The sequence below is a fragment of the Cohnella cholangitidis genome, from assembly GCF_014107495.1.
GTDB classification, from domain to species: Bacteria; Bacillota; Bacilli; order Paenibacillales; family Paenibacillaceae; genus Cohnella; species Cohnella cholangitidis.
The window spans coordinates 1,379,886-1,480,000 of the sequence record NZ_CP041969.1; the positions used below are offsets into that span (position 1 = coordinate 1,379,886).

Genomic DNA, 100,115 nt, shown 5'->3' on the forward strand with positions numbered 1-100,115 from the left:
GCTATTCCTTCATCGCGTAACCGAGTCGGACTCGATCAAACCTCGACGACCATTCCGTCATACGCAACGGTAATCGAATGAGGCGCGAAGATCGCCTCTAAATCCGAGTGCAGCAATTGCGCGTTGTGCGAGAAATGGGTAACGACGATCCGGCTACCCTGAGCCAGCATTCCGTACTCCCGCATCCTTGCTTTCGTCTCGAGCACCGCTTCGACGTTCATGTGCGTTTTCCGGTAGTCGATATTCCCCATCGTGCATTCCAGAATCACGAAGTCGAGCTTCTTGTCCTTCAACCATTCCCACGTTTCTTCGGGAATCGTGCCGGTATCATGTCCGTACAGAAGGGATTTGCCGTCCTTCTCGAAATAGTAGAGCAGGCAAGTCTCGTTCGGATCGTGGGCCGCCAGGAGCGGAACGGCGAAAACCGACGGCTCCAACTCCAGCCTCTCGTAAGCGCGTACGCGATGAAGCTCGAACTTCCCTCTCGCTCCTTGATTCGCCTCGAAAGTTTGCCTTATTTTCGCCAGGGTAATGTCGTTGCCGTATACGCGAATCGGACGGTCCTCCGACTTCGCGTAACCGGGAAGCCTGGTGACCATATCCTCCGCGTACAGATGATCGGAATGGGAATGCGTGAAGAGAATCGTCTTCACCTTGTCCAAATCAAATCCATCCCGGAACATGTGCGTTAAGGTGTCCGGAGGAAAATCGATTTTGACGTCGTCGTCCAGCATGACGGACGTCCTCGTGCGGAATTCTTTGCCGCCCAGCTTCTTAGCCTTCTTGCACAATTCGCAACCGCAGAACAGAGCGGGTATCCCCTCGAATGCGGCAGTCCCTAGAAATCGGACCTTCATGTCGGTCATCGCCCTTCGTTAAAGTGAGAATCTTGTCTATGACTGATAAAGAGGGAGATTATGCCCGTAGCGCTAATCGCCATCCAAAAGACGAGCACGCCGTTCCAGCCCCAATGATCGACGAAAAACCCCGTCGTCGCTAGCGCGGCCCCGTTGCCATATAGCCGCAGAAATCGAGAAAGCCCGAGACGGACGAGACCGCCCCGTACTTGGAGAACGACATAGGCAGCACGCCGAGAATAATCGTATTGGCGCCGAACATGGCAGCGGAGCACAATCCGAGAAACAGCATCGCGACGATGACGTTGACATGGCCGAACAGCATCAGGCCGAGCGCAAACATCATTCCGAGGAACAGCATCGTAATCGTAGTCAGCTTCTCGTTGTTCTTAAACAACAGGTTGACGTATCCCGAAGACACGATGCCCACGAAATTCATCAGCGGGATGAACAAGACGAAACCGACCGTTTGACTCAAGTCCAAATGCTGGGTTTCCATTAAGAAGATCGGCGCCCAGACGGCGATCCCCTCTTTGACGACCGACTGGGCGATCGCGGCCAGCGCCACGTACCATAACTTCGTTTTGACGATGGCTTGCCTCAGGCTAAGCTTCTCTACGGGGAAGCTGCTATCTTCGTTCGCATAGAGATTAGGCGACTTCAACCCGATATCCTTCGGATGGTTTTTGCTGAGCAGCAGCCACGCGACGGAGAACGCCGCAATGAATATTCCCGGAGTCCAGAATGCCGCCCTCCAGCCCAATTCTACCGAAATTTTGCCGGAGAGCCCCCAGCCGAGAACGTACCCGGCAACCATCGAAGTCGAAAGCGCGACCGCGATCAGGCTTTTTCTCTGGTAGCTGAACCACTGGGTAAGCATGTTCGACATCGGTCCCCACAGACCGGATTGGACGTAGGCGTTAACCGACCAGATCAGCGCCATCGTCAGGAGCGACGCGGTAAAACCGAATAAAATGTTCGCGACGCCTGCAAGGAATAATCCGAGGAAGACGAACATCTTGCCAGACACTTTGTCGCCGATCATTCCGTTAATCAACTTGCCGACGGCGTACACCCAGAAAAAAACGCTGCTGATCAGGCTGATCTGCGATTTGTTGAAGTCGAACTCCTGCTGGATATCCGGTAATGCGATCGATAGGTTCACTCTTCCGAAGTAGACGCTTGCGTAGCCGAGCCAGCATAAACCGAAGACGATCCATTGCCACTTGAGAAGCTTACTCCTGTCGTTATTCATGCTCTATTCGAATCATCCCCGAAGGGGGCACTTTGAACAAATGGATGCCTTGATCGAGCCGTACTTGGCGCTCCGACACGACAGCTCCCAAGCAATCCAGCACGGTCATCCTGCCCTCGATCCGTTCCTCAAGCTCCACGATGACGGAATCACGCGCGGTACCGTTAACGAACAACGAGCTCTCCGTCGCTTTCCTGTCGACTCTGACGACCTGCTCCCCGTATACGGCGGCCAGAAACCGGCGTCCGTCATCGGCATAGACGACCGGATACAGAAAATCCGGGGCAACGGGACGCAAGGAGCCGGCCAGCAATAATTCGCTGTGCTCGCGCCAGAACGACAGCCAATGCGCGACGACCCGTTGATGCTCTGCCGGCAGACGGTCGATCAATACCGACAACTGCGGCACGGAGAATAGCGAATGAATGAACTGCAAAGCCACGTTCTCGGCTTTGTCGTTCCAATTCCACATCATCATATCCGAGTGAACGGCGGTATTCCCGCTGAGCAGGCGAATATCGATCGACCCGATTCGATTCTGGCTGTAGTTGTTCGGGCAATCCGCCACGCGGAACATGTTGCCGTATTTTCGCATGAGCGGGCCAACGTATTTCTGGCGGAATTCGATCATAACGTCGGGTTTGATTCCTTTGAGCCGCGACATCACGTCCGAGAGCAGACGATCGACCGCCTCGGGCACGGAATCGTAATCCCGCCCTTCTCCTAGCGAGAATCGCATTTCCTCCGATAGATTAAAAGAATCGACGAAATCGAGCTTAAAGCCGTCGATGTCCCAATCCCGCAAAGCGTTCTCGTATATGCCGATCAAATATTCCCGAACCTCGGGAAACCGCGGATCGAACACGGCCGTGTCCGGACCGTCGTACGTGTTGATGAACTTTCCTTCGAAACGATTCCATGCTTTGGAGTGTCGGCCCACGAAAGGAACCGAGTACCAGAGGATGAATTTCATGCCCAGCGCATGCACGTTGTCGACGAACGCCCTCATATCCGGAATCCGATCCGCCGATGCTTCCCAATCTCCGCAATATGCGTAACCCCGTTCGTTGTTGGCTGTCTGCCACCCGTCGTCCACGATAACCGCTTCGCATCCGAGCCGTTTGGCCAGAAGGCATTGCTCCTCGATGGCCGCCGGATCTAGCTGCTGATGGAAGCTGTACCACGTCGAATACATCGGCAAGCGCGCCGTTTCCGGAACCGAAGCAGGCTCGTATCCGGGAATGGAAGCCCACCAGTCTCCGACATCCATTAAGCTATCCGCGTAAAAAACATCCCTCGTATCGATTCGGATGATCGCTTCGTATCGGTCGATCGGAGGACAAGCTTCCGTGAACAGCTCCAGCGACAGTTCGAATTGAGCGGACTCTTCTCGGATGCCGGCGCGCATAAGAACCGGCCGCATCGCGTCCGACAAGGCGACGGTCAACCGATTGTGCCCGGCGGCATTATATAGCGAGCAAACGGGGGCAAGCGATGTCGCCTTCGAATGGAACGGCGCGCTGAAATCGATCCTGATCCCTTTTTCCCGGTTCGCCCCCGGATCCCAATACCCCGATATATCGATCGCCGGATATTCCCAACATAATCGGATCGCCTTAGGAATGAGAGGTTCGTCCGATCTCATCGCGAAGCGGATATACTCGATCCCATCGGAACGTTCCGACGATTCGAGCGAGAATCGAAACCGATCCTCGCCTCCCAAAATTTTGATTTCTCTCTTGCCTGCTTGATACAGCATTCTCTTCCTCCTTGCCTAAACCCCTGAATCACTGAATCGCTTAGCCTTTGACGGCCGAGCTTACCGTTAGAGCTTTTTCAATTTGTTCGGAGAACAACAGGTACACGATAATCGTCGGAATCGTCGAGATGACCATGACCGCGCCCATCGAGCCCCAATCGGAACCGAACTGCGTCTGGAAGTACAGCAGGCCGAGCGGCAGCGTCTTCAGCGCGTTCTCGCTGATCATGATCAAAGCGACCAGGAATTCGTTCCAAGCGAACAAGAAGACGAAAATACTGACCGACGCGATCGCCGGCTTCACGAGCGGAACCATGATTCGGAAGAAAGTCGTATATACGCTAGCGCCGTCGATGGCAGCAGATTCTTCGATTTCATAAGGCAACGACCGGAAAAACGCGTAGAAAATAATCGTTGCGAAAGAGAGCTGGAAAGCCACGTAAGGAACGATGACCGCTAAGTAACTGTTCTGCAAGTGCAACGTTCGTTCCAGAATCAACAACGGTATCAAGATGATCTGCATCGGGATGAACATCCCCGAAGTCATGTAAATCCGGCTTGCGTTCGCGAATCTCCACCGCATTCTGGCCGCCGCGTAGGAGAACATCAGCGCCAGGATAACCGTGAACGCGACCGTTCCGATCGATACGATCAAGCTATTTTTGAAATACGCGACAATGTCGAACACGTCGAAGGCGTTGCTATAGTTCTCGACTCGCCAATTTTTCGGAATGCCGAATACGTTGGTCGAGAAAATCTCTTCGTTATCCTTGAAGGAATAAAACAACAGCCAAATTAACGGATATAAGCTGACCAGCAAGAACAGCGAGAGCGGACCGTAGGTGAACGCCCGTGTAGTCAACCGCTTGAGCATAAGATCCTCCCCCCCCTTTAGTAACTGAGTTTATCCCGCGCGATGAACTTGTTGATCAAGATCGTGAACAACAAGCATTCTATGACGAGGACCGCGGCGGCGGCGGAGCCGTAACCGTATTCACCCGACCGGAACGCGGCTTTGTACATCATGAACGTCAGCGTGTAGGAGATGTTCCCCGGTCCTCCGTTCGTCATGACGAACATGTTCTGGAATGCGTTTAATCCGCCCGTGATGGCGATAACCAAACAAAATTTATACGTTTCGCTCAAGAGCGGAATGGTGATTTTCCAATGCATTTTCCAGAACGGCGCGCGTCGATCGTGGCCGCCTCGTACAGTTGCTCGGGAATCGATTTGATCGCCGTGTAGATCAGCACGAGCTGGATGCCCAGATGATGCCATGCCCCGGAGAAAGCGATCGCCCAGATGGACGTATGTTCGCCGCTCAGCCAAGCTTGTTCGTACTGAATGCCGAACAAGTGGAACAGGCTGTTGATCAAGCCGCCATCCGCATTGTATATCGCGATCCACAGCTGCGATACGACTACGCCGGACAGCACGACGGGAACGAAATAGCTCGTCCGGAAAAACTTGCGCCCCCGCAAGCTCTTCGTGCTAAGCGCGATCGCCAGCAGCGTGCCGAGCCCGATCTGGTATACGACCAGCACCAATGCGAAGATCAAGCCGTTCTTGATCGACACCCAGAAATCGTCGTCGTCGAGCAGTCGGATGTAGTTGTCGAATCCGATGAAAGTCGGCGTCGTCAAGCCGTCCCAATCGAAGAAGCTCTTCTGGAACGTCTGCAGAATCGGATACACGACGATGACGGAGAAGAAAATTAAAGTCGGCAACGTAAAGATCAGCAGCGCGATGTTATAACTCCGTTTCGATGTCATGGTTCCTCCTTTCCGAAAAACAGGTCGTCCCAGATGACAAGGACAACCTGTTTTCGTTCAACTGGATTATTTACGAGCCGTTTCGATCGCTTTGTTCATGTCGCCGATGAAATCATCCGGTTTTTGGCCGGCCAGCAATTTTTGCGAGTTGTCTTCGATGAACGTTTTGAACTTGGCATTCTCGTAGCCCCAAGCGAACGTCGTCATCGATTTGAAGTTAACCGAATCGTCCGAGTATTTTTGCTGAATCGGATTCAGACCGTTCGTAGGAACGACTTTCTCGACTAGGATCGAGTTAGGATCCGCGAGTTGGATAACGCGTTGCTTCGCGAACTCGATGGAGAACAGCGCCGCGTATTTAGCCGCGACATCGACGTTCTTAGAATTTTTGGATACCGCGAAGCCTTGGTTGAAACCGCCTCCGCTCATGTTCCAGCTTCCGGTCGTATCCGCAAGCGGGGTAAACATGATGTCCACTTTGTCGCCCATTTTTTCGTAGATGTTAGCCATCGACCATGCGCCGTTCACGTACATCGCCGCTTTGCCGGAAGCGAATTGAGCCACGGCATCGTCAGCCGTCGTGTTAAACGCGTTTTTTGAAATCAATCCTGCGGCAACAAGCTCGCTGATTTTTTGCGTGCCTTTTACATAAGCGTCATCGGAGAAGGTGCCTTCGCCGTTGTCGATTTTCTTCACGCCGCCTACGTCGCCGGAACCTACGATAGCCATATCGAGCAAGAGCACCGCTGGCCATTTTTCTTTAGCGAATACGGCAAGAGGAGTGATGTCCTTCGCTTTGAAGGCTTTAACCGTTTCAAGGAACTCGGAATACATCGTCGGAACTTTTACGCCGTTTTGCTCGAACAACTCTTTGTTGTAGTAAATAATGCCGGCCCATTGTCCGACGTTAGGTACGGAATAGGAGTGGCCGTCTTTGTTCCACAACATGGGCTTGGAGCTTTCGTTCAGCAACGATTCGATGTTGAGCTCCTTCACGATGTCGTCCATCACGTACAGGTTATCAGATTTTTTCAACGTTTCGATCAATCCGCTGGAAGCGAAGAAGATGTCGGGCAACGAGCCCGCAGCCGCGTAAGTTTTAATTTTTTGCTCGTCGTCTTGAGCGGCGACTTCGAACTCGACGTCGACTTCAGGCATCATTTTCTTCATCGATTCTTTAGCCGCATCGTATACCGGGATTTCAACGCCGCTGTATTGCGCGTAGAATTTCAGTTTTACCGAACCCGCTTCGGGAGCTTTGCTCTCCGCGGGAGTCGTGCTGCTTGCCGATGCGGAAGCCGATGCGCTTGGTTCGCCGGATGCGTTATTGCCGTTGTTGCTGGATCCGCAAGCGGACAGCGCTAGCGCGAACATCGATAGCACCGAAAGCGTTAGAGCCGGTTTTTTCATCTTATTCATCATGTCGTTTCGTTTCCCCCTTTAGTAATGGTACAGACCTATTGTAAAAAAACGCTTACAAGACGATAAGGGACGAATCGGAACACATTTGTACATTTCAACCTCTTTGCCGCGTAGCTTCGTATTCGCTGGGAGCTAAGCCGGTGTGCCTCTTGAAGCTTTTGCTGAAATGCGCGGGATCGCCGTATCCGACCATTTCCGCGATATGGGATAAGCGCAAATTTTGACCGGAAGCAAGCAGTTCCTTCGCTTTCTTCATGCGGGTTTCGAACAAATAGTCGCTGACGCTCATGCCTAGCCCCTCCTTGAAAATTTTCAACAAATACCGCGGCTGGACGTAAAACTGTTTGGCGATGTCTTCGACTTTCAATTGGCCGTCCCGGTAGTTCTTATCGATGTATTCCCTCGCAGCCGCTAGAAGATTGCCGGACTTGGAGCGTTTGACGTTATTCGAATGCCTCGCTACGTTCAAATACAAATCGGATATCCATTCGAATGCCGCCTCCAAGCTGGGCTTGTTCGTAATTTCCTCGAACGGCGAGAAATCCTTGGGCATGATCTCTTCCACGCTTTTGCCGATTTCGTAAATATAAGTCAGGCATAGCGATACGAGCCCGGCCATGATCATATGGATATAATCGCCGGAAAGCTGGTTAGTCCGGATGTAATTCCGAATCTCTTCCAACGTGCTCTTTATTTTCTCTTCATCGCGAAGACGGAGATGAATAAGCAGATTCTCGTTCATCTCGCTCGGATAGAAGCCGATGTTCGCGGCCTTGGATGATACGTCCCGATAGAGCAGCACGTCCGACGTATTCATGGAGATTTTGTTTCGCAGCGCGATAACGGACTCCTTGTAAGATTGGCGAATGGAGGCGATCCCGCTTCCCTCCGTACCGACTCCAGCCGTTACGCTGAAACCGAAATGCCTTTTGATGAGAACGCAAAGCTTGGAATACCCCTCGGAGGAAAATCCCGACGCGCCGCCCTCATCCGTATATTGCAGCAACGAGATAATGCGGTTTTCCGGACCGTTAAACAAATAAAGCTTCCCTTCGATATGCACCAGATCGTTTAACAAGTTAGCGATTATATATTTGCGCAGACGGATTTCGCCGGAATCCGGCCACTGTTCGTGCAGGCTGTCGATTTCGACGGAAACGACCTGGAACGGCGTGTTCTCCTGAAGCTGAAACAACCCCATCTGGTTCTTGATCGTCTCGTTGTCTTCGGAGTAATCGTTGCTGATGAGCAGGTTTAAGAAGCTTTCCTTCCACACCTGCCGCTCCTTCTGGGTCTTATCCCGTTCGACCCGCAATTTGTCCATCGATCCTTTGACTTTGGCTAACGCGATGAGCAGCTCCTCTTCGTCGAAGGGCTTCAGAATGTAATCGTCCACGCCGATCTTGACCGCTTGCCGGGCATACTCGAATTCACTGTGTCCGGTTACGAGCAGAATGAATACGGACGGGTACAGCTCCTTCACCTTGGCTGCGAGATCCATCCCGTTCATATAGGGCATATTAATATCGATAAAGGCGATGTCCGGCAGTTCTCGCTCGATCAGCTCGAGCGCCTCGATTCCGTTCTTCGCCTCGCCGCATATTTGGAAACCGTGCGCGTTCCAATCGATTACGCTTTTGAAATAGGCGCGAAATGCCGCTTCGTCGTCGGCAAAGATCACTTTAACCATCCAGGCTCTCTCCGTTCGTCAGTGGAATATCTACGATGATGTCGGTTCCTTTTCCTTCCCCGCTATGAATCCTGATGCCGTAACGATCGCCGAAATAGAGCTTGATCCGTTCGTCGACGCTGCTTAGTCCGAACGAGTTCCTCTCTCTTTTCCCTTCCTTGAACCGTTCAAGCTCTTCGTCCGGAAACCCGACTCCGTCGTCCGACACCTGCAGGATCATCGTATCTCCTTGCTTGTAGCCCGAAACGGTAATATGTCCGAAGCTCCCTTTCTCTTTGATCCCATGGTAGATCGCGTTCTCTACCAAAGGCTGAAGAGTCAGCTTAGGGATAGAATAGTTCAACAGTTCGTTAGGAATATCGATCTTAAAATCGAACAAGTCCGAATACCGGGCGCTTTGAATATAGAGATAGCTGTGCAGGTTGCGCGTCTCTTCCCTGACGGTAATGACCTCTTTGCCGTTGCTTAGGGCGATTCTATAGAAATCGGCGAGCGCTTTGGTCGCTTTGCCGGCCTCCGCGCTTTCTCCCGTTTTGCATAAGACATAGATCAGATCAAGCGTATTGTAGAAAAAATGAGGTTTGATCTGCTCCTGAACGAGCGCGAATTCGTATTCTCGTTTTAATTGCTGCTCTTCCTTCACCTTGATCAGCAAATCGTTCACCCTGGCGAGCATAATATTGAGCCCAGAACCGAGAATGCCGATTTCGTCGTTGCTCTTGACCTCGACGGGGCGATCGATATTCTCGTCGCGAATCCGGCTTACATGCTTGGCGAGCGAGATGATCGGCGTCGCGATCGCGCGCGACAGAATGATCGCGCCGAACAGCGCGAACAGCAGACAAATTCCTCCGACGATCAAGATGATTCTCGACACCTTGCCGGATTCCCGGGTCAGGTCGCTCAGGGCGATCTCGTTGACCAGCTTCCAATCCGACAAACCGAACGGCATCGCCGTCAGCAAAATTTTGTTGCCGGACGCGTTTTTCGTTTCGATCAGAACCGTTTGTTCCGCGAAAATATCCGACTTCTTATTCGGTTCGAGCGGCCGCAAAATCCTCTCTTCGTCGGTGGAGGAAATGACGACTCCTCGATTGTCGACGATGTAGTACCCGTTCGATTGTTCCGGCCCTACCGGGTTGTAGACCGCCGACAGAGTCTTCTCGTCGATATTCACGAACAAATACCCGAGCGTCTCCATCGTCTCCGTATCGAGTATTTTTTTGCCGACCGTGAGTACGGCCTTCTTATCGTCCAACACCCAGTAGTTTCTGCGCTCCATCGCAAACCATTTCATAATTCCGTTGCTGGCCGCGACCTCGCGGAACATCGGGCTCGACAAGCCCTCGTCGGTTCCGTCTATCAATCTTGCGTCCGTTGTATATACATTCCGATTTCGGTCTATGAACACGGCCGATTCGACCTCGCGGAAAATAAGCTTGGCGAAATCGAGCTTGTTCTCGATCTGGGTCCGCAGGACGTGTTCTTCGCTAAGCGGGCCTTCTTCGTCCATAAACGGAGGCTTCGATCCTTCAAGAGTCTTAAGCTTCGTCTCTTTGTTAAGATCCAGCATCGCGATATTGGCGAAGCTCTCCGCATTGGCCAGAATCGTATCTACCCGAGTCGTAATGAGCCTGGACTCGTCCAGCATGTTTTTGGTCGTTTTCTTGATGATCGCGTCCGTATTGATCGTGTATGACATATAACCGAGCAATAATAGCGGGATAAACACGAGCGGGAAATAGATGAATATGATTTTGTTCTGGATTCTCTGGCTTCTAAACCAATTGCTGCCTATCTTATTCCGCATGCTTCTTCCCCTTTTCGCGCTTCGGATGCTCACCATCATAACACTACGAAGCCGAAATTCCACAGTCATTCCCTGACAAGAAGGGGAGAAAAACGCAAACAAGCACGGGAACGAATCCCGTGCTTGTCTCGTATTCAAAGGGTTGATACGTTACAATAAGAGGCAAAAAAGACTAGAGGCTGCTTCCCATGAAACTGCTAATACTTGGAGCTACAGGCCGCGTGGGCAAAGAGATTACGGCGAATGCCCTGTCCGATGGCCATCTCGTAACCGTACTCGTTCGAGACCCGAACAAAATCAATGACTCTTCCGATAGACTCACGATCCTGCAAGGAGACGCTTGCTCCGAACAAGATGTTATTAGTGCGATTCAAGGCGCGAACGCGGTCATCTGCGCGCTAGGCACGGACGGGGGTTCCGTATTGACCGACAACGTCCGCTTGCTCATCTCCGCCATGCGGAAATACGCGGTGAAACGCGTGATTACGATCGGAACGGCCGGGATCCTCGACAGCCGGGAGCATCCCGGACTGCTTAGGTACGAGGCGCCGGACTCGCGCCGGACTTCCACCCGCGCGGCGGAAGAGCATCGCAAAGCTTGGGAGCTGCTGTCCGGCTCCGGCTTGGAATGGACGATCGTCTGCCCAACCTATTTGCCCCTTGGCGAACGAACCGGCATTTATCGCATCGAGCAGAACAGATTGCCTGACGGGGGCATGTCCATATCCGTATCGGATACGGCCGATTTCGCCTACCGACAGCTTCAAAGCGCGGAGCACGTCGGCAAGCGCGTCGGCATTGCCTATTGATCTTGATCGGCTATCCCTTTGTGCGCTACCGCTTGAGGATAACCAATCCGTTAATCGGCAATTCAACGCTGCCTGCTACCGATTTCCCGTTTTCTATATTCGTATAATGGCGGGAGTCCAATCGGACGGTCTGCGCCGCGCGGCTGAAATTTTGGATAAAGACGAAATCGTTGTCACCGTCCGTACGGACTTGCGCCGTTACGCCCTGCGGAAGATCGGTATCGATCGCGCTTCGCAAGCCCGATTCTTTCGCGATCTCTGCATATAACTTAGTGTAAAATTCGGCGTCTTTCACCCGCGTTGCCAAGTAGTAGGATTTGCCTTCTCCTAATGCATGCCTAGTCAACGCCGGACGCCCGGCATAGAAATCGTCGCGGTATTCGGCCAAAGCTTCCGCCCCTTCAAGGTGAATCAGATCGGCGATTTCATGAGCGTCGTATTCCCCGGACAGTCCCCATGCGGACTCAGGGCGAAATACGATTCCGTTCGTATCGCGCTCGTGCAAGCCTTCCGCTTCTTCCGACCATATCCCGAGCGTCTTCCGGAGCGGTCCCGGGAATCCACCCAGATGGCACAAATCCGTTTCGTTCACGATACCCGACCAATAGGTGGACACGAAAGTTCCGCCTTGCTCGACGAAACGCTGAATCCTTGCGCCGTCTGTTTCCGAGACCAAATAAAGCATCGGCGCCACGATGAGCTTATAGCGGGATAGATCATCCTCGATTCCGATCACGTCCGCCGGAATTCCCAGCTCCCAGAACGCCCGATAATGCTGCAGTACGGTTTCCTCGTAACGGATGCCGGAATTTCTAATCCCCTGGGCATCCTTAACCGCCCATCGGTTATCCCAATCGAACAGAATCCCCGCTTCCGCGGGCGTCGTACAGCCGACGATATCGGACAAACCGCCCAGCAATTCGCCGACTTCCGCGACATCGCGGAAAACGCGAGTGTGCTCATGTCCGCTATGATCGATGATCGCCCCGTGGAACTTCTCGCTGGAGCCTCTGCTCTTGCGCCATTGGAAATACTGGACGGAATCCGCCCCATGAGCGACCGCTTGAAGCGACGACAGCTTGTGCATGCCCGGTCTCTTCAATTTGCTTACGGATTGCCAGTTCGTCAGGGAAGGCGTGCTTTCCATCAGCAAGAACGGCTTATTCTTGAAGGAGCGCATCATATCGTAGTGCATGGCGGTCCAAGCCGCCAACCGGGAATCGTCGCCGTCCGCGGTATAATGCCAATCCGGGTAAGCATCCCAAGAGATCACGTCCAGTTCCTTCGCCAGCTTCCGGTAATCGATGCTCTCGGTCATGTGCATATTGGTCGTAATCGGAATGTCGGGGTTATACGCGCGTACGACATCGATCTCATGCTTGCAGAAATCGATCGTCCGCTCGCTCACGAAACGTTTCCAATCCAGATTCAAGCCATGCACTTGCGTTTCTCCATGATCGGAAGGAGACTCGATCTGTTCCCACGCGGTATACGTATGACTCCAGAACGTCGCCCACCATGCATGGTTAACGGCTTCCAGCGTGCCGTACTTGATCTTCAGCCAGTCTCGAAAAGCCGTCTGGCAAAGGTCGCAGTGGCACTCTCCTCCGAATTCGTTGGAAATATGCCAACCGAGGACTGCAGGATGATGGGCGTACCGCTTCGCCAGCTCCCGGTTAATAATGGCAACCTTCTCCCTGTAAACAGGGGAGGTATAACAATGGTTGTGTCTGAAGCCGTGCAAGTTGCGGACGCGGTTCGAGCCGACTCTGAGCACTTCCGGATATTTCGCGGACATCCATGCCGGACGAGCCCCGCTTGGCGTAGCTAAAAATGCATAGATCCCGTTAGCCGCGAATAGATCCAGTTGCTTGTCCAGCCATTCGAACGTAAATACGCCCTCTTCCGGTTCAAGCTTTACCCACGAGAAGATGCCGATCGACATGGCGTTGCAGCCCGCGAGCTTCATCATTCGAACGTCTTCGATCAGCACTTCGGGATAGTCGCTCCATTGCTCCGGATTATAGTCTGCACCGTGCAGCATGACGGGCAGCTTCGAACTGATCGGCGGAAATTTTTTCATAACATTCGCTCCTCTTCGTCTCTTATCCATCTATCGGACATTCTTCTTATTTCTACGCTCGGCTCAATGTTGATCATTATGATAATGATCGATTACAATGATAAACATAGCATAGAGAGGCTATCTTTCAGTAGCATTCGAAACTCAACTTGATAGCACATAATGAAGATGAGGAGAGACGAGCGTGCTTCCTTTCCGCCTGATCGAAACTTCGGCCGCCCACCATTCCTTGCCGCTATACGCCTATTCCGCGGGCAGGCACCACCAATACTACCATTATCGTCCCGACGGATTTCCTTCCTATCAAATCTTCTTGATCAGAAGCGGAGAAGGCTTATTTCGCGATTTGGCGAACGGCGTTGAATTCGCTCTTTCCGCAGGCCAAGCCTTCGCGATCCCGCCCGATCTTCCTCATGAATACTATCCGCTCTCGCACGAGCCGTGGCACGTCGGCTTCGTCGGATTCAACGGCACTCTTGCCTCTTCCGCTTTAGAACAAACAAGGTTACTGCCTTCCACGCCGCTGGAGCCGGATCAATTCGAGGCTTGTTGGGATCATATCGGAGAAATCTGGCTCGATTCCCATGAGCTTGGAGACCAACGATTGCTCGACCTATCGGTGAAGCTGTATCAACTGATGCTTCTCTTGCGGAACCGGAAACCGCACGCCGACGACTCGTCCCCTCTTCCCGCGGAAGAAGCGCGCAACCAAACGCTGCAAAAAGCATTGCTGCTGATGAACCAGCATTTCACCGAGCCGCTCCTGATCTCGAATCTAGCGAGCGCCGTCGGTTATTCCTCGCAGCATTTTCAAAAGTTGTTCCGACAACAATTCCATATCACTCCGCACCAATACTTGCAAAACTTGCGCATGGAAAGAGCCGTTCAGCTCCTTCAAGAAAACGGGTCTTTGCAAATCCAAGAGGTTGCGAGGCAAGCCGGGATGGAAACGAACTATTTCGTGCGCCTGTTCCGCTCAACGTACGGGCACACGCCAAGAGCTTGGAGAGCGTTGAACGGATCAAGCAGGAATGAACTTGCCCATAATCTGTTATAGAACGAAATCGAAAAATGACGGGCAGGGATAAAAGCTCCCTGACGCCGCCATTTCTTATATTGCGTGATATTTTTTATTCCCGTTGCGATCGCAAATACTCCCGAGTCTGTATTTTGGCTTCCGCCAACACCTTTTGGAAACCCGCTTTGTTGATTTCGGTCTCCGCTTGCTTGAACGCCTCGTCCACGTCGCGGACCATGCCGCTCAGCAGCGGGTTCATATATTGAATCGCGGCCTCGTTTATCCGATCTAGCTCCCCTTGAACCGAAAGCGCGTTAAAGTTAAACGCCGAATAGGTAAACGGGATCAGCATATCCTGAATGTTTTCTTTATGTTTCATGTATTTGTCGTTCCAGCTGGCCAGCGGCAACAGCTGGTTCTTGTTCGTAAACCAGAAACCCGCGGCATCCGGAGCGTAATCGTTCCGTTCCGCGCTCATCCCGGCGGGAAAAGCGATTTTGTCGTTCTCGACGACGTAGTTTTTCCCTTGGATGCCATAGTACGCAAGCCGGTTATACTCCGGATCTTCCATGAGCAGATCCAACATCCGCATCGTAAGCTCGATATGCTTGGAATCCGTTGCGATGGCCGCTCCGTTATTAATATAGGAATCCATAACGTAGGTCTTGTTCGGAGAGAGGTTCGGAATAATATCGACCTCCCATCCTTGCTGCTCCGCCTTCGCGATCGTGGATTGGATGTCGTTGCTGTTGCCGTAAGCGACTGCCGACTTGCCTTCCTCGAAGGACGATTTGCTTCTAATCTTGTTAGCGAACGCGTCGTGATTGATGTATCCCTTGTCATACCAGCTCTTCACGATTTTCGCTACTTGAATATAGTTCGAGCGAAGCGGCTCGTCGAATAGAGTGAGCAGCTTCCCGCTAGGATCGTCCCAATCGGTAAACACGCCCGAGAATCCGTTGGTCGTCATAATGACGTCTACGGTCGCGGGCCCGAGCTCCCATTGCAGGTTGGAGTGGGTTTTGGTGAAATCGTATTGCTTATCCACCTGGATCGGAACCATGTCCGGCTCGTTCTTCTTCACCGCCGCCAAGTACGGTTCCAGCTCGGATACTTTGGTCATCTCCGGCAGCCCGTATTTCTTCCGCAAATCCGCTCGAATGAGCGTTACCGGCACCTTGATATCCGGCGTAGACGTCGGGATCATATAAATTTTTCCGCCGACTTCGGCTTCCTTCCACGCCTTCGGATTCGTCGCGCCGTAGTGTCTGGGCATGTATTGCTTGACCATCTCCTCGGTAATTTCCCGGAACGATCCTTTCGTCGCTTCCTGGGAATAATAAGCCCAGTTCGCCGCGAATATAAAATCGACGTTCTCGCCGGAGGACAACACAAGCGGGTAACGGGCCGCCATATCTCCCCATTGGATGTAGCGCAACTCAAGCCTCGCATGAATGTCCTTCTCCAGCTTGCGATTCAGCTCTTCAAGCACCTCGGGAAGCCCGCTCGGCGCGCTGCCGATCAAATATCCGACCAGAGTGACGACTTTCTGGTTTCCGCTCTTCGTCTCCGAAATCCCCTTGCCTTGACCGAAACACGAAGTAACCGCCAAGCTTAATATGAAGACGAGCACCATGCTCAGCATCCGTTTTGTTTTTACCATTATGTCCCTCCCTGGATGCCAGTCAATCCTTAATCTTTTCGCGATCGTACCGCCGTAATCCTCTAGGCAACAATTGGAAAAGGAGCCTAACCTTAGCGGTCGGCTCCTCCGGTATTCCCGTACCGGCTATCTTATTTTTGCGAAGCTAGATAAGCTTGCGTTTGCGCGTTCGCTTCGGCCAAGATCGCATCAAGGCCTGCCTTCTTCACTTTTTCCTCCAGCGTTGCGTACGCGGCGTCTACGTCTTTCACGATACCGCCTTGGATCGGCAGCTGGTATTGCGTTCCCACCGTACCCATCGTCGCAAGCTCGGTCTTGATTTTGGAAGTATCCATAGCGAAAGAGTTATAGACGTATGGAACCAAGATGTTTTTCAAGGATTGCTTGTGGGCAACGTACTGCTCGTTCCAGGAAGCGAGCGGCAAGTGCTGGCTCTTGTTCGTGAACCAGAAGCCCGCGGCATCCGGCGGATACGTGTTGGATTCCGCCGTAACGCCGTCCGGCAACGCGATCTTGCCGTCTTTGACGACGTAGTTGACGCCTTCGATTCCGAAGTAAACGAGATTGTTGTACGAAGGCTCTTCCATGATTAGATCCAACGCCATCATCGCGCGCTCCGGATTTTTCGAGCCGGCCGCGATCGATACCCCGTTGTTGATGTAAGGGTCTTGCGGATACGTGCCTTTGGACGAAAGGTTAGGAATGATTTCGACTTCCCAGCCGTTCTCGGCCGCTTTCGCGAGCGTGCCTTGAATGTCGTTCGTATTTCCGTATGCGACGGCGGATTTGCCTTGCTCGAACGCGTCCTTGCTGCGTACTTTGTTGGAAATGGCGTTTTTGTTGATGTACCCTTTGTCGTACCAGGATTTGATGACTTTCGCGGTCGCTTTCTGGCTGTCCATAATGTAAGGATCGAATTGGGAATACACTTTGCCGGAAGCGTCGTCCCACTCCGTATGCACGCCGGACCAGCCGTTCGTGATCAATACCGTATCAACCGTTGCATGGCCCGTTTCCCACTCCAAGTTAAAGAACGATTTTCCAAAATCGTATTGGCTGTCCGCGTTAATCGGAATCATGCCTTTCTCGTTCTGCTTGATCGCTTCCAAGTAAGGCTCGATATCTTTGAATTTCGTGATTTCCGGAATGCCGTATTTCTTGCGCAGGTCGCCGCGAATCAACGTTACCGGTACCTTTTGGTCAGGCGTGGACGTCGGGATCATGAAGATTTTGCCGCCGATCGACGCTTCCTTCCAAGCGACCTCGCTTGTCGCCGCGAAATGCTTCGGCATGTACTTCTCAAGATCGGCTTGCGTAACTTCGCGGAACGCGCCTTTCGCCGCTTCTTGGTTGTAGAACGCCCAGTTGGCGGAGTAGATGAAGTCCACGTCTTCGCCCGCGGCGAGCACGAGAGGATACTTGGAGCTCAGGTCGCCCCAGCCGATATAACGGAATTCGATCGTCGCGTTAATGTCCGCTTTCAGCTTTTTGTTAAGCTCATCCACGACCGCGCTCATGCCGACCGGCGCATCGCCGAGCAAATAACCGATTAGTTTTACTTCTTTGGATGTATCGACCGCATTGTCCGGGCTAGCCGACTCGGATGCCGACGGCGAATTGGATGCGCTTGGCGCCGCGCTGCTTTCTTTAGCTTGTTCGTTATTATTGTTGCCGCACCCTGCCAAGACCAACGTAAAAGCGATGATCGCCGAAATCAAGGTCATGAACATTTTAGACTTAGCCATTGAAATCCTCCTAAATGATGAATGATAAGTAATTGGCGAAAATAATCCCCCTGCGAATCTCTGAAACTAATCTTGCGCCGAGCCTTAGCTAGCGAGACTCACCTCCCTCAAGGATGAATGGTCATCTTCATTAGCCTTTGACCGCTCCGACCGTGATGCCGGAGACGAAATACTTTTGCACGAACGGATAGAGAAGAACGATCGGTCCCGTCGCCACGATCGTGAGCGCCAGCTTCAGCGATTCCTTCGGCATATCCAACCGCGGAACGCTGTTTACGATCTGCGTGGAGAAGTTCGCGCTGGATAGAATGCGATAGAGCGTATATTGCAGCGTGTACAGGTTTTCTTTCTCGATGAACATGAGCGGCGTCCACCAGTCGTTCCAGTAGCCGAGCGCCGTGAACATGCCGATGGCTGCGAGCCCGGGTTTCGACAGCGGAAGGATGATCTGGATGAAAATCCTGAAGTCGCCCGCTCCGTCGATTTTCGAAGACTCGATCAAGGCGTCCGGAATAGAGCCGCTAATGAAATTTCGTAGGATTAGAATGTTGAATACGCTGAACATCCCGCATAGCAACAACACAAGAACGTGGTTTTTCAAATGCAGATCTTGCACGATCATGAGGTAGAACGGAACCAATCCGCCGTTGAACAACGTCGTGAAGAACAGGAAGAACGCCAGGCTGTTCCGGTACCGTACATCCTTGCGGAACATGACGTACGCGGCCATCATGGAGACGAACAAGGACACCAGCGTACCCACGACGGTTACGAATATCGTCACCCCATAGGAACGCAATATTTTTTGCGGGTTCTGAAACACCATTTCATAGGCGTCCAGCGAGAATTCTTTCGGGATCAAGGAGTATCCGTAATAAATAATGGAATGCTCGGTGGAAAAAGAGTTAATGGCCACCACGAAGAAAGGAACTACGGCGATTAAGGCGAACAGCCCGACTATGACATGTCCGATTAGGTTTAATAAAGTTACGTCCCGCGAACGAATTCCCATGCGTATCACCTCGATGGATTGTTTTTAGAATAAGGCGTAGTCGCGATCGTACTTCTTGACCAGCCCGTTCGCGAGCAGAATGATGACGAAACAGAGAACGGATTGGTACAAGCCGCCGGCGGATGCCATGCCGAAGTCCGGGCTGAGCACAAGCGAACGGAATACGAGCGTATCGATAATATCCGTTCCGTCCATCAGGATGCCGTTGTTGCCGATCAGCTGATAGAACATATCGAATTCGCCGCGCATGATTCTTCCGATACCGAGCAGCACGAGAATAATCGTCGTCGGCTTGAGCAGCGGGAGCGTCAGGTAACGGATTCTCTGGAAAATGTTCGCCCCGTCGATCTTCGCCGCTTCGTTAATCGAGTTATCCAGCCCCATAATCGCCGAAAGGTACAAAATGCTTCCGAAACCGACCCATTTCCATACGTAGAAAAAAGGGAGGATGAAGTACCAGTAGCTCACGTTAGAGTAAATGTCGATTGGTTCGATGCCCATATTCTTGAGCAGGGTATTGATGACGCCGAACTCGTAATTGAACAAGTTGTACACGATTGCCGCTACCGCTACCCACGATAGGAAGTAAGGCAGGAACAGCAGCGTTTGCGCCGTTTTCTTGAAGATTTTGCCCGCCATCTCCGAGATGAGCACGGCGACCAGAATCGAGAAAAACGTATAGGCGCCAAGGAACACGATATTGTATAAAAAAGTGTTTCGGGTAACTAGCCATGCTTTGCCCGAGCCGAAGAAATACTCGAAGTTGTCCCAACCGACCCAAGGGCTGCCGAACATTCCGCCGGAATAGTTAAAGTTCTTGAACGCGACTATTATTCCGGCCATCGGATAGTAGTTAAAGACGATAAAATAAGCCGCGATCGGGACGAACATCAAGTAAAGAACTTTGTTCTTCATGAGTTCGTGAATAAACCCTTTGTGCACGTAGATCCCTTCTCTCCTATCGATTGTCTGTCTCTGGATGCGCTTACAGGTGTAATTATAAGGAACCCGATTTTGTTTAAGAATGACACAGGATTACGATTTTCTTGGTTAGATTACGGAATTGCGATTTCCGGTTTAAGGGCTGTTGCGCATATTCGAAATCCGATATATATTGTAGGCACACATTAGCAAGAGGGGGTCCTGTAGCGATGAAAGTGCTGTTGGTCGACGACGAACCTCTGACTACCGAGAGCTTGGAACGCTATATCGATTGGAAAGGACTCGGCATTCTCGAAGTCCGAACCGCTTCTAACGGGTTGGAAGCTCTGGAGCTGCTGCCGCGGTTCAATCCGGACGTGATCGTGAGCGACGTTCGCATGCCGCGGATGAACGGAATCGAATTCGCCACGGCGGCGCGCGAGCGATATCCGGACATCAAAATCATTTTCCTAAGCGGATATTCCGACAAGGAATATCTCAAATCCGCCATTCATCTAAAGGCGCTAAGCTACGTCGAGAAGCCCGTGAAGCTGGAGGAACTTACTTCGGCCATTCGCGAAAGCGTTTACCAATGCCAAGCCGAGAACGCGAACCGAACGCTAACCAGATCGGTCATTCGCCACCGGATTCTCGTTAAGCTGATCAAGGAATCGCTCTCGTACGAAGAGCTGCGGCAACAATTCGGCGATCATGTGCCTCCCTTCTTCCGCAATTCAGTCCGTTCCATGGCCATTCAATTATCGGGGACGCCGGAAACCGAATCGAAGCTCAAAGAAACGCGTCATACTGAAATCGCCGATCGGTTAGACGAGCTTGCCGGCGAGATGAACGGCGCGGTTCCCTTCTGCGGTTACGCGGACAACGATATGTTGTTTTTCCTGATGGACGCGGACGACGTGTCTGCCTCCGATTTCAAAGAAATCGCTAGAAACCTGTTATTTGCCCTGAATCGTCTCTATGGGGATAATATGTCTTTCTCTATCGGCTTAGGGAATCCGTCCTCCGCCCAGACTAGCCTGACAACGAGTTGTCTCTCCGCCGTCGAAGCCGTCAGATCGCAATTTTACTTCGGAACGGGACTTGTTTTCTCGGAGCCTCCGCCGGAGACGCGATCCGATCCGTCCGCTATCGCGGCCAAGCTGTACCCGGATTTCCGGCAAGCGCTCAGGACGGACAACGAGCTGGAAGCGGGCTGCCTCGTCGACCGGTTGACGGCGGACATGAGAAAAGAGCGGGACCCGGAAATCAGCCGCGTGAAAAACGGATTTTTCAAGCTGCTTATGATCTTGCACGAATTCGCGGTGGAAAAAGGATTGACCGGGACCGATACGCAACAGGAGGAGAAGTTCATCTGGCAGGAGGTCGGGGAGATTTCGACGTTGGAATCGCTTCGCGACTACGTGACCGCCAACGTCCAAGCGGTATTCTCCCAATTCAAGGAGCATACCGCGGTGAACGCCAGAATCGGCATCGTCATGCAGTACATTAAGGAGCATTATTCGGACAAGGACCTGACGACGCGCTCGATCGCCGACAACACTTACTTGAGCCAGAACTATATGTGCGCCTTGTTCAAGAAAGAAACGGGCAAAACGGTTAACGAATATATCACGGAGGTGCGCTTGGAGAAGGCCAAGGAGTTTCTGAAAGACCGCCATGTCAAGCTTTACGAGATCGCCTTGTCCATCGGCATTACCGACCCGAACTATTTCTCGTCCATGTTCAAGAAATCCACGGGACTTACGCCAAGCCAATACAGGGAGAGAATGTGACGGCTATGAGACGATTGTTCCGACCTTTCCGCGATTTAAGCATCAAGAACAAGATGTTCATCTCTTTCTTGTTGATTCTGACCGTGTCATCCGGCCTCTTCATTGTCGTCAACTCTTATATCACGGCGAACGATACGGAAAAGCAGGCGAGATACTCTCTGGAGGTCGTTCTGGAGCAATCGCGATCGTTCCTCAACTACAAGACGAGTTCGATTCGCAAAGTCGTCGACATTATGGTCATCCACGACACGATTCAGGCGATCGTAGGCTCCAAGTCCGACGTCTATCGGGAGAACATCGGCAACTGGCTTTTGGACGAGTACGTGTTTAACCAATTGATCTACAATGTCCAGACGAACCCGGATATCCAGAAAATAAGCCTCTATATGACGGACGGAATGGCCTCGGTGCAAGCGACCGACCAATTTCTTCGGTTGGAGGACGTGCAAGCTGAACCGTGGATGCAGCGGCTTGTCCGTAACGAGAAGCCCTATTTATGGATTCCGTCGGAGACGGTAACGCCGGCGGACGGGGACACGATCTCCTTTTCCGCAAGGTGCCGAGTCCGGTAGACAACAACGATTTCGCGGGATTGCTAAGAGCGCAAATGCCCAAGCAAAGCGTAGTTCAAATTCTGGATCAAGCCTTGTTCACGCAGTCGACGTCCGCCCTGCTGATCAATAGCCGCAACGAGTTGGTCGCCAGCTCCAGCCGAGAATCCATTGTCGATCCGAGCACAATCATCCAAGCTCTGGAAGGAATGACTGCGAATGCTGGCGACGACGCCTTCAAAACCGTTACGCTGAACGACGAGAAAACGCTGATCGGAACCGTCCCCATCGAAAATACCGATTGGCGGTTCATCCTCGTCGTTCCTCAGCACGACATCGTCAAGATCGCCCAGAAGTCCCGCAACCAAATGCTCGTTATTTTCCTGTTCGTCGCGGCCATGACGTTCCCTCTCGCGTTCTGGGTGTCCGCATCGGGAACGATCCGGATCCGCAAGCTGACCAAGAACATGCGCAAAGTCGGCGTCGACAACTTCAAGCCGAACCTCGATCCGAAAAACAACGACGAGATCGGCGAATTGACGATGACGTTCAACCGGATGATTACGCGGATCGACGATCTGGCGGCGGACAAGTACCAGTTAGGCTTGGACGTGAAGAACATGGAGCTGAAGGCGCTGCAGGCGCAGATTAACCCTCACTTCCTGTACAACACGTTGGACATGGCCAATTGGCTGGCGATGAAATACAACGCGGACGATATTCGGGTGTTGATCACTTCTCTCTCGGATTTCTATAAGCTTAGCTTAAGCAATGGGGAAGATTTCATCTCCGTCCGCAACGAGATCGAGCACGTAGCCGCTTATGTCCGCATACAGAATATGAGGTTCCGCGACAAAATCGATCTTCTCGTCGACGTGCCGGAGGAGTTGCTGGAATATCGTACGCTGAAGCTTCTCCTTCAGCCGCTTGTCGAGAACGCGATCCTGCATGGGATCATGGAAAAGATCACGCAGACGGGGACGATAGCGATTCGCGGCCGCTTGGACGGAGATACGATCGAGCTAGTCGTCGAGGATGACGGAATCGGGATGGACGACGACACCGTGCGCGGCATTCTGGACGGAACGCTAAAGAAAAAAATCGGCGGCTACGGCATGAGGAACATCCATAACCGCTTGGAGCTCATTTTCGGTTACCCGTTCGGGCTTACCGTCGAGAGCCGCATCGGCGAAGGGACGAAGGCAACGGTTAGAATACCCGTTCAGGGGACTGTCATGGAAGCGGAGAAACGCGTGGAACTTTAGATAGGGCACTCATTAGAAAAAGACCAGACGAGAATTGCTCGTCCGGTCTTTTTTCCCTCGGTTACCGATACTGTTCATAGAGCTGTTGAATACGCGCCGAAGGCTGAAGGTCGAGTTCTTGAAACATGATTTGCGCGTATTGTTGATAGGAGTTATGGAGAGACTTGCGATCTCCCATTGCTGCGAATACACTCAGCAGCAGAAGGGTGGACTCTTCTTCGAATTCATTGCGGGACACCAGTTTTCGGGCAATTTGCAGGGCTTCTCGGTATCGTTTCCTTGCTAGCAACCAGCTTGCAAGATGCTTGGCAAAAGAATCGTACCCGATCGCGAGCCGCTCGCGTTCCGCTATTGCCCACTCATATGGCTTATCCTCGAACAGCTCGCCTGCATACCGCTTCTCCAGATCGATTGCCGTCGCTTCGTTTGATGCTTGGATTTCGGATAATGCCTCCACGCCTTGCTCGAATTGTATAAAATCAATATCCGCTTGAGCCAAGTCTACGCGATACTGCTCGTTCGCCGAGAGGACCATCTCTTTGAATCCGTGCGGCGACAACGCTTTTCTAAGCTGATAGACCGCCGTATTGAGATACGTTTCCGCGTTCTTGGGAGGCATTTCGGGGAAAATATCCGCTAAAATTCGGGATTTGGCTACGCTTCGTCCTCGATGAACGAGCAAATAGGCGAATAACTCCATGCTTTTCTTGGAAATCCATTTCACGTTGCCCGCTTGCTTGCTGCTTGCCTCGCAGCATCCCAGTCCCCGAACGGTCAGTCGAAGAGATGCGCGATCTCCGGGATCCTCCGAAGAAGCGCTTCGTTTGTCAGACGCCCTAGCGATGGTTTGGGCCAGACGATTTCTGGAAATCGGCTTAACCATATAGTCCAAGGGATAAACATCGTAGGCTTGAATCGCATAATCGGCATGGGAAGTCGTGAACACGATCTCCAGATCGGCGCGAACTTCGCGCAAGTGACGGGCCAGCTCTAATCCATCGTCGCCAGCGATCTTGATGTCCAAGAATGCGAGATCCACGTCCTCGTTCCGAACGAATTCCAGCACGTCCGCCGCATTCCGGAAGCTTCCGACAAGCTCTACGCCTTCCATTTTCGATAGCAGCCGTTTCATAGCGAGCAGCATGGCGGGCTCATCATCGACTATGAGAATTTTCATTGCTTGTTCCGCCTCTCATGGTGAAGTGAAATACGCTGCCTTGCCCTGCTTCGCTTTCCGCCCACAAGCTTCCGCCGCTTAGTTCTACGAACTGCCGGCTCACGATCAGCCCAAGTCCCGCTCCCTTCTCTCCCGAGGTGCCGGGCAGGGAGCCCAGCTTCATCTTGCCGAATAGCTGGCGTACCTGCTCCTCTTCCATCCCTACCCCGTTATCTCTGACGGAAACGATCACCTTGTCCCCCGATTCCCGAGCAAAGAGGTCCACCGTCCCCCCCGGTCCGGTAAATTTAATGGCGTTGGATAATAAATTACGGATAATCAATCCAAGGGCTTCACGGTCGGCATAAACGGCAGTCCCTGAAGCTACGTCATTTTTCACCGTAATCCGTTTGGCCTCGCTCTTAATCCGCAGCACCTGAATACAATCCTCGATAATCTCGGACAGCTCCAGCGGCTGCGGACGAAGCGCCATGTCTTCCCGCTGGCCGCGAAACCACTCCAACAAATTCGTAGTCATCCCGAGCGTATTGCGAATCTGGTCGCCCAGCGCTTCAATGATTTCCCGTTGCTCCGTATCGAATCCGTTTCTATCTTCCTCAAGCAGTTCGACTAATTGATATTGCGTTGCCAGCGGACTGCGAATATCATGCGACACGATCGTAAACAGCTGATCCTTCTGCTGGTTGAGCCGGGCAATCTGCTCCAGATGCCGCTGTTTCTCGGTAATATCGAAGATAAGCGAAATACTGCCCTGCCCTTGCTTGCGCAGAATATGCAGGGGATATACGTTTACGCTGTACATTTTTCTTTCCCCGTCCAACCAGGCATCGATCTCTACGTTGCCTTGCTGCATGAACTTGCACAGCGCTTGCCAATCCGGCCAATTCGCCAGCAGTTCCGCGATATTCCGGCCGGAGACGGCGGAATGGCCCATCTTGGCAAACCATTGCGAAGCCTGTGTATTGCTGTCGATGATCTTACCCGAATCGTTCGCAATCAGAATACTTTCCTGTAGCGTGTCGAACACGATATTCCTGGCAATGGGGACGATAGAGAAAAACTTATACCTCAGTATGATAACGAGCATCAACATCCCTATAAATCCGCAGTAAACCGTTAATGAGAACAGCCATGGCGACCATCCGGGATTCGCGAATTTGATCAACTCGAAAACGACCGAGAACGAGGCGAAAAACAGAACCCACATCACCGGCTTGCGCAAATCGTTACGAATGTGCCGCACATATTGTATTAGAAAATAGTAACATACCGCCACCAGGCAGAAGCAAATCATAGTGAACGTGATCGAATAGACGGTCTTCGTCGTGACCAAATGATCGTTATAGAGCTCGATCGCGCGATAAATCATATGAAGCTCCGAATCGAACCACATCAATAGCGACCAGAGCGCGAACGCAACGATAAGCATAATCTTCCATGGCGTCTTGAGTACTTTCCCGTAACCGATCAATTCAAGGACGAACAAAATAAAAAAAGGCACCATTAAATCGAGCGCCGTTTGATGAATATTGCGAAAAAACAGCTTCTCCGTTAATAAGTAGCTGCTTTTCTCCAGAATGACGCCGCTAGAATAAACAATCCGGCACGCGATTAATCCGAGCAGATAGATGACGCCGCGCTCTCTTCTGAACCCGTATACGGAGATAAGGATAACGCACGTCATCATGACCGAAGCAATCATTAAGATACGCTCTATAGTAGAATTCATGAGGCAGATCCTTTATTTCTCTCGGATGGTATAAAAAAAACCTATATAACAGGAATATCTTCCCATTATATAGGTCGATCTGAAACAAGGCAACAAACAACCGCTTATCGCAAGGTTTGCCACAAACGGAGCAGAGCGACGGCCGCTTCGGCTCTTGTCGTTAATCCATCCGGCACGAATCGATTGCCTGCCTGTCCCGACAGAACTCCGTGCTCGCGGGCAGCTTCGACATAAGGTTTAGCCCAGGCCGGAATGCTCGCATCATCGGAGAAGAATGGACTTGCCGCGCCGTCGGCTTTCCATTTCATGGCTTTCGAGATCATAGCGGCCATTTCCGACCGGGTTACCGTCTGCATCGGCCGCAACGTGCCATCGGGATAACCGGCGAGAATGCCTTCGGCAACGGCTGTCCGGATCGCGGGTCGAGCCCACTCGGGGATGCTGCCCTTATCAGTGAAAGACACATCGCTCGTCTCGTTTCCGATATGAATTCCGAGAGTCCTCAGAAGCATAATGGCAAACTCCGTTCGCGTGACGTTGCGATTAGGCTCAAATGCATACGCATTCACTCCCTCCACGATTCCCTGTCCCGCCGCTTTGCAAATACTGGATTTTGCCCAGTGCTTCTCAATGTCCATGAAAGAACATACCGGAGATGACGGAGTCGTATTCTCGTTCTTAGCAACGCGATTAATCGTGACGGTATACTCCTTGATCGTTCCATCCTCGGCCTGAACCGTGATCTTCAACACGTTGGCCCCTATCGACAATGGAACGTTCGTCGTTCCATCGATGCGTTCGCCGAGCCGCTTGACTATCGCCTTGGATTGAGCGGAAGCGAATTGCAGCTCTACCTGCGCCGCGTCGGTCACTGCCGAGTAGTCAGTAGTACCCGGCGAGAAGGCAGGCGATAATTCCAGTGCTTTGCCGGATGCATACACTTCTAATTTAGCTAAATCGGCTTGGTTGGATAAGGTTACAGATGGCGTCGTTGGCGTTGGCGTAACCGATGGCGTTGGCGCCGCGCCTACGGTAACCGTAGAAGAGTGGCCCGGAACCTCTACGCCGTTAAGATAGACGGTTAACCTATGATTTATAGCGGTTTGGGTCCCGTTAGCCGGTAGAGAGACGATGGCTTCCGCGCTTGCGGCACCGTTCACGCTCGCCGTGGCGGCCAAGACTCCGTCCACATATACGATTACCGACTGCCCGATCAGGTTCATGCCCGATATCGTCGCTATCGTGTTGCCCCCGGCGCTTGGCAAGCTTGTTGGAGCGGAGAAGATCTCCGTAATCCTAGGCACGGCGACCGTAAAGCTCGCGCTTGCTGCGTCAAGCGTATTTTGAAAGACATTCCTCACCGCGTTCCCGGCAACAAGCACCTCGTAATCTCCATCTTCCAGCGTGCCGTTAAAGCTTAAAGTAAACGTTCGGGAAAGCTCGTCATAGCTTGGCGCATAGGCCGAGAATGCCTGTCCGTCCTTCCGCATGCCGATCAGCGGCAACGCATTGTCTGAAGTGAGCGGAGTTCCGTCGGCGATCCAATACACGGATTCAGTGACGGAAACCGTAACCGTCGCTGGCGGGGCGATGAACCGTTGATTGTCCGTGAAGCCGCCGAACGTCACGGTCGGCTTGGTCGTGTCGTACAACACGTTCAACGTGTTTGATACTGTATTGGGAATTCCCGCCGTATCCGTCACGGCTCCTGCCGACACCCTTACCGTCACGGCCTGACCGCTCGTCGTTGGGCTTACGGTAGCCGTGTATGTCGCAGACGTCACCGACACTAGGTTCGACACCGTTCCATTCGCGATCGCTAGGTCATCTACCGTAAAACCGCTAACGCTTTCGCTAAAGGCAATGGTCACCGGAAAAGCGGCGTTTACCGTACCGCCTGCCGAGGTGGAAACCGTTGCGGCAGGCGCGGTGTTATCCAGTACAAAGGGATTGGAAACCGCATCGACGATATTGCCGACCTTGTCGCTGGCTCGAACGTGCAAGTACCAGCTGCCGTCGCCGCATGTTTGGCTTAGCGTATCTCCATCGCCGAAGGTTGTCCATCCGCCGGCCGGAACAGCCGCGCTCTGCGTCCACGCGTATTGCAAGGAAGCGGAATCGACACCGCTTTCCGTATCGCTCACCGTGACCATACTGGATGCGCTGGTCGCCGCCGTAGCCCGTCCATTGGTGCCGAACAGTACACTCGGTTTAGTCTCATCGATCGCTAACGTCACCGTGTACGTTTTACTAGACTTCAAATACGGCTCGACGCGAACTGGGATGTCGAAGCTGGTCGGTGCTCCCGGTACGTTAATCGTCGCGGCGCTGCCGCTCGCGACCCGTTCATCATTGACGTACAAGTCCGCTTGGGGCGTATTGTTAAGCGTCGCCGCGAGATTTGCGCTATTCGGCAAGGAATCCTTAAAGTAAGCCGTATAGGTTGTGTCGGAGGCTTGAAAGGATTCGTTGAATTCTCCCTCTTGCAGCGTTAAAGCCAGCAGATTGTCATTGCCGGGCGTGGTTGCTTGACCACCATCGTTGCGTCCCCATCCAACGACGGTGCCGTCCGCTTTGAGCGCGAGGGAATGGTAACCTTTGCTGGCGATTGCGATCACTCCGCTGAGCCCTGCGGGCACGGAGGCTTGACCATAAGCGTTGGTCCCCCATGCGACGACGGTGCCGTCCGATTTGAGCACGAGTGAATGAGTTATCCCGGTGGCGATCGCCACCACGCCGGTCAGTCCCGCAGGCACGCTAATCTGATTATTAGTATTGTCTCCCCATCCAACTACAGTGCCATCCGATTTCAATGCGAGTGAGTGGTATTCCAGCGGCGGCAATCGCCACCACGCCGGTCAACGTCCGACCGGCGAGGTCGCTTGACCCATAAAAATTATATCCCCATCCGACGACCGTGCCATCCGATTTCAACGCGAGTGAATGATCTTGTCCCGCGGCGATCGACACCACGTCGTCGAGCCCCCCGGAGCGATGCTTTGACCACGACCGTTACTTCCCCATCCTACGACGGTACCATCCGCTTTCAACGCGAGTGAATGATGCTTTGTCCCGCGGCGATCGACACCGCGTTATCGAGCCCCCCCGGAACGATCGTTTGACCATCACTGTTGGTTCCCCATCCTACGACGGTACCGTCCGATTTCAGCGCAAGCGAATGAACCCCTCCATCGGCAATCTCCGCCACGCCGGCGAGTCCCGCCGGAACGGTACTTTGACCATAAACAATATTTCCCCATGCAACAACAGTGCCATCTGATTTCAACGCAAGCGAATGATGCATTCCTGCGGTAATCCGTTTACCTTTGACGGGTAAAGAAAAACCCGCCGGAACGGTTGTTAGACCTATATCGTTTTTCCCCCATGCAACGATGGTGCCGTCCGCTTTCAGCGCAAGCGAATGATTGGTTCCGGCAGCAATCGACATCACATCGGCGAGTCCCGCAGGAACGGTAATTTGACCATTAACGTTGCCTCCCCATGAAACGACAGTGCCATCCGCTTCCAGCGCAAGCGAAAAGGCCTCTCCCGCGGCAATAGACGTCACATCGGTGAGCCCCGCCGGAACGGTACTTCGACCGCTTCCATTGTGTCCCCATGCCACAACGGTGCCATCCGCTTTCAGTGCCAGCGAATGAAAGGCTCCGGCCGCAATCGATACCACATCCGCGAGTCCCGCCGGTACGCTCCGTTCACCGTTGTTGTTGAGTCCACCCCATGCAACAACGGTACCGTCCGACTTTAACGCGACCGAATGATAGATTCCGGCAGAGAGTGACACCACATCCGTGAGTCCCGCAGGAACGGCTCTTTGACCCAGATCATTAGATCCCCAATGCCACAACGGTGCCATCCGCTTTCAGTGCAGCGAATGAAGCTCCGGCCGCAATCGATACCACATCCGCGAGTCCCGCAGGAACGGTACTTCGACCACCTCCATTATATCCCCACGCAACGACTGTGCCATCCGCTTTCAGCGCAAGCGAGTGCTCCGTTCCGGCTGCGATAGACACCACATCGGCGAGTCCCGCCGGAACGGTACTTTGACCTTGATGGTTGCCTCCCCATGCCACAACGGTGCCATCCGCTTTCAGTGCCAGCGAAAACAAGTCTCCCGCAGCGATTTGCACGAACCCCCTGCTTCCACTCACTTTGTGAGCAGCTTCTGCCGAATGGAGATTGAAGGGAACGAACATGCTGAACAACATGACGAACGCCATAGCAAGGCGAACGTTCTTCCGTCTTCTAAACGATAACAATATGTACCCACTCCTTAATCCTCATCCTGATTTTGTCGAAGTTCCTCGAACGGGATCTTATCACAGGGCTATGAAAGAATAATGAAAGAAATGAGAAAAGGGCAGTCTCTGAAAGTCTTTTCAGACCTCCAGAGACTGCCCTTAGCGGGATCTCACGCGTTCTAATGGGATGCAGCTTCGGTCGACTCCCTCTCCGCCTGCGCAAGCCGGGGAAGCTCCCGCACAACCTGCTCCAGCCGCGAACCGAGACGTTCGACGGTTGGCCAATCGCGCCCGGCAACCAAGACGAAGATTCTCCCGGCGTATACTCCGGCGCTCTCGTCCAATTCCAATGGCAGCGTTCCGGACGTATAGACGAGAACCCCCTCCCTTCCCTCGGGGCGGTAGATCAAACCTTCGCGATCCAGGACAGCGCATAACGCTTCGTAATCCAGCCGTTCCCCGGACGCGAATCGAAAATACCGGGAGAACACGCGCTGATTCTCCCCGAGTACCCGCCCGAGAAACGAGACGTAGGTGGACAAGGTAAACCGGCCGTTGATCTCGACGATCGGGATGATCGTCCCGTCGGCCGTTACGATGGAGTCTATGCCCGCCACGCCTATATAACCGATGCTATGCAAATACCGTCCGATCTCTTCCCCGTACGTGCGGTATCGGCGCAACATCTCTTCATCTAGATCCGCCGGAATTTGAGAGCCGATATAGACCGTTTCCCTCAACAGCTGCCGCTTGATCGAGAAGACGTCGACCTGGCCGTCCGGCGCGATATAGATCTGGTAATTAATGTCCGCCTGCTTGTCATGCCACCCTTCCACTAACCAGCGAGCGGATTCGGGCCGCGCCTTGGCCGATCGGGTCAGCCTCGCGAGAACGGGCGACAGCTGGCGCTCGTCCTCCACGATATAGAGCCCTTTGCCCGATGCGCCGTACGGCTCCTTCACGATCGCCTTGCCGTATTTCTGCATAAGCTCCCGGAACGTCTCCCGTACTTCTTCGGCTGTCCCGCATACTCGTCCCTCGCATACGGGATATCCAAGCTCTTCGGCCATTCTCCGGTTTTCAATTTTGTCGTTGACCGAAGCGTATATGCCGGAGGAGGCGGATTCCAGCCGCAAGCCGCAGCGTCGCGCGATTTCCTCTTCGAGGGGAGTGACCGCGTACGGGACGAACGCGACATCCTCCTCCGCTGACGCCAATTCGCTCAGCGCTCCGAGCAATTCCGAGTCCCGCAGCGCCAGCTCGGCGATCGGCGTCCACGGATCGGCGACGGAAGGGACGAATATGCGGGGAATGTCGAAGCCCCAACGTTCGAGTTGGCTCAAATAATAAGGGTCCGGCCTCTCCCGAAGCACGAGTACGTCCTGCTTGCGGCACAGCAGCAGGTTCATCTCTTCCACCCGCCCGACGATCCGGTCTTCCGCCCGATCCGTAACCCCCGCCGGAGCCGGATGCCAAACCTTTTCCGCTCCGATATTGAGCATCCAGACGATGACCCCCCGTTCCCGTTCCTCCGTCAGGCGGGCAATCAAATTAAACGGTGCGCGCATAATCGCCGCGGAAGGCCGGATTCGTCCCCAGCATCCGCTGGCCGCGCATCGCGTCCTCCGCTTTCCCCCTCTCTCTCAGCAAATGTGCCTCCCCTTCCCATACGAGCACCTCCGCCGGAAGCGCATGGCTGAGGAACATCGTCGGGCTGTGAGTCAGTCCGTACGCGCCCGAGCGGGTCACGACGACAATATCCCCGGGTTCTACGTCCGCCGTAAGCCCGACCTTCTGGCCAATCACGTCGGTGGGCGTACAGAGAGAACCTACGACGTTCGTCTCCGCAACCGGCCCGTTTTCTTTGCCCAGCACGTGCATCGGGAAATTGTTGCGGACATATCGTCCGAGAAAGGCGGATGCGGCATGATGGTTGGAGCTCCGTCGCAGACGACGAATTTGGCGCCTTTGCATGATTTCACGTACAACGCCGTCGTCAAGAAAACGCCCGCTTCCGCCATAAGGAAACGACCGCTTTCCACGCCGATCCGCGTTCCCGCCAGCCTTGCGCCGTATTCTGTCCACAACTCCGATAGGCCATCCCGCAGCCGGTCGGTATCGAGAGCCGTTTCGCCCGAGAAATAGGGAACGCCGAAGCCGCCTCCCAAATCGAGAAACTGCAGGGCGAAGCCGTGCCTTTCGGACAGCTCCAGCACCAGGCTTATCGTATCCCTCATGCCGCGGACGATGACGTCGGCATCGAGAATTTGCGAACCCGTAAATACGTGCAGGCCGATCAACGCCGCGCCGGGCATGGCACATATGGCCGCGAGCGCTTCGTCGATGCCGGACTGATCGATACCGAACTGGGTCGGCACGCCGGACATCTTCAATCCGGCTCCTTGCATGCCTGAATTCGGGTTAATCCTGACCGCGATTCGCGCCGTCTCTCCGCGAGCAAGCGCCAGCTCGCTTGCGAGAGCCGCTTCCGCGACCGATTCGACGTTTAGGCTGTATATGCCTTGATCCAGAACGGCCTCAAGCTCGGCTCGCGTCTTGCCCGGGCTCGTGAAGACGATATCCCGGGGCCGGAAGCCCGCGCTTAAAGCGATATGGAGCTCGCCGAGCGAAGCGACTTCAATGCAGGCGCCCCACTGCCTGAGCAGGCCGCATATTCCGGCAAGCGGATTGCATTTGACCGAATAGAAAATATCGAACGCTTCCGGCAGGCAGCCGCGCAGCAGCCGATACTGCCTTTGGATAATTTCCCCGTCGTATAGATACAGGGGCGTTCCGAAGCGGGAGGCATGCTCCCGCATGGTCTCGTCCTTCATCCGCTTACCCTCCCTCCGAGCGGTATGGCGTAACCTTCGTCGCAACGCACGGCATCATACCCGCCGCCCGCACAATAGAAAATCGCGTCGTGCGCGAACAGCGAATCCGTCTCGAACGCGTTCAGCAGCCGTAGCATCTCTCCCTCGCAAGTATCCGAGTTGTATACGAACGCCAGCGCGAGACGGTCCGGTCTCCAAGGATCGGTCCCCAGCACCGCTGCGAAAGCGTCCCCTTCGTACTTCTTCCCCTTCCATGCGATTCCCGAAGCGTTCGCCGAAAGCCCAAGCCCGTCCAACAGCATCCGCTGTTTGCCGCTTTGGTGCCGCGCGTCGATGACCCAGATGCGGTTGGCGTCCGCGGCTTCCGGCGCGAACGCTTCTTCTCGGCAGTTCTCGTACCGGTAAGGGATGTAGCGGTCTTTCATTGGATTCTGAAGCAAATAAGCGAGCTTGGCCGCGAACGGGCCGCCGTTCGCCGGTTTGACGACCGTGCACGGAGCCAAATACGCTTTACGGATGCCCATCTGGCTCTCCTCGATAGCGGAAGCGGAATAAGCTTGCTCGAACTCGTCCGAAGCCAGCGATTCCATGGATACGGCAGACATGCCTCCGCTCCATTCGACTGCGACGCGACAATATGCTGCCGGCGTTATCCAATGGCTGAAGCCGTTCACGGATAAGGCAACCTTCGCCGCGAGCCCCATTTCTTCCCTCGCGAGCAAGAGCTCGAAGCGGTCGATGTTGACGCACTCCGTTTCGATGCTCCGGCCGTCCGCGATCGAGGCGTATACCCGGGCAGGCTCGCCCAACCGAGCGATGCGGCCGATGCGCACCCAAGCGTTTTTGACGAAGCCCGGCTCCACCGATTGGAACCGTACCTCCTTCGGATACCGCTCGCGCGCGGTTCCGATCAGACGATGCAGCAGCGTCCGCGAATTGTGCCACGAGTTGAATTCGTTATGCATGAAGCCGCCGTACAAGGTAATGCGCTTCCGGTTCATCCGGCGGAGAAAATTAAGATTGCGGGCGGCGTTGAAAAACCAGCTTTCGTACAAGCACAGTCCATAGACCTCGGTATTGTGAAGGTTGTCAAGCCATTCGTATTCGGGACCGTTCACCCGCAGGCGCGCATCTCCGGCGATTGCCGCGATGGCGGCGAACCGATCGGGCGCCAGCATCGCCATCCGGTACGTCTTCGGCGCGCCCGTGCAAAACCCGATGCCATAGATCCGGTCGGGATCGGCGTTTAACTCCTCGGCAATCTCTCCAATGAGGGTTGATACCTGGACATCGTTGACGTAGTTCAACCGCGCGATGCCCGTCAACTGAACGATAATCGCTTCTTCCGTCCGGTATCGCCGCACCCAAGGCAAATCGGTCGGAAAGCTTCTGGCGATATTGTCGTGAAAATAAAAGACGAGCGGATACCGGCGGCGAGGGTCGTAACGCTCCGGAAGCAGTACCCCGTAAGACAAGTAGCCGTCGTTCGTCGGTTTCGGCCGATAGACGATGTATTCGTCGCCATAGATGTCCGCGAACGTTCGCGCCGGAGCACCTTCGCCGCCCTTATCGGCCACGGCTAAGGCGCGGCGGAGCTTCGCCGCAAGCTTCAGAACCGTATTCCAGGCGGAAGGCTGAACGTATTGGTTCAGCGCGGCGAATGCCTCTTTCAGAGAAGTCATCTCCCGCGCGGAAACGATGACTTCCCGCGCGATATCCTCGCGCGTCTCCGCCTTGTTCAACATCGCCTTCCGTTCCTCCGCGAAACTCCCGCAGAACAGATAAACCGGCTTGGCCGCCGCCCCATCCCGCAGTCCCTCGGCCCGAAGGCGCAGCACGCCGGGCGCCAGTCCGACGGGGACGGAAACCGCCGCCACCGACGACGTCGCGGAGCGGATGACCGCAAGAGGAGGCGCGCCTTCTTTCGCCTCCGCGTCCTCCAGCCGGATCTCGACCGGCTGGTCTCCCACATCGCGCACGTACTGGGGAAGGACGGAAACCCGAAGCTCCTCGCCCGGCAGTACGTCCGTTTTCTCCGGATATAAGGCGAGCGAAGCGCGCAAATCCTCAAGCAGCTCGAGATCGAAATATTCGTATTCGGGCGAACGGTTGCCCCCGACGTCCAGCAGCCGATCCAGCGGCTGAAGCTTGATCAGGAATTCCTGCGCCGTCAGCGGCAATGCCGGCATGCTCTGCATTTCCACCAGAAGGATGTTAAGCCCTTCCCGAAATCTTACCCGGACGAAGGTGTCTTTGACGACGAACGACTCCGTTCCCGCGACCAGCGGAACGCCGTTCAACCATACGCGGAGCGGAGCGGGCAAATACGCGATGAGGTTGAGAACGGCTTCCGTCTCTCGGGCGGCGTAAACCCCGCATACCGCGTAGATCAGCTTGTCCCGTTCGGGGACGAACATCCCCCCGGGCTTGACCGGCTCATTGAACGACTCCCCGATGTCCGAGCGGCAGTACCGCCAGCTGAGCTCCTGCTCCTCCGCGGGCATAACCGCGGTCTCGAACAGAAGAAGGGTTCTCCCGTCCGTATCTAGCCACGGCTCCATCCCCCCCGCCGCTGAATTCGGTTTGCGCGCGGCGCTAACGAGCCAGCGGCACAGCGATTTAGGTTCATCCGCCGCAAACGTAACCGGATAATGGGTGGTCGAGACGATCTCCTCCAAGTACGCGTTCAGTCCCACGCGAAACCGCTCCTTTCCTCGCCGGCGAGCAATCCCCGGCTTTCCGCCGTCCCGACGATGAGCCGGACCGATTGGGATACGGAAAGCCGATTCGTCTCCACGACGATATCGGGCGCAAGCGGAATCTCGTATTCCGAATCGATCCCGGTGAAGCCGGGCATCCGGCCTTCCGCCGCCTTCCGGTACAACCCCTTCGGATCGCGGCGAGCGCACTCTTCGAGCGGACAACGGACGTGAATTTCCATGAATTCGTCCGGCGCGAACAGCTCCCTCGCCCTCTGACGGTCTTCCCGGTAAGGCGAAATGAACGAAGCGAGCACGACCGTACCCGCTTCCACGAACAGCTTGGCCACCTCACCCGCCCGCCGGATATTTTCCCGCCGGTCTTCGCGGCCGAAGCCCAAATTGCCGTTCAAGCCATGGCGCAGCTCGTCTCCGTCCAGCACGAAGCAGCGGATCCCTCTGCGAAACAGCACGCGCTCCATCTCGTAAGCGAGCGTGGATTTGCCCGCCCCGGACAACCCCGTAAACCACAGAACGAAGCTGCGATGCCGGTTCATCTTTAACCGGTCCTCCCGGTTCACCTTGGCCTTATGCGAGACGGCCTGCATGGAATCCATATCCGTCAACCTCCCCTCCAACGTCGTAGCCCAACCTTCGCATCGGTTCCCGGCAGCGTTCCAGCAACGCGGCAAGATCCTCCTCCGCAATCCGGGCTCCCGCCGTGCTTCCTATCCTGCTTCCCAGAACGTCCCGAATCCGGTCATCGGACAGCTCCGCCGCCTCCGCCACCAAACGGAGCGTGGCCGGGTTCCCTTCGACCAAATCCTCGTAACGGATCAGATGGGCGAGCGGATCTTGCTCTGCAAAAGATAAGTAACCGGATACGTTCCGGCTCCATCGGTCGGCCGTCGCCGCCGCATCGTCCCTATACCAGCCGCGGCAATTGACGAGGCTTCTCCAAGTCGCGACGGGATGGCGCACTAACAGCAGGAATACGGCCGAAGGATAACACTTCCTCAGAAGCTTAAGCTCAAGCTCACCGTAACGGACTTCCTTGAATCCGATTCTGTCGTGCGTGTCGCGATACTGCGCATAGAGGGAATCCAGGAAAGCGCGCGCCGACTCGACCATCGCCCTTTCGACGTATTCGCGCTCCGGCGTAATCGTCGCGATCCACGTGTTCGGGTTTTCCCCGCCGGCGAAATAAGTTTGCCGCTCCCCGCGATAGTCCATGGAATAATGGCGAACCTTTTTGAATATTTCGAGAAAATCCGTCAGAACCCCCTGATGCTCTCCCCAGATCAGATTGCCTTTTCGGCTGTTCACGATCCGCTGAAGCAGCGTGGATCCGGAACGGTGCAGGGCCGCGGAAATAACGATGTCCATCGCTTTTATCCTCCTCTTGTCCGGTTTTCGGGTGCGTCGCGATATAATGCCGCCTTCCCCCATTTCTCGAGCAGATACGCTTCCACGCATGAAGCGACTTGCGCCTGCGTGTCCGTTACGATAACGGTTCGCGTTCGTTTGTCGGTCTTGAGGCGCTTGAACAGCTCCACGTATTCCTCCCTCAGCCTTGTCAGATAGACAAGCTCGGGGTTCCGCGTTTCGGAATTTCGTCGGATGGACCGGTTCGGGTGAAAAAGCGCCTTCCCTCGCCGCTGAATGCGTTCCCAGCAGACGAAAGGCGGCGGATCGAAGAAAAAGAGAAGATCGGGGGCGCGGACGAGGCGCAGCCACACCCTGCCCGCCAAGCGGCCGGCCCCGTTCGCGATGTCCCGCGTAAAGCCGGTATAGACATATCGGTCGGCGATCACGATTTCATTCCTCCGCAAGCGAGGAAGGATGATGAACGCGTAATCGAGCAAAAAGCCGAACCACTGCAGCAGGCTGTAAACAGCAGGTCCGAGAAGATTCCTGCCCTTCAGCCGATCCGCGAGTTCCCGCAGGAATCCGCGGGAATTCCACTCCACCGCCGAGGCCGCGAAGCCGAGCGCTTTCAGCTCGGAACGGAGCTTCCCGATGCCTTCGCTTTTGCCGGAGCCGCTGATGCCCTCGAAGACGATCAGAACGCCTTTGCCGCGATGAACGCGGTCCGGATGCGGTTCCATTCCCAACCCCCCCCCCGCCCGGTTGCAGATTTTTTATGCCGGAGTCACGGTTCGGAGCCGCTTGGCGTAATCGGCGGCATAATCGGTTCCGTGGCACCTCCCGGCCTCCAATAAACGATCGTGCAGCCGCTCCAGAACCTCTGCGGAGAAGCCGCCGTCCCTCCATTCCTCGTAAGAAATTCCGAAGCCGAGCGATTGCCATAATCTCGCGTTGGCTTTTTCATGCTCTCCGAACGGCTCCAGCATGACCAGCGGAGTCGCGGATGCGAACGAGTCGATCAACGTACCCGCTCCCGGCTTGCCTACGATAGCCATCGTCCGCGAGGTTACGTCGAATAGTTCGTGGCGATCGCCGCGGCATACGAAACAGTCCGCTCTTCCGTCCCGGATCTCGCCAAGAGGAGGGAACGTAAGCGCCTCTTCCGCGTTCCTCCGCCAAGGCGTCCATCCTGGATCTACCATATAGAACCGGTCTCCCTCCGCTCCCCCGCTCCCCTCGCTCCTCTCGTAAGCGACGATGTCGAGCGGGAATCCGCGCTCGCGAAGCTCCGGAATTTTCGTCCGGTACGTCCCCATGCCCCAGCCGCCTCCGTGAACGATCAGCCTTCGTTCCCGCTCGTCCCATGACGGCGGAGAGACGTCCGCCACTGCGACGGGATAATTTAGCCGATTGGAAGCGGCATCGTAGATCCAATTCTCGCGGTACCTGTCCGCGTAATTCGGATCGTAATGCTTCACGCTCGTCCAGGATGGCGGCAGGCCGCAGTCGACGTAGACGATTTCCGCGCGCACGGCCCGGGGAAACACCCGCTCCCGATACCGATCCAGCACGTGAAGCCAATGTCCCGAAAGCGCGATAAACGAGCTGCGCCCTTCTTCCTCCCAACGTTCAAGCAAGTGCCCGACTGCCCGATCGTCCATGCTTTTCGAGAGATCCATCGGCATCCGCGCCGAGAACTGCGCCACTTGGAAGCTCCGATGGCATGACTGCCTGCTCTTCAGCACCTGCTCCTGTTTGTCCTCTGCGATCAGCGTCTCGAACACGCACGCCTCCGCGTCGATGCCGAGACGCTTTAGGCGTTCGGCGATCAATAGCCCGGGCACGTACAGCCCGAGCCCGAAGCCCGAGCACAGTACCGTTACGGTATCCGCAGCCATTGGTGAATCCCCCCTTCCGTCCGAATCGGCTTCAACCGAATTTGGCTTGCACGAAGCGGCGGAAACCCGCGGCTTGGCTTTCGTCGATGCTCAGAATCCGGTTCACGTCGAACAGCCGCGTGAAGAAGTCGAATTCCCAAGTGGACGGCGTTTCGTTCTCGATGGCGTATTGATCGAGATAGCTCAAATCGTCCGGCTTCAACTGTTCCACGATGTCCGCGGGCACGCTTTCTCCGAACATCATCGCGATATAATGGAAGTTATAGTACACGACCTTCTCCAGCCCGTATTTGCGAATGCGTTCGAGCAGCGTCTTCCAATCGATCTCGTCCGCGAATTTGCGGATATACATGTGCAGATCGGCGAATTTGTAGATTTTCAGATCCTTCAGGCTCGTGATCCAGACCATCAGAGTCGCTTCCTTGAACAAATGGCAGCTTAGCTGAATGATATTGTCGGCATGATCGAGCCGATACCCCTTGACGCCGCCGATTTCGACCGGCACCGCCCGCGAAATGAGCTCCTCGGTCGGCACCTTGTACGGGCAATTTCCGCGCCACAGAATATCGTGGTTCACGTCGACTTCGACGAGCGGAGCGAAAAGGTTGTCCGTCCGCAGCAGAAATTCCTGGATTTCGTGCGTCGTCATCTGCTGGACAAGCTTCGCTTTGCGGGTCGCCGGCGTGATCTCCAGCGTATTCTCGTCGAAATGACCCTGCACGTATCCCAACGCCTCCAGCGTCTCGGTCACCTTGTTCACGTCCCCGAGCTGCATCAGGAAGTCCAAATCGTTGAACACCCTCGTTTCGATCGAAGGGTAGACCAGATGGGCCAGCAAATTGCCTTTCAACACGGCCAGCACGACTTTCTCCCGATCCAGCGCTTCCAGCACCTCGACAAGCCTGCGGGAATAGTGGCCGTTGCGTTCCCGGAATACCGCCCATTGCATGTTGATCAGGCGCTTCAGCTCCTGCTCCAGCTTATCGAACAGCCCGTATTTTTTAAGATTGTAGCCGAACATGTTAAGGGAACGGTGCGTAATCATCTGGTAGACGGCTTCTCCCCATTCGAGACGTTCCCCGAGCAGGCTCTCCAGCTTCTCCCTTTGCGGCTCTTCCACTTCCACGGCCGTCAGCAGCACCAGCTGCCGCTCCGGCGACAATTGCTCCCTGTTCATCCCGCCGCCTCCTCTTTGGCTAATAGATTCCGGTATAACTCTTTGACATCGTTTTTGTTGATCTTCCCGATCACGTTGCGGGGAATGGCGTCCACCACATGGATCTCCTTGGGCACCTTGCGGTCTTCCAGCGATGACACGCACCACTTGTAGAGCTCGCGCGCTTCCAAGGCGAAGCCTGGCCTCGCGGTCACGAAAGCGACGATCCGCTGTCCGAGCTTATCGTCCTCCACGCCGAGAACGACCGTTTCCTGCACGGCCGGATGCTTAAGCAGCACCTCTTCGATATCTATGGGATACGCCCGGCTGCCTCCCTGCACGATCATGTCGTCGGTTCGGCTAAGCACGTAGAACAACCCGTCCCCGTCCCGGAAGCCGGCATCCTTCACCCGGATGCCCCATGGCGTCAGCACCTCGGCCGTCAGCTCTTCCGACTTGTAATATCCGTCCATCGCGTACGCGCTGCGGATGTAGATTTCGCCCGTCTCCCCGGTTTCCGTCTCCGTGCCGTCCTCCCGGAGGACGGAGACGGAGCAGCCCGCGATCGGCTTGCCGATGACGCACGTTTTCGTCGTCACGTCCTCATGCTCGCCGAAGGTGACGCGGGCGACCGCCTCGGAAGTTCCGTAAGCGTTGTACACCTTCGCTTGCGGAAGCCGCTTCGCCGTCTCTTGATAGATGTTCAGCGAGTTGACCATCCCTCCGATCAGAACCCGCTTCAGCGAGCTCAGATCGTAATTCGCGAATCCCGGATATTCCAGCGTCTGCAGCAGCATCGTCCTCACGATGTAGAATTGAGTCGCTTTGTAATCCTGAATGGCCTTGAGAAAAATGCCCGGATGAAAAACGTTGTTGAGCAGAATAATCCCCCCGCCCCGGCTGATCGCCATTAAGACGTCTCCGGCGAGCGGACTGGCCTGCGCAAGGGATCTTGGAACAATCGTACGATCCTCGCAGGTAAAGTTCAGATGATCCGCGACGGCGAGAGCATTGCCGACGATCGCCTCGTTCGACAGCACGATGCCTTTCGGCCGGGAAGTGGAGCCCGAAGTGAAGCAGATGCCGAACGTATTCTCTCCGATGCCCGGCAGAGGCCGAGCCGGCTTGCCCGGATAAGCGCGAAGGTCGAAGCTTCCGTCGCTTCCCAATACGAACGCGAACCGCACGTTTAACCGTCCGATATGCGCCTCGATTGCTCCGATCCCTTTGGCGTCCGTAATAAGCAGCTCGACGTCGGTATAATCGAGCAGTTCGATAAGAGCCTCCCCCTTGAATTGATAGGAGAGCGAGACGAAAGCTTTGCGCTGCCGGCTAAGCCCCAGCATGCAAGTAATGAATTCCGAGCAGTTAGGCAAATACGCGCCCGCCATTCGAAAATCCAGTGCGTCGACGATCCGCGCGAATGCCTCGGCTTGCTCGCGAATTTGAGCGTAGGTAAAGCTCCTCTCGTTGTAGACGAGCAACGTACGTTCGCCGTGCCGTTCGCAAGCTTCCTCGAACAACGTCCAAGGCGTCATCTTGTACATGAATATCCCTCCTCGCGTTCCGACTGCGCTTCCAGCTTCTCCGCGATCTCCCGCTCGAGGCCTTCAATCAGGAATAGCTGCCTAGCCATCTCTTCCAGCGCGTCCGGTTTGCGGGAGATGCCGTATTTGAGCGCCAGATTGGCGCAAATGTCCCACCGCATAGCCGACTCCTCCAGCCGTTCGCGCAGCATTTCGAGCAAAGAGGCTGGCAGCATAAAGCCGATCGCCTCGGCGAAGACGAGGAACCGCTTGCGTTGCCGGCTGACCTGCTTCAGATTGCGATTGTACACATGGCGGAACAGGTACACTTCCTTCTCCGCGGAAGACGATCGCGCTCCCGTCTCCGTCACCGCCTCGCGGAAGCGGGCGATGCGTTGCAGGCCGCATGGCTGCCCGAGGACGGTTTCTTCTCCTTTCATTCGCCGGACGCTCACGCGGAATACGTTCCGCAGCTTGTCCGGTTCGACCCGGAATGCGGGATCGGCATCCACTTCCATCCACATGTTCCGTACTTCCCTGGCGAACGGTCCCGTCAGCGGATTGTCGTAGCGGCATATTCCGCTTCTGCCTCGCCGGACTTCCTCCATCGGCAGCGTCCCGTCGAAGTCGCTGCTCGAATGCTTGTACTTGTCGAACAACTCGTATACGTTCGCCTCTTCGTCGTAACCGGTTATGACGACCGCATGCAAGCCGTGCTCCCTCCCGAATGCCCGGTGATAGCTCATTTCGTGAAGGTCGACGGCCACGATATGCGGCTTGCCGGCATCGATCCGCTCTTTCAATCGAAGGTGCGCCGTTTCCGGGTCGTCGGTAAGCAGAAGTCGAATATGCACGCGATCCTTGCAACGGCGGAACCTTTCCGATTCCGCGCCCCTCCGATCGAAAAGAGAGGTGGCGGGCAAATAAGCGAATTCCATGGAAGAGTTCAACTCCTCCTCGGTGAATTCGTTCGAAGCGGAGAAGCGCATCAGGAAATTGATCCCGATGCAGCGCGTTTCTTCGTCATACATTAAGTTCATATAATCGGCCAGAACGATATCGGGGTTGAGGCCGAGATGAGAGAGTGCCGCCCCGTATACGTTGTTGAAGCAATCCGCGGCATGCGGAGAGAAATACCGGGGCACTCCTTCCGCCGAATGCCGGACCTTTCCCTCGCCGGCAAGCTCGGCCCTGCTCATGCCGAAACCGCAAGCTTGCGGCACACGTATTCCGAAATCGATCCGGCCGTGGAGAAGTAGTCGTTCGTCAGGGACGCGCTGTCGAAGGTCATGTCGAAGGCGCATTCGATTTCCACGAGCAGCTCGACAAGCGAGATGGAGTCGATCCCGTAGTTGTCCCGCAAATCCGCGTCCAGCGCAATTTCTTCGCTCGGAACCGTCGCTTTCTCCCTTACCCACTGGCATACTTTTTGTTCAATGATCGATTTATCCATTGTCGGCACCCCTTCCGAATAATTGAAATCGTTGTTATTACTTAAGTCCCCCTATTTGTCAGGGAAACGAAGGCACTTTTTTGGCCTTCGTGCTTCAAGCGCGGCTGCTACGGCTCAACGAAGTAAACGTTATTCGCACATGGCCGAGTCCTAAGCAAATAACAAAACGTTTACTTGTACCGCGCGTTAACGACCTCGATCCGCCCGTCCGTACCGGGATTGATGACGCCCTTGCTCTCGATATACTTGGCGAATACGGTGCTTAGAAGATCGCCTTTGGAGAGCGCCTTAGCCTCCTTGAATTCTTCGTAATTGTCGCCGCCGTTCACCAAATAGTCGTTGATCGCGACCTTGTAGGTTTTGTCCCGGTCGAGCGGACGGCCGTCTTTGGTTACGCTGATGATCCGTTTGCCTGCCGGCTTGGAACCGTCGAACCGGTATTCGAGTCCGGAAACCTGAAGAAATCCGCCGTTGCTGGAGCCGAACGGCCAGGCGCGTACGCCGCGTTCCAGCGCTTCGTAGATTTTGTCGCCCTTGACCTCCACGGTGACGAGCGAATTGACGAACGGCAGCGGCTTCGTCACGTCGTACAGCCTGAGCTGGCCTTCCGGGACGCTTTCGCGGATGGCTCCGCCGTTCAGCAAGGCAATGTCGGCCTTCCCCTGCTCCCTCATGGCGTCGGCAAGCGCGTTGGCTAGATTCGTCTCTTGGCTGCGGACATGGGTTCGGGTGCCGTCCAGCGCCACGGCCGTGCTTCCGACGATCCGTTTGCCGGCTTCCAATGCCAGCGCGTGATACTTATCGGCAACGGCCAGCACCTCTTTATCTTCGAGAGAACGGTCTTTCGTCTGGTGCACCTTCCATGACATGTTCGCTACCTTGCCGCCCCGGAAGTACAGTACCGCTTCGCCGACGTGAGTGCTGTAGGAACCGGCTTCCACGATATAAGAATCTTCGACCCGGTCGGGTTTCTTGTACAGCCAATGATGGTGGCCGCTTAGCACGAGATCGATTCCGGGCACCTCTCGAACCAGCTCTTTGTCCCGGTCGTCGCCCAGATGGGAGACAAGAACGATCGTGTCCACGCCTTCCTTCCGGAGCTTGGCTACGACCTTTTCCGCGATGAGCGTCGGATCTTGATACTCGATTGCCCCCGACTGCTCGAATACGTTCATATTGGATAGAGAATCGGGCACGGTAAGACCGAAAATCCCGATCCTCAATCCGTCGGCTTCCTTGATGAGGTAATCTTGGAAAGCAGGCTCGCCGTTGAAGAACGTATTGGCCGACAAGATCGGAAAGCTCAATTCGGACTTGATCTCCATCAGACGGTCGAAGCCGAAGTCGAAGTCGTGGTTGCCTGCGGCCATAGCATCGAAGCCCATCAGGTTGGCAGCCTCCAATACGCCCTGCGCTTTGTCGATGTTCGCCTCGTTCGTGCCGTGAAACATGTCTCCGCTATCGAGCAGCAGCGCGTCCGGATGCTTCTCCCGAATGCGGTCGACGATGCCTTTCATCAGCGGCATGCCCATCTCGACATTCACTTCATCCAGCGTGTAATAACCGCCGTTGGCTTCGTTATAGACGAGATGGCCGTGGATGTCGGACGTGCTTAGGATCGTGATTCTTTTGTCGTAATAGCCTGCCGCCAGCTTGACTTCGTTGAAGTCGACGAAGCGGTATAGCAAGTAAGACGCCGCTGCGAGCAGCAGGACGGCTAACACGATGAGGTTGCGGTAAGAACGGGTAGAAGTGGCTAGAGCCCGATCGCCCATGATCGATGGTTCCTCCCTTGCCCGGCCGCTCAATAAGCGGAATGGCCTGTGCTTGAGTAATGGCGGACGCCCCGCTTCCAAAGAAGGAATACGAACCCGAACAGAAGCGCCCCGACGACGGGGGTAAGATACAGGTATCCGCTCCACAGGGACGCGTCGTCCTTGCGGAGAAAATATTGGGCCGGGAAATAATTGACGAACGACAGCGGAATAACGAATACGAGCAGCTTTTGAATGAAAACGGGATAGAACGACAGCGGGTATCCGGCTATTCTCCGAGTGTTGAAGAAGATCAGATTCCGCAGACTCTCCGTCTTGACCGCCCAGAAGCTGAAGCAAGCGGACAATAGGAAGATCGCGGCTTGGATCAACGTTCCCCCAAGCAGGACGAGCGCGAAATAGGCGACGTTACCCCAGGTCCAATCGATGCCGACGGAGAAAGCTGTGTTCGAGAACAGCAGCACGCCGACGATGCCGTGCCCCAGCGTGGCCGAGAAATCGATGCGCGCCGCGACGATCTGAAACATCAGGCCGAGCGGGCGGGTGAGCAACCTGTCGAATTCTCCCGAGTGAACCATGTTGTCGAAATCGCGGATTCCCGCGAACAGAAAGACGAAAAGGCTGTACGAAAGAAAAAGGAAGCTGTAGAGGAACAGCATCTCGTGCAGCTCCCATCCCCGGATATGCAGGAACCGAAGCAAGATCAGCCACATGACGACGACTCCGACCATTTCCCTGCAAAAGATCGCTAGCGTGATCAAACTGCGGTTCAGCTTGTACTCCAACGTCAGCTTCAGGTTCATGTTCGAATATTTGAAGAACAGAACGAGTAGTTCCTTCCACGAATGCCAGATCACTTTCATCCCCCCTGCAGCACGAGTTTGCGCGTTGCCGCTTTCCACAGGACGTGCCCGGCCGCAGCCAGACCGACGACCCACAAAGCCTGCCGCATCATGCTCGTCAATATCTCGTTCTCCGGTACCATCCCAAGATAAATCTGAATCGGCGTCGAGTAGATGGCGGCGAACGGAGTCAGCTCGATCGTCCGCTGCCAGCTTTCCGGCATGAACCAGAGCGGGATCAGGGCGCCGGACAGGATCATGACGGCGGTATCCTTGATCGTAACGAGGCTAAACGTCCAGTAAAACCAGAACGAGCTAACCCACACGAGGAAATTCAAATGATAGAGAACAAGATATCCGAGCGCCGCGCTCGCCAAAAAATAGAAAAAATAGAGCAGCGAAAACGGCGGAAGCAGTTGAAAAAGGAACAGAGAAACAACCAATGCCGGCAGCAGTTGCATAACGAACCGGAAAACGAGCGTACCTACGGTGAAGGAGAACAAATAGAGGCGGAAATGGACGGGCTTCAGCAAATCCGCGGCGATCGAACCGGTCCGCACCTTCACTTCCACGATATACTCATCCATCACATACAGCGTCTGCAGCAGGAAGGAGAGTACCACGTACGTCGCCATCATTTTGAATTGAACGCCCTCAAGCGCTCCGTCTTCCTCGTAGATTGCCTTCCAGATCGCGATGTTGACGAAAATCATGACGATGGCGTTGATGACGCCGGCGTAATATTCCGAGCGATAGACGACATTGTTCTGAAAAGCCTTCTTAGCAAACGCCAGATAAGCTCGGCTCAAGACGGATCCCCCCGAGGTAAATTTGCCGGATGATGCTCTCGATTTCCGGCTCCTTCACGGTCAAGTCGACGATGGCGTAGCGCTGGGACAGCCGGTTGATCAGCTGCGACACCGGAATATCATCCTTGAGGAACTTCAACCATTTGCGGTTGTCCTTTTCCTCGACCACTTCGATTCCGGGCATCGGAGCCAGCTCGGTTCTCTCGGCGAACTCCACCTCCAGAATCCGGTCCCGCCCATACACACGCTTGATTTCCTCGACCGTACCGTCGTACAGCTTGGCGCCTTGGTCGATAATGATCATCCGGCGGCAAGTCATCTCAATGTCGTCCATGTCGTGGGTCGTAAACAGCATCGTCGTGTCTTTTTCCCTATTGACCTGAACGATGAACTGCCGGATTCGTTCTTTCGCGACGACATCGAGCCCGATCGTCGGTTCGTCGAAGAAGATGACTTCGGGATCGTGCAGCAGCGCGGCGGCGATATCCGCCCGCATTTTCTGGCCGAGGCTGAGCTGCCGAACCGGAGTCTGGATGAATTCTTGAAGGCCAAGCATATCTCCGAACATATCCATATTGCGTCTGTAGGCCGTCTCCGGAATCTTGTAAATATGCTTCAGGAGCTCGAAGGTATCGATGACCGGCAAATCCCACCACAGTTGGGTACGCTGGCCGAACACGGCCCCGATACGCCGGGCGTTGCGCTTGCGGTCCTTGTAAGGCGACAATCCGCCGACCGTAACGGTGCCCGAGGTCGGCACGAGAATACCGGTCAGCATTTTCACCGTCGTGGACTTTCCCGCTCCGTTCGGACCGATGAATCCGACCATTTCTCCCTTGCCGATGGAGAAGCTGATCGAATCGACCGCGCGCTTGACCTGGTGTTCGGGCATGAGCAGTCCTCGGACCGCCCCAAGCAAACCTTTGCGGCGAACGTTCAGCTTATACTCCTTAACGAGTCCGCTGACTTCAATCCCATTCATTCGGCAGACCTCCTAAGTTTGATAATGCTCCAGCTTCCTTCGCACGATTTCGTTCAGCTTGTTCATCGTGTTCAGACGGTCCAAGAGAAGGTCTTCGTCGTGAAACACGATATCGAATCTCTCCTCCAGATGGACGACAATTTCCATGCAATTGAGCGAATCCAGGCCGATCGTGCCGAGAGGGGCGTCTCCCGACATCTTTCTCAAGCTCTCGGGCTCCATCCGAAACACCGTCCCGACGATATCCGCGATTTCCCCATAAATCTCCAACCGTTTCACTCCTTTTGCGGAATTTTATAAGAATTGGGGGATGACTTAACGGTACAACAACTTGAATGACCGACCCAGATGCCCCTCGTCATGAAATAGCTTTACTCGCGGCACCTTTTGCGGACGAAAAAAAAGGACAAGCGGCCAATAAAGTTGTCCGTTTGTCCTTTTGGAACGGTCGCGGCGGCTAGCGCTTATGCGACGATATGGTTGCGAATGGCATAGACCACGAGCTCGATGCGGGTTTTCAGATTCAGCTTCTTGAGAATGGCGGATATCGCGTTCTTGACCGTTCCCTCGGAAATGTAGAGACTTCGGGCGATTTCGCGGTTTTCTTTGCCTTCCGTCACCTGTTGAACGATTTCGATCTCTCTTGGCGTAAGGGAGGACTCCAGGGACTTCCGGGAAGCGGATAACGTTATTCCTGCCGTTCCGATGATTCGCGAGAAACTGATAAAGGCTTCCCGGTGAATGACGCTTAACCCGAGAACGGTGCTTTTGACGGTCATTACAAGCTCCTGAGCGTTGATGCTTTTCAGCAAATAACCGTCGGCCCGCCTTGGATGGCTTGCAGGATGTGCCCTTCGTCCTTTCCGTCCGACAATACGATAACTTTCGTCTGCTGGGATTCCGCGCGAATAAAGGCGATGCCGTCAATGTCCCCGCAGATGGCAAGTTCGGCATCCAGCAGAATGGCATCCGGGCGGAATTGCCCGCATAACCGGGAAGCTTCCTGCACGGAAGAAGCGCATCCGACGACCCGTATACCGGAATCCGACTCCAGGATAAGCTTCATCCCTTCGCATACGATTCTGCGATTGTCCGCTGCAACTACATGGATCATGAATTCCCTCCTTTATGCTTTGAATGCCTGCGCGTCACGTATCACCTCTTTTGCTCGCTAAAATTTGAAAATAATCGGAAAACGTTTTCAACTACCCCCATTATAGACCAAATTTCTGGCTGCTTCTTGTGCCATTCGGCATTATTCTATAGCCGCAATTGTCGTATAGTGTCAGTGAAGGCTCAGACCTCCCGCGCGGGTACGTACGGAAAGGACTGTCCCGTAAACAAAATTTCAGCCTCGTAAGGCAACATGCTCGCTTTCTCATAAATAGGAAAGATGGCGGCATCAGGATGGTAATCCTTCTGCCGCCATCTTGCGTTGCGGGTGGGCAAGCGAAAGCCGTCCGATCTCTACGCTTACCCTTGGCAAGCCAATTTCCGAAGCGTCGATTGTTCGGAAGAATAAGGGTTCCTGTGTCCGATAAAGTTCATTTGCATCCTATAATTCACAAATAACGGCCTGTGTGTCCGTTCGCATTTCTCCTAGTCGAAGAGTAGCCTCTACAGGCTGCCCGCAAGCCGCTTATGAGACAGCCCCGTGTATCTACTCACCGCTTCGCGGATATTGGATTGGGACTGATGAAGTAAAACGGTACGTCCCCGAACCGACGGCGTAACGAACATATCCCGCTTCGGATTCCATGATCCTAATATCCGGAATTTGTTCGACCGGAATCCCATTCTCGCGAATCTCGGCACCTTCCGCAGCAGGAACGCATATCACCGCTCTAAGGTTAGGCGGTAGCGTTGCCATAAGCTCGACCCCGCCCGCATCGGTTCTCTTCCAAGCGATCTCGACCGCGCCTTGCGGCATCAGATGGCTCGCTTCCGTCCATTGAATTCCCTTGGCCAGGAACGGTTTAATGACGAGATCCGCGCCTTTCGGCGTTTGCCCATTGTAATCGCGAACGATCCCCGCCAAATGACGGTAAAACCATTCTTCCACGTGTCCGAGCATGAAATGATTTTGCGATTTGCCCGACGTCGGTCCATCCCAATGCTCCGTCAGAGCGGTTGCGCCATGTACGATCTGATAGCCGTAGCTGGGATCCTCCGTCTGATTGAGCATATCGGCAATCACGTCCGAACGCCCTCCCTCGGCCAATGCCGTCAGCAGCAGCCGGTGTCCCACGTCCCCGCTCGTCGTATGGTAACCTCTTGCGACCACGTCCGCGCATAGATGATCAATGACATCCGGCACATGTGCGGGATCGGTCATCCCAAGCGCCACCGGAGTCGAATTCGAAGTTTGGCTGCCTGATCCGTATTGTCGAGCGGACTGGTCGAAGAACCGTTCGTGAAACGCTTGGTTCGTTTCCTCCGCCAATTCCTTATACTTGCTTGCTTCACCCGGCTTGCCCAGCAAGATCGATACCTCGCTCATGATCTTCAACACATAGTAATAGTAGCCGGTCGCCGTAATCGGTATCGGAGTATTCTGGGCATGCGGGGGATTCGGGCCGACATCTGCCCAATCCCCCAAGCCGTGGCTAACGATTCCGTTATGGGATCGATTCGTTAAGTAAGCAGCGTAACGGGCCATTCCTTCGTAATGCTCTTCCAGAATCTTTGCATCGCCTTCCCAATGATAGAGGTACCATGGTATAAGCACGTAGGCGCAGCCCCATTCGGGCGAATCCAGGAACCCTTCCTCGAACACCGCGTATTCCGGGGAAATGCTCGGTATTAGCCCATCCGCCAATTGGGAATCCGCCATATCCCTTACGGCTTTGCGGAACAAGTTAGCCAACCCGTAATTATACATAACTGAAGGTCCCATCAGATGAGTTTCCTCCAACCAGCCAAGCTTCTCCCGGTGCGGACAATCGGTAAATACGCTCTTCACGTTGCTGATAATTGCCCAATTGATGATTTGATGAATGCTATTCCACATCGGATTGGAGCAAGAGAATTGACCGATCGTCGGAGCATCCGGGTAGATCAGTTGCCCCTCCAAAGACTCGACGACGGGCTTTCCGGTCTCCCCCGGCTGCTCTTGATCCGACAACGACAGTTCCCAAGGAACAGCCCCTTCTATTTGCACGTAACGGAATCCCGTATAAGTAAACTTAGGCGTCCAACTTTCTTTTTGCTCCCCTTTCGTCGTATAGACGAAATAGTTCCAAGCCGCATCCTTCTGCTGAAGCTCTTGCCATACGCGGCCATCCTCGCCCAGCAGTTCCGCCGGGGTAACGACGATCCTTCGACCTGCGGAAGCGCCGCTAATCGAGAGCTTAAACCAACCGGAGAAATTTTGTCCGAGATCCGCCACGAAAATGCCCGGAGAAGGCTCCGTCCATTTGATCGGCCGGAATACTCCTCTTACTTTGTTAGGAGGATTCATCTCTCTCCTTAACGTTCCGCCCGGCGCGGACACGACGGCTGCGGGAGTCCAACTTCCGTCCTCCTCGTAACCGGCCTGGTCCCAGCTTCCCTTCTCCTTCCGCGCATCGTAATCCTCGCCGCCGAAGTAACAAGAATAGACGATAGGGCCTTGTGCAACCTTCCAACTCTCGTCGCTGCCCAGCCATTCGGTCGTGCCATCCGAGTATGTGAACGCCAACTGAATGATCGCTTTCAGATCGTCTTGTTGGACTCGCTTCGGCAGATAGTCTCTCTGCAAGGCGTTCTTCATATAACGTCCCGGCTCTTCGTTCACGTTGTAGAAGCCGTTCCCAAGCATAATCCCGACCGCATTATTTCCTGCGCGGAGATGAGGCGTAATGTCGTGAACGGCGTACAAGCAGGTTTTCCCGTAGTTCGTCCAACCCGGCTCCAGCACGTGATCCCCGACTTTGGCTCCGTTCATTCGCAGTTCGAAATTTCCCAATCCGCTTACGTAAGCCCGAGCCCGAACAACCTCCCGGTCCAGCGCGAACTCGCGTCTCAAGAGCGGCAGCGGTTTGGAATTCGAATACTGTTCGCCGGAAGACCATTGGGCTAGGACATCCGGATTTACTCCGATCCATTGCGCTCTCCAGTCCTTCTCTTCTAACAGACCCATCTCCCACCATGACACTTCACTGCTCGAAATAACCCCCACTTCATCCCAGGCTTGTACTCTCCAGTAGTATGGATGGGTCGAGACGAGTTCAGGACCCTCGTATTCGATGTTCGCTTGACTACGCGATTGTACGATTCCGCTGTCCCATACATTCCCTCTATTCGAAAGTAGAGACTGCGGGTCATCCGAAACCTGAATCCGGTAAGCGCTTTGGAATTGGCCGCGCTGCGCGGTAGCGGTAACGGCAAAACTCCATGCGAACCTTGGCTTGCCGCAATCGATTCCGAGCGGGTGGCTATGATTTTCGACGATAAGCTCCATGAATTGCAGCATTAAAACGTGTCCCCCTCATAGATTCGTCAATATTATCACCACTTCGCGGATAACGGATCAGGACAGCGGGAATCAACCAGCTTCGTTCTAATCTTCACGTAACATCCGCAATAGCGGCAAGTCGTTCCGCCTTGCAGCGCCTGGCATTGCTCGCAATGCCCCATCCTCGCCGCGGCTTCCTCGTCCGATACGAAAGGAACGCTTCCCCCTTTCGACATCCGTTCCAGAAACCTTTCAATCTGGCTCTCTTCGATATGGACGGTTTCCCGGCAGCCTTTGCAGGGGGCCGGTCGATCTTGCGGCCGTACCGATCGGCTAAGCTCCTTCATTGTTCCAAAGTAATGACGGCGACGGACGCCGGCGGCAAGCGGAAGCTCAGCGTTCCATCCGCGAGAACGATTCCTTCCAAGACAACGGGCTTGATCGTCTCCGGCGAATCGAAAGTATTGTGCGCATCCAGCCTTTCTGCCGACAGCAGCCGGCCCGACGCCGTAACCGCTTCGAAACCGGTGATGTCCGTACGGAATTCCGCGCCGTCCTTATGGCTCAAATTACAGACCGAAAGATGTACCTTGCCTTGGGCGTCCTTGGAGGCCGAAACGCTTAATTGCGGAATTTCCTCGTCCCCGAACTTGTACGCCGGGCTATCGAATGCAACCGGCAACCATTCGGCGTCCTGGTGAACCTTGTACATTTCGAATACGTGGTAGGTAGGCGTCAGAAGCATGCGCGAGCCTTCGGTCAGAATCATCGCCTGCAGCACGTTAACGACTTGAGCGATATTCGTCATCCTTACCCGCTCGCAATGCCGATGGAACAGATTCAGGTTAATTCCGGCGACTAACGCATCGCGCATCGTATTTTGCTGGTACAGGAATCCCGGGTTCGTTCCGGGCTCGACGTTATACCACGTGCCCCATTCGTCGACGATCAACGCGACCTTCTTGTCGGGATCGTACCGATCCATAATGGCGGAATGCTTGACGATCAACTCTTCCATATGAAGAGTCCTTTTAAGCGTGACGAACCACTCTTGATCGCTGAACCCTACGGCTTCGCCTTTATCTTTCCAATCTCCCGTCTGCAACGTGTAATAGTGCATGCTGAGCCCGTCCATATAAGCTCCCGCTTCGCGCATCAACACTTCGGTCCAACGATAGTTATCCTCGTTCGGTCCGCAAGCGATTTTGTAAATTCGATTGCCGGAATAATTTCTGACGTAAGTCGCGTAACGCCGATATTCATCCGCGTAATACTCTGGTCGCATATTCCCGCCGCAGCTCCAATTCTCGTTGCCTACCCCGAAATAGGTCACTTTCCAAGGCTCCTCGCGACCGTTGCGTTTACGCCAATCCGCCATGGGCGACGTACCGTCGAAAGTCATGTATTCCACCCATTGTTGCATCTCTTGCACGGTTCCGCTGCCCAAATTTCCGCTAATGTAAGGCTCGGCCCCGATCAATTCGCACAACCGGAGAAATTCGTGAGTACCGAAGTGGTTGTTCTCCTCCACGCCGCCCCAATTGTTATTGATCATGCGAGGACGTTCATGAGCAGGCCCTACTCCGTCCTTCCAATGATACTCGTCCGCGAAACAACCGCCCGGCCAACGAAGCACCGGAACCGAAGCCTGTTTCAGCGCCTCGATGACATCGTTCCGAATGCCGTCCGTGTTCGGGATCGGGGAATCCTCTCCAACCCAGATTCCTTCGTAAATGCACCGGCCTAAGTGTTCAGAAAATTGTCCGTACAGATTGCGGCTAATCGTCCCTTTCGGAGCATCGGCTTGAATCGTCAGCTTGATCATTGAATCCATTCCCCTCGATTGTGTTCTTTTATACAGGAAAACCCACAGGAAACTGATCCTGTGGGCCTACCGAATTACTTGAGCGTTGCCAAGTAAGCCGTCGTTTGTTTCTCCATTTCCTCTTTGATCTTGTCGATTCCGGCGGCTTGGAGCTTGTCCGTCAGTTGAGCGTAAGCTTCGTCGACGTTTTTGACCGCGCCGATGAAGAGCGGGTTGCCGTATTGCGTCGATACGTTGGCAACGCTCGCGATTTGCGATTTCACGCTCTCCGAGTTAAAGGTGAATCCGGCATAGAGCAGCGGCTTCAGTTTCTCGCCCACGGAATTGATATGATCGACGTACGATTGCGGCCAGTTGGCCAGCGGCTTGAACAGATCCTTGTTGACGAACCAGAATCCGCTGGAATCGGTCGGGAACGTATTGTTATCGGGCGTTACGCCTTCGGGCAGGGCAATTTTTCCGTCCGCGTTGATGACATAGTTTTTGCCTTCGATTCCGAAAGAAACGAGGTATACGATCTCTGGATCCTGCATGATCAAATCCATGGCTTGAAGCGCGCGCTCCGGATTTTTGGAGTTCGCCGCGACCGCTAAGCCGTTGTTTAACCAAGTGTTCTGCGGCGCATGTCCTTGCGGAGAAGTCGACGTAACGATTTCAACCTCGATCCCCTTGGACGCGCACAGCTCGGTCATCGCCGCAACGTCCAGCGAGTTGCCGAAAGCGACGCCCGATTTGCCTTCGCAGAAATTATCCTTGGAACGGGTTTTGTTCGCATACGGGTTTTTGTTTACGTATCCTTTATCATACCATTCTTTCATGATGTTGGAAGCGTATTTGGAAGCGCTCAAGAATGGTTCTTCAACGGTCGTGAACACTTTGCCGGAAGGATCCTCATAATCGTAAGCGATCCCTTGAGCCATCGGGTTACCCGAGTCGAGCGGCTGGGTGTAGGCGATCTTCTCGTTCGTCAAGAAAAGGTGAGGAGTCGGTAGATCGTATTGATTGTCCAAATTCAATGGAATCATATTCGGCTCGTTCTGCTTGATCGCTTCGAGGTATGGCCCGATTTCGGAAAACTTCGCGAATGCGGGAACGCCGTATTTCTCGCGCAGATCTTTGCGGATGACCGCTACGTTGGCTTTACGGTCCGGAGTAGCCGTCGGAACCATGTAAGGAACTCCGTTGATTTCCGCGGCTTTAAGCGCTTCCGGTTTCAGCTTTGCCATATGCTGCGGCATGTATTTGTTCAACTCGTCTTGCTTCAACGGGTAGAACGCGCCTTTGTTCGCTTCTTGAACGTAGAAGTTCCAATCCGCCGTGAAGATAATGTCTACGTCTTCGCCGGATGCGAGCACGAGCGGATATTTGGACTGGACGTCGCCCCAGCCGATATAGTTCAAGTCGATCGTGGCGTTGATTTTTTCTTTCATCTTTATATTGACTTGCTCCATCACCTCGGGCATGCCTTTCGGCGCATCCCCTAGCAGGTACATGCTAAGCTTTACTTCTTTGGAATTGTCGATCCCGTCCGAACTCGCGCCGGCCGTCGGATTTGCTGACGAACCGTTCGATTCCGCGGCCTCGTTGTTCCCGTTGTTGCCGCCGCATGCGGCCAATACGAGCGAGAACAGCAGAAGCATCGCAACGGCATAACTGAACTTATTTCTCACTTTCAATTCCTCCCCTTAATAGACCAGATGTCTGAACCTCTATATAAATCCGCTTTCACGGACTCATATCCTTCGAACCAAGCCGGTGGCCGGAAGCCGATTACCCTTTAACCGCGCCGATCGTCACTCCCGATACGAAATACTTCTGGACGAAAGGAAACAGGGCAAGAATCGGGCCGGTCGCGATGACCGTCATGGCCAGCTTGAACGTCTCTTTCGGCTGCTCCATGGCGCCGGCGTATTGAGCCATCGCTGCCGACATATTCACCGAGGAGATCATCTTGTACAGCATGTACTGGAGCGGAATCAGATGATCCTTGCTGACGAACATCATCGCCGTCCACCAGTCGTTCCAGTAAGCGAGCGCGGTGAACAATCCGATGGACGCCAGCGCGGGCTTGGACAACGGCAGCACCATCTGGAAGAAAATCCGATATTCGCCGGCGCCGTCGATTTTGGCGGATTCGATGAGCGGCTCCGGAATCGACCCGCGAATGAAGCTGCGGAGGATCAGGATGTACATGACGTTAAACATAGGCAACAAGACGAGAACGGGCAGCGTGTTCTTAAGATCCAAATATTTCGTGATCAAGATGTAGAACGGAGCCAATCCTCCGTTGAACAACGTGGTGAAGAAGAGATAGAAAGCCAAGGCGTTCCGGTATTTGACCTCTTTGCGATAGAGAACGTAAGCGGCCATCGTCGAGACGAACAGCCCGATCGCCGTTCCCACGACGGTAATGATGATCGATACGCGATAAGCGGAAATCACCTCGGCCGGATAGCGGAAGATAAACGCGTAAGCGTCCCATGAAAAATCCCTCGGCCAGAACCAGTAGCCGTATTTCAGCACGGCGCTCTCCGAGGAAAGCGACCCGGCGATCAGCACGATAAAAGGAATGACCGTAATGATAGCCATACCGCCGATGATCAAATAAGCTAAAGCGGTAAACCCCGGAGCTTTATTCAATTTGTTAATACCCATGATTCATTCACCTGCTTGTCTATGGAGTGCGATTTAGAAGAGCGCTTGATCTTTGTCGTAACGTCGGACAAGGTAGTTCGCGGATAGAATAATAATGAGAGTCAACACCGACTGGTAGAAACCAACCGAAGATGCCATGCCGAAATCCTGAGTCCCGACTAACGATCTGAAAACCAAAGTGTCAATAATATCCGTCGCATCCATCAACATGCCGTTGTTGCCGATCAATTGGTAGAACATATCGAATTCCCCGCGCATGATCCTTCCCAAACCTAGCAAAATCAAGATAATCATCGTAGGCTTCAGCAGAGGAATCGTAATTCGCGTGATTTTCTGCCATCTGCTCGCTCCGTCGATCGTCGCGGCTTCGTATACTTCCTGGTCGATGCCTACGATCGCCGCCAAATACAGGATGCTGCCGTACCCGACCCACTTCCATACGTACAGCAGCGGAAGAATGAGAAACCAAACGGAAGGCGACGAATAAATATCGATCGCATCCAAATTCAATTTTCTAAGGATAACGTTGACGATTCCGTATTCGTAGTTCAAGAAGTTGTAGACGAACGCCGATACGGTAACCCACGAAATAAAATAAGGCAGGAACAAAAAAGTCTGGGAAACGCGTTTGAAAAACTTGTTGTACACTTCCGATAAGAATATCGCCGTCATAACCGAAAATAACGTGTAGGCGCCCAGAAAAACGACATTGTACATAATCGTGTTTTTCGTGACGAGCCAAGCTTTGCCCGATCGGAAAAAATATTCGAAATTATCGAAGCCGTTCCACGGGCTCCCGAATATTCCTCCCCTATAGTTAAAGTCTTTGAAAGCCATCACGATTCCCGCCATAGGCGCGTAAGCGAAAATTAGAAAGTAAACCGCGATAGGTAAAAACATCGTGTACAGCGGCCAGTTTTTGCGAAGTTCTCTTATCATTCCATCACCATCCGGGAGTTTCTCTCTGCAGTGTCTTCATTTTAGTACGATCGCGGAGGGACACCTACCGGATAAAGTTACGATTTCCTTTGAAAACCTTCGTAGCCTATATGAATGTTCCTTAAGTCCGATTTTCAGCACCGAGAAGGTTGGATGAAGCTCGGGACTGAGGCGCGGAGCGTAGGCGAAACCTACGTGAGCACCGGAAGGCCCGGCTGAATTCAAGATTCGATGTCGTATCCGCTTCTTGAAACCCTTCGTGATCAAAATTGGACCTCCGGCAGCCTGATCGTGACGACCGTGCCTTGTCCTACTTCGCTCACGTAAGTTAAGCCGTACGAAGCGCCGAAGAACAGCTCGATCCTCTCCTGAATGTTCCGTACCCCGAAGCCTCCGGTTCCTTTGCTGCTCTTGCCGGTCATCGCGTTCGCGAGCTGTTTCTCGTCCATGCCGACGCCGTCATCCTCGACTTGGACGTATATGTCTCCTTTGTCCTTCCAGGCTTTGATTTTGATCGTTCCTTCTTCCGAATCCTTCTCCCGAATGCCGTGCAGAATCGAATTTTCGATCAACGGCTGAAGCATGATCTTCGGAACCTCGCAGTTCAACAGCTCTTCCGGCACCTCGCGCTCAAGCGCGATTCCGCCTCCGAATCGCATGTTCTGGATGCGCACGTACGCTTCCACATGCTTAAGCTCGCTGTCGAGATAAACCCGTTCCCGTCCGTTGGATAAGCTCAATTTATAGAAAACCGCCAATTCGTCCACGACGGTCGAAATATCGCGCTCTCCCGATTCGATGGCCATGACGTTAATGAGATCGAGCGTGTTGTATAAGAAGTGAGGATTGATTTGCGCCTGCAAAGCTTTTAATTCTTTGTTTTTGACTTCTCTGCCGAGCTGGTAGGTTTCGTCCATCAGCTTGGAGACGTTGTTTACCATGTCGTTGAAGCTTAAGGTAAGCTCGCCGATCTCGTCCCTGTTCGCGGGAAGCTGAATCGGATAAAAGCTGCCTCCCTTCACCTTCGCCATGTTCCGCGTCAGCTGTCGTATGCGCTTCGTAGACGAGCCGGCCACTATGAACGACAAAGGCAGCGTAAACGGAATGATCAGAAGGAAGATCGCGATCAATTGGTTCCTCGCTTGATACGTCGTCGCTAAAATATCCGATTCGGGGACGATGACGACCAATCTCATCGCCGACCCGAAGATCGGACTTGCTCCGACAAGAAGAGATCGCCCCTCGTACACGACGTGGTTGTCCCAGGTCGTATCGAGCGCGATCAGCTCCGGGTGGGCATCCAGCATAGCTTCGACGTCCTGATGTCCGAATTGGACCGATGTGGTCGTGCTAAGCAAATCCCCTTGATCGTTCAATAGAAACACCGACGTATTCGGCGTAAAGGTCGTATGGTTAAGCACGCTCTGCATCGCCGATTGCGAGAGTTGCGCGCGTACGATGCCCGAGGACTTGGCCAGACTGTGCTCCTCGGGAATTTTGCGAAGAACGGAGATCGTCCCCGCGCCCGCGTCCGGTTCGAAGTAAGAGGACGGGAACCACCCGAAAGTCGCTTTGGACGTCGCATACCGGATGAACCATTGTTCGTTTTCGACGTTTTCAAGCTTCAGATAATCATCGTTCCCGGCTTCTCCGGCAAGACCCGCTTTCATATATAGCTGCATCATCTCTATGTCCTGATTGTAGCGAAATTGGTGCAGCACTTTAGCGACCCGGTTCGCGTCCGTCCCCCATAAGTTAACGTCGGTATAAGGTTCAGGGTTGGCGGCCGCTTCCTGAATGACGTCGTTAAACGCGATAAAATTAAGCACCTCATGGATAGATACCGCTTTGTATTCCAAATAAGCTTTCGTCTCTTCCATGACCTTATGCGCGGAGACGGTAGCCTGTTGCTTGCTTTCCTTGGCCGTCATGCTCAAGTGGATGGATAATAGAAGCGCGAACGGAACCGAAACGACAAAAAGGAATACCGCGAACAGCTTGTAACGGATGCTCAGATCGGACCAACGTTTTGTCCATGCCCTCATACTAGCGCCCTAGCCTTTCACGGTATTCCGATGGCGTACAGCCTGCGTACTTCTTGAAAAAAGTCGTGAAATAATTCGCGTCGCCTATTCCGACCGACAAAGCGATTTCGTACAATTTCCGCTCCTGGTCGGCGAGCAACTCCTTCGCCTTCTCCACCCGGGTTGCCGTAATGTACTCTTTGATCGTTTGTCCCCTTTGCTTCTTGAAGAACGAGCATAAGTAAGTCTCGCTCAAGTTCACGTGATCCGCGATCGCTTGAATCGCGAAATTACGGTCATGGAAGTGAGCGTGGATATATCGAATGATTTCCCGAAGCTTGCCGGAGCCCGCGCGGGATTCGCCCTCTTCTCTTAAAAACGGCGCTAGGAACGAGAGAACGTAGTTCTCCAGCCCTTTCAGATCGGGAATGCGGTCTATCTCCTTCCAGATGTACCTGCTCTCGCCCGCTTCATCGTTATCCGTCAGCCCTTGCTGCAATGCGACTTCAAGAAGAATGAGCAGAAATTGAAAATATACGTCCTTGACGCGGATAATGTCCAGATCCCTGCATTTCCGCGCTCTAGCGGATAAATCATGGACGTGCCGGGTAGCCTGGACGACATCCCCTTTGCGGATCGCTTCCCGGAATTGCTTAAGCTCCTCCCAGTCCGTCTCCAACGGTTCGTGCCCGCCTAACTCGGAAGCGAACGTGATTCCGCCTCGTTCCTTGTAAAATTCCAAATTGCCCGCTTCGAAAGCCGAACGATAGGACTCCGGGATTTCCGCGAGATGGCGGGCCGCGTTGCCGACGCCTAGCTTGAAAGCAATGCGGCTATCCAAATATCGCTGAAGCATGCCGTGCAATCGGTCTAATCTTTGTTTGCCTTCGCCGTAACTCGATCCGAATTTGCCCGGCATGATCAAGACGAGCCAGCTCTGCGAATCGAATCCGCCGATCATGTTCCATTCCCGAGCCGTCGGATCATTTCCTAACCGTTCCAACAGCTCGTCTTGAACGGTCTTCACATCCTTCGCATAGAGAACCGGATTCCAGAACACCGGCGCGACCGCCACCGTATAAGGACCTTCGACCGGAAGCAAAAAAGTCCCGCGATTGCCAAGCGCGGGCAGAACGTGCGGGGACGAAGGATCCGTGATCAGCTTGCGGACCATCTCGCGCCGCAGAATGGGAATGTTGGCATCGTATGCGGATTGGAGCCGAATCTCTTCCGCCTTCTTGGCGGCCTCGGCTTGCTGCGCGCGTACGGCCTGTCCGACCGCGTCCATAAGGACGTCGGGACGAATCGGTTTTTCAATGAATTGGAACGCCTGCAGTTGAATCGCCGAGAACAAATATTCCTTGTCGGAGAAGCCGCTCAGGAAAATCAGCTTGGCGTCCAAGTCCGTTTGACGCAGACGCTTCGCGAATTCGATGCCGTCCATCTTCGGCATTCGGATATCGCACAGAATGATATCCGGATGCCACTCGCCGACTCTCTCCAGAGCCGCGAACCCGTTCTTGGCGGATTCCACTTCATCTAGCCCTAACGTATCCCAAGGAATACGATGATGAAGAAATTCTCTCGTGCGCACTTCATCGTCCACGATGAGAAGCTTCAAGGCGACAACCTCCCCCCGGCTTATACGGATTCCTGAATAAACCGATTCCACTTGCGCTGCCATTGCACGTCGTTCCAGAACGGATGGTGCGGAGCGCAATTCGAACAGAGAATCATGCCCCAGAATCCTAGCTTCATGCCTTTGCGAATCGCGTATTCCGCGATGAACTTGCCGACCGGTCCTTCTTCGAATCCGGCGTACAGCGGCGTATAACCGACGTAGCCTTCGCCGATCACGATCGGCAGATCGGATTTCTTAGCCCATTCATGGATTTCGTCGAATCGGAAATCCGTCTTTTGCAGCATCGCGATTTTATGCGCCGCATAGCGATCGTACAAATACAAATCCCATTTGTCCGGATCCGCCCAGTCGTGCAAATAGATCAGCTTCATTCCTACCGGATTGCCTCTCATTCTCCACTCCTGCCCTTCCGGCAAAGTCCAAGTTTCGAACGGGGGCGCATCGTCGCGGAGTAAAGCTTGAACCGCTTGATTAGGGAACGGAACGGTGTCGTCGTCAAGGCCCGTCGTATCCATCAACTCTTGCAGCACGCCTTTAATATAAAGATGGAAATGCGCTACCTGCATATTGTCGGCGACATAAGCTTTCGGATAGGCTTCGTTCACCGTGTAGCTGGTCGTCATCAGAATGTCGGGATGGTTGAGTTTGAGGAACTCGACGGCTTCTTCCAGATAAGGCTTCATCACTTCGATCTGGCCCGCCGTATCCGTGAACGGAATTCCTTGATCCTGGCCCACCTTCGTCAGTTGACCGAATTCCACTTCGTTATGGAGCTCGGCATAAGCGATTTGTTCCCCGTATCCCTCTTCTTTTACGTAACGGATAAGCTGGTTCATGGAATGGGCCAGCGCCATGAATCTTTCTTTCGCGGGGATAGCCGCGAGCTCGTCCCACAATTCCGGAGTAGCCAAGAAGCTCGGACTTTGTTGATACTCCCAAGAAGAGAGAATGATATAGCAGCCGTGCGCCTTCGCTTGCTTGAACAGCTCCAACAGATGCACATGTCCGTCGAGCGTCGCGCCTCCTTGGCAATTGTACCAACGGGTGCGTTGGCCGACCTGCCCGAGGTTGCCGAACTTTAACGGTCCCGGACGTTTGCCCTCGGAAGTAAACAGCATATATGGCATCGCGCAGATGCGTATCGAATTGTATCCGCGGTCTACGGCTTCTTGGAATCGGGCGCCCAAGTCGTGATACGGCTCTCCCGGCATCGTCATCGTGTACCAAGAGAAATCCCACATCGTGATGGTCAGTTTTTTCGGTAATCTAGCTAACAAAGGGTTCGTCATTTCGTTCACTCCTGTTGTTTGTTTTTTCCGAATTAACACTAGCCAGTCGTGTTAATCCTCAGCTTTGGCGTGTTTTTGCCGAATTAACAATAACCAGTCGTGTTAATCCGCAGCTGTGGTGTGCTTTCGCCGAATTAACAATAACCAGTCGTGTTAATCCGTAGCTGTGGCGTGTTTTTGCCGAATTAATACTAGCCAGTCGTGTTAATTCGGAGCTGTGGCGTGTTTTTGCCGAATTATTTCCGGTTAGGTTAAGCCGGGACAAAATAGAAACGGGACGGAGAGGGTATTTCTCCCCACTCCACCCGCACCTACGGTTCGTTATTTAAATTTTCTGGACAGAGCGCACGTATACTGAGAAACCGCGTCGATACGATGGAAGCCGGCGATCTCCACGCCTTCGAACCGTTCGACGAACGCCTGATTGACGAACGTGTGCACCGTTCCCTTGCGCAGCGGAGTAATCGCTAGGTTGATCGTTTTCCCTTCCAGATCTTCCTTGAACAATTTCAAGCCGATCGGCCAAGGTTTGCCGTAATGAATATGGTCCGTCAGCAATCGATTGTCCAGGTATGCCCCGGCTACGTCTCCGTCATACTCGATCTGCAGGAATACGTCCGATACTTGCTCCGGCCAATTCGTGTCTACTTGCACTAACGCGTTGCGGTCTGACGGCTTCTCGATCCGCAGTTCGGCTTCATAAGCGGCAACCGACAAGGCATACGTACGGAAAAGCCCTTCCTGCCGCTCTCCCGCTTCTCCTTGATCGGACTGCAGCGACAAGTTGCTTGTCGGGTACACAGATACGGTCCAGCTATTGCGACCCGACGATGTCGTGATCAATCTCTCGTCCTTGGCGTACAACGAACTGGAGCTGATCAACAGCCTTTCTTCTCCCCATACGCGAAGCTTGTAGGTTTGCAATGCCTCTTCGCGGGACAGCACCAAGATGGACACGTTACGTCCGTCTTTCAATTCCACGTTGACGCTATGCTGTTTACCGACTCCCGGAGTCACGACGATCAAGCGGTCGTCTTGTTCGACGGAGCCTCCGTCCGCTTGGATGGCGGCAATGCCTTGCCGATCAAGAATGAGCTCCGGCGCGAGCGCGTCATGGGCATAGAACACGAGTACGGACGAACCGTCACCGGACAGCTTGGTTAGCGGCTGAACGGTAGCGGATACGATGCGAACTCCTTCCAACTCGACATGGAAAGGCAAGACGGCGCTGAACCCGCTCTTCAGCATCAAAGTCCCTTGGTGCGGGAAAGACGCTTGTCCGCGCGACGTCTTCAGCTCCAGCCGCACGTTATCCCGATCCGGCATCTCGACGTGATCCTGGAAATTGTTCAGGAACACGAACCCGGATCCGTCCTTCTGGCGAATGCACCAGCGAAGAGATTCCACGTCCTCCGGAGCGATGGAGGTTTGCCCTTCGGGCAGCACCGTTCCCATCGGCGCAATGAGCTCTCCGAAAGCTTCCATGAACAAAGATAATGATCTGATTCTATCGTAAGATTCGCCGATTCTGCCGAACTCGCCGAGCGGCGATTGATAATCGTAAGTAATCTTAGGCAGCCCGTACTCATTCAGGTAAGTATGCTTGCCTTCGGCATTCGAGCCTCCATGATACATGTAATAGCCGAGCAGATTGCTTCCGCTTGCCAGCTTGACGAGCGTCATCGCTTCCACGCTCTCCGGGCTTACGTAAGGACGGGCCGTATAACTGACCTGCATGCCTCCGGCCATCTCGCAATAAGCGACCGGATACTCCAGCGAATCATAGTTAACCTCTTCAACCGGATTCGCGTGCAAGTCGCGGAAAATGTATTCGCCGCTTGGAGGCTGGTTCGGAATCCATGGCGTGTACGCATACCCCGCCAGCATAGGCAGCATATCGTTCTCGCTAACCGCCGCTCCGCCCCAAGCCGTCGCGGAGAAGAACGCAGGCTTAATGCCCGCTTCCTCCGCCAGACGGCGCAATTCGGCTAAATGCGCATTTCCCTCTTTGCCCTTGGACATGAACACGCCCGACTTATATCCCCATGCATCGAGCGGAGCTCCGCAATGCATGTACTCGTTCTCCAATTGCACTCCGATGACGGGGCCGCCTTCTTGGAAGAGCGAACCCTTCACTTGCTTGGCGATCTCCCGGTACAAGCGGCGGGCGTAGAACAAGTAAAGCTCATCGTTGGACCTGATTTCGAGAGGTTTGCGGAAAACCCAATCCGGGATGCCTCCGTTGCGGACTTCCCCATGGCAGAAAGGCCCGATTCTTAGAATCAACGGAATTTCGTGTTTGGCGCACAGATCGACGAAATGCTTCAAATTGCGGTTGCCGCCCCACTCGAACGCGCCTTCCTCTTCCTCGTGGTAAATCCAGAAGATATAGGTGGCGACGATATTCACGCCGCCCGCCTTCATTTTCAACAACTCTTCCTCCCAATAGAGGTAGGAGAACCGGGAGAAGTGGAATTCGCCGACTACCGGAATGTTCGGAATCCCGTTGCGCTCCATATAGAAGTTCGTAAATCCGAAGCTTTGCCCTTTAGGGTTAACCCCTTTGTTGCCGGACAGCTTCCCTGGCGTAATGAGCTTGTCGGCGCTAGTTAACTCATAGACGATCTTAGACATATTCGAACTCCCCCTTATCCTTGTTGGCCGATCCAATCGAGATGAAGTTGCGCGCCCGGGTGGTTCCGATCCAGCTTAACGGCCCATTCCAACTGTTCTTTCGCTTCGTCTACCCGGTTCAAGCCAAGTAAACCCAGTCCCCGCATGTAGCGGCAGTGAATTTCGTTTCGTAAAGTCAAGTCGTCTTCGAATACGAGGAAGTCCGGCAGCGAAACCGCGAAGTAATCGATTTTAACCTCGTCGAACATATGCTTCTCCGCGTATTCGATCAGCTTGTTGAACCTGCGTTTCGATTGTTTGCCGTCCTTCAATTTGCTCCAAGCCAGCCCTTGGTAGAAAATCATTTCCGGCGGCTGATCGTTATAGTACATCGCGCTGGTCGGTTCCTCTAAACCCTGGGAAGCGACCTTGAACGCGCTCTCCGCTTGGTCAGCCAGCCCCAATCCTTCATAGGCGCAACCGAGGAAGTAGAAAATATTGTTCTCTTGCGCGCCGGTCAGCTTGCCTTCTCCGAGATTTTCCGGGTATGCCAGCGATTTAGTCAGGTTGTCTATCGCTTGTTGATAGTTCCCGTCTTGAATATTTTCCTTGGCCAGCTCGACATGAGCCAGCACGTATTGTCCGGTTGCTTTGCCTTCTCCGCCTTCCCAAGGATGGAAGTTCCGCGCGGCCAGCAATTGGATCGCTTCTTGGTGCAGATGCAGCCTGTTATGAAGAGCGACGTATTCCAAGTACAAGTCGTCTCTCGCTTGAACGAGTTCAATGCGTTGCTTCAACTTCGCAAGCCGTTCCTCGGGCTGAATTCCGATCTTCTTATAGAGCTGGTCAAGCTCGTAGAAAATGCGGGCATCCGACGGATCGCAAGCAGCGGCATGCTCTAACGCTTCCTTCGCCTGATCGGGCCGATTCAGCTTATTGAAATACGCCAGAGCCAAATTCCGGCTTACGACGGAGAAAGCGGGATTCAGCCCGCGGGATTGCTCCCAATGGCGAATCGCTTCGGAATGGCGTTTCTTATCGTACAGTAAGTTGCCTAAATAATAATGCGCTTTGGAATCTTCGCCGTTCGCCTCGATCGCGTAGTTCAAGACGATCAGATCGAACAAGGAGTTCGGGAAGCAATAATCCGATTTCGCATCCGAGCCTTTGCGAAGCTGGGCGAGAGAAGCTTCCGAATCGCCGAGCTGTCCGTATAGATAAGCTAGCGCGTAGTGAACCATCGGATAGGTCGTCGCCCCTGCGTTGCCGGCAATGAACTCAAGAACCTCGGCTGCTTCATTATGCAAACCGGCATTCGCGTAATCTTCGGCCAATGACAAGTAATTGTGGGCCTCATCGCGCATTAGGGCAACAAAGCTGCTATTAGCGGCTTTCGCATCCGTTTTATCGCCGGATTGATCCAACAATAACTTCCATTCGTAATTGGCGCCGAAATCCGCGATATCCAGCTTGATCGTTTCCTTCGTCCAAGCTTTAGCCTCATCCAGCTTACCGAGCTTGCGCAGCAACGCGGACTTCAGGTCGCGAGCTTTATAGTTGCGGCTGTTGCGGATTAACGACCGTTCGATAAGCTCAAGCGCTTCTTCATAGGAGCCGTTGCCTGCCGCGATTTGGGCGAGCGAGAAGTATCCGCTGTCCTGCCATGCCGCAGACCATACCGACTTGTAGAACGCCGTGAACGCTTCATCCGTTCTGCCTTGAAGCTTTAACGACAAGCCCAGCTGATAATAAGCTTCGCTATCGTACGGGTTCGGATTTTTCCACGTCAAGCTCTTCACCGCGGTACGGAAATGCCGCTCGCTCCGTTCGAACAGCCCTCTGCGCAGCAACAACGTACCGTAAGCCACATTGATTCGGATATCCTCCGGATCGCGCTTCAGCCCTTCCAAATAGTAAGCGTCCGGCTCGAACGTCGCGTGACGGTACTGTTCCAGATGAAGCCCCGCCAAGTAAAGCTGCTCGTTCGTTTGGAGCTTCGCAGGCTCCGGCAGCGGTTTGGCCGCGTCCGGCACTTGCTCGATCTCCGGCTTCTTAGGCTGATAGCCGATCAGTTTCCGTCCGCTTGCATCCCTAACGGTCAGAATCAGTTCGTGCTCCGATTCGCCGGCTTCCAAATTCACTTCCGTACGGTAAGTTACGGTCGGCGATAGATTAGCGACTTCGTTCACGTACGTTTTAGCGGCGCCCTTCAGTTCAACGATCAGACCTTCGTTTACCGACGTGGCGTAAACTTGAACGTGCGCTTTCCCCTGTTCGGCATCGACTTCTAAATTCACGGCTATATCGATCGTCGCGTTTTTCACGACTCCAACGTCCTTGTAGGGCATGAAATACTGCTTGAACGATTTCTCCTCGTATGGTTGAAGCCATGTGAAATCAGGTTGGTTATCGGTATAGACGCCCGTCATCAACTCGATGTACGGTCCGTCTTCGTCCGTCAAGTTCCGGTCCCACGCTTGTCCGAATTCCCCGTTCCCCCACGTCCATTGCTTCTTGCCCGGAGAAATATGATGGTTGGCGACATGCAGCAAACCGGCTTTCACCGAATGATCGTATCCGCCGACGAAATTGTAATCCGATTTGTAAGCCATGTAGGAAGTCGGTACCGGAATATTCTTGTAACGGGAGATGTCGACGCCTTCCGAATAATCCATCTTATAATAAGTTCCGGTAGCGATCGGGAATCTCGACACGTCGCGTTTGCCGTGGTCGAACACGGCCATGACGTCCGGCGGGAACACCGATTGCGTATGATCGTTAACCGCCACCGCGGGATTGGCCCACCACAGGAACGTTTGCGGCTCCGGCGTGCGGTTGTACAGTTGAGCGTGAATTTCCAAATACGCTTTGTCCGGGTATAACGTGAAACCGGCCGTCACTTTGGTGCCGTACATCCGGTCGATTTCGCTCACCCATACGGTAGCGCTGCCATCGTCTTTTTGCTCCAGCTTGTATTCCACCGGGCCATAAGTATTCGGACGATGATGCTGCGGCCAGTTGAACTCGATTCCTCCGGAAATCCAAGGTCCCGCTAACCCGACGAGCGCAGGCTTAATGACGCGATTATAATACACGAATTCGTATTGATTGGTTTTGTCTTGCGCCCGGTAAATGCGCCCGCCCAGCTCCGGCATAATCTCGATGCGCAAGTAATCGTTCTCGAGGATGACCATCCGGTAGGCTTTCATTGTTTTCTCGTCTTCGATTTTATCGATGACGGGATGAGGATACACTTTGCCCGTACTTCCTTGATAGACGCGCTTCTCCAGGAACATCGGATTTTTGTCCGGCTTGCCGGCTTCGTAAGTCGGAATTTCGACGGTTTCTTCCCATACGCGGGATTGTCCATTGGCGTTGGCCACTGATATTCACTCCAGCCTGTTCAGATTTACTCTATACGTAAACCTTACAAGAGAACGGACTGGCTAACAATTCACGATTCCCTGTTTATGATGGACGATATTCTGATCTAGAGGTACAATGAGGGCAACCTTTCAGGAAAGCGGGATTCGGAAAATGGAAAAAAAAGCGGACGGTTTTCAAGCGGAGAAAATGTTCATTATGCCTCAGTATCTCGTGGACGAAGTATTGAACGAGCCGCTCGTTCGCCCCTTTTACTTGACGGATATCGGCTACTACCCGCGGCCTTCCATCATTACAGAGAAAGGCCTCACGGCTGCGATTCCTATATTTTTATTTTTTGCGTAAGCGGCGAAGGCTGGGTGACTAACGGTACGGATAACGCGTACCGGGTAACCGAACGGACGTTAGCGATCCTACCGGCCGATACGCCTCACGCTTACGGTGCGGACGATAACGATCCATGGAGTATTTACTGGTTTCACGTGCGCGGAGAGCACGTTGGGGATTACTTGAAAGCGATCGGTCTGTCGGAAGGCAGCTTAACGCTTTCCCCTCGCGACGCGGAGAAATTCTCGGAACTCTTCCATCAATGCCACGACGTTCTGACCGCTAAATCCTATTCGATTCCGCATCACCTGCATGTCTCCCAAACCGTCAAATATTATCTTAGCCTCATCGGCCTTATTCCCGGGCGCAAGGAAGAAGAGCGCAAGCAGCAGGTTATCGACCACTCGGTCCAATTCATGAGAACTAAGCTCGATCAGACGCTGACGCTGGAACAGCTCGTCTCCCATGCGCAAATTTCCAAGCAGCATCTTAATTACTTGTTCAAATCCTCGACCGGATATGCTCCGATCGACTATTACCATCGGTTGAAAATGCAAAGAGCCGGACAGCTGCTCGACTTAACCGATTTAACCATTAAGGAGATTTGCCACTCGCTCGGCTTTGCGGATCCCTATTATTTCTCCCGAATGTTCAAGAAAATCATCGGCATCTCGCCTTCCGAATATCGCAGCAATCCGAAAGGGTGACGACGGTTCAAGCGCTTTTGTTCCATTGGACGGACCTTCGTTTCCAGCGAAGCAGGAACAACGCGCTTCGAAACGACTCGTCCAGGATCAAAGCGCACATCACGCCCACGAGGCCGAACCCCGCGCTAATGCCGAATACGTAAGTTCCTCCGGATACCAAAGTCCACATTCCGATCACGGTTATGATCGCCACGTATTTGGCTTCTCCGATAATATTGAGCGAATTGGACGCGCAAAATCCGACCACGCGCAGAGGCTGCCACACGATGCACATAGCAAGAATCGGCAACGATAGATCGATGATGCTCGGATCGGAAGTAAACAATCGCATGATCGGCGTCCCTAACAAGAAGATCAAGGCCGATACGGCTAGACTGAGCAAGATTCCCGGCCGGATCGCTTGTCCGAGGCTCCGGTCCACCTCCTTCAGTCTGCCCGCTCCGAAGAACTGCCCGACTCGAATTTGCAATCCGCCCCCGATCGCCGCGGCGATCATCCACGTAAATTGCTGAATCGTCTGGATGTACGTATAGGAAGCTAACGTCGTCGTCCCCATGCGTGAGATAAGCGCCAATACGATAATTTGCGAATATCCCCAGGATACCGCCGTGAAGGTGACCGGCAGCCCAACCTGCAAAACCTCCTTCAATAGGGGGATTTCAAGCTTAAACCATTCGCGCAACCGCCAAAAAGGAAGGAACGTTCTCCACAGGAGCCACGCCGATAAGAGCAAAGCCGCGAACCGGCTTATCATGCTGGATAATGCCGCTCCTTGAATTCCCATCTCGGGGAACCCCCAAGCGCCGAAGATCAGCACGTAATTAAGCAACAGATGCAGCACGTTCATTCCGATCGTAATATACATGGGTCCCTGCGTATTTCCCGTGCTGCGGACGACCGCATTGATGACGAAATGCAACAGCACGATGACCGTCATGGAACCGACGAACGTTAAATAAGGACTTGCGTAGCCGACGACATCTTCCGGCGTGTTCATGTATCGAAGGACGGTCGACGTCCCGAAGAAGAACAACAGGCTTCCGACGATTCCCATTAGCAGGTTCGCTTGAATGCCGAGAACCGCCGTCTTACGCGCGTCCTCTCTCAGCCCTCCTCCCCATTTCCGGGCAACGACGACACTGATTCCCGCATTGATTAAGGCAAATACCGTTAGCGCGGACTGTATGACTTGGTTGGAAACCCCGACCGCGGACACCGCTTCGTCGCCGATCCGGCTAACCATGACCGTGTCGACGGCCCCCATAAGAAACTGCAGCAGCAGCTCGATTCCGATCGGCCAAGACAAGTGCCAAAGCGATAATTTATTTTCCTGTTCCATGGACTGACTTCTCAAGCTGACCGACTCTCCCCATCTTGTCATCCGGATGCTATTGGTTAAGACAACATTTCATGCTAAGCTACCATGATAGTGGGAATTATCGGATTCGTCTCATTGTTTCTTGCGCTCTATTTATCCAATATTGTCATTCTAGGGGGATCGGTCATGAGAAAAGCATTATACGAGAACACCCAACTGGCGGACGCCGCCTTCCCGATGAACGTATTCCACACTCCTTTTCAAGACCATCAATTTCTGACGTTGCATTGGCATGAGCATTTCGAGTTTATCCTGATCGAACAAGGAGAAGCGACCATTCAGATCGGGGAACAATCATACGAGGGCAGAGCCGGGGATCTGTTCGCTATCAATAGCGGAGAGCTTCATGCCGTCTATCATCCCAAGAACGGGTTTACTTTGTTCGCCGTCGTATTCCACCCTTCCCTTATCGGGCTCAAAACGTCCGATTTCATTGATCTCCGCTGGCGCAACCGCATCGATCTCGGCCAAGAACACGGCAAGCTTATTCATCAAGCCTTGCTGGGGCTGATCGAAGAATTCCAACGTAAAAAAAGCGGCTACGAGCAGGCCATAGTCGCGTTCGCGCAATTGCTGTTTACTTGGTGCCGCCGATGGTACAAGACGAAGGACGAATCGGACAATCAACTGCTGGGCGTTCAACGGAAGGCTACCCGATTCAAGGAGCTCATAGCATACGTCGAACAGCACTATACGGACAAAATCACGGTAACGCAAGCCGCTTCTTTCGTGCATTTAAGTCCTTATCACTTCTGTAAAGCGTTCAAGAAAATGACGGGAATCACCTTCGTCCATTTCGTTAACTTGTATCGGATCCACGAAGCCGAACGCCTGCTGCTGAATACGAGCCTGTCCGTCTCGGAGATCGCCGACCGGATCGGTTGCGGGAGCATTAACGGCTTCTCCAAGCTGTTCAAGCAGATCAAGGGCTTCTCGCCTAAACATGCCCGTTCTTTGAAAATCCATCCTCTAGACAATGCCCCTCGCGATTGAACTTTCGTATTTCCCGGTAAGGTCGGAACACCTACTTTCCGTTCAGACCGCAAGCGGATGCCTAGTCGAGTTCCTATCGGGCGACTCAAACGGACAACGGTTACGACCTCAACGATGAAGTATCGCTTCGTTCGGAAGCTGACGATCGACGGCATCGAAATCTCGGCTTACGCCGACCCCGATAGCGTCTATTTCGGCCCAATCTATACTTCAGGTGGTTAAGTGAACTATCTTTAAGTTACCATACTGGGCGGAATGTACCCGGTTTACCTTTGGAGAAAGTATTAATCAAATCTTGCATATCTGTACGAAGAGATCGAATTTTCTCATCCCCTAGAACTTTTCCCCAACTGTTCTCAATTGACGAAAAGATCCTTTCCGTTGCCTGGATACATTGCCATCCTCGTTCCGTTAATACGATCCATTTCCCTCTCCGATCGGATGGATGCGGTTTCCTGACTACATAGCCATGCTTTTCCAAATAATCAATCGTTAGGCTAGCTGCTTGTTTGGTAATCCCTAAATGCTCCGCTATTTCATTACCTGTCGCGCCGCCGTGTGAAATCTTCTGAAAGATAAATCCATGGGAAGGTCTCACATCATCAAACCCGATCTTCGCTAATTCATTATGTAACTCCTCCACCGCTAAGCGAAATGCGGTTGCAAAGAGAATCGTAAGCTCGTATCCCATAGACTCTTCTTCTGCCATTGACTTTTATTTCCCCCTATCCAGGTCAATCCTAGCAAGCTCTTTCCGTATCATTCATTTTACCACGATTCCATCGCTCGGCTAAGCCCCTAGCCCAATCCTTCGGCACGATGCAGAAGGATTGGGCTATTGAGGGAAGGATATGGGACTGGATCACGATTCGCTATTTATTGATTTGGCAGACCGGCTGCTGATGAAGTTCGGCACCGATTTGACGGAGCAACGACGCTGTGTCGAATAGTGCCCAGTGTTCAGCGATTCTACCGTTCTCAATCCGATATTCACGGTATAGATTAACATCAATCCGTTGATGGGAAGCTGCTGTCCCTCTAAAATCGCCTTCATGGGTTCCAGTCATTCTTAGCCTTACAACCATTCGATCATCTTGCACGACGATGCTCTCCACAGTGGAAACTTGATCCGGAAACGCGGTATGCAGGATGCCAGCCATATTCGCGAGTCCATCTTTATTGCTCGGCACGTAAGCATGGTCCACGTAATCTTCCGTTAGATATTGATCCTTACATTCGAGATTGCCTTCGTTCCAAAATTTCCGGATAAACGTACGTACTAGCTCAATATTTTGTTCGATGCTCAATTTAAGCCCTCCACCCGAGATATATAGTCAAGTAAATTGACTTGTTTCTCATTATAACATCAGCGTTATTATAGTCAAGTGAATTGACTATAATGCCGAGTGAAAGTTCCTCCGATAACGCTTCTCGGCGGAACTTGCCGCTGGGATTGGGTCAAACGCGCAAAAGCCCGCACCCGAATGGATTGCAAGCTTGTGAGCAGACCTAAAGAAAAGTCCGACATTCATTGCCTGATTAACTGATGCGCGGCTTTCCGGCAAACAGCTTGATCAATTGGCCGCGCCCTTTCACCGACAGCTTGCCATAGATCGAACTGACGTGCTTTTTTACCGTAATTTCGCTAACGAACAGTACTTTGGCAATTTCCTTGTTCGTCAGGCCGTCCAGCACGAGGGCAACGACTTCCCTCTCCCGCTCCGTTAGCTGGTCGTTCAGTTCGCCAAACAAGATCAGTTCGTCCGGAAGGCCGCCCCGCTTCAGTAAAAAGCGGAGAAACATCTCCAGTTTGTCTCCCCGGGTATCGAGCACGAACGTCGGGGTCGGCGTCTTGCCGTCGTAATGCCGGTGAACGACATCCGCCGCCGGCTGGAAGCCGAGATTCAGATGCGACATGCGGAAAAACTCCATCGGCGGCGGGGAGGCGAAGAAAAGGCCGCCCGAACACATATAAGAAAACATCAAATGCATCGCTTCGAGCACCATGTCTTGGTTTTGCCAATCGGCATAGTCGATCGTCCGGATGAACCACCCCGCCTGTCCAGGCGGCTCGACCTCGAGAAGCCGTCGCTCCGACGGCGTCAGCGAGAGTAAATACGGGCTTGCGAACGGATCGCGGCTTAAGGTAGGCATAGTGCCCTTATGAATCGGAACGATAACGGCCAGTCCGATCGCTTCCCCGTTCGCGGATCGAAGCAGCATCGCCGACTGCTGGTCGAGCTCGACCCAAGTGCGCAGCTCCAAATGCTTGATCGTCATCGTCATGTCTTCTTTGTCCACGAACTCCTCAAAGCGCTCCTCCGTTTCTGGGTCCATGCCGGATAACATCAAGTGAGTGGCCGCATCGAGCCTGCTGCGCAAATAGGCTTCCCCTTCTCCCAGATTCACTGGCGTCAGCGGCTCCCACGTATACCGCCCCCGGGAGTAGGATTGAAGCAAAGTTCGAATGAGCGGATTACCCGTGTAATAAAACAGCTCGCCGACTTCCCACTCCGTGTTCCGGTAAGGAGCGGCATCTCGGATACGCATGGCGTAGTAATGCGCCGCCCTGGCGCGCAGCCGTTCGTAAAAGGCCGGCATCCGCTCCTCAAGCTGCTTTCGTGTTGCCATTCGCATTAAATCGTGCAGCATCCAGCCGCGTTCCGTTTTACGGACGAAAGACAGGGATAGCAGTTGTCCGAACGTATCGTCGTCGATCTCCCGGTCCATGACCGCCTGTAGCACTTCCCTGTTCACATGCAACAAAACGGCTGCCGTCTCCACTGCTTTCCGCAGCGGATCGTCCGGTACTTCCCTTAGCCACGCCTTGGCCAATTGCTCGAACCATTCCGTCCAGTCCCCTGATCGTCCGTTCCAGTCCTCCTGCGGCAGGATGACGGAAGCAAGCGATAGCGCGAGCGGATGGCCGCCCGTTTTGCGCCAAACGGCATCGATCCGTTCTTCGTCCGCCATGCCGCATTGCCGCAAATAGGCTATGCTCTCCGGTTCGGACAACTGCTCCAACGGCATGAACAGGATGCGTTCCCTCAGCGCCGGGGAAAGAACCCATTTATCTTTCAGCCGGTAGCGGCCTGCCACGATCAACAGAATGCCGTCCGGCAGCCACCTGATAAACCGCTCCCGTAACCAACCATCGAGTTCGCCCATTTCCTCGTATGTGTCCAGCGCAATAACGACGTTTGTTTCCGCCGCCAATTGCTCCAAACGGGTGAAGCACGCATCCGTCGGATCGGAAAGCGGCGCATGACCGTCCCGCCCGCTCGGCATTTGCCGCAGCAGTTGCCGACATAGCAAGTCTCCTTTATGACTGAAATCGCGGCTGTCCAACTGCAGCATAATCGCGCCTACCCTTGCGGCCTGACGGCGAAACGCATCGAGCAGGAAACTTTTGCCGATTCCTGCAGTTCCGTATAAGCTCCATATCGTTTTTCCGTCTGCCCCATCGGACAAAAAGCGGCGAAACAGCGCAAGCTGTTCGACACGGCCCGCGATAAGCTGATCCTCTCTTCGATCGATCCTATTCATTGATTCCCTCCCGCCCCATGCGGCGGATTTATCCCTATCGTTGGGCACCTTTACCATTCCCCTTGATCGTGAACATGGCTTAATGTACTTGCCTTTGCCCGGATGCAATCCGAGGTTGGTTCAAATATGAAACCGGTTCTCCCTGAATAAAGCGATTCGCCGCACCCTCTCCGAAATCCTTTTTGTGGAAATCCTTATTCCATAAATTATATGAACTATTCGGGGACGATGAGGAAATTGCGCGTTCCGCCCGTCGAATAAGCCCTTAAATAGAAAAAGCCGCATGGGATGCGACTTCGAATAAAATATGATCTTACACAAAACATCAAATCGTCCGCGGAATCTAATCCATTTTCATTCCGCCATTCACGCTCATCGAGGTTCCTGTAATGAACCGGCTCTCCTCGCTGGCGAAAAACGCGATTGCGCCCGCAATGTCGTCCGGCACGCCCACCCGTTGCAGCGGAGTCATGGCGGCAATCTGCCGTTTGACCGTTTCCGGCGTTTCGCCTGACGCCTCCGTCTCGACCAGTCCAGGCGAGACTACGTTGGCCGTAACTCCATAAGGGGCACACTCCAGCGCTACATATTTGGAAAATGCGTCCAGAGCGGCTTTGGCCGAGCCGTGTGCGGCCATATAAGGAACGGGGACATCGGCCGCATTGCTGGAAATGTATATGATTCTCCCGTATTTCCGTTCGATCATTGCGGGTAACACGGCTTTCGTCAAAGTAAAGGCCGCCTTCATCTCATCGTTCAGCTTTTGGGCAAGCTCCTCCCACTGCATCGCCAGCAGCGGTTTCATGACGAAGGACATGTGCGCATTGTTCACCAGAATGTCGATGTCGCCCCATGTTTCGCGAATAGAAGCCATCGCCGCCCTCACTTGTTCGGGATCGCGCACGTCCGCTTGGGCTAGCGCAGCCTCTCCGCCGGCTTGTCGAATCCGGTCCACGACAGCCTGCGCCGAATCCGGCTGGCGAACATAATTCACGGCAACCTTGGCCCCACGCTGGGCGAGCGACAGCGCGGCAGCCGCTCCGATTCCGCGGCCGCCTCCCGATACGAATGCGACCTTTCCATCTAAACGATTCATCTTAATTCCTCCAATTAAATAGAATAGTATCCTGTCTAATCAAAGCTTCACATTGGCTTTAGGATCATTAATAGGATCAAAGCCGTTCCCAAAAGGGAAGCCGTATTGTACAGCCGGCTGGCTTTAGCCAGGAGGATCGAGCTGTCTGCCGCCGGATTGCGCTCCTGTTCCTCCGCGCCCAACGCCTGAACGAGCCGATTCAGTAAAGGGCTCATCATGGCCACCACGACCACCTGAATGAGCACGTACAACACCAGAGAGCCGACAATCCACAAATCCGAAAAATTCCAGTCCGACAGCGCAACGAGCAGGATACCCGAAACGACAGCAACGGTGCCTCCGATTTTGGGAAAATAGTTTAGCAGGCTGAACAGCGACAACGACGCGAGCAGTTGATCCCGCCGCTGCTTTCTGCGCAGCAAAATATGACCGAAATACGTCGGTCCGATTCCAAGCACCGCCGACAGCACATGAATCGTCACAAGCCATACCATCGCAACGTCCACCTCAATTCTCATCTTTTCTTTCCTATCCGATCTGTCATTCAATTTACCATGGCGGCTTAGCGTCCGATATTATACGATGGTATAGTTTTACATAAAATGAGTATCCATCCCCCCCTACCAATGCCTATAAAATAGCAAAAGCAGCAGCCCCGGAATAAAATCCTTTGGCTGCTGCTGTTTTTATCATCTAATGTTACCCGTTAGGCGGATGACGACTCGCGGTCTCATCTTTTTAAATTCATAGTTTTTGTTTTGTCGTTCCAAGATGTATCAAAACCGTAAAAGTCCGCCAATGCGCTAACGGGGACATAAACAGTCTTGTTAATTATTGCCGGAGCTGCCTTTAAGGTAATTTTCTCCCCATTAGTTTCAGCAGTTTTACTACCTATTTTAAGTTGTAAGTTTAGATCACCATACTCCAATCTTATTCTTTTTGTTGCGTTGTTATATATAAGCTGTGAATTCATGTCCTCTAGTGGTTTAGATATAAAATTAAATATTGGACGGATAGGAACTAACACGTCACCATTTTTCATAACCGGAGGTTGAGAAAAACCAACGGGTTTTCCATTAATATTTACACGGATAGATGGTTGCGCAGATGGCTTGCTATCAACGACATGTACTATCATTGTGACTCTTCTGCTCGTATTTTTACTTTCAACTAAATAATAATATCCGGTAGCGGAGAATCTATAATTAAGTTTTTCGCTGGGATCATCTCCTTCCCCGTTCCAAAGATGTTCAGAATCATCAATCCCTGTAAATTCATATAAATCAGAATAACCATCCGCCAATACGCCATTTTTCACGGCTTTTGGGTTGAAGTTTGACGAACTCACTTTATAGAACTGAAGAATAGCCGATCCTTGGTCCGAGCCGTATAAAGAAAAATCCGAACCTTTAGGAACCGTATATAACGTAATTTTATTCGACATGGTTGACTGTGAGGTGAGATCACTAAATGCGTATGTAGAGAATCCGCCATGTAAAGGACCGGACGGAGAGGCACTTGCTGCAACTGTAGTAGATAATAATAGAATAAGTGCAAAGAATAAACTTAGATAGGCACGCGTAACCTTCAAACCTGTTTCCCCCCGAAGTATAAATTTATAAAGCTTTATAGAGTAGTCTAAAGTTCTGTATGGCCCCCCACATCAGTCAATTTATACACAATGGCGATAATTGTCAAGATGCGTCTGTACTATCAGAAAAGGGAATACAGCCAGAAGAAAGACTGGATTTTCGCTAGCAGAGCCTTGGCGATTTCCAGTCTTTTGGGTGGCAGTAATTTTTGCGCGGATAGTTATTTAGGTGGTTGGACAGGAATTATTATTGGGTTAACCCCCGTTGCCGCTGAGCCTCGAATAGCAGCACCGTTGCCGCCATAGCTACATTGAGCGACTCCGCTCGGCCAGTCATCGGTATAATTACATTCGCATCCACGAATGTAGAGACTTGCTCGGACATCCCGTTGCCTTCGTTGCCGAATACGAGCCAGACGTTGCGATTGCTGAAATCATAATCATAGCAAGAGTGCGCGGCTTGGAGGCTTGTCCCTACGATGGATACGCCTTGCGCCGCTGCTTCCGGCAATAGCGCGTTTAGCTCCGCTTCAAGCACGGGAACGTGAAACATCGCCCCCATCGTTGCCCTGATCGTCTTCGGGTTGTACAAGTCCGCCGTGCCTTTGCCTAGAACAACCGCAGTCGCTCCGCTTGCGGCTGCGCTTCTTACGATCGTGCCCACGTTGCCGGGATCCTGCACGCCATCCAGCACGGCGACTAATCCGCTAGAGTCGCCGAACAGAAGCTCCGCGCTGGGTGGACGCTTCAGCGCAATCGCGAAGATCGGCTGCGGCGTTCCCGTGTCGCTGCACTTCCCGATCACTTCCGGGGATACCGGAAACCACGCCGTTCCGCCGCTTCCCCGATGCTCTTCATTTATGTATTCCTCGAAAGCCTCCAATACGCCGGAGCCTTCGTCGAACGCTACGGCTTCGAGCGGCCATCCCGCTTCCAGAGCTTCCTTGACCAGGTGGACGCCCTCGAGCAGAAATTTTCCTTCGCGTTGCCGATATTTACGCTCCAACAGCTTCGCCCACTCTTTTACCCGCGGGTTGGAAGCCGAGCTGATATACCCCTCAAGGTTCCGCATAGGCTTGCTCCAGTTTCGTTAATAGTTCGTTCTTGCCTACGATGACAAGAATATCGTCGTTGACCAGGGACTCGTCGGCCCGCGGAGTAATATTCATTTCGCCGTTCCGTTTCACCGCTAACACGTTGCAATTATATTTATGGCGAATATCAAGCTGCTTCAGGTTCTTGCCGATCATCGAGGAAGGAATTTTCATCTCGACGATGCTATAATCGGCCGACAACTCAATATGTTCGAGAATGTTCGGCGAGATCAGATGGTGGGCTACGCGCAGCCCCATATCCCTTTCGGGGAATACGACTTTGTCCGCTCCGATCTTGTTAAGCACTTTGCCGTGCAGCTCGTTCTGCGCTTTGACGATAATATACGGGACGCCAAGGTCTTTCAGGATCAAGGTCGTCAAAATGCTCGATTGGATGTCTTGTCCGATCGCCACGACGACGACGTCGAAATTGCGGATGCCGAGCGCGCTCATCGCCTCTTCATCCGTCGAGTCCGCGGTTACCGCGTGAGTAACGGCATGAGCGACATCCTGTACGCGTTGCGCGTTATCGTCGACAGCCAGCACCTCATAACCAAGCTGGGCTAAATAGATCGCCACGCTCGATCCGAAACGGCCAAGACCGATAATCGCGAATTGCTTCTTGCCATGGGGTTTTCTTGCCACTGAATCTTGCCTCCTCACGATCGTTCCCGATGGGCTCATTATAACACATTCCTTACCCGGCATAACCGTCGTCCCGTTAGGGAAATCTACACGGGAAGTTCCCCCTTAAGGAGGCACATCCGTGGAATTAGACTTAAGACAGGCCATTGTTCAGCGGGTACAAGGCAAGGATATCGACGACTTAACGGATATCATCGAAAGCTCCATAGGCGGAGAAGAGATGGCCTTGCCCGGTCTAGGCGTTCTATTCGAGATGATATGGAACAACAGCACGCCCGCGGCGCGCAAAAAGATGGTTGAGGTTCTCCATAAGCATCTGGGTAAGCTGCAAACTTAAACGAAATCCTTCGTGGCATGGACGACAACTCCGCCAACGATGGTCGAATGGACAAGCGGAATATCCCGCACTTTGCGCACGATGATCACGTCCGCTTGTTTGCCAAGCTCGATCGAGCCGATCGAATCGGCACGGCCTAATGTTTCGGCAGGATTAAGGGAAGCCATGTTGACCGCTTGATGAAGCGGAACTCCCTCCGTTTCCAGCTTAAAGATGGAATGAAGCAACGAGGCCGGATGATAATCCGAGCATAAAATGTCGGCAGCGCCCGCCCGAATCGCTTCAACCGCCTTCAGATTACCGTCGTGGGAGCCGCCGCGCACGATATTGGGCGCGCCGACGCATACTCCCATCCCTTGCCCGAAAGCATATTTTGCCGTATCCAAGCTCAGAGGAAATTCGGACACCGTAGCCCCGAATTCAAGCGAACGATTGACGGACTCTTCGCTATCGTCGTCGTGCGAAGCGACGGCGATACCGCGTCCGCGCGCTTGAGCGGTTAATTCCTTAAGCTTGTTCCAATCCACTCGGCTTCTTCTTTCCTGCAGCTCCTCGACGATTACGTCTACTTCGTCCAAGGTTACTCCCTGATTCTTCATGACATACCGTTGGAAAGCACCCGAACGATGATATTGGCCTTGTCCTGGCGCATGATCCATAAGAGATAAATAATCGAGCAATCCGTCGTTCATCAGCCTTTGCGCCAACGCGAATCCGGTCAAATGCGAAACCTCGTAGCGCAAATGAACGCCATGGCGAATCATAGCCCGCTCCTTGCGCATGCTGGCGATCAGTCCGATCATCTCCGCGACGAGATGTTCTCCGCGCAAGCTTAAGCCAACCCCGAGCGACAGAGAATGCAACATCGTCGTGATCCCGTGTCCCGCCAGCTTCCGTTCGAATTGCAAGAAAGCCATTTCCATTGGAAACAAGGTATTCGGTCTCGGCTCCACTTCTTTCTCTATCGCGTCGCAATGAATATCGATTAAGCCAGGCAATACCCAAGCCCCTTCGGCATCGATCGCTTCATCGAAATTTTCCTCGTTTGTTCCCTCATGCTTAGACGAGATCGACGTAATGACGCCGTCCTGTATCGCGACATCTCCTTGGCTAACGCCATCAGGGCGAACGATGAACCCGCCCTTGATTATCAAACGGTTGCCCATGAACAATCCGCCCTCTTCCGATAAAGTTTCTTCCCATTTTATCAGTTCCATCGCCTTTCATACAACAAAACCCGCCGCCAGCTTGGGCGACGGGCTTATCACATGCGCGATTAAGGAGCGACTTCCAAAAACTGAAGATCCGGCATGCGTTCCATCGCGGTTCTCATTGCGTATTCGTTCTCGAAAAGCGCGACGTCGACGTTGTTCTTGTCTTTCACCAAGATCGAGTTGATACGGAACTTGGACGGATCGACTTTGTCCCCGACGATCCAACGGGCGAACTGGAATTGCGTCCGGAACAATTGGATATCTACTCCGTATTCGTTCTTCATCCGGTATTCGAACACTTCGAATTGCAATTGGCCAACGACGCCGAGATAAGTATCCTCGAATGCCCCGACTGAACGGAATACTTGTACCATGCCTTCTTCCGTCAGCTGGTCTAGCCCTTTCAAATACTGTTTCTGTTTGAGCGCGTTCTTGATCGACACTTTGGAGAAAATTTCCGGCGAGAACGTCGGCAGCTCATCGAATACGATATCCCGCCCTTCGCTCAAGCTATCGCCAATTCGGAAAATACCCGGATCGAACAAGCCGATAATATCCCCCGGATATGCCGTCTCGACGATATCACGGTCCTGAGCTAGAAATTGCTGCGGCTGGGACAGCTTGATTTCTTTACCGACGCGCACATGACGGACGCTCATGCCCCGTTGGAATTTACCCGAGCAAATCCGCAGGAACGCGATGCGGTCGCGATGCGCAGGATTCATATTCGCTTGGATTTTGAAAATATAGCCGGAGAACTTCTCTTCGTCCGGATCGACTGTGCCTTCCGTTGTCTTGCGTTCCGTAGGCTGCGGAGCCAGCTCCAAGAAATTCTCAAGGAACGTCTGCACGCCGAAGTTATTCACCGCGCTTCCGAAGAAAACCGGCGTCAATTGGCCCGTGCGCACTTTCTCGTAATCGAAGGAATCTCCCGCGACGTCAAGCAGCTCGAGATCTTGTGCCAGTTGCTCGGCAAGATAGTCGCCGGCCATCTCGCGGATAATCGGATCGTTGTAATCATCCGTCTTGCGGACTTCGATCTCGGTATGGTCTTTGCCGTGGAACAGCTCTACTTGGTTTTTCATCCGGTCGTATACGCCGCACAGCTCGCGCCCCATGCCGATCGGCCAGTTCATCGGTACCGAGCGGATGCCGAGCACGCGTTCGATTTCTTCGAGCAGCTCGAACGGATTTTGTCCTTCGCGGTCAAGCTTGTTTATAAACGTAAAGATCGGAATGCCCCTCTTGCTGCATACTTGGAACAGCTTGATCGTCTGCGCTTCGACGCCTTTGGCGACGTCGATAAGCATGACCGCGCTATCCGCGGCCGTTAACGTACGATACGTGTCTTCGCTGAAGTCTTGGTGACCCGGGGTATCCAGAATATTCACCTGTTTGCCTTGATACTGGAACTGCATGACCGACGAAGTAACCGAGATTCCCCGTTGCTTCTCGATTTCCATCCAGTCGCTCGTCGCGTGTCTCGCCGCTTTGCGCGCTTTGACGGACCCTGCGACGTGAATAGCTCCTCCATAGAGGAGCAGCTTCTCCGTTAAAGTCGTTTTCCCCGCATCGGGGTGAGAAATTATAGCGAAAGTACGGCGCTTCTCAACCTCTTGCCGTAATTGTTCTGTCGTCTTTTGGCTCATCCGTTTGAGTTTCCCTTCACGATAAAATAACAGCTTCCATTATACCATAAGAAAATCGCTCAAGGATATTTCGGGACGACCGGAAATCAAAAAGCTCCGCCTTTCCACGCAGGAAAGCGGAGCCCCAATACCAAAATCAGTATTTCTAAGTTCGTATTTCTGTACTTTTAGTGTCCCGAAACGTATACTTCTTTGCCTTCCGCGGAGGCGTCGAGCTTCTGGCGACCCATGAAGAAAGCGACGACGAGCGCTAGAACGGCAGGAATGATCGCCCATGCGAACGTGTAGACGATCGACGAGGAGAGCATCTTCGTTATCGGATTCAATATCTCAGGCGGAATATGGGCCCGTAACTCCGGCGATAACAACGAGTGCGGATCTTTGAAGTCAAGCCCTTCCGGCATTTGCCCGCCTGATCCGCCTGCGCCACCAGCGCCGCCCGCGCCGCCTGGAGAGAAAAAGTCCTTCAGCTTGCCCGTAAATACATGGCTTTGAATAATTCCGAAAGTCGTAATCCCGATCGTCATGCCCAACGAGCGAATGAAGTTTAGCGTAGAGCTTGCCGTTCCTCGCTGCCGCGCGGTTAGACCATGGATAGCGGCATTGCTTAGCACCGAGAACGACGCTCCGATTCCCAAGCCGATCAGAACCATGTACAACGTCACGATTAGCCTCGTCGATTCCGAATTCAAAGTCGCCACGAGCGCCGTACCCGCTACCAGAATCGCTAGCGTTGGAATCATGATGTTCCGATAAGGAAGCTTCGTCATCAGGAATCCACCGGCGGAAGCCGTAACGACCGAGCCGACCATCATCGGCAGCAACACGAGCCCCGAATTGGTCGCGGAACCTCCGAGCACGCCCTGAATAAAAATCGGGATGTACACGGAAGCCACGATGAATGCCGCTCCGCTGAACAAAGCGCATAGAATGCTGGTCGCGTACAACCGGTTCTTGAACAAGCCGTACGATATAATCGGCTCTTCGACCTTCGTTTCGTTGATGAGAAAGGCGATCGCAAGTACCGCAAAACCGGCAAACAGACCTAAGATCATAGCGGAGTCCCAATCGTATTGCTTGCCTCCGAGCTCCAAAGCAAACATCAAACACACGACCGCGCCAACGAGAGTAAACGCGCCGACCCAATCGATCGGTTGCTTGGAATGCTCGTGCGACTCCTTGTAGAAGAACGTCACCATTGCGAACGCCAGCACTCCCAAAGGCAGGTTGATGTAAAATATCCATTCCCATGCGATATGGTCCGTAATATACGCTCCGAGCAAAGGACCGAAAATACTCGATAATCCGAACACCGCTCCGAATAGTCCGCCAAGTTTGCCGCGAGACTGCAACGGAACCGCATCGAACATGATCGTGAACGCGATCGGAACAAGCGCGCCTCCGCCGATCCCTTGAATGGCGCGGTACAGGGCCAACTCCGTAATCGAGCTGGCTGTTCCGCATAACGCCGAACCGATCATGAACACGATGATTCCGAATACGAAAAACCTTTTGCGCCCGTACATATCCGACAGTTTGCCGAAAATCGGCATACCGGCCATCTCCGCAACCATGTAGGCCGACGTTACCCAGACGAATTGATCCAATCCGCCGAGCTCTCCGACGATGTTTCCCATCGCCGTGGCGACGATCGTGTTATCCATCGAAGCCATTAGTATTCCAAGCAGCAAGCCCGCTATAACGATCCCTAGTCTGCTCTTTGCCTGTTGTTTCATTAGTTCGAACACTCCCTATCCTGATTTAAGTCGGTTATCTCCGAACGTTCTCTTTAACGACCGAGTTTTTGTGAATATGAAGCGAATCCCGGTACTCGACCCGACCTATATGACAGCCTGATCCGATAACGACCCGGTTGCCTCGCACGACGGCAGCGCTCGTATACTCCAATTCCACGATGTCGCCTTCAATCTCCTCCGCGGTTAATACGGATTCCCCCCTCGTCGTAAAGAAGTTAAGCAGCTTCGTCGCACGGCTTCGTTTGACGTGAAGCGTAGTTCCTCCGATCTCCCTCGCCTTGCAAGGACCGTACATCTTCACTTCCAACGAGTCCGCGCTGAGCAACCCGAATACGGCGAAAGCCCCATCCACCTCGAGCGATCCCGCTTCGCAATCTCCTCCGGCATCCAAGTTGCCCGTAAACTTAATATTCTCTACTCGAACTCCGGAAGATACTTTCACTTCGCCCCGTCCGCGCACGATCCCCGCTTCAAGGTTCCCTCGAACTTCGCATTCTCCGGTAAGCTTAAGCTCATCTGCCTTTAAGCTCCCTTGTACGCTAAGCTCGCCGACATGGTGCAGCTTCATGCAATCGACATCGCCGATGAACGTGCTTTCGCCGGTAATCTTGATGTTCCGGTACACTCCGCCGGCTGAAGTCGTCTCGCCCATCATCTTCAGATCGCGTCTCGTTTGTTCAGCCACCGGTCTTCACCTCCTTGCCGACTTTTGCGCCCGGATGAACCTTAAGCGCCGTTCGGTATTCTACCGTCCCTATCGAACACCCTTTGCCGATGACAATCCGATTTCCTCTTACGATATCCGCCACTGTATTCTCCAGATCGATATCGTCTCCCTCGATGACGGACGTTTGAAGCTCCGGGCTGAACTTCGGGAGCATCCAACGCCACAGCTTGCTCCAAGCGCTTTTCGAAGCTGGGCGAACTTGGATGCTCTCCACGCCGATCTCCCGGGCTTTGCCTGGACCGTGCAGCGTCAACTCCATCCGGCCCGCATTCAGCAAGCCTCGGACTTCGAATGCGCCCTGCATGTTAAATCGTTCGATCTCGCAATCCCCGCCGACTTTGACGATTCCGTTAATCGTGCAATGGTCCGATCTTAGGGAGCCCATAATTTTCATATTGCCGTCTATGATCGACTTTTGAGCCGTAACGTGCCCATCGATTCTGATATGACCGTCGCAATCCAACTCGTCCGCAACGAGATCGCCGTGGACTTTCGTCATTCCGTTCGAATCGAAAGTCATGGAGGCGATATTCCCTTCAACGGTTCCGACTCCGTCGATCTTAACTCTCCCGTACTCTCCGCCGCCTGCTTTGCTTACGCCGTTAATGATCAAATTCGGTCTTTTGGATAACTCCATGTCCTCACCCGCCCCTATACCAATTTTCCTTTTAATTGTTCAATGCTCTCCGCCAAAGATAACCTTGCGATAACCTTCACTCCGCTTTCGTAATAAAGCTCCGCGGGAACCGACAGCAGAGCAAAGGAGGAAACGCCCATCTTGCGGATGAACACAAGATCGCACGGCTTGCCGTCGAACTTAGGGAAATGGTCTCGCAGCGTCTGCAGCAATCGTTCCCCTTCCTCCATGCTCATCTCGCCTGCTTGAAGCAGCTTGTCGGCGATATGGAAGTAAAGCAATCTATCGAATCCGTACACTACGCCGTCAGCGTCTTCGGAAGCGTAACGCTCCATCACTAGAGACGAAACAATGTTTCGTTTCACGACATCATGCTTCCGCATCTCATACTCCGGCAATATCGGAGAAAACTTGTCGGCTAGCTGATCAAGCGATAAATCCTCCTTCATATTCATGATTTTATCGATACGCGCCAATATTAAATCTTTAGGAAAAAACGTCTCTTGTCCCGTGAACGTCGATTTGCGAATAAACCATTCTTCCGGAATGAGTTGTTTTCTCTTCCACCGGTACAATTGGCCGTAAGAAATGCCTTTTTCATCGAGTAAATCTTTTTTGGATATCAAATCTCGCTCCATAACGATCCCTCCGCAACGAATGTAACATAACACTGTTACGTTGTAAAGCAAAAAAAGAAAAGAACCCGTAGGTTCTCCTCTCTCTTACCTATAACTTGATATCCTTTGCTTACGCCATAAGGAAAGCGCGAGCCGGAGACGCATCGATTCCGGTCAGCTTAAGCGGAGCAATCACTAGCGTGTAGTTGCCCGCTTCCACTTCTTTCAAGCGTACGCCTTCGACAATGATGACATCATTGCGCATAAGCGTGCGATGAGTCGGATATTCCGCTTGAGCGCGTTCGATTCCGAGCGCGTCAGTCGCGATTAGGCCAACGCCGATATCCGCCAAATACTTCGCCCCGTCCTCCCGCAAGAAGACGAAATCCAACATGAACTCCTCGGTGAGAGAACTAGTCGTTTTGAACAACAACCTCTCCCCGCGTTGAATAGCGAACGGTTCAAGATCTTCTTTCGTAATAAAATCCTTCAAGTGCGTTAAGTCCAGCACCCGCGCGGGACCTACCAATCGCTCCAACGAAATCGTTTCGATCGTCTCGCCGCCCGCCAGCATATGCAGCGGAGCATCGACGTGCGTTCCCGTGTGCGTGTTAATCGCGAGCAAGCTTTCATGCGGCTTGCCTTCGTCGTGATTTTGCACGTTCGTGATTTTAGGTTTCTTGTGCTCGTAGCTTTTCCACACTTGCATGTTTTCATCGATCGTCATGCTAATATCGTAAATTTTCGGCATTTCGCGCACCTCCGAAACGAACTATTTGCTTGTATTTGTTACCCAAATGACGTTGTCTTCTTCTTGTCCGTTAACGGGCCACCAATCGAAACCTTCGTCCGTCAACAGCTCGGTCGCTTTCTCTGGTCCCCATGAGCCCGCAGGATAAAATTGCAAATCGCCGGAATCTTCTCTCCATGCGGCAGCGATCGGATCGATGAGCTTCCACGCGACAGCCAATTCGTCCCAACGAGTGAAGTACGTATGATCTCCGCGCGCCGCGTCGAAAATGAGCCGCTCGTACGCTTCCGGAGTATTCAATCCGACTTGGCAGCTTTGGCAGAACTCCATCGCTACCGGTTGAACCGTCATGTCGTTGCCAGGCTTCTTGGCATTGAACTTGATGTAGATGCCTTCCATCGGATTAACGCGGATGACGAGAAGGTTAGGCTGCAAGTCTTGGCGTTTCGCGAATAGAACGTTGTTCGGCACGTTCTTGAATTCGATGACGATTTCGGTCGATTTGACCGGCAAGCGCTTGCCCGTACGAACATAGAACGGTACGCCGGCCCAACGGAAGTTGTCGACGAATAGACGAGCCGCGAAGAACGTCTCGGTGACGGACTCCGGATCGACGGAATCTTCTTGGCGGTAGCCCTTCAGCTCTTTGCCCCTCGAAGCCCCTTGCGCGTATTGTCCTCTAACGATGTTGTTGCGAATTTCTTCGCCGGAAACGAGATTGCGGATCGAACGAAGCACTTTAACCTTCTCGTCCCGAATATCTTCCGGGTCTAGACGGCTTGGCGGCTCCATGGCGATCATCGTCAGCATTTGCAGCATATGGTTCTGGACCATGTCGCGCAACGCTCCGGACTTATTATAATAAGCTCCGCGCTCTTCCACGCCTACCGTTTCCGCTAACGTGATCTGCACGTTGGCGATGTGGTTATTGTTCCACAGCGGTTCGAAGAAGGCGTTGGACAGGCGGATTACTTCGATGTTCTGAACCATTTCCTTACCGAGGTAATGATCGATACGGAATACTTCGTCCTCGCGGAATACTTGACGGATTTCTTCGTTCAAGCGCTCTGCGGACGGATAATCGTAGCCGAAAGGCTTCTCGATGACAAGGCGATGCCACCCGGTGCTTTCGAGCATGCCTCCATCGCGAAGATTACGGGAAACGTTACCGAACAGCTCCGGCGCGAGCGCCAAATAAAACAAGCGGTTGCCCGGAATTTGATACTGCGCTTCCAGCTCCTCCGTATGGGACTTCAGCTGTTTGAAAGCATCCACGTTGCCCGTGTCGAGTGATTGATATGTAAAATGTTCGGCAAAAGCGTTCCATACTTCTTTCTCGCTTGGTTTGTAACGGCAGAACTCCTGAATAGACTCATAAACGTCATCGCGGAATTGAGCTTCGGTACGCGGTCTCCGAGCTAAGCCGACAATGGCGAAACGTTCCCCTAGCTTCCCTTCCCGGTACAAGCTGTACAAAGCCGGAAACAGTTTTCGGCGGGCCAAATCGCCCGTAGCTCCGAAAATGAAATAGACCGCTTCATGAGCGGAAATAGATTCGTGTTTGTTGTCCGTCGTCATGGTCCTCATCTTTCTTATATGCAGGATTGGATGATCTGATTTTGTCAAATCTCATGAATTGTAGTTTAGCACACTTAACAGGACAACGCTATGTTTTTAACTGTCTTTTCCAAAGCTTAGGCATCTACCCTTACACGTTTGTCTCGCTTTGAATAAACTGCTTAGAATTTAATTCCATGGAGGATGATAGCATGTTGGATTCCGATTATTCCTATGACGAGCACTCCCTTCAACCGCTACTAGGTCGGGCGATTTGCGTAATCCTGAATGACGGCACTCGTCATACCGGCATTCTCACCTCTTGCAACTCTTCCGCTCTCGTCCTGAACGGAGAACGATCGGGCCGTCCGGTTAAACGCAACCGCAAATCAAAAGCTCAAGCGGAGGTAAGCACAGTACGCGAGGAGGAGCATCCTCCGAGTTCGGCCTATTGGGGACCGCTAAGCTTCGGTCCGGCAATGGAAGTCAGCAAGGCGAAGACGTTGATCGCTCTTGCTCCGGTTCGGGAAGTCTTTCTGATTTAGTCCGCCAGGCCGTTCCGATGCGCATAGATCGCCGCTTGCGTCCGATCCTCCACGCTCAGCTTGCCGAACAAGTTCGTGAGGTGGTACTTGACCGTTTTGATGCCAATGAACAGGTCGTCGGCGATTTCTTGATTCGACTTTCCAAGAGCGATTAGCTTCAGAACTTCCATCTCTCGATCGGTCAAATCCTCGTGGGGCTGCGATTGCGCCTGCGGAGGGCGACGGAAGCGGTTCATCATTTTCGAGGCGACTTGCGATTCAAGAACGGATTGCCCTCGGGAAGCAGCACGAATGGCATCCGCGATCTCAGAAGCCCGGGATGTTTTCAGTAAGTAGCTGAAAGCTCCCGCTTCGATCACGGGGTACATTTTCTCGTCGTCCAAGAAGCTGGTCAACACGATAACTCTGCACTCCGGCATTTCTTCCATGATAAGGCGGGTCGTTTCGATTCCGTCCATGCCTTCCATCACGAGATCCATGAGGACGACGTCGGGCGAATATTCGCGCGCCAGCCTAAGACCGTCCATTCCGTTTCCCGCTTCGCCTACGACCTCGATGCCCTCTTCCGTTCCGAGCACTGCGGCCAGACCGATTCTGACCATCTCATGATCGTCGACCAATAACACCCGAACCAACGGTTGCTCCGCCATCCGCTTATCCACCTTCCGCCATCAAGGGCACTCTGATTTCGATTCTTGTTCCTTTGCCGGGAGCGCTCGCGATATTAAGGGAACCCCCTAGCTCGTTCACGCGTTCCTCCATATTGGTCATCCCGTAAGAAGCTTGTTTTTTCACCTGCGTATCGAAGCCGACCCCGTTATCCTTGATCCCTAACCTAACGGTGTCTCCCCTGCGTTGAAGCACGATATCCATTTTCGTCGCCTTAGCGTGGCGCAACGTATTGGAGAGCGCTTCTTGCACGATGCGGAAAAGGTGATTCTCCACGCCTTTGTTCAGCGGCAAATCCTCTTCCATATCGATAGCGATATCGACGGGAACTTTCGCTTTCATTTCCTCCACCAGTTCCGGAATCGCTTGAGCCAATCGTTTGCCTTCCAAATGTACCGGGCGCAAATGCAGCAGCAGGGCTCTCATCTCCGATTGCGCGGCCGATGCCATTTCTTCGATCAGCTCCACCTGGCGGCGAGCCCGCTCGAAGTCATTGTCCATCGTGCGCCCTACGGCCGTGGCCGTCATCGAGATGGCGAACAGTTGCTGGCTGACCGCGTCATGAAGCTCGCGGGCGAGCCGTTGACGTTCCTCGATGACGGCGCTCATGCGCGCTTGGGAAGCGAGCTCCGCATTATTGGTGGACAAGCGTTGGAGGGAAGACACCTGCTCCTCCCATTTGCGGCCGAGCTTCCCTAATTGTTCGCCAAGACGGCCGATCTCGTCTTTGCCTAGATCAGGTAAAGGAGGATTCGAACTTCCTTTCTCCAACATTAGCATCGTTTCCCTGAGGAGCTCTAATCGATGTCTTATCGGATAGCTTCTCCAGAAACCATACGCAGCGCCTGTTACGGTTAATACGCCCAACGCGGTCAGCGAATAGGATATGACCGTCCCCCAAGAGAGAAATTCCCCCGCCAACCCGTATCGAATCAACAGCAAAATGACAAGCGCGCCGACGCAAAGGGAGTACAACACCGATTCGCCCATATGGCGCCAAACCATATTGGTGACTTTCTGGGACTCCATGCGACTCCCCCCTTTCGAAGATGAATTATTCCGTACGTATTTTGATATCTCCTACGAGATAAAATAATTGAAGTTTCAATCTTTGATCGCATTGGTCGTAATTCGGCGATCTCCAAGATAATCGATGCAGCATGCCGCCTTCTTTGATTTGCTTAAACGATACTTGACCGATCAGCACCGAAGCTTCGACCTGAATTCCGTAATCGTCGGGCACGATTAAGTCCACATCGCCAACCAAACCTTGCAGCACGATCGTCGTTTCCTTATCCTCTGGCACCGCCAACGACATATCCATCCGGATTTCTCCGATGGCATGCCAATAACTCATCGAATGCAGCACCCATGACTGTTCATCCAGTCTCATGTTGAGAAACAATCTGTGTTTGCTCTCGTAAGTGTTGCCGGCCGTCGGCGGCCTCCCCCTAAAATAATAAATGCCTAGGGAGACGAGCACCACAACCGCGAACAAAGCGAATTGAGTAATAATAAGCGCTAACGTGCAGATCACGATAACGATGATCGAGATACGGGAACGATCCGATCGGTAACGCTCTATTCCGATCAGCAATAGAACGATCGCATTCACCGTCGTGTAACCCGCCACGGCACCAAGAGCGAGGTAAAGTCCGGCAGCTATGAACAATATCGCATTACTGGGTCTTCTCATGTCGGGTCACACCTCCTGCTGCTCTTCCCTATATTTCGTAGTTAAAGCCATAACGGAATTAAACCGTTATGGCTTGGCCAACTATATCTTCCATATCTTTGACATCATAGCACATCTTGCGACACGGGAGAATGTTTGCTTGTTTATTCTTTGCTTAAATTCGGTTGAACGCGGTTTCTGAGTGCTTCAAGCTCTTGCTCTACGCGGTATTCCTTCTCCGGATCGATGCGAGTCGGCACGCCGCCATAAGACGATCCCGGTATACGCGCAACATCCGCTTCGGCTTCCATTTGCAAAATTTTCTCTTCCATGCGGTGGAAACCGCGGGAAGCCGATCCGCTCTCGATCGTATGCAGCGTGCTGATCTGAGCCATTTGCTTGCGGGCTTTCGCCATTTGCGAACGGGCAGCCAATTCATTGCGTTTGTTGCGAAGCTTATAGTACTCTTCTTTCATTTCATGAAGCTGCGCGGTCAGATCGTTAACTTGCGCGCTTGCTTGGCCGTGCAGGCCCGCCAAGTCTGCAGCTTGCTGGCCGAATTGTACTTTCTCTTCGAGAAGCTTACGGGCAAGAGCTTCGTTGCCGTTGCGCAAAGCGTGCTCAGCCTGACCTTCGCGATCAACGCCAAGACGGACAAGCTCATCCAAGCGCTGCTTCATTCTGCGTTCGGAAGCCATTTGCTTAGCTACCGTTACTTCCGCATCGTGAATTTCCGTCTCCATATCGCGGAGATATTGATTAAGCATTACGATAGGATCCTCAAGTTTATCAAGCCAATCATGTACCGACGCCTTTGTCATATCTTTCATTCTTTGGAATACACCCATTGTGTTATTCTCCTTTCGATTGTTTCTCGAATTTTGATATTCTTGCTTTCAGTTCTTCGATCTCTCTTTGCAACGACTTCTTCTCTATATCTTCCATCATCGCGTCGATCCCTTGCGAAGATTGGGGGGAAGACTGCGCGGATGCCGTAAAAGGCGCCGGACGTTGCGGGCTTGGGTTGGAATACCCGGTACCAGCGTGCGCTCCCGGTCCCGGACCCGTATAAGAGTTGGAATTGGGAGTCCAATTCTGATTCTGATTGCCATAGCCGTATTGCGATTGTTCTTGGCCTCTCCAACCTTGGTCGTATGGATTGGTTCCGAACCCGCCGCCGTAATTCGGCTCTCTCGGGATGACGAATCCGGCGATAATATAGACGACGATCACGGAACCCGCCGAAAAGACGGCCACGACGATCAGCAGTATTCTAAGCAGCGTCGCGTCGACGCCCAGATAATCGGCCAATCCTCCGCATACTCCGAATAATTTGCGGTCCCGAGTTGAACGATATAATTTACGCATCCCTGTTTAACCTCCTTGTTGCAGCTTGCGTTTTAATTGCTCCAGTTCCCTCTCGATTGTGCTTTTCACGATTTCACCAGCTTGCAGCAACGTTTCTTGGCCCATGCGGCGAAGATCGCGCAAACTGCGTGTTTCGAGCTCGATGTCCGTCAATCTGTCGTCGATCTTGCGGAACATCTGCGTCGTGTCCGCGTTGCCGGGAGAGTAGCGCGCGTTCAATCTTTGTTGAAGGCGAAGCGACTCCATTCGAGCGACATAGAACTGGCGGCGGTCGTACACCGCGCGGTACTCGTTGCGAAGTTCTTGAAGCAGCTGCTCCAGATCGTTCAATTCGCTCTTGCTCTGTTCGTACAGTTGGCGGTAACGTTCCGATCGTTCTTCATGAATGACTTTATCTTGGAGCGCCAGCTTGGCTACGTCTTCTTCCCCGGCTTTCAGGGCCGTTAACGCTTGCTGCTCGCGTTTCGTCATCCATTGTTCCGCATCTTTCCACTGCCGATGCAGATTGTCGGTATGAGCTGCATATTGCCGTGCAAGTCCTTCCGACTGAGTAATTTCTTGGTGCGTCGACCATAAAAACTGATCAATGACGCGAACGGGGTCTTCCGACTTCTCTAGACGATCGTTCAGCGTTGCCACCGTCATGTCGCGTACTCTTTTGATTACGCTCATTCCCTGTATCCCTCCTTGTTCCGATTGCGGCTACTTATAATCAAGTTACATTCTCGTGGTATGATTTTTGCGACCGAGCATCGATACTCCGAATACGATCAGCGCGATTGCTGCAGCCCAGACGAACAAGAAGCTCAGCTTACCAAGAAGGATGAATCCCCCGACTACGGCGATGATCCCTCCAAGCAGCCGGTTGCCGTTATTCCAAGCAACGACTCCAAGCAGAATGATCAGAATTGGGATGAGTAGTCCGAACAACCACCCGAGACCGAAGCCTAATTTACCAAGAATGATCAACCCGCCGAAACTAATAAGCAAGATTGCCAACCCATTTCCGCTTCGCATTTGTTTCACCTCTTTTCTGTGACTCGTTTACCTCATGACCTTATTGTAAACTTCCGGGCATCTTTGCATAACGGACTCACGTATGTTTTTGTTCCTAGACTGTGGTCGAGGGTCATTACCGTCTTGCGACCTTTCCCCATCAGACCAACGGTTCCGAGCCGATGGCAACAATTGTGGGTTTCCCCCAACTTTCCTCCTATGTTAGCGTATAGCTAGACATTAGACGGAGGTGTTGAAGCATGAAAAAACACGTACTGGGATTGTGCGCGGCCGTAATGCTAGCCAGTGGATTGAGTACCGTTCCGGCGGTTTCGGCTGCTTCATCGACTACCCCGCCGAAGAATAAATGGACTTCTTCTACTATAGAAGCAGATACGAATTCGGGGACCGACGTTAACGCCGGAACGTCCGAAGACATCGAAAAAGTGATAACGGATGGGATGAAGTATATCGGAACTCCTTATGAGTTCGGTTCCAACCGCAGTACCTCGACCACGTTCGATTGTTCCGACTTCATCCGTTGGATTTTCAAGGAGACTATAGGCGTCACGCTTCCTGCCGACTCGCGTCAACAAGGCGAGTTCGTTCAAGACAACGGTACGGCAGAGACGGACTGGCACAAACTGAAACGCGGAGATCTTCTCTTCTTCATGTCTTACAAGGGCTCTAAAGCGGAGAACTACGAGAACATCGACAAACAATCTCAACGAATCACGCATGTAGCGCTCTACCTCGGAGACGGACAAATCCTGCACACGTACTCCAACGATAGTGGCGGAGTTCTTTTAGGAGATATTACGGATGGACAATGGGAGCATCGCTTCCTGTTCGGCGGCAGCGTACTTCCTAAGTAATGTTTCTTGTGATGTGAAAATAAAATGCTTAAAACCCGGTCCGATTTAACGGCCGGGTTTTTGCTATTATTCCCTATACCTTAAAGACGACGACTAATCGGTTCAATTCTTCCGCGAGTTCGGCCAAAGATTGAGCGGAAGCCGCGGTTTGCTCGGAAGCCGCCGCCGTTTCTTGGCTGGAAGCCGCGATGCTCTCCACCGACAACAGCACTTCCGCCGATTGAGCCGCCTGCTCTTCGCTAGCTGCGGCAATTTCCACGACCCTGCTTGCCGATTGATTCACCTTCTGGGTAATTCGTTCGAAAGCGGCCCCGGTATCCCTCGTTTGATTTACTCCGTCAGCAACGACCCTGACGCTTGATTCCGTACTCTTCTGCATGCCTTGAATAAGCGTCGTTATTTGTTTCGTCGCCTCGCTGCTTCGTTCCGCAAGCTTGCGTACTTCATCCGCGACGACAGCGAAACCTCTTCCTTGCTCTCCTGCGCGCGCTGCTTCGATAGCGGCGTTCAAGGCGAGGAGATTCGTCTGTTCGGCGATCTCTCCTATCACTTCGATAATATTTCCGATTTGATTCGAATCCGCCTCCAGTTGGTTCATCTGAAGGCTAACCTTGTTCATCCCATCCATCGTAGACTGAAGAGCCTCTGCCCCGTCATGCGCTATCCCGACCGTTTGCTCGGACATTTCCGCTGCATCTTCGGCACTATTGGCAACTGCGTTAATCGCGGAGGACAATTCCTTGAATAACTCCGTTATCGTCTGCGCATGCTTGGCTTGGTTCATGCTGCTGCCGGATATCTCTTCCATACCCGCGGAAATTTGTTTTGATGCGGCTGCCAAGCTATGCGCGGTTTCCGTGATTTTATTAATCATCTGACGCAAGCTGGAAGACATGCTATTGATGGATTGAGCAAGCATGCCGATCTCGTCCTTGGATTTTATCTCTATAGACTCAACCTGAAGGTTACCGCTAACGATCTCTTCCGTTACCGCAACAACCTTCTTGATCCCGTTAAGTATAAAACGCAACAAAAACCAACCGATCAATAACACGGCGACGCAGGATAGAATAACGATAGCGATCAGCATCCAAGTGATCGAGCGGTTCTCCGCTTTTACTTCATCGATATACGAGACCGCATGTTCGGAGATCATTTCCTCCAATTCATTCAAGTTCTCTCGCGCGCTATGGAACTTGCTATCATCTACTCTTATCAGAGATTCCGTTGATAGTTTTCCGTTATTAGCCGCGACGCTATCGATGATCTTTCTCGTTTCCGCATCCCATAGCGAGAAGTCCGCGTCAAAGCGATCGAACGCTTCGAAAAAAAGATTTTTCGTATCCTTATGCTGCAACGTTTCGTAATCGCTTCTCTTTTGTTCGTAGATTTGCTTTGCTGCCTGCATCCGGTCTCTAACCTGTAAAATATTCTCCTCGTAAGACTTTACAGCATCGTTAAATTCCTTGCTATCCGGGTTTCCGCTTAGCAGCGTTCTTTTGTCCACCAATGCTTGGTACAGATCCCTGTCCGCGTTCAACATAAACTCCGAACCTTTGTATGTATCGGAATATAAGGCAGTAATTAATCGGTCCGCCACCTTGTTCAGATTAACGATCCCGACGCTATTCGTCGCCAACAAAGCGACAAGCGACAATGCTAATACCGCGAACATTTTTTTAGCAAGCTTCAGATTTCTCAAAATCATTCTCACCTGTCCCGTTAGATTGATGGTTTCTATTATCAATGTAATGGTTAGGTTTATTGAAAATAGCAGGCAAGAAATTAGATTTTTATTAGTTTTACTAACAAATGGCAAAGCCCGCAGGGTAATTCCCGCGGGCTTCTAGCTTTCATTTTCGTTCCCACTTCGTAAATACCGCAGCCTGGCCTCGAAATTCACCGGCATCGTCAACGATATTCCACAGAAGGACGTTCTGAATTTCAAATCGTATTCCGCTTTTCGAAATCCGAATCCCGTAATATCCGTCAGAGTATCCTTGTCTTTGGGTGTCCTCAAGCAACTGCTCTCTCTGGCTCTGCAGCGCGGCTTCTGCCGTCAATCTCGAAGGCGTCGACGTAAATTCCTCCCACGACATCTCCCAAAGCGCCAACGCGGCGTTATTGCCGTAGTTCAGCACGGGATCCGGCTCCGTTCCATGAGACAATAGTACGAATGGAGCGCGATTCAATGCTTCGCTCGCGGTTACGGTTTGCGGATCATATTCTAACAGATTTCGTCCCGTCATCCTTTTGTAGCTTTCGATCAACAGCTTGGAATACTCTTCGATCCGCGCTTTATTCGGGTCTGATATTTGCACGCTTCCACTCCACCTCTGTTCATACCAAAGTTCATACAAAAAAGCTTATCTCATGCGATCTTTGCAGATCTTATCGAGATAAGCCCTTAATTACTGTAGTGGTGCCGGTGAAGGGACTTGAACCCCCACTCCCTTGCGAGAAACGGATTTTGAGTCCGTCGCGTCTGCCATTCCGCCACACCGGCATATTCAGTTTTCTTACTGGCGCGCCCTAAGAGATTCGAACTCCTGGCCTTTTGATTCGTAGTCAAACGCTCTATCCAGCTGAGCTAAGGGCGCATATTGTAAGGTTTTGGAGGCGCCACCCAGACTCGAACTGGGGGTAAAGCTTTTGCAGAGCTCTGCCTTACCACTTGGCTATGGCGCCACAGTCAAGATTTAGATGGAGCGGAAAACGGGGCTCGAACCCGCGACCTTCTCGTTGGCAACGAGATGCTCTACCACTGAGCTATTTCCGCGTATAAATGGCTGGGGATCAAGGATTCGAACCTTGGATGACGGAGTCAAAGTCCGTTGCCTTACCGCTTGGCTAATCCCCAATAGATTTCTCTTGGTGAAAAATGGGGCGGACGAGGGGAATTGAACCCCCGAATGTCGGATCCACAAACCGATGCGTTAACCACTTCGCCACGACCGCCATGATCGTAATTTGTATCTAATTGGCAGGGGCAGCAGGAATTGAACCCACACTAACGGTTTTGGAGACCGCTGTTCTACCCTTAAACTATGCCCCTACATAGAGTAGAAAACTGGTGGAGGATGATGGATTTGAACCACCGAACCCGAAGGAAGAGATTTACAGTCTCCCGCGTTTGGCCACTTCGCTAATCCTCCACGATTAGGAGTAAGAAATGGTGCCGACTAGAGGACTTGAACCCCCAACCTACTGATTACAAGTCAGTTGCTCTACCAATTGAGCTAAGTCGGCGCATAAATTATTGTTGTCTTGATGGTGGCTCGAGACGGAATCGAACCGCCGACACGAGGATTTTCAGTCCTCTGCTCTACCAGCTGAGCTATCGAGCCGAACTAAGTGAAAAGTGGCGGAGCTGACGGGATTCGAACCCGCGGTCTCCTGCGTGACAGGCAGGCATGTTAGGCCACTACACCACAGCTCCACGATAGTTACTCGGTCTTGAGCCGAGGGTAGTTCATTTGGTTGCGGGGGCAGGATTTGAACCTGCGGCCTTCGGGTTATGAGCCCGACGAGCTACCGGGCTGCTCCACCCCGCGTCGTTATTGATTAAGTTACTTCGTGAAGCGACATTTCTTATCATACCTCATATCGCCTACGTTTTGCAACCCTCAATTTATGGTAATTCTTTTTGAAGAATGGTGACCCCTAGGGGATTCGAACCCCTGTTACCTCCGTGAAAGGGAGGTGTCTTAACCGCTTGACCAAGGGGCCATGCTTACAATGAATAAATAGTGGCGGAGAGAGAGGGATTCGAACCCTCGAGACGCTTTAGGCGCCTACACGATTTCCAATCGTGCTCCTTCGACCAAACTCGGACACCTCTCCATATGGCTCCCCGAACAGGACTCGAACCTGTGACAACTCGATTAACAGTCGAGTGCTCTACCAACTGAGCTATCAGGGAATGTAAGCAAAGCAAATCTTGTGATCCAGCCTGGCAACGTCCTACTCTCCCAGGACCCTGCGGTCCAAGTACCATTGGCGCTGGAGGGCTTAACGGTCGTGTTCGGGATGGGTACGCGTGGAACCCCTCCGCCATTATTACCAGACCGGATCTTAAACTCAAGGCTTACACCTTGAAAACTGGATGCGAACCCGTGCGACGAAGTCGTCACGGCCCCGTATACTTGCAGGCAGCAATGCTGTGCATTGCGGTGCAGGTATACGAAACAAAGCATGTAGGAAGAAGGTGAATGTATCATTGCCTTACCGTGCAATTCGTTTAGGATAAGCCCTCGACCGATTAGTACTCGTCAGCTCCACACGTTGCCGCGCTTCCACCCCGAGCCTATCAACCTGGTGTTCTTCCAGGGGTCTTACGAATTGGGAAATCTCATCTTGAGGCAGGCTTCGCGCTTAGATGCTTTCAGCGCTTATCCCTTCCGCACTTGGCTACCCAGCGGTGCTCCTGGCGGAACAACTGGTACACCAGCGGTGCGTCCATCCCGGTCCTCTCGTACTAAGGACAGCCCCTCTCAAATTTCCTACGCCCGCGACAGATAGGGACCGAACTGTCTCACGACGTTCTGAACCCAGCTCGCGTACCGCTTTAATGGGCGAACAGCCCAACCCTTGGGACCTACTTCAGCCCCAGGATGCGATGAG

Annotated in this window: 88 protein-coding genes, 15 tRNA genes and 2 rRNA genes (1 of these 105 only partly in view); 11 read left to right on the forward strand and 94 right to left on the reverse strand. The window is 53.2% G+C overall.

The annotated features are described in order from the left end of the window. Positions 1-35: 35 nt before the first annotated feature. The 9 genes from FPL14_RS06825 to FPL14_RS06860 form a co-directional block, all read right to left on the reverse strand. Positions 36-857 carry an MBL fold metallo-hydrolase gene (locus tag FPL14_RS06825; protein WP_182302306.1) on the reverse strand — a complete coding sequence of 274 codons (822 nt, stop codon included), beginning with the start codon at positions 855-857 and terminating at the stop codon, positions 36-38. Positions 858-996: 139 nt separating this feature from the next. After that, positions 997-2,112, reverse strand: coding sequence for an MFS transporter (locus tag FPL14_RS06830; RefSeq protein WP_182302307.1), 1,116 nt, complete (start codon positions 2,110-2,112; stop codon positions 997-999). Continuing rightward, the gene (locus tag FPL14_RS06835) at positions 2,105-3,871 is read right to left on the reverse strand and encodes a glycoside hydrolase family 36 protein (RefSeq protein ID WP_182302308.1); all 1,767 of its coding nucleotides are present in this window, start codon (positions 3,869-3,871) and stop codon (positions 2,105-2,107) included. Before FPL14_RS06835 ends, FPL14_RS06830 begins: the two co-directional genes overlap by 8 nt. A gap of 40 nt (positions 3,872-3,911) precedes the next feature. Beyond that, the gene (locus FPL14_RS06840; protein WP_182302309.1) at positions 3,912-4,745 is read right to left on the reverse strand and encodes a carbohydrate ABC transporter permease; all 834 of its coding nucleotides are present in this window, start codon (positions 4,743-4,745) and stop codon (positions 3,912-3,914) included. A gap of 17 nt (positions 4,746-4,762) precedes the next feature. After that, positions 4,763-5,044, reverse strand: a complete 282-nt coding sequence (locus FPL14_RS29785; RefSeq protein WP_229263811.1) for a carbohydrate ABC transporter permease — start codon at positions 5,042-5,044, stop codon at positions 4,763-4,765. Further along, on the reverse strand, positions 5,014-5,643 hold the full coding sequence (locus tag FPL14_RS06845; RefSeq protein WP_229263812.1) for a carbohydrate ABC transporter permease: 630 nt from the start codon (positions 5,641-5,643) through the stop codon (positions 5,014-5,016). The genes FPL14_RS29785 and FPL14_RS06845 overlap by 31 nt, the downstream gene beginning before the upstream one ends. Positions 5,644-5,709: 66 nt before the next feature. Continuing rightward, complete coding sequence (locus FPL14_RS06850; RefSeq protein WP_182302310.1) at positions 5,710-7,065, reverse strand: ABC transporter substrate-binding protein; 1,356 nt, start codon at positions 7,063-7,065, stop codon at positions 5,710-5,712. 94 nt (positions 7,066-7,159) lie between these two features. Continuing rightward, positions 7,160-8,755 (reverse strand): response regulator transcription factor, encoded by a 1,596-nt coding sequence (locus tag FPL14_RS06855; protein ID WP_182302311.1) that lies wholly within the window; start codon positions 8,753-8,755, stop codon positions 7,160-7,162. Then, entirely contained in the window at positions 8,748-10,565 is a 1,818-nt protein-coding gene (locus tag FPL14_RS06860; RefSeq protein ID WP_182302312.1) for a sensor histidine kinase, read from the reverse strand. Before FPL14_RS06860 ends, FPL14_RS06855 begins: the two co-directional genes overlap by 8 nt. 188 nt (positions 10,566-10,753) lie before the next feature. Between FPL14_RS06860 and FPL14_RS06865 the strand changes: the two genes are divergently transcribed. Continuing rightward, a complete protein-coding gene (locus FPL14_RS06865; protein ID WP_182302313.1) occupies positions 10,754-11,374 on the forward strand; it encodes an NAD(P)-dependent oxidoreductase in 621 nt (206 codons plus the stop codon). Between the two features lie 25 nt (positions 11,375-11,399). On the opposite strand, the gene FPL14_RS06870 is transcribed toward FPL14_RS06865, so the two are convergent. Next, positions 11,400-13,457 (reverse strand): beta-galactosidase, encoded by a 2,058-nt coding sequence (locus FPL14_RS06870; RefSeq protein ID WP_182302314.1) that lies wholly within the window; start codon positions 13,455-13,457, stop codon positions 11,400-11,402. 184 nt (positions 13,458-13,641) lie between these two features. On the opposite strand from FPL14_RS06870, the gene FPL14_RS06875 reads away from it, so the two are divergent. After that, a complete protein-coding gene (locus tag FPL14_RS06875) occupies positions 13,642-14,514 on the forward strand; it encodes an AraC family transcriptional regulator (protein WP_229263813.1) in 873 nt (290 codons plus the stop codon). 73 nt (positions 14,515-14,587) lie between these two features. Here the strand turns inward: FPL14_RS06875 and FPL14_RS06880 are convergent, their stop codons facing one another. The 4 genes from FPL14_RS06880 to FPL14_RS06895 form a co-directional block, all read right to left on the reverse strand. Continuing rightward, on the reverse strand, positions 14,588-16,138 hold the full coding sequence (locus FPL14_RS06880) for a DUF3502 domain-containing protein (RefSeq protein WP_182302315.1): 1,551 nt from the start codon (positions 16,136-16,138) through the stop codon (positions 14,588-14,590). A 131-nt stretch (positions 16,139-16,269) separates the two neighbouring features. Then, entirely contained in the window at positions 16,270-17,883 is a 1,614-nt protein-coding gene (locus tag FPL14_RS06885) for a DUF3502 domain-containing protein (RefSeq protein ID WP_182302316.1), read from the reverse strand. 130 nt (positions 17,884-18,013) lie between these two features. After that, a complete protein-coding gene (locus tag FPL14_RS06890) occupies positions 18,014-18,895 on the reverse strand; it encodes a carbohydrate ABC transporter permease (RefSeq protein WP_182302317.1) in 882 nt (293 codons plus the stop codon). Positions 18,896-18,919: 24 nt separating this feature from the next. Then, positions 18,920-19,810 (reverse strand): ABC transporter permease, encoded by an 891-nt coding sequence (locus FPL14_RS06895; RefSeq protein ID WP_182303884.1) that lies wholly within the window; start codon positions 19,808-19,810, stop codon positions 18,920-18,922. 236 nt (positions 19,811-20,046) lie between these two features. Between FPL14_RS06895 and FPL14_RS06900 the strand changes: the two genes are divergently transcribed. Genes FPL14_RS06900 through FPL14_RS06910 form a run of 3 tightly spaced genes read left to right on the forward strand, consistent with a single transcriptional unit; the run spans position 20,047 to position 23,425 of the window. Next, the gene (locus FPL14_RS06900) at positions 20,047-21,609 is read left to right on the forward strand and encodes a response regulator transcription factor (RefSeq protein WP_182302318.1); all 1,563 of its coding nucleotides are present in this window, start codon (positions 20,047-20,049) and stop codon (positions 21,607-21,609) included. A gap of 5 nt (positions 21,610-21,614) precedes the next feature. Next, complete coding sequence (locus FPL14_RS06905; protein WP_182302319.1) at positions 21,615-22,181, forward strand: hypothetical protein; 567 nt, start codon at positions 21,615-21,617, stop codon at positions 22,179-22,181. Then, a complete protein-coding gene (locus FPL14_RS06910) occupies positions 22,106-23,425 on the forward strand; it encodes a sensor histidine kinase (protein WP_182302320.1) in 1,320 nt (439 codons plus the stop codon). The genes FPL14_RS06905 and FPL14_RS06910 overlap by 76 nt, the downstream gene beginning before the upstream one ends. Positions 23,426-23,486: 61 nt before the next feature. On the opposite strand, the gene FPL14_RS06915 is transcribed toward FPL14_RS06910, so the two are convergent. The 37 genes from FPL14_RS06915 to FPL14_RS07090 form a co-directional block, all read right to left on the reverse strand. After that, positions 23,487-24,602, reverse strand: a complete 1,116-nt coding sequence (locus FPL14_RS06915; RefSeq protein ID WP_182302321.1) for a response regulator — start codon at positions 24,600-24,602, stop codon at positions 23,487-23,489. Further along, the gene (locus FPL14_RS06920) at positions 24,580-26,331 is read right to left on the reverse strand and encodes a sensor histidine kinase (protein ID WP_182302322.1); all 1,752 of its coding nucleotides are present in this window, start codon (positions 26,329-26,331) and stop codon (positions 24,580-24,582) included. The genes FPL14_RS06915 and FPL14_RS06920 overlap by 23 nt, the downstream gene beginning before the upstream one ends. 104 nt (positions 26,332-26,435) lie before the next feature. After that, the gene (locus FPL14_RS06925; protein ID WP_229263815.1) at positions 26,436-29,174 is read right to left on the reverse strand and encodes an S-layer homology domain-containing protein; all 2,739 of its coding nucleotides are present in this window, start codon (positions 29,172-29,174) and stop codon (positions 26,436-26,438) included. Then, positions 29,101-29,304 (reverse strand): RCC1 domain-containing protein, encoded by a 204-nt coding sequence (locus FPL14_RS30705; protein WP_182302324.1) that lies wholly within the window; start codon positions 29,302-29,304, stop codon positions 29,101-29,103. Before FPL14_RS30705 ends, FPL14_RS06925 begins: the two co-directional genes overlap by 74 nt. Beyond that, complete coding sequence (locus FPL14_RS30710; RefSeq protein WP_182302325.1) at positions 29,262-29,381, reverse strand: hypothetical protein; 120 nt, start codon at positions 29,379-29,381, stop codon at positions 29,262-29,264. Before FPL14_RS30710 ends, FPL14_RS30705 begins: the two co-directional genes overlap by 43 nt. Then, positions 29,378-30,196 (reverse strand): RCC1 domain-containing protein, encoded by an 819-nt coding sequence (locus FPL14_RS06940; protein ID WP_182302326.1) that lies wholly within the window; start codon positions 30,194-30,196, stop codon positions 29,378-29,380. The genes FPL14_RS30710 and FPL14_RS06940 overlap by 4 nt, the downstream gene beginning before the upstream one ends. Then, complete coding sequence (locus FPL14_RS06945) at positions 30,177-30,611, reverse strand: RCC1 domain-containing protein (protein ID WP_220471217.1); 435 nt, start codon at positions 30,609-30,611, stop codon at positions 30,177-30,179. Before FPL14_RS06945 ends, FPL14_RS06940 begins: the two co-directional genes overlap by 20 nt. Before the next feature lie 161 nt (positions 30,612-30,772). Continuing rightward, on the reverse strand, positions 30,773-32,161 hold the full coding sequence (locus FPL14_RS06950) for a preATP grasp domain-containing protein (RefSeq protein WP_182302327.1): 1,389 nt from the start codon (positions 32,159-32,161) through the stop codon (positions 30,773-30,775). After that, on the reverse strand, positions 32,145-32,474 hold the full coding sequence (locus tag FPL14_RS29790) for a hypothetical protein (protein ID WP_324617879.1): 330 nt from the start codon (positions 32,472-32,474) through the stop codon (positions 32,145-32,147). Before FPL14_RS29790 ends, FPL14_RS06950 begins: the two co-directional genes overlap by 17 nt. Further along, positions 32,423-33,427, reverse strand: coding sequence for a type III PLP-dependent enzyme domain-containing protein (locus tag FPL14_RS29795; RefSeq protein ID WP_324617880.1), 1,005 nt, complete (start codon positions 33,425-33,427; stop codon positions 32,423-32,425). The genes FPL14_RS29790 and FPL14_RS29795 overlap by 52 nt, the downstream gene beginning before the upstream one ends. Continuing rightward, the gene (locus tag FPL14_RS06960) at positions 33,424-36,123 is read right to left on the reverse strand and encodes a hypothetical protein (protein ID WP_182302328.1); all 2,700 of its coding nucleotides are present in this window, start codon (positions 36,121-36,123) and stop codon (positions 33,424-33,426) included. Before FPL14_RS06960 ends, FPL14_RS29795 begins: the two co-directional genes overlap by 4 nt. After that, entirely contained in the window at positions 36,114-36,734 is a 621-nt protein-coding gene (gene cysC, locus FPL14_RS06965) for an adenylyl-sulfate kinase (protein WP_182303886.1), read from the reverse strand. The genes FPL14_RS06960 and cysC overlap by 10 nt, the downstream gene beginning before the upstream one ends. Continuing rightward, positions 36,715-37,512, reverse strand: a complete 798-nt coding sequence (locus FPL14_RS06970) for a sulfotransferase (RefSeq protein ID WP_182302329.1) — start codon at positions 37,510-37,512, stop codon at positions 36,715-36,717. The genes cysC and FPL14_RS06970 overlap by 20 nt, the downstream gene beginning before the upstream one ends. A gap of 5 nt (positions 37,513-37,517) precedes the next feature. Next, complete coding sequence (locus tag FPL14_RS06975) at positions 37,518-38,234, reverse strand: dTMP kinase (RefSeq protein WP_182302330.1); 717 nt, start codon at positions 38,232-38,234, stop codon at positions 37,518-37,520. 33 nt (positions 38,235-38,267) lie between these two features. Further along, a complete protein-coding gene (locus FPL14_RS06980) occupies positions 38,268-39,392 on the reverse strand; it encodes a UDP-glucuronosyltransferase (protein WP_182302331.1) in 1,125 nt (374 codons plus the stop codon). 31 nt (positions 39,393-39,423) lie between these two features. Then, a complete protein-coding gene (locus FPL14_RS06985) occupies positions 39,424-40,569 on the reverse strand; it encodes a nucleotidyltransferase domain-containing protein (protein ID WP_182302332.1) in 1,146 nt (381 codons plus the stop codon). Beyond that, complete coding sequence (locus FPL14_RS06990) at positions 40,566-42,095, reverse strand: class I adenylate-forming enzyme family protein (RefSeq protein WP_220471218.1); 1,530 nt, start codon at positions 42,093-42,095, stop codon at positions 40,566-40,568. Before FPL14_RS06990 ends, FPL14_RS06985 begins: the two co-directional genes overlap by 4 nt. After that, a complete protein-coding gene (locus FPL14_RS06995) occupies positions 42,083-43,273 on the reverse strand; it encodes a BtrH N-terminal domain-containing protein (protein ID WP_182302333.1) in 1,191 nt (396 codons plus the stop codon). Before FPL14_RS06995 ends, FPL14_RS06990 begins: the two co-directional genes overlap by 13 nt. Beyond that, positions 43,270-43,527, reverse strand: coding sequence for an acyl carrier protein (locus FPL14_RS07000; RefSeq protein WP_182302334.1), 258 nt, complete (start codon positions 43,525-43,527; stop codon positions 43,270-43,272). Before FPL14_RS07000 ends, FPL14_RS06995 begins: the two co-directional genes overlap by 4 nt. 170 nt (positions 43,528-43,697) lie before the next feature. Next, complete coding sequence (locus FPL14_RS07005) at positions 43,698-45,302, reverse strand: bifunctional metallophosphatase/5'-nucleotidase (protein ID WP_182302335.1); 1,605 nt, start codon at positions 45,300-45,302, stop codon at positions 43,698-43,700. 29 nt (positions 45,303-45,331) lie between these two features. Then, on the reverse strand, positions 45,332-46,159 hold the full coding sequence (locus tag FPL14_RS07010; RefSeq protein ID WP_220471219.1) for an ABC transporter permease: 828 nt from the start codon (positions 46,157-46,159) through the stop codon (positions 45,332-45,334). 2 nt (positions 46,160-46,161) lie between these two features. Next, positions 46,162-46,953, reverse strand: coding sequence for an ABC transporter permease (locus FPL14_RS07015; protein WP_220471220.1), 792 nt, complete (start codon positions 46,951-46,953; stop codon positions 46,162-46,164). After that, positions 46,925-47,935: an ABC transporter ATP-binding protein gene (locus tag FPL14_RS07020; protein WP_182302337.1), complete on the reverse strand. Its 1,011-nt coding sequence runs from the start codon at positions 47,933-47,935 to the stop codon at positions 46,925-46,927. The genes FPL14_RS07015 and FPL14_RS07020 overlap by 29 nt, the downstream gene beginning before the upstream one ends. A 12-nt stretch (positions 47,936-47,947) precedes the next feature. After that, entirely contained in the window at positions 47,948-48,205 is a 258-nt protein-coding gene (locus FPL14_RS07025; RefSeq protein WP_182302338.1) for an acyl carrier protein, read from the reverse strand. Between the two features lie 194 nt (positions 48,206-48,399). After that, on the reverse strand, positions 48,400-48,747 hold the full coding sequence (locus FPL14_RS07030) for a response regulator transcription factor (RefSeq protein WP_182302339.1): 348 nt from the start codon (positions 48,745-48,747) through the stop codon (positions 48,400-48,402). Beyond that, a complete protein-coding gene (locus FPL14_RS07035) occupies positions 48,741-49,049 on the reverse strand; it encodes a response regulator (RefSeq protein ID WP_182302340.1) in 309 nt (102 codons plus the stop codon). Before FPL14_RS07035 ends, FPL14_RS07030 begins: the two co-directional genes overlap by 7 nt. A 546-nt stretch (positions 49,050-49,595) precedes the next feature. Further along, entirely contained in the window at positions 49,596-52,388 is a 2,793-nt protein-coding gene (locus tag FPL14_RS07040; RefSeq protein ID WP_182302341.1) for an alpha-L-rhamnosidase, read from the reverse strand. 35 nt (positions 52,389-52,423) lie between these two features. Then, positions 52,424-52,606 carry a hypothetical protein gene (locus FPL14_RS07045; RefSeq protein ID WP_182302342.1) on the reverse strand — a complete coding sequence of 61 codons (183 nt, stop codon included), beginning with the start codon at positions 52,604-52,606 and terminating at the stop codon, positions 52,424-52,426. A 107-nt stretch (positions 52,607-52,713) separates the two neighbouring features. Next, positions 52,714-54,195, reverse strand: coding sequence for an alpha-N-arabinofuranosidase (locus tag FPL14_RS07050; protein ID WP_229263817.1), 1,482 nt, complete (start codon positions 54,193-54,195; stop codon positions 52,714-52,716). Between the two features lie 74 nt (positions 54,196-54,269). Beyond that, positions 54,270-55,865, reverse strand: a complete 1,596-nt coding sequence (locus FPL14_RS07055; protein WP_229263818.1) for an ABC transporter substrate-binding protein — start codon at positions 55,863-55,865, stop codon at positions 54,270-54,272. A 100-nt stretch (positions 55,866-55,965) separates the two neighbouring features. After that, complete coding sequence (locus FPL14_RS07060; protein WP_182302344.1) at positions 55,966-56,850, reverse strand: carbohydrate ABC transporter permease; 885 nt, start codon at positions 56,848-56,850, stop codon at positions 55,966-55,968. A 33-nt stretch (positions 56,851-56,883) separates the two neighbouring features. After that, on the reverse strand, positions 56,884-57,789 hold the full coding sequence (locus tag FPL14_RS07065) for an ABC transporter permease (RefSeq protein WP_182302345.1): 906 nt from the start codon (positions 57,787-57,789) through the stop codon (positions 56,884-56,886). 263 nt (positions 57,790-58,052) lie between these two features. After that, positions 58,053-59,834, reverse strand: coding sequence for a cache domain-containing sensor histidine kinase (locus FPL14_RS07070; protein WP_182302346.1), 1,782 nt, complete (start codon positions 59,832-59,834; stop codon positions 58,053-58,055). A 1-nt stretch (position 59,835) separates the two neighbouring features. After that, positions 59,836-61,434, reverse strand: coding sequence for a response regulator (locus tag FPL14_RS07075; RefSeq protein WP_182302347.1), 1,599 nt, complete (start codon positions 61,432-61,434; stop codon positions 59,836-59,838). Positions 61,435-61,454: 20 nt separating this feature from the next. Beyond that, complete coding sequence (locus FPL14_RS07080) at positions 61,455-62,744, reverse strand: cellulase-like family protein (RefSeq protein ID WP_182302348.1); 1,290 nt, start codon at positions 62,742-62,744, stop codon at positions 61,455-61,457. Between the two features lie 321 nt (positions 62,745-63,065). Then, positions 63,066-65,378 (reverse strand): beta-galactosidase, encoded by a 2,313-nt coding sequence (locus FPL14_RS07085; RefSeq protein WP_182302349.1) that lies wholly within the window; start codon positions 65,376-65,378, stop codon positions 63,066-63,068. Positions 65,379-65,392: 14 nt separating this feature from the next. Continuing rightward, positions 65,393-68,746, reverse strand: coding sequence for a DUF5107 domain-containing protein (locus FPL14_RS07090; RefSeq protein ID WP_407644664.1), 3,354 nt, complete (start codon positions 68,744-68,746; stop codon positions 65,393-65,395). 148 nt (positions 68,747-68,894) lie between these two features. Between FPL14_RS07090 and FPL14_RS29800 the strand changes: the two genes are divergently transcribed. Both FPL14_RS29800 and FPL14_RS07095 read left to right on the forward strand, forming a co-directional pair. Next, the gene (locus tag FPL14_RS29800) at positions 68,895-69,086 is read left to right on the forward strand and encodes a hypothetical protein (RefSeq protein ID WP_229263820.1); all 192 of its coding nucleotides are present in this window, start codon (positions 68,895-68,897) and stop codon (positions 69,084-69,086) included. Continuing rightward, positions 69,074-69,775, forward strand: coding sequence for an AraC family transcriptional regulator (locus FPL14_RS07095; protein ID WP_229263949.1), 702 nt, complete (start codon positions 69,074-69,076; stop codon positions 69,773-69,775). Before FPL14_RS29800 ends, FPL14_RS07095 begins: the two co-directional genes overlap by 13 nt. 7 nt (positions 69,776-69,782) lie before the next feature. Here FPL14_RS07095 and FPL14_RS07100 read toward each other — a convergent pair whose 3' ends face one another. Then, positions 69,783-71,129: an MATE family efflux transporter gene (locus tag FPL14_RS07100; RefSeq protein WP_182302350.1), complete on the reverse strand. Its 1,347-nt coding sequence runs from the start codon at positions 71,127-71,129 to the stop codon at positions 69,783-69,785. Positions 71,130-71,279: 150 nt separating this feature from the next. Here FPL14_RS07100 and FPL14_RS07105 point away from each other — a divergent pair, with 150 nt between their 5' ends. Beyond that, positions 71,280-72,146 carry a helix-turn-helix transcriptional regulator gene (locus FPL14_RS07105; protein WP_182302351.1) on the forward strand — a complete coding sequence of 289 codons (867 nt, stop codon included), beginning with the start codon at positions 71,280-71,282 and terminating at the stop codon, positions 72,144-72,146. Between the two features lie 238 nt (positions 72,147-72,384). On the opposite strand, the gene FPL14_RS07110 is transcribed toward FPL14_RS07105, so the two are convergent. The 8 genes from FPL14_RS07110 to FPL14_RS07145 all read right to left on the reverse strand — a co-directional run bounded on the left by FPL14_RS07110 (position 72,385) and on the right by FPL14_RS07145 (position 80,118). Further along, positions 72,385-72,855, reverse strand: coding sequence for a MarR family winged helix-turn-helix transcriptional regulator (locus FPL14_RS07110; protein ID WP_182302352.1), 471 nt, complete (start codon positions 72,853-72,855; stop codon positions 72,385-72,387). 163 nt (positions 72,856-73,018) lie between these two features. Further along, positions 73,019-73,453: an ester cyclase gene (locus FPL14_RS07115; RefSeq protein WP_182302353.1), complete on the reverse strand. Its 435-nt coding sequence runs from the start codon at positions 73,451-73,453 to the stop codon at positions 73,019-73,021. A gap of 232 nt (positions 73,454-73,685) precedes the next feature. Next, positions 73,686-75,692 carry a LuxR C-terminal-related transcriptional regulator gene (locus tag FPL14_RS30465; protein WP_324617881.1) on the reverse strand — a complete coding sequence of 669 codons (2,007 nt, stop codon included), beginning with the start codon at positions 75,690-75,692 and terminating at the stop codon, positions 73,686-73,688. A 343-nt stretch (positions 75,693-76,035) separates the two neighbouring features. Then, positions 76,036-76,788 carry an SDR family NAD(P)-dependent oxidoreductase gene (locus FPL14_RS07125; protein ID WP_220471221.1) on the reverse strand — a complete coding sequence of 251 codons (753 nt, stop codon included), beginning with the start codon at positions 76,786-76,788 and terminating at the stop codon, positions 76,036-76,038. A 47-nt stretch (positions 76,789-76,835) separates the two neighbouring features. Then, the gene (locus FPL14_RS07130) at positions 76,836-77,306 is read right to left on the reverse strand and encodes a DUF2269 family protein (protein ID WP_229263821.1); all 471 of its coding nucleotides are present in this window, start codon (positions 77,304-77,306) and stop codon (positions 76,836-76,838) included. A 212-nt stretch (positions 77,307-77,518) separates the two neighbouring features. Continuing rightward, positions 77,519-78,379, reverse strand: a complete 861-nt coding sequence (locus FPL14_RS07135) for a copper amine oxidase N-terminal domain-containing protein (RefSeq protein ID WP_182302354.1) — start codon at positions 78,377-78,379, stop codon at positions 77,519-77,521. Positions 78,380-78,626: 247 nt separating this feature from the next. Next, on the reverse strand, positions 78,627-79,451 hold the full coding sequence (locus FPL14_RS07140) for a TrmH family RNA methyltransferase (protein WP_182302355.1): 825 nt from the start codon (positions 79,449-79,451) through the stop codon (positions 78,627-78,629). Continuing rightward, entirely contained in the window at positions 79,438-80,118 is a 681-nt protein-coding gene (locus tag FPL14_RS07145) for a potassium channel family protein (protein WP_229263822.1), read from the reverse strand. Before FPL14_RS07145 ends, FPL14_RS07140 begins: the two co-directional genes overlap by 14 nt. A gap of 121 nt (positions 80,119-80,239) precedes the next feature. On the opposite strand from FPL14_RS07145, the gene sspI reads away from it, so the two are divergent. Further along, positions 80,240-80,455 carry a small acid-soluble spore protein SspI gene (sspI, locus tag FPL14_RS07150; protein ID WP_182302357.1) on the forward strand — a complete coding sequence of 72 codons (216 nt, stop codon included), beginning with the start codon at positions 80,240-80,242 and terminating at the stop codon, positions 80,453-80,455. On the opposite strand, the gene FPL14_RS07155 is transcribed toward sspI, so the two are convergent. From FPL14_RS07155 to zwf, 8 genes are all read right to left on the reverse strand, one after another. Next, positions 80,452-81,672, reverse strand: coding sequence for an alpha-D-ribose 1-methylphosphonate 5-triphosphate diphosphatase (locus tag FPL14_RS07155; protein ID WP_229263823.1), 1,221 nt, complete (start codon positions 81,670-81,672; stop codon positions 80,452-80,454). The two genes, sspI and FPL14_RS07155, sit on opposite strands and share 4 nt — an antisense overlap. Before the next feature lie 59 nt (positions 81,673-81,731). Then, positions 81,732-83,318: a peptide chain release factor 3 gene (locus FPL14_RS07160; protein WP_182302358.1), complete on the reverse strand. Its 1,587-nt coding sequence runs from the start codon at positions 83,316-83,318 to the stop codon at positions 81,732-81,734. A 167-nt stretch (positions 83,319-83,485) separates the two neighbouring features. Beyond that, the gene (locus FPL14_RS07165) at positions 83,486-85,054 is read right to left on the reverse strand and encodes an MDR family MFS transporter (protein WP_182302359.1); all 1,569 of its coding nucleotides are present in this window, start codon (positions 85,052-85,054) and stop codon (positions 83,486-83,488) included. A gap of 34 nt (positions 85,055-85,088) precedes the next feature. Then, complete coding sequence (locus FPL14_RS07170) at positions 85,089-85,760, reverse strand: bactofilin (protein WP_182302360.1); 672 nt, start codon at positions 85,758-85,760, stop codon at positions 85,089-85,091. Beyond that, positions 85,753-86,439, reverse strand: coding sequence for a hypothetical protein (locus tag FPL14_RS07175; protein WP_182302361.1), 687 nt, complete (start codon positions 86,437-86,439; stop codon positions 85,753-85,755). Before FPL14_RS07175 ends, FPL14_RS07170 begins: the two co-directional genes overlap by 8 nt. Positions 86,440-86,453: 14 nt before the next feature. Continuing rightward, positions 86,454-87,077: a YhbD family protein gene (locus FPL14_RS07180; protein ID WP_182302362.1), complete on the reverse strand. Its 624-nt coding sequence runs from the start codon at positions 87,075-87,077 to the stop codon at positions 86,454-86,456. A 109-nt stretch (positions 87,078-87,186) separates the two neighbouring features. After that, a complete protein-coding gene (locus FPL14_RS07185) occupies positions 87,187-87,807 on the reverse strand; it encodes a cyclase family protein (protein ID WP_182302363.1) in 621 nt (206 codons plus the stop codon). A 21-nt stretch (positions 87,808-87,828) separates the two neighbouring features. Next, entirely contained in the window at positions 87,829-89,385 is a 1,557-nt protein-coding gene (gene zwf / locus FPL14_RS07190; protein WP_182302364.1) for a glucose-6-phosphate dehydrogenase, read from the reverse strand. 191 nt (positions 89,386-89,576) lie between these two features. On the opposite strand from zwf, the gene FPL14_RS07195 reads away from it, so the two are divergent. After that, positions 89,577-89,909 carry a hypothetical protein gene (locus tag FPL14_RS07195; protein WP_182302365.1) on the forward strand — a complete coding sequence of 111 codons (333 nt, stop codon included), beginning with the start codon at positions 89,577-89,579 and terminating at the stop codon, positions 89,907-89,909. Here the strand turns inward: FPL14_RS07195 and FPL14_RS07200 are convergent. From FPL14_RS07200 to FPL14_RS07230, 7 genes are all read right to left on the reverse strand, one after another. Next, positions 89,906-90,559 carry a response regulator gene (locus FPL14_RS07200; RefSeq protein WP_324617882.1) on the reverse strand — a complete coding sequence of 218 codons (654 nt, stop codon included), beginning with the start codon at positions 90,557-90,559 and terminating at the stop codon, positions 89,906-89,908. The two genes, FPL14_RS07195 and FPL14_RS07200, sit on opposite strands and share 4 nt — an antisense overlap. A gap of 4 nt (positions 90,560-90,563) precedes the next feature. Continuing rightward, positions 90,564-91,607 (reverse strand): sensor histidine kinase, encoded by a 1,044-nt coding sequence (locus tag FPL14_RS07205; RefSeq protein ID WP_182302366.1) that lies wholly within the window; start codon positions 91,605-91,607, stop codon positions 90,564-90,566. A gap of 25 nt (positions 91,608-91,632) precedes the next feature. Further along, the gene (gene liaF, locus FPL14_RS07210) at positions 91,633-92,274 is read right to left on the reverse strand and encodes a cell wall-active antibiotics response protein LiaF (protein ID WP_182302367.1); all 642 of its coding nucleotides are present in this window, start codon (positions 92,272-92,274) and stop codon (positions 91,633-91,635) included. Between the two features lie 143 nt (positions 92,275-92,417). After that, positions 92,418-93,101 carry a PspA/IM30 family protein gene (locus FPL14_RS07215; RefSeq protein WP_182302368.1) on the reverse strand — a complete coding sequence of 228 codons (684 nt, stop codon included), beginning with the start codon at positions 93,099-93,101 and terminating at the stop codon, positions 92,418-92,420. A gap of 4 nt (positions 93,102-93,105) precedes the next feature. Further along, entirely contained in the window at positions 93,106-93,621 is a 516-nt protein-coding gene (locus FPL14_RS07220) for a PspC domain-containing protein (RefSeq protein ID WP_182302369.1), read from the reverse strand. Between the two features lie 6 nt (positions 93,622-93,627). Beyond that, positions 93,628-94,293 carry a PspA/IM30 family protein gene (locus tag FPL14_RS07225; protein WP_182302370.1) on the reverse strand — a complete coding sequence of 222 codons (666 nt, stop codon included), beginning with the start codon at positions 94,291-94,293 and terminating at the stop codon, positions 93,628-93,630. 45 nt (positions 94,294-94,338) lie between these two features. Beyond that, the gene (locus FPL14_RS07230; RefSeq protein ID WP_182302371.1) at positions 94,339-94,638 is read right to left on the reverse strand and encodes a LiaF transmembrane domain-containing protein; all 300 of its coding nucleotides are present in this window, start codon (positions 94,636-94,638) and stop codon (positions 94,339-94,341) included. A 239-nt stretch (positions 94,639-94,877) separates the two neighbouring features. Here FPL14_RS07230 and FPL14_RS07235 point away from each other — a divergent pair, with 239 nt between their 5' ends. Continuing rightward, complete coding sequence (locus FPL14_RS07235) at positions 94,878-95,492, forward strand: C40 family peptidase (RefSeq protein ID WP_182302372.1); 615 nt, start codon at positions 94,878-94,880, stop codon at positions 95,490-95,492. A 73-nt stretch (positions 95,493-95,565) separates the two neighbouring features. Here FPL14_RS07235 and FPL14_RS07240 read toward each other — a convergent pair whose 3' ends face one another. The 19 genes from FPL14_RS07240 to FPL14_RS07330 all read right to left on the reverse strand — a co-directional run. After that, entirely contained in the window at positions 95,566-97,194 is a 1,629-nt protein-coding gene (locus tag FPL14_RS07240; protein ID WP_182302373.1) for a methyl-accepting chemotaxis protein, read from the reverse strand. Between the two features lie 151 nt (positions 97,195-97,345). Next, on the reverse strand, positions 97,346-97,813 hold the full coding sequence (locus FPL14_RS07245) for an MEKHLA domain-containing protein (RefSeq protein WP_229263824.1): 468 nt from the start codon (positions 97,811-97,813) through the stop codon (positions 97,346-97,348). Between the two features lie 99 nt (positions 97,814-97,912). Beyond that, positions 97,913-97,998, reverse strand: a tRNA-Leu gene (locus FPL14_RS07250). A gap of 17 nt (positions 97,999-98,015) precedes the next feature. Next, positions 98,016-98,092: transfer RNA gene (locus FPL14_RS07255), tRNA-Arg, on the reverse strand. Positions 98,093-98,106: 14 nt separating this feature from the next. Then, a tRNA-Cys gene (locus FPL14_RS07260) sits at positions 98,107-98,180 on the reverse strand. Positions 98,181-98,196: 16 nt separating this feature from the next. Next, positions 98,197-98,271 (reverse strand) — tRNA-Gly (locus tag FPL14_RS07265). 7 nt (positions 98,272-98,278) lie between these two features. Then, a tRNA-Gln gene (locus FPL14_RS07270) sits at positions 98,279-98,352 on the reverse strand. 22 nt (positions 98,353-98,374) lie between these two features. Next, positions 98,375-98,450: transfer RNA gene (locus tag FPL14_RS07275), tRNA-His, on the reverse strand. 23 nt (positions 98,451-98,473) lie between these two features. Then, positions 98,474-98,547 (reverse strand) — tRNA-Trp (locus FPL14_RS07280). Between the two features lie 16 nt (positions 98,548-98,563). Then, positions 98,564-98,647 (reverse strand) — tRNA-Tyr (locus tag FPL14_RS07285). Positions 98,648-98,665: 18 nt separating this feature from the next. Then, positions 98,666-98,741 (reverse strand) — tRNA-Thr (locus FPL14_RS07290). A 22-nt stretch (positions 98,742-98,763) separates the two neighbouring features. Continuing rightward, positions 98,764-98,839: transfer RNA gene (locus FPL14_RS07295), tRNA-Phe, on the reverse strand. Positions 98,840-98,854: 15 nt separating this feature from the next. Then, positions 98,855-98,931: transfer RNA gene (locus tag FPL14_RS07300), tRNA-Asp, on the reverse strand. Between the two features lie 38 nt (positions 98,932-98,969). Beyond that, positions 98,970-99,046, reverse strand: a tRNA-Met gene (locus FPL14_RS07305). Between the two features lie 100 nt (positions 99,047-99,146). Next, positions 99,147-99,221: transfer RNA gene (locus FPL14_RS07310), tRNA-Glu, on the reverse strand. Between the two features lie 21 nt (positions 99,222-99,242). Further along, a tRNA-Ser gene (locus FPL14_RS07315) sits at positions 99,243-99,335 on the reverse strand. 3 nt (positions 99,336-99,338) lie between these two features. Beyond that, positions 99,339-99,414 (reverse strand) — tRNA-Asn (locus tag FPL14_RS07320). Positions 99,415-99,442: 28 nt separating this feature from the next. Beyond that, positions 99,443-99,559: ribosomal RNA gene (gene rrf / locus FPL14_RS07325) — 5S ribosomal RNA — on the reverse strand. 174 nt (positions 99,560-99,733) lie between these two features. Further along, positions 99,734-100,115: ribosomal RNA gene (locus FPL14_RS07330) — 23S ribosomal RNA — on the reverse strand; it runs 2,546 nt beyond the window's last position.

Bases quoted from the DNA above. Each gene is read 5' to 3' on its own strand.
- FPL14_RS06825 (WP_182302306.1), bottom strand. From the start codon at position 857: ATGAAGGTCCGATTTCTAGGGACTGCCGCATTCGAGGGGATACCCGCT.
- FPL14_RS06830 (WP_182302307.1), bottom strand. From the start codon at position 2,112: ATGAATAACGACAGGAGTAAGCTTCTCAAGTGGCAATGGATCGTCTTC.
- FPL14_RS06835 (WP_182302308.1), bottom strand. From the start codon at position 3,871: ATGCTGTATCAAGCAGGCAAGAGAGAAATCAAAATTTTGGGAGGCGAG.
- FPL14_RS06840 (WP_182302309.1), bottom strand. From the start codon at position 4,745: ATGCTCAAGCGGTTGACTACACGGGCGTTCACCTACGGTCCGCTCTCG.
- FPL14_RS29785 (WP_229263811.1), bottom strand. From the start codon at position 5,044: ATGCATTGGAAAATCACCATTCCGCTCTTGAGCGAAACGTATAAATTT.
- FPL14_RS06845 (WP_229263812.1), bottom strand. From the start codon at position 5,643: ATGACATCGAAACGGAGTTATAACATCGCGCTGCTGATCTTTACGTTG.
- FPL14_RS06850 (WP_182302310.1), bottom strand. From the start codon at position 7,065: ATGATGAATAAGATGAAAAAACCGGCTCTAACGCTTTCGGTGCTATCG.
- FPL14_RS06855 (WP_182302311.1), bottom strand. From the start codon at position 8,755: ATGGTTAAAGTGATCTTTGCCGACGACGAAGCGGCATTTCGCGCCTAT.
- FPL14_RS06860 (WP_182302312.1), bottom strand. From the start codon at position 10,565: ATGCGGAATAAGATAGGCAGCAATTGGTTTAGAAGCCAGAGAATCCAG.
- FPL14_RS06865 (WP_182302313.1), top strand. From the start codon at position 10,754: ATGAAACTGCTAATACTTGGAGCTACAGGCCGCGTGGGCAAAGAGATT.
- FPL14_RS06870 (WP_182302314.1), bottom strand. From the start codon at position 13,457: ATGAAAAAATTTCCGCCGATCAGTTCGAAGCTGCCCGTCATGCTGCAC.
- FPL14_RS06880 (WP_182302315.1), bottom strand. From the start codon at position 16,138: ATGGTAAAAACAAAACGGATGCTGAGCATGGTGCTCGTCTTCATATTA.
- FPL14_RS06885 (WP_182302316.1), bottom strand. From the start codon at position 17,883: ATGGCTAAGTCTAAAATGTTCATGACCTTGATTTCGGCGATCATCGCT.
- FPL14_RS06890 (WP_182302317.1), bottom strand. From the start codon at position 18,895: ATGGGAATTCGTTCGCGGGACGTAACTTTATTAAACCTAATCGGACAT.
- FPL14_RS06895 (WP_182303884.1), bottom strand. From the start codon at position 19,810: ATGAAGAACAAAGTTCTTTACTTGATGTTCGTCCCGATCGCGGCTTAT.
- FPL14_RS06900 (WP_182302318.1), top strand. From the start codon at position 20,047: ATGAAAGTGCTGTTGGTCGACGACGAACCTCTGACTACCGAGAGCTTG.
- FPL14_RS06905 (WP_182302319.1), top strand. From the start codon at position 21,615: ATGAGACGATTGTTCCGACCTTTCCGCGATTTAAGCATCAAGAACAAG.
- FPL14_RS06910 (WP_182302320.1), top strand. From the start codon at position 22,106: ATGGATTCCGTCGGAGACGGTAACGCCGGCGGACGGGGACACGATCTC.
- FPL14_RS06915 (WP_182302321.1), bottom strand. From the start codon at position 24,602: ATGAAAATTCTCATAGTCGATGATGAGCCCGCCATGCTGCTCGCTATG.
- FPL14_RS06920 (WP_182302322.1), bottom strand. From the start codon at position 26,331: ATGAATTCTACTATAGAGCGTATCTTAATGATTGCTTCGGTCATGATG.
- FPL14_RS06950 (WP_182302327.1), bottom strand. From the start codon at position 32,161: ATGCGCGCACCGTTTAATTTGATTGCCCGCCTGACGGAGGAACGGGAA.
- FPL14_RS29790 (WP_324617879.1), bottom strand. From the start codon at position 32,474: ATGCACGTGCTGGGCAAAGAAAACGGGCCGGTTGCGGAGACGAACGTC.
- FPL14_RS29795 (WP_324617880.1), bottom strand. From the start codon at position 33,427: ATGAAGGACGAGACCATGCGGGAGCATGCCTCCCGCTTCGGAACGCCC.
- cysC (WP_182303886.1), bottom strand. From the start codon at position 36,734: ATGCAGGCCGTCTCGCATAAGGCCAAGGTGAACCGGGAGGACCGGTTA.
- FPL14_RS06970 (WP_182302329.1), bottom strand. From the start codon at position 37,512: ATGGACATCGTTATTTCCGCGGCCCTGCACCGTTCCGGATCCACGCTG.
- FPL14_RS06975 (WP_182302330.1), bottom strand. From the start codon at position 38,234: ATGGAACCGCATCCGGACCGCGTTCATCGCGGCAAAGGCGTTCTGATC.
- FPL14_RS06980 (WP_182302331.1), bottom strand. From the start codon at position 39,392: ATGGCTGCGGATACCGTAACGGTACTGTGCTCGGGCTTCGGGCTCGGG.
- FPL14_RS06985 (WP_182302332.1), bottom strand. From the start codon at position 40,569: ATGAACAGGGAGCAATTGTCGCCGGAGCGGCAGCTGGTGCTGCTGACG.
- FPL14_RS06990 (WP_220471218.1), bottom strand. From the start codon at position 42,095: ATGTACAAGATGACGCCTTGGACGTTGTTCGAGGAAGCTTGCGAACGG.
- FPL14_RS06995 (WP_182302333.1), bottom strand. From the start codon at position 43,273: ATGAGCAGGGCCGAGCTTGCCGGCGAGGGAAAGGTCCGGCATTCGGCG.
- FPL14_RS07000 (WP_182302334.1), bottom strand. From the start codon at position 43,527: ATGGATAAATCGATCATTGAACAAAAAGTATGCCAGTGGGTAAGGGAG.
- FPL14_RS07005 (WP_182302335.1), bottom strand. From the start codon at position 45,302: ATGGGCGATCGGGCTCTAGCCACTTCTACCCGTTCTTACCGCAACCTC.
- FPL14_RS07020 (WP_182302337.1), bottom strand. From the start codon at position 47,935: ATGAATGGGATTGAAGTCAGCGGACTCGTTAAGGAGTATAAGCTGAAC.
- FPL14_RS07035 (WP_182302340.1), bottom strand. From the start codon at position 49,049: ATGATCCATGTAGTTGCAGCGGACAATCGCAGAATCGTATGCGAAGGG.
- FPL14_RS07040 (WP_182302341.1), bottom strand. From the start codon at position 52,388: ATGCTGCAATTCATGGAGCTTATCGTCGAAAATCATAGCCACCCGCTC.
- FPL14_RS07045 (WP_182302342.1), bottom strand. From the start codon at position 52,606: ATGTCGAAAGGGGGAAGCGTTCCTTTCGTATCGGACGAGGAAGCCGCG.
- FPL14_RS07050 (WP_229263817.1), bottom strand. From the start codon at position 54,195: ATGATCAAGCTGACGATTCAAGCCGATGCTCCGAAAGGGACGATTAGC.
- FPL14_RS07060 (WP_182302344.1), bottom strand. From the start codon at position 56,850: ATGGGTATTAACAAATTGAATAAAGCTCCGGGGTTTACCGCTTTAGCT.
- FPL14_RS07065 (WP_182302345.1), bottom strand. From the start codon at position 57,789: ATGATAAGAGAACTTCGCAAAAACTGGCCGCTGTACACGATGTTTTTA.
- FPL14_RS07070 (WP_182302346.1), bottom strand. From the start codon at position 59,834: ATGAGGGCATGGACAAAACGTTGGTCCGATCTGAGCATCCGTTACAAG.
- FPL14_RS07080 (WP_182302348.1), bottom strand. From the start codon at position 62,744: ATGACGAACCCTTTGTTAGCTAGATTACCGAAAAAACTGACCATCACG.
- FPL14_RS07085 (WP_182302349.1), bottom strand. From the start codon at position 65,378: ATGTCTAAGATCGTCTATGAGTTAACTAGCGCCGACAAGCTCATTACG.
- FPL14_RS29800 (WP_229263820.1), top strand. From the start codon at position 68,895: ATGGAAAAAAAAGCGGACGGTTTTCAAGCGGAGAAAATGTTCATTATG.
- FPL14_RS07105 (WP_182302351.1), top strand. From the start codon at position 71,280: ATGAGAAAAGCATTATACGAGAACACCCAACTGGCGGACGCCGCCTTC.
- FPL14_RS07110 (WP_182302352.1), bottom strand. From the start codon at position 72,855: ATGGCAGAAGAAGAGTCTATGGGATACGAGCTTACGATTCTCTTTGCA.
- FPL14_RS30465 (WP_324617881.1), bottom strand. From the start codon at position 75,692: ATGAATAGGATCGATCGAAGAGAGGATCAGCTTATCGCGGGCCGTGTC.
- FPL14_RS07125 (WP_220471221.1), bottom strand. From the start codon at position 76,788: ATGAATCGTTTAGATGGAAAGGTCGCATTCGTATCGGGAGGCGGCCGC.
- FPL14_RS07130 (WP_229263821.1), bottom strand. From the start codon at position 77,306: ATGAGAATTGAGGTGGACGTTGCGATGGTATGGCTTGTGACGATTCAT.
- FPL14_RS07140 (WP_182302355.1), bottom strand. From the start codon at position 79,451: ATGCGGAACCTTGAGGGGTATATCAGCTCGGCTTCCAACCCGCGGGTA.
- FPL14_RS07155 (WP_229263823.1), bottom strand. From the start codon at position 81,672: ATGGAACTGATAAAATGGGAAGAAACTTTATCGGAAGAGGGCGGATTG.
- FPL14_RS07160 (WP_182302358.1), bottom strand. From the start codon at position 83,318: ATGAGCCAAAAGACGACAGAACAATTACGGCAAGAGGTTGAGAAGCGC.
- FPL14_RS07165 (WP_182302359.1), bottom strand. From the start codon at position 85,054: ATGAAACAACAGGCAAAGAGCAGACTAGGGATCGTTATAGCGGGCTTG.
- FPL14_RS07175 (WP_182302361.1), bottom strand. From the start codon at position 86,439: ATGGAGTTATCCAAAAGACCGAATTTGATCATTAACGGCGTAAGCAAA.
- FPL14_RS07180 (WP_182302362.1), bottom strand. From the start codon at position 87,077: ATGGAGCGAGATTTGATATCCAAAAAAGATTTACTCGATGAAAAAGGC.
- FPL14_RS07185 (WP_182302363.1), bottom strand. From the start codon at position 87,807: ATGCCGAAAATTTACGATATTAGCATGACGATCGATGAAAACATGCAA.
- zwf (WP_182302364.1), bottom strand. From the start codon at position 89,385: ATGACGACGGACAACAAACACGAATCTATTTCCGCTCATGAAGCGGTC.
- FPL14_RS07195 (WP_182302365.1), top strand. From the start codon at position 89,577: ATGTTGGATTCCGATTATTCCTATGACGAGCACTCCCTTCAACCGCTA.
- FPL14_RS07200 (WP_324617882.1), bottom strand. From the start codon at position 90,559: ATGGCGGAGCAACCGTTGGTTCGGGTGTTATTGGTCGACGATCATGAG.
- FPL14_RS07205 (WP_182302366.1), bottom strand. From the start codon at position 91,607: ATGGAGTCCCAGAAAGTCACCAATATGGTTTGGCGCCATATGGGCGAA.
- liaF (WP_182302367.1), bottom strand. From the start codon at position 92,274: ATGAGAAGACCCAGTAATGCGATATTGTTCATAGCTGCCGGACTTTAC.
- FPL14_RS07215 (WP_182302368.1), bottom strand. From the start codon at position 93,101: ATGGGTGTATTCCAAAGAATGAAAGATATGACAAAGGCGTCGGTACAT.
- FPL14_RS07220 (WP_182302369.1), bottom strand. From the start codon at position 93,621: ATGCGTAAATTATATCGTTCAACTCGGGACCGCAAATTATTCGGAGTA.
- FPL14_RS07225 (WP_182302370.1), bottom strand. From the start codon at position 94,293: ATGAGCGTAATCAAAAGAGTACGCGACATGACGGTGGCAACGCTGAAC.
- FPL14_RS07230 (WP_182302371.1), bottom strand. From the start codon at position 94,638: ATGCGAAGCGGAAATGGGTTGGCAATCTTGCTTATTAGTTTCGGCGGG.
- FPL14_RS07235 (WP_182302372.1), top strand. From the start codon at position 94,878: ATGAAAAAACACGTACTGGGATTGTGCGCGGCCGTAATGCTAGCCAGT.